Origin of the sequence: Micromonospora sp. AMSO31t (assembly GCF_008868175.1) — a bacterium.
Classification (GTDB): domain Bacteria; phylum Actinomycetota; class Actinomycetes; order Mycobacteriales; family Micromonosporaceae; genus Micromonospora.
The window spans coordinates 1-115,343 of sequence record NZ_WBKT01000002.1 but is presented as its reverse complement, the minus strand read 5'-3'; the positions used below and the strand labels follow the sequence as shown (position 1 = coordinate 115,343).

The 115,343-nt window shown below is 70.3% G+C and carries 88 protein-coding genes and 9 pseudogenes; 61 read left to right on the top strand and 36 right to left on the bottom strand.

The features are described 5' to 3' along the window. Nucleotides 1-365 precede the first annotated feature (365 nt). The 5 genes and pseudogenes from F8274_RS01025 to F8274_RS01010 all read left to right on the top strand — a co-directional run bounded on the left by F8274_RS01025 (nt 366) and on the right by F8274_RS01010 (nt 5,165). Nucleotides 366-1,094, top strand: a complete 729-nt coding sequence (locus F8274_RS01025; protein WP_151460347.1) for a YoaK family protein — start codon at nt 366-368, stop codon at nt 1,092-1,094. A 59-nt stretch (nt 1,095-1,153) separates the two neighbouring features. Next, complete coding sequence (locus tag F8274_RS01020; protein ID WP_225853519.1) at nt 1,154-2,266, top strand: alcohol dehydrogenase catalytic domain-containing protein; 1,113 nt, start codon at nt 1,154-1,156, stop codon at nt 2,264-2,266. 195 nt (nt 2,267-2,461) lie between these two features. After that, a complete protein-coding gene (locus F8274_RS01015; RefSeq protein WP_151460345.1) occupies nt 2,462-3,565 on the top strand; it encodes a hypothetical protein in 1,104 nt (367 codons plus the stop codon). A gap of 102 nt (nt 3,566-3,667) precedes the next feature. Continuing rightward, a pseudogene (locus F8274_RS32500) lies at nt 3,668-3,850 on the top strand (hypothetical protein); the annotation flags it as partial. 343 nt (nt 3,851-4,193) lie between these two features. Then, on the top strand, nt 4,194-5,165 hold the full coding sequence (locus tag F8274_RS01010) for an aldo/keto reductase (RefSeq protein ID WP_151460362.1): 972 nt from the start codon (nt 4,194-4,196) through the stop codon (nt 5,163-5,165). Between the two features lie 344 nt (nt 5,166-5,509). Here the strand turns inward: F8274_RS01010 and F8274_RS01000 are convergent, their stop codons facing one another. Continuing rightward, nucleotides 5,510-6,397 carry a LysR family transcriptional regulator gene (locus F8274_RS01000; RefSeq protein WP_151460343.1) on the bottom strand — a complete coding sequence of 296 codons (888 nt, stop codon included), beginning with the start codon at nt 6,395-6,397 and terminating at the stop codon, nt 5,510-5,512. 15 nt (nt 6,398-6,412) lie between these two features. On the opposite strand from F8274_RS01000, the gene F8274_RS00995 reads away from it, so the two are divergent. The 4 genes from F8274_RS00995 (at nt 6,413) to F8274_RS31610 (ending at nt 11,130) form a co-directional block, all read left to right on the top strand. Then, nucleotides 6,413-7,372, top strand: a complete 960-nt coding sequence (locus F8274_RS00995; RefSeq protein WP_225853517.1) for an aldo/keto reductase — start codon at nt 6,413-6,415, stop codon at nt 7,370-7,372. 78 nt (nt 7,373-7,450) lie between these two features. Next, entirely contained in the window at nt 7,451-8,482 is a 1,032-nt protein-coding gene (mgrA, locus tag F8274_RS00990; protein ID WP_225853516.1) for an L-glyceraldehyde 3-phosphate reductase, read from the top strand. 788 nt (nt 8,483-9,270) lie between these two features. After that, nucleotides 9,271-10,476, top strand: coding sequence for an MFS transporter (locus F8274_RS31615; RefSeq protein WP_225853515.1), 1,206 nt, complete (start codon nt 9,271-9,273; stop codon nt 10,474-10,476). Nucleotides 10,477-10,485: 9 nt separating this feature from the next. Beyond that, nucleotides 10,486-11,130, top strand: coding sequence for an MFS transporter (locus F8274_RS31610; protein WP_225853514.1), 645 nt, complete (start codon nt 10,486-10,488; stop codon nt 11,128-11,130). A gap of 538 nt (nt 11,131-11,668) precedes the next feature. On the opposite strand, the gene F8274_RS00975 is transcribed toward F8274_RS31610, so the two are convergent. After that, nucleotides 11,669-13,459, bottom strand: a complete 1,791-nt coding sequence (locus F8274_RS00975) for a glycoside hydrolase family 15 protein (protein WP_151460359.1) — start codon at nt 13,457-13,459, stop codon at nt 11,669-11,671. A 1,117-nt stretch (nt 13,460-14,576) separates the two neighbouring features. Here F8274_RS00975 and F8274_RS00960 point away from each other — a divergent pair. The 3 genes and pseudogenes from F8274_RS00960 to F8274_RS00950 all read left to right on the top strand — a co-directional run. Beyond that, nucleotides 14,577-14,708 (top strand): annotated as a pseudogene (locus tag F8274_RS00960) (helix-turn-helix domain-containing protein); the annotation flags it as partial. A 110-nt stretch (nt 14,709-14,818) separates the two neighbouring features. Continuing rightward, nucleotides 14,819-15,325 carry a hypothetical protein gene (locus F8274_RS00955; protein WP_151460341.1) on the top strand — a complete coding sequence of 169 codons (507 nt, stop codon included), beginning with the start codon at nt 14,819-14,821 and terminating at the stop codon, nt 15,323-15,325. 537 nt (nt 15,326-15,862) lie between these two features. Further along, nucleotides 15,863-17,266, top strand: coding sequence for a hypothetical protein (locus F8274_RS00950; protein WP_151460340.1), 1,404 nt, complete (start codon nt 15,863-15,865; stop codon nt 17,264-17,266). 355 nt (nt 17,267-17,621) lie between these two features. Here F8274_RS00950 and F8274_RS31605 read toward each other — a convergent pair whose 3' ends face one another. Both F8274_RS31605 and F8274_RS31065 read right to left on the bottom strand, forming a co-directional pair. Next, nucleotides 17,622-18,299, bottom strand: a complete 678-nt coding sequence (locus F8274_RS31605; RefSeq protein ID WP_151460339.1) for a phosphatase PAP2 family protein — start codon at nt 18,297-18,299, stop codon at nt 17,622-17,624. Beyond that, nucleotides 18,287-18,418 (bottom strand): ABC transporter permease, encoded by a 132-nt coding sequence (locus tag F8274_RS31065; protein ID WP_255474538.1) that lies wholly within the window; start codon nt 18,416-18,418, stop codon nt 18,287-18,289. Before F8274_RS31065 ends, F8274_RS31605 begins: the two co-directional genes overlap by 13 nt. A 16-nt stretch (nt 18,419-18,434) precedes the next feature. On the opposite strand from F8274_RS31065, the gene F8274_RS00940 reads away from it, so the two are divergent. Next, a complete protein-coding gene (locus F8274_RS00940; RefSeq protein ID WP_151460338.1) occupies nt 18,435-18,968 on the top strand; it encodes an EfeM/EfeO family lipoprotein in 534 nt (177 codons plus the stop codon). Here F8274_RS00940 and F8274_RS00935 read toward each other — a convergent pair. Continuing rightward, complete coding sequence (locus tag F8274_RS00935; RefSeq protein WP_151460337.1) at nt 18,934-19,635, bottom strand: phosphatase PAP2 family protein; 702 nt, start codon at nt 19,633-19,635, stop codon at nt 18,934-18,936. The genes F8274_RS00940 and F8274_RS00935 overlap by 35 nt on opposite strands. Before the next feature lie 92 nt (nt 19,636-19,727). Between F8274_RS00935 and F8274_RS00930 the strand changes: the two genes are divergently transcribed. Both F8274_RS00930 and F8274_RS00925 read left to right on the top strand, forming a co-directional pair. Continuing rightward, on the top strand, nt 19,728-20,114 hold the full coding sequence (locus tag F8274_RS00930; RefSeq protein ID WP_225853513.1) for a BlaI/MecI/CopY family transcriptional regulator: 387 nt from the start codon (nt 19,728-19,730) through the stop codon (nt 20,112-20,114). Beyond that, complete coding sequence (locus tag F8274_RS00925) at nt 20,111-21,001, top strand: M48 family metalloprotease (protein ID WP_151460336.1); 891 nt, start codon at nt 20,111-20,113, stop codon at nt 20,999-21,001. The genes F8274_RS00930 and F8274_RS00925 overlap by 4 nt, the downstream gene beginning before the upstream one ends. Before the next feature lie 118 nt (nt 21,002-21,119). On the opposite strand, the gene F8274_RS00920 is transcribed toward F8274_RS00925, so the two are convergent. Both F8274_RS00920 and F8274_RS00915 read right to left on the bottom strand, forming a co-directional pair. Then, the gene (locus tag F8274_RS00920; protein WP_151460335.1) at nt 21,120-21,779 is read right to left on the bottom strand and encodes a DedA family protein; all 660 of its coding nucleotides are present in this window, start codon (nt 21,777-21,779) and stop codon (nt 21,120-21,122) included. Nucleotides 21,780-21,815: 36 nt separating this feature from the next. Next, the gene (locus F8274_RS00915; protein ID WP_151460334.1) at nt 21,816-23,219 is read right to left on the bottom strand and encodes a cell wall metabolism sensor histidine kinase WalK; all 1,404 of its coding nucleotides are present in this window, start codon (nt 23,217-23,219) and stop codon (nt 21,816-21,818) included. Between the two features lie 103 nt (nt 23,220-23,322). Between F8274_RS00915 and F8274_RS00910 the strand changes: the two genes are divergently transcribed. From F8274_RS00910 to F8274_RS00870, 7 genes and pseudogenes are all read left to right on the top strand, one after another. Continuing rightward, complete coding sequence (locus tag F8274_RS00910; RefSeq protein WP_151460333.1) at nt 23,323-24,012, top strand: response regulator transcription factor; 690 nt, start codon at nt 23,323-23,325, stop codon at nt 24,010-24,012. A gap of 288 nt (nt 24,013-24,300) precedes the next feature. Then, complete coding sequence (locus F8274_RS00905; RefSeq protein WP_225853512.1) at nt 24,301-25,065, top strand: hypothetical protein; 765 nt, start codon at nt 24,301-24,303, stop codon at nt 25,063-25,065. A 275-nt stretch (nt 25,066-25,340) separates the two neighbouring features. Beyond that, nucleotides 25,341-26,177: a glycosyltransferase gene (locus F8274_RS00900; RefSeq protein ID WP_370518184.1), complete on the top strand. Its 837-nt coding sequence runs from the start codon at nt 25,341-25,343 to the stop codon at nt 26,175-26,177. Beyond that, nucleotides 26,174-26,938: a polysaccharide deacetylase family protein gene (locus tag F8274_RS00895; RefSeq protein WP_151460331.1), complete on the top strand. Its 765-nt coding sequence runs from the start codon at nt 26,174-26,176 to the stop codon at nt 26,936-26,938. Before F8274_RS00900 ends, F8274_RS00895 begins: the two co-directional genes overlap by 4 nt. 975 nt (nt 26,939-27,913) lie before the next feature. After that, nucleotides 27,914-29,641 carry an NAD-dependent malic enzyme gene (locus tag F8274_RS00890; RefSeq protein ID WP_151460330.1) on the top strand — a complete coding sequence of 576 codons (1,728 nt, stop codon included), beginning with the start codon at nt 27,914-27,916 and terminating at the stop codon, nt 29,639-29,641. A gap of 283 nt (nt 29,642-29,924) precedes the next feature. Continuing rightward, nucleotides 29,925-30,581: pseudogene (locus F8274_RS31600) on the top strand (penicillin acylase family protein). Beyond that, a pseudogene (locus tag F8274_RS00870) lies at nt 30,550-31,005 on the top strand (replication-relaxation family protein); the annotation flags it as partial. The pseudogenes F8274_RS31600 and F8274_RS00870, both read left to right, overlap by 32 nt. A gap of 471 nt (nt 31,006-31,476) precedes the next feature. Here F8274_RS00870 and F8274_RS00865 read toward each other — a convergent pair. Further along, nucleotides 31,477-34,011, bottom strand: a complete 2,535-nt coding sequence (locus tag F8274_RS00865; protein ID WP_192579648.1) for a tetratricopeptide repeat protein — start codon at nt 34,009-34,011, stop codon at nt 31,477-31,479. 358 nt (nt 34,012-34,369) lie between these two features. Here F8274_RS00865 and F8274_RS31060 point away from each other — a divergent pair, with 358 nt between their 5' ends. Then, nucleotides 34,370-34,516 carry a hypothetical protein gene (locus tag F8274_RS31060; RefSeq protein ID WP_192579647.1) on the top strand — a complete coding sequence of 49 codons (147 nt, stop codon included), beginning with the start codon at nt 34,370-34,372 and terminating at the stop codon, nt 34,514-34,516. A 273-nt stretch (nt 34,517-34,789) separates the two neighbouring features. On the opposite strand, the gene F8274_RS00860 is transcribed toward F8274_RS31060, so the two are convergent. Together F8274_RS00860 and F8274_RS00855 are read right to left on the bottom strand one after the other, a co-directional pair. After that, a complete protein-coding gene (locus tag F8274_RS00860; RefSeq protein ID WP_151460326.1) occupies nt 34,790-35,518 on the bottom strand; it encodes an alpha/beta hydrolase in 729 nt (242 codons plus the stop codon). Nucleotides 35,519-35,858: 340 nt separating this feature from the next. Next, nucleotides 35,859-36,992 carry an IS630 family transposase gene (locus F8274_RS00855; RefSeq protein ID WP_192579646.1) on the bottom strand — a complete coding sequence of 378 codons (1,134 nt, stop codon included), beginning with the start codon at nt 36,990-36,992 and terminating at the stop codon, nt 35,859-35,861. A gap of 2,456 nt (nt 36,993-39,448) precedes the next feature. Between F8274_RS00855 and F8274_RS00850 the strand changes: the two are divergent. Together F8274_RS00850 and F8274_RS00845 are read left to right on the top strand one after the other, a co-directional pair. After that, nucleotides 39,449-39,790: pseudogene (locus F8274_RS00850) on the top strand (helix-turn-helix domain-containing protein); the annotation flags it as partial. Nucleotides 39,791-39,864: 74 nt separating this feature from the next. Then, a protein-coding gene (locus F8274_RS00845) for an IS3 family transposase (RefSeq protein WP_370518183.1) occupies nt 39,865-41,063 on the top strand; the annotation gives its coding sequence in 2 pieces (ribosomal slippage) (nt 39,865-40,153 and nt 40,153-41,063; 1,200 coding nt in all). 684 nt (nt 41,064-41,747) lie between these two features. Here F8274_RS00845 and F8274_RS00840 read toward each other — a convergent pair. The 4 genes from F8274_RS00840 to F8274_RS00825 all read right to left on the bottom strand — a co-directional run bounded on the left by F8274_RS00840 (nt 41,748) and on the right by F8274_RS00825 (nt 45,938). Beyond that, nucleotides 41,748-42,452, bottom strand: coding sequence for a MarR family transcriptional regulator (locus tag F8274_RS00840; RefSeq protein WP_225853510.1), 705 nt, complete (start codon nt 42,450-42,452; stop codon nt 41,748-41,750). Nucleotides 42,453-42,908: 456 nt separating this feature from the next. Continuing rightward, entirely contained in the window at nt 42,909-44,672 is a 1,764-nt protein-coding gene (locus tag F8274_RS00835) for an FtsX-like permease family protein (protein WP_151460324.1), read from the bottom strand. 1 nt (nt 44,673) lies between these two features. Further along, nucleotides 44,674-45,402, bottom strand: a complete 729-nt coding sequence (locus tag F8274_RS00830; RefSeq protein WP_151460323.1) for an ABC transporter ATP-binding protein — start codon at nt 45,400-45,402, stop codon at nt 44,674-44,676. Beyond that, entirely contained in the window at nt 45,399-45,938 is a 540-nt protein-coding gene (locus F8274_RS00825) for a PadR family transcriptional regulator (protein WP_151460322.1), read from the bottom strand. The genes F8274_RS00830 and F8274_RS00825 overlap by 4 nt, the downstream gene beginning before the upstream one ends. A 104-nt stretch (nt 45,939-46,042) precedes the next feature. On the opposite strand from F8274_RS00825, the gene F8274_RS00820 reads away from it, so the two are divergent. Further along, nucleotides 46,043-46,918, top strand: a complete 876-nt coding sequence (locus F8274_RS00820) for a transposase (protein ID WP_225853509.1) — start codon at nt 46,043-46,045, stop codon at nt 46,916-46,918. 130 nt (nt 46,919-47,048) lie between these two features. Here F8274_RS00820 and F8274_RS31055 read toward each other — a convergent pair whose 3' ends face one another. Next, on the bottom strand, nt 47,049-47,456 hold the full coding sequence (locus F8274_RS31055) for a DoxX family protein (RefSeq protein ID WP_192579645.1): 408 nt from the start codon (nt 47,454-47,456) through the stop codon (nt 47,049-47,051). A 127-nt stretch (nt 47,457-47,583) separates the two neighbouring features. Between F8274_RS31055 and F8274_RS00810 the strand changes: the two genes are divergently transcribed. The 10 genes and pseudogenes from F8274_RS00810 to F8274_RS00770 all read left to right on the top strand — a co-directional run bounded on the left by F8274_RS00810 (nt 47,584) and on the right by F8274_RS00770 (nt 57,039). Beyond that, complete coding sequence (locus F8274_RS00810) at nt 47,584-48,195, top strand: TetR/AcrR family transcriptional regulator (protein ID WP_151460320.1); 612 nt, start codon at nt 47,584-47,586, stop codon at nt 48,193-48,195. A gap of 66 nt (nt 48,196-48,261) precedes the next feature. Next, nucleotides 48,262-49,114, top strand: a pseudogene (locus F8274_RS00805) (IS5 family transposase). Nucleotides 49,115-49,190: 76 nt separating this feature from the next. Continuing rightward, a complete protein-coding gene (locus F8274_RS00800; protein WP_225853508.1) occupies nt 49,191-49,478 on the top strand; it encodes a transposase in 288 nt (95 codons plus the stop codon). Between the two features lie 159 nt (nt 49,479-49,637). Continuing rightward, a complete protein-coding gene (locus F8274_RS00795) occupies nt 49,638-49,823 on the top strand; it encodes a hypothetical protein (protein WP_151460318.1) in 186 nt (61 codons plus the stop codon). Nucleotides 49,824-50,319: 496 nt separating this feature from the next. Beyond that, nucleotides 50,320-52,086, top strand: coding sequence for a thiamine pyrophosphate-dependent enzyme (locus tag F8274_RS00790; RefSeq protein WP_151460317.1), 1,767 nt, complete (start codon nt 50,320-50,322; stop codon nt 52,084-52,086). Beyond that, on the top strand, nt 52,083-55,160 hold the full coding sequence (locus F8274_RS00785; protein ID WP_151460316.1) for an FAD-binding and (Fe-S)-binding domain-containing protein: 3,078 nt from the start codon (nt 52,083-52,085) through the stop codon (nt 55,158-55,160). The genes F8274_RS00790 and F8274_RS00785 overlap by 4 nt, the downstream gene beginning before the upstream one ends. Continuing rightward, nucleotides 55,157-56,245: an enolase C-terminal domain-like protein gene (locus F8274_RS00780; protein WP_151460315.1), complete on the top strand. Its 1,089-nt coding sequence runs from the start codon at nt 55,157-55,159 to the stop codon at nt 56,243-56,245. The genes F8274_RS00785 and F8274_RS00780 overlap by 4 nt, the downstream gene beginning before the upstream one ends. Nucleotide 56,246: 1 nt before the next feature. Further along, nucleotides 56,247-56,615 (top strand): hypothetical protein, encoded by a 369-nt coding sequence (locus F8274_RS00775; protein WP_151460314.1) that lies wholly within the window; start codon nt 56,247-56,249, stop codon nt 56,613-56,615. A gap of 10 nt (nt 56,616-56,625) precedes the next feature. Beyond that, a complete protein-coding gene (locus F8274_RS31050) occupies nt 56,626-56,775 on the top strand; it encodes a hypothetical protein (protein ID WP_192579643.1) in 150 nt (49 codons plus the stop codon). A gap of 60 nt (nt 56,776-56,835) precedes the next feature. Further along, nucleotides 56,836-57,039 carry a PCC domain-containing protein gene (locus F8274_RS00770; protein ID WP_151460313.1) on the top strand — a complete coding sequence of 68 codons (204 nt, stop codon included), beginning with the start codon at nt 56,836-56,838 and terminating at the stop codon, nt 57,037-57,039. Between the two features lie 11 nt (nt 57,040-57,050). Here the strand turns inward: F8274_RS00770 and F8274_RS00765 are convergent, their stop codons facing one another. Continuing rightward, nucleotides 57,051-58,820 (bottom strand): glycoside hydrolase family 15 protein, encoded by a 1,770-nt coding sequence (locus F8274_RS00765; RefSeq protein WP_151460312.1) that lies wholly within the window; start codon nt 58,818-58,820, stop codon nt 57,051-57,053. A 238-nt stretch (nt 58,821-59,058) separates the two neighbouring features. Here F8274_RS00765 and F8274_RS00760 point away from each other — a divergent pair, with 238 nt between their 5' ends. From F8274_RS00760 to F8274_RS00735, 5 genes are all read left to right on the top strand, one after another. After that, nucleotides 59,059-60,069: an SDR family oxidoreductase gene (locus F8274_RS00760; protein ID WP_151460311.1), complete on the top strand. Its 1,011-nt coding sequence runs from the start codon at nt 59,059-59,061 to the stop codon at nt 60,067-60,069. Nucleotides 60,070-60,078: 9 nt separating this feature from the next. Then, nucleotides 60,079-60,549: a transposase gene (locus F8274_RS00755; RefSeq protein ID WP_151460310.1), complete on the top strand. Its 471-nt coding sequence runs from the start codon at nt 60,079-60,081 to the stop codon at nt 60,547-60,549. A 48-nt stretch (nt 60,550-60,597) separates the two neighbouring features. After that, nucleotides 60,598-60,843 (top strand): transposase, encoded by a 246-nt coding sequence (locus F8274_RS32495; RefSeq protein WP_370518182.1) that lies wholly within the window; start codon nt 60,598-60,600, stop codon nt 60,841-60,843. Nucleotides 60,844-61,388: 545 nt separating this feature from the next. After that, nucleotides 61,389-61,682, top strand: coding sequence for an MFS transporter (locus tag F8274_RS00745; protein ID WP_151460309.1), 294 nt, complete (start codon nt 61,389-61,391; stop codon nt 61,680-61,682). A gap of 64 nt (nt 61,683-61,746) precedes the next feature. Continuing rightward, the gene (locus tag F8274_RS00735) at nt 61,747-63,417 is read left to right on the top strand and encodes a hypothetical protein (protein WP_192579641.1); all 1,671 of its coding nucleotides are present in this window, start codon (nt 61,747-61,749) and stop codon (nt 63,415-63,417) included. Between the two features lie 306 nt (nt 63,418-63,723). On the opposite strand, the gene F8274_RS00730 is transcribed toward F8274_RS00735, so the two are convergent. Continuing rightward, nucleotides 63,724-64,440, bottom strand: coding sequence for a YoaK family protein (locus tag F8274_RS00730; protein ID WP_192579640.1), 717 nt, complete (start codon nt 64,438-64,440; stop codon nt 63,724-63,726). Nucleotides 64,441-64,510: 70 nt separating this feature from the next. Here F8274_RS00730 and F8274_RS00725 point away from each other — a divergent pair, with 70 nt between their 5' ends. Further along, nucleotides 64,511-65,191: a GntR family transcriptional regulator gene (locus tag F8274_RS00725; RefSeq protein ID WP_192579639.1), complete on the top strand. Its 681-nt coding sequence runs from the start codon at nt 64,511-64,513 to the stop codon at nt 65,189-65,191. 4 nt (nt 65,192-65,195) lie between these two features. On the opposite strand, the gene F8274_RS00720 is transcribed toward F8274_RS00725, so the two are convergent. Genes F8274_RS00720 through F8274_RS00695 form a run of 6 tightly spaced genes read right to left on the bottom strand, consistent with a single transcriptional unit; the run spans nt 65,196 to nt 72,450 of the window. Further along, complete coding sequence (locus F8274_RS00720) at nt 65,196-66,983, bottom strand: gamma-glutamyltransferase family protein (protein WP_151460305.1); 1,788 nt, start codon at nt 66,981-66,983, stop codon at nt 65,196-65,198. Beyond that, on the bottom strand, nt 66,980-67,984 hold the full coding sequence (locus F8274_RS00715) for an ABC transporter ATP-binding protein (RefSeq protein ID WP_151460304.1): 1,005 nt from the start codon (nt 67,982-67,984) through the stop codon (nt 66,980-66,982). Before F8274_RS00715 ends, F8274_RS00720 begins: the two co-directional genes overlap by 4 nt. Continuing rightward, complete coding sequence (locus tag F8274_RS00710) at nt 67,981-69,033, bottom strand: ABC transporter ATP-binding protein (RefSeq protein WP_151460303.1); 1,053 nt, start codon at nt 69,031-69,033, stop codon at nt 67,981-67,983. The genes F8274_RS00715 and F8274_RS00710 overlap by 4 nt, the downstream gene beginning before the upstream one ends. Continuing rightward, the gene (locus F8274_RS00705; RefSeq protein WP_151460302.1) at nt 69,030-69,917 is read right to left on the bottom strand and encodes an ABC transporter permease; all 888 of its coding nucleotides are present in this window, start codon (nt 69,915-69,917) and stop codon (nt 69,030-69,032) included. Before F8274_RS00705 ends, F8274_RS00710 begins: the two co-directional genes overlap by 4 nt. Further along, entirely contained in the window at nt 69,914-70,870 is a 957-nt protein-coding gene (locus F8274_RS00700) for an ABC transporter permease (protein WP_151460301.1), read from the bottom strand. Before F8274_RS00700 ends, F8274_RS00705 begins: the two co-directional genes overlap by 4 nt. Before the next feature lie 8 nt (nt 70,871-70,878). Further along, complete coding sequence (locus F8274_RS00695; protein ID WP_225853507.1) at nt 70,879-72,450, bottom strand: ABC transporter substrate-binding protein; 1,572 nt, start codon at nt 72,448-72,450, stop codon at nt 70,879-70,881. A 692-nt stretch (nt 72,451-73,142) separates the two neighbouring features. On the opposite strand from F8274_RS00695, the gene F8274_RS00690 reads away from it, so the two are divergent. The 4 genes and pseudogenes from F8274_RS00690 (at nt 73,143) to F8274_RS32240 (ending at nt 78,107) form a co-directional block, all read left to right on the top strand. Beyond that, nucleotides 73,143-75,437, top strand: coding sequence for a M14 family metallopeptidase (locus tag F8274_RS00690; RefSeq protein ID WP_151460299.1), 2,295 nt, complete (start codon nt 73,143-73,145; stop codon nt 75,435-75,437). 312 nt (nt 75,438-75,749) lie between these two features. Continuing rightward, complete coding sequence (locus tag F8274_RS31040; RefSeq protein ID WP_192579638.1) at nt 75,750-76,382, top strand: hypothetical protein; 633 nt, start codon at nt 75,750-75,752, stop codon at nt 76,380-76,382. Nucleotides 76,383-77,020: 638 nt separating this feature from the next. Beyond that, nucleotides 77,021-77,353: pseudogene (locus F8274_RS32490) on the top strand (low temperature requirement protein A); the annotation flags it as partial. Between the two features lie 64 nt (nt 77,354-77,417). Then, complete coding sequence (locus F8274_RS32240) at nt 77,418-78,107, top strand: low temperature requirement protein A (protein ID WP_151460297.1); 690 nt, start codon at nt 77,418-77,420, stop codon at nt 78,105-78,107. Between the two features lie 3 nt (nt 78,108-78,110). Here the strand turns inward: F8274_RS32240 and F8274_RS00670 are convergent. Then, nucleotides 78,111-79,296, bottom strand: a pseudogene (locus tag F8274_RS00670) (low temperature requirement protein A). Between the two features lie 312 nt (nt 79,297-79,608). Between F8274_RS00670 and F8274_RS00665 the strand changes: the two are divergent. Next, nucleotides 79,609-80,223, top strand: coding sequence for a dihydrofolate reductase family protein (locus F8274_RS00665; RefSeq protein WP_151460295.1), 615 nt, complete (start codon nt 79,609-79,611; stop codon nt 80,221-80,223). Between the two features lie 348 nt (nt 80,224-80,571). Next, nucleotides 80,572-81,417, top strand: coding sequence for an alpha/beta fold hydrolase (locus F8274_RS00660; protein WP_151460294.1), 846 nt, complete (start codon nt 80,572-80,574; stop codon nt 81,415-81,417). Between the two features lie 198 nt (nt 81,418-81,615). On the opposite strand, the gene F8274_RS31035 is transcribed toward F8274_RS00660, so the two are convergent. The 6 genes from F8274_RS31035 to F8274_RS00635 form a co-directional block, all read right to left on the bottom strand. Then, nucleotides 81,616-82,548, bottom strand: coding sequence for a SpoIID/LytB domain-containing protein (locus F8274_RS31035; protein ID WP_192579635.1), 933 nt, complete (start codon nt 82,546-82,548; stop codon nt 81,616-81,618). A gap of 6 nt (nt 82,549-82,554) precedes the next feature. Beyond that, a complete protein-coding gene (locus F8274_RS00650; RefSeq protein ID WP_151460293.1) occupies nt 82,555-83,334 on the bottom strand; it encodes a peptidase inhibitor family I36 protein in 780 nt (259 codons plus the stop codon). 52 nt (nt 83,335-83,386) lie between these two features. Next, on the bottom strand, nt 83,387-84,115 hold the full coding sequence (locus F8274_RS00645; RefSeq protein ID WP_225853506.1) for a peptidoglycan-binding protein: 729 nt from the start codon (nt 84,113-84,115) through the stop codon (nt 83,387-83,389). Nucleotides 84,116-84,514: 399 nt separating this feature from the next. After that, nucleotides 84,515-85,513: an NBR1-Ig-like domain-containing protein gene (locus F8274_RS00640; RefSeq protein ID WP_192579633.1), complete on the bottom strand. Its 999-nt coding sequence runs from the start codon at nt 85,511-85,513 to the stop codon at nt 84,515-84,517. A gap of 308 nt (nt 85,514-85,821) precedes the next feature. Next, on the bottom strand, nt 85,822-85,986 hold the full coding sequence (locus F8274_RS31030; protein WP_192579632.1) for a hypothetical protein: 165 nt from the start codon (nt 85,984-85,986) through the stop codon (nt 85,822-85,824). Between the two features lie 124 nt (nt 85,987-86,110). Next, nucleotides 86,111-86,716 carry a YdeI family protein gene (locus F8274_RS00635; protein WP_151460291.1) on the bottom strand — a complete coding sequence of 202 codons (606 nt, stop codon included), beginning with the start codon at nt 86,714-86,716 and terminating at the stop codon, nt 86,111-86,113. 100 nt (nt 86,717-86,816) lie between these two features. Between F8274_RS00635 and sigJ the strand changes: the two genes are divergently transcribed. The 6 genes and pseudogenes from sigJ (at nt 86,817) to F8274_RS00610 (ending at nt 93,660) form a co-directional block, all read left to right on the top strand. Continuing rightward, nucleotides 86,817-87,758, top strand: a complete 942-nt coding sequence (gene sigJ / locus F8274_RS00630) for an RNA polymerase sigma factor SigJ (protein WP_151460290.1) — start codon at nt 86,817-86,819, stop codon at nt 87,756-87,758. A gap of 86 nt (nt 87,759-87,844) precedes the next feature. Beyond that, nucleotides 87,845-88,147: pseudogene (locus tag F8274_RS32420) on the top strand (NAD-dependent epimerase/dehydratase family protein); the annotation flags it as partial. A 142-nt stretch (nt 88,148-88,289) separates the two neighbouring features. Next, nucleotides 88,290-88,778 carry an NAD(P)-dependent oxidoreductase gene (locus tag F8274_RS32230; protein WP_255474534.1) on the top strand — a complete coding sequence of 163 codons (489 nt, stop codon included), beginning with the start codon at nt 88,290-88,292 and terminating at the stop codon, nt 88,776-88,778. Between the two features lie 307 nt (nt 88,779-89,085). Continuing rightward, entirely contained in the window at nt 89,086-90,909 is a 1,824-nt protein-coding gene (locus tag F8274_RS00620) for an ABC transporter ATP-binding protein (RefSeq protein WP_225853505.1), read from the top strand. Nucleotides 90,910-90,950: 41 nt separating this feature from the next. Beyond that, nucleotides 90,951-92,636 carry an ABC transporter ATP-binding protein gene (locus F8274_RS00615; RefSeq protein WP_192579631.1) on the top strand — a complete coding sequence of 562 codons (1,686 nt, stop codon included), beginning with the start codon at nt 90,951-90,953 and terminating at the stop codon, nt 92,634-92,636. A gap of 115 nt (nt 92,637-92,751) precedes the next feature. Next, nucleotides 92,752-93,660 (top strand): DUF2336 domain-containing protein, encoded by a 909-nt coding sequence (locus tag F8274_RS00610; protein WP_151460287.1) that lies wholly within the window; start codon nt 92,752-92,754, stop codon nt 93,658-93,660. A gap of 607 nt (nt 93,661-94,267) precedes the next feature. Here the strand turns inward: F8274_RS00610 and F8274_RS00605 are convergent. Then, nucleotides 94,268-95,662: an MFS transporter gene (locus F8274_RS00605; protein ID WP_225853504.1), complete on the bottom strand. Its 1,395-nt coding sequence runs from the start codon at nt 95,660-95,662 to the stop codon at nt 94,268-94,270. 89 nt (nt 95,663-95,751) lie between these two features. Here F8274_RS00605 and F8274_RS00600 point away from each other — a divergent pair, with 89 nt between their 5' ends. The 4 genes from F8274_RS00600 to F8274_RS00580 all read left to right on the top strand — a co-directional run bounded on the left by F8274_RS00600 (nt 95,752) and on the right by F8274_RS00580 (nt 100,492). Beyond that, complete coding sequence (locus tag F8274_RS00600; protein WP_151460286.1) at nt 95,752-95,988, top strand: hypothetical protein; 237 nt, start codon at nt 95,752-95,754, stop codon at nt 95,986-95,988. 45 nt (nt 95,989-96,033) lie between these two features. Further along, nucleotides 96,034-97,869, top strand: a complete 1,836-nt coding sequence (locus F8274_RS00595) for a long-chain fatty acid--CoA ligase (RefSeq protein ID WP_151460285.1) — start codon at nt 96,034-96,036, stop codon at nt 97,867-97,869. Nucleotides 97,870-97,972: 103 nt separating this feature from the next. Beyond that, nucleotides 97,973-98,470 (top strand): GNAT family N-acetyltransferase, encoded by a 498-nt coding sequence (locus F8274_RS00590; RefSeq protein ID WP_151460284.1) that lies wholly within the window; start codon nt 97,973-97,975, stop codon nt 98,468-98,470. 1,008 nt (nt 98,471-99,478) lie between these two features. Further along, nucleotides 99,479-100,492 carry a LysR family transcriptional regulator gene (locus F8274_RS00580; protein WP_151460283.1) on the top strand — a complete coding sequence of 338 codons (1,014 nt, stop codon included), beginning with the start codon at nt 99,479-99,481 and terminating at the stop codon, nt 100,490-100,492. On the opposite strand, the gene F8274_RS00575 is transcribed toward F8274_RS00580, so the two are convergent. From F8274_RS00575 to F8274_RS00555, 5 genes are read right to left on the bottom strand one after another with little or no spacing between them, the layout of a single operon-like run. Next, nucleotides 100,375-101,157 carry a serine hydrolase gene (locus F8274_RS00575; RefSeq protein WP_151460282.1) on the bottom strand — a complete coding sequence of 261 codons (783 nt, stop codon included), beginning with the start codon at nt 101,155-101,157 and terminating at the stop codon, nt 100,375-100,377. The two genes, F8274_RS00580 and F8274_RS00575, sit on opposite strands and share 118 nt — an antisense overlap. Continuing rightward, the gene (locus tag F8274_RS00570) at nt 101,154-102,776 is read right to left on the bottom strand and encodes an amidohydrolase family protein (protein WP_151460281.1); all 1,623 of its coding nucleotides are present in this window, start codon (nt 102,774-102,776) and stop codon (nt 101,154-101,156) included. Before F8274_RS00570 ends, F8274_RS00575 begins: the two co-directional genes overlap by 4 nt. Continuing rightward, nucleotides 102,776-103,540, bottom strand: a complete 765-nt coding sequence (locus tag F8274_RS00565) for an amino acid ABC transporter ATP-binding protein (protein ID WP_305070063.1) — start codon at nt 103,538-103,540, stop codon at nt 102,776-102,778. Before F8274_RS00565 ends, F8274_RS00570 begins: the two co-directional genes overlap by 1 nt. Beyond that, nucleotides 103,537-104,487, bottom strand: a complete 951-nt coding sequence (locus F8274_RS00560) for an amino acid ABC transporter permease (protein ID WP_225853503.1) — start codon at nt 104,485-104,487, stop codon at nt 103,537-103,539. The genes F8274_RS00565 and F8274_RS00560 overlap by 4 nt, the downstream gene beginning before the upstream one ends. After that, the gene (locus F8274_RS00555; RefSeq protein WP_225853502.1) at nt 104,484-105,371 is read right to left on the bottom strand and encodes an ABC transporter substrate-binding protein; all 888 of its coding nucleotides are present in this window, start codon (nt 105,369-105,371) and stop codon (nt 104,484-104,486) included. Before F8274_RS00555 ends, F8274_RS00560 begins: the two co-directional genes overlap by 4 nt. Before the next feature lie 220 nt (nt 105,372-105,591). On the opposite strand from F8274_RS00555, the gene F8274_RS00550 reads away from it, so the two are divergent. The 3 genes from F8274_RS00550 to F8274_RS00545 all read left to right on the top strand — a co-directional run bounded on the left by F8274_RS00550 (nt 105,592) and on the right by F8274_RS00545 (nt 114,982). Then, nucleotides 105,592-108,546 (top strand): AAA family ATPase, encoded by a 2,955-nt coding sequence (locus F8274_RS00550; RefSeq protein ID WP_151460279.1) that lies wholly within the window; start codon nt 105,592-105,594, stop codon nt 108,544-108,546. An 80-nt stretch (nt 108,547-108,626) separates the two neighbouring features. Continuing rightward, complete coding sequence (locus F8274_RS31025; protein ID WP_192579630.1) at nt 108,627-108,779, top strand: hypothetical protein; 153 nt, start codon at nt 108,627-108,629, stop codon at nt 108,777-108,779. Between the two features lie 14 nt (nt 108,780-108,793). Then, nucleotides 108,794-114,982, top strand: coding sequence for a carboxypeptidase regulatory-like domain-containing protein (locus F8274_RS00545; protein WP_151460278.1), 6,189 nt, complete (start codon nt 108,794-108,796; stop codon nt 114,980-114,982). Nucleotides 114,983-115,343: the final 361 nt, after the last annotated feature.

Sequence of the window (115,343 nt, the reverse complement as noted above, 5' to 3'; positions counted from 1 at the left end):
TGGAGACACGGAAGTGGCGGTAATCGACAGCGATCCGAGGTCGCCCGGCCCACGTATCCCCCATTCCGGTCAATCACCCGCCCCCGTCGGGACTCTCTCCCCACCAGGGACGTGACCTGGCGCTGTGTGAGGTGGACGTCGACCGGCTTCCCGGGGCCGACAAGCTGGCCGCCGAGCGGTACCCGGGTGTGGAGCGCGGGCTCCTCGACGGCACGCGCCCCTGCTGGGTTGCCCGGACTTCAGTGACTACCTCGTCAACCAGCACCCCTCCCAGAGACGTTCGGCAGGCGGCATGATCCGCGCGAGCGCGGGAAGTGTCGTTGCCGTCCGTCAGCCATGACGAGGCGAGGAGGGCGGTCGTACGAGTGACATCCGGGGTCGGGCACGCAGCCGGGGAAGCCGTCCTGTCCAGGCCACTGGTGGTCCGGCTGCTGGTGGCGCTTGCCGCCGCGTCGGGCTGCCTCGACGTGTTCTGCCTGACCCGGCTCGGCGGATACTTCGCCAGCGTGATCACCGGCAACCTGGTGCAGTTCGGCCACGCGATCGCTACGGCGCAGGCAAAGGTGTTGGCGGGCGGGGCGATCGCGGTCGGCGGCTACGCGCTGGGCGTGGCTGTCGGCACGCTCGCGCTGCGTCGCGTCGTGGCAGGCTGGCACCGGCGTACGGGAGTCGTCGCAGCGGCTGAGGCGGTGCTGCTGGCCGGTGTCGCGGTGGGCTGGTTCAGTGCCGGAGGGCGCCCCGGGTACGCCGACGGGCTGGCACTGCTCGGCTGCGCCTCGATGGCAAGCGGGATGCAGAGCATCGTCACCATCGGCTTCGGGGTTCGGGGCGCCTCGACGACATACCTGACCGGCTCGCTGACCGACGTGGTCCGGGGCGTCGTGCTCGACCCGCACCGCCTGGCCGGTGGCGGCGGTGGGGTTGCCCGGCTGCTGGCGCTGCTGGGCGGCGCCGTGCTCGGCGCGTTGACGCTGCGCGTCGCGCCGCTGTGGGCGCCGGCCCTGGCGGCGGCATTGGTTGCCGGTGTCGTAGTCGTCGCCGCCGGTTTGGCGCGTCGGACGGCCCGGATCACCGACCGGAGGGGGAACGAGTGAGAGCCGTCGTCTACGAGGATGTCCGGACCGTCGGGTTGCGCGAGGTCCCTGACGCGAGGGTGGAAGCGGAAACCGACGCGCTGGTGCGGATCACCTCCAGCGCCCTGTGCGGCACGGACCTGCACATGTATGACGGCCGGACCGGAGCCAGCCCCGGCCTGGTGCTCGGCCACGAACCGCTGGGCGTGGTGGAGCGGGTGGGTAGCGCCGTGCAGACCGTCCGCCCGGGCACGCGGGTGGTGATCCCTACACACCTGTTCTGCGGCACCTGCGCGATGTGCGCCCGAGGACTGTCCGCGGCCTGTCTACGGGCTCGAGCGGAGGGGCCGGGCGCCGCTTACGGCTACGCCGGGATGGGGCCCTACCCCGGCGCCCAAGCCGACCTGCTTCGCGTGCCCTGGGCCGACGCGAACTGCCTACCGGTGCCCGGAGAGCCCGGCGACGCGCACGAGGACGACTTCGTGCTGCTCGCCGACGCGTTCGTCACCGGCTGGCACGCCGCCGCCACCCTCGCCGAGGTCGAACCCGGCGACACCGTGGCCGTCTTCGGCGCCGGCACCATCGGCCTGCTCGCCGCGTACTCGGCGCTGCTGCGGGGTGCCCGCGTCGTCTACTGCGTGGACTACGTCGACGCCCGGCTGGACAAGGCCGGCGAACTCGGCGCGGTCCCAATCGACTTCCGTCGCGGCGACCCGGTCGAGCAGATCCGCGAGAGCCGGGCGAGGGCCGGCCTGCCCCTTGGCGAAGAGAAGCTGGGGGGCGTCGACAAGGTCATCGACGCGGTCGGATTCCAGGCCCGCGACCGGGAGCAACCGGGCCAGGAGCAGCCGAACCAGGTGCTCGCCGACGCGGCCCGGCTGGTCAACCCGACCGGCTCGATCGGCGTTGCCGGCGTGTACCCCGACAAGGACCTGCACCCACGCCCGGGCGCCACCACCCATGAAGACCTGACCGCGCCATGGGGAACCCTGTTCAGCAAAGGGGTGGCGGTCCGGTTCGGCCGCACCCACGACCGCCGCTACACCCGGCTGCTACGAGACCTGGTCGTCTCGGGCCGGGCCAGGCCCGGCGTCATCGTCACCCACCACGGCACCCTCTCCGACGCGCCCGACCTGTACCGACGCTTCGACCGCCGCGAGGACGGGGTGATCAAGGCGGTCCTTCACCCGTGACGACGCCGTTTCCAGACGGTCGACTTCGGCGAAGTGTGCCAGTACAGGATGTGGTGGGCGTCGCCGACGTCGTGGTGCAGGCAGGCGACGCGAACACGACATCGTGACGACCGCTCTCCCAAGAACTGTCATGCCGCTGCGCTGGACGTGTGCATTTTGCGCGGGCGCGGGTAATCGCGGGCGACAGTCGACGGGATGGCGGTGTCGGTGGGCACGACCGAGTTGCGGGTACCAGGCGTCGGCGGCTCGAGTGCGGAGCGGATTCTCTATCAGCCGACCGTGACCAGGGTCGCCGGCGACAAGGACGCCGGCTTCTTCCGCCCGAAGGTTGATTGGCGTGCTTCCCCAGAGCCGGGTGGGGTGATTCTCGAAACCTACCACTGGGCCAACCTGACCGGCGGCAAGGCCAGCCGGAGCCTCTCGTTCGTGCTTCTGCTGCCATTCATGCTGAGCAACGTCGCGATCTGGATGCTACCGCCAGCGCCGGCCGGGTCGGGGGGCCTCGCCCGAGCCGTATGCCGGCTGCTGGCCGCCAGCCTGACCGCGATGTACGTGCTGGCGGTGGTCGGGGTGGCGATCGACCTCGTCGCCTGGCAGTGCGCCGGCTACTCCCATTGCGCCGCGGACCGCGCACCGATGTCGTGGCTGATCGGAAGGCAGCCGGGCCAGCGACTCGCGGCTTCGGCCCTGGTGCCGATCGCCGCCGTCGCCATCGTTTGGTGGCTGGGAGGTCGGGCGTGGCGACAGCCCAATGCCAAGGCCTCGCCGGCGGGCCTCGGCGCTCTCCGCCTCGAATCCCCCGATTTCTGGGATAACCGCGCTCTCCTGCTCCGACTCAGGGCACTACACGCGGCGATCGCCCTGGGCACCGTTGACATCGTTCTGCTCGGTGCGGTCGCTCCGCGCGACGATCGAGCCGTAGGCTACGGTCTGCTGGCTCTTGTCATCGTCGTGATCGCCGCGGCCATGGCATTACTCTGCCGCCCGGCGTGGCCTACGAACCCTGCGGACAGGCGCGTCAGTTCGTCGGTCCGTGCGGTATGGGTCCTCATGCTGGCGGTCACCGCCCTAACGCTGGGATACACCGCCCTGCCCAGATCCGGATGGTCTGCGGGAAACGATCTGCCCGGCTACGAAGCCCTGGTGGCGTGGCTCTACGTCAGTCAGGCCGTGCTGCTGGTGGTGCTGGGCCTCAGCGTCGTGTCGCAGCGGCGACGACTTGAAAGCCCGGCGATTCTCGGCGGCCTCGGCGCCCCGATCGTCGTATCGTTCGCCATCGGATTCGGGGTCACCTCATGAGCCAGATGCCTCGTGGAGCCAGTTAAGCCGGCACATGGGCAGGGTTGGGGCCCCGACGAGCTACGTCAGCGCGCGGTGCGCTTGTAGCGTGAGTCGGACCCGAAGCCCGTGATCCGGCGTCTGGCCGAGCAGCTCGGCATGCATCATGAGGCGTTGCCGAACTGGTTTCGGCAGGCTAAGGCTGACGCGGGTGAGCGTCACCGATCGGCCGCCAGCGAGATGGTCGAGGAGATCGGCGGCTGCGTACGGAAGTCGCTGGGTGGCGGCGGGCGAACGAGATCTTGAAGGCGGCGAGCGCGTATTTCGCGGCGGAGCTCGACCCGACCCGGCGGCGATCATGACGTTCATTTATGAACACCGTGACCAGTTTTCGGTCGCGATCCTGCTAGGGTCATTTCCTAGTCAAAAGCGTCATACAACCCACCGAACTGCGCAAACTGACCAGTCACCGATGTTCGCGCCCACCGGCCAGCATCGTTTGCGCCAAACGGGGCCGGCACACCCCGCCGGGCGGAGAGACTGGCAGTGGTGCACCCGGGGTGCGACACAACCTGGCTACCTCGACCGGATCTTCCTGATGTCGCTGGCGGGTCCCCACCCTCGGAACCGACCAGCAAAGGGTTATCTCATGAAGCACATCCTGCTCGGCCAGCTCGACGTATCCCGCATCGGTCTCGGCTGCATGAGCATGTCCGCCTTCTACACCGGTGCGAACAGCGACGACGCCGAGTCGACCCGGGCGATCCACCGCGCCCTCGACCTGGGGGTGACGTTCCTCGACACGGCCGAGATGTACGGGCCGTACCGCAACGAGGAACTCGTCGGCCAGGCGATCAAGGGACGGCGCGACCAGGTCGTACTAGCGACGAAGTTCGGAACGCTGTCGCACCGCGAGGGTGGCGTGCGTGAACTCGACAGCAGCCCGGAGAACATCCGGCTCGCGCTCGACGGTTCACTGCGGCGCCTCGGTACCGACCATGTCGACCTGTACTACCAGCACCGGGTCGATCCGGGCACGCCGATTGAGGAGACCACCGGCACCCTCGCCACCCTGGTACGCGAGGGCAAGATCCGCCACATCGGGCTCTCCGAGGCCGGCCCAGAGACGATCCGCCGGGCGCATGCGGTGCATCCGGTCACCGCACTGCAGTCGGAGTACTCGCTGTGGACCCGGGACGTGGAGGCCGAGATCCTGCCCGTGCTGCGGGAACTAGGCATCGGGTTCGTGCCGTACTCGCCGCTCGGGCGCGGCTTCCTGACCGGCGCGATCCGCTCGACGGATCAGCTCGCCGACGACGACTTCCGCAAGAGCAATCCCCGGTTCGCCGGCGGCAACCTGGAGCGGAACCTGCGAATCGTCGAGGAGGTCGACTCCGTCGCCCGGGAGGTCGGCGCCACGCCGGCCCAGGTCGCGATCGCGTGGGTGCTGAGCAAGGGCGAGGACATCGCGCCGATTCCGGGCACGAAGCGGGTCGCGCGAGTGGAGGAGAACGCTGCCGCCGACGACGTAGTGCTCTCCGCCGACCAGATCAGCCGGCTGGACGCGATCGCACCGCCGGTCGGCGACCGCTATCCGGACATGTCGGCGATCGGCGGCTGAACAGCGACGCCGCACCGGCGTTGCCGCGCGAGCCGGCGCCGTGGCCACCCGCTTCGACAGGCTCGCCGTGCGCTACGAAGCCACCGAGCACATCGCGGCGATCAACGAATGGCTGTGGCCTACTTCGACACAGGCCCAAGCCGGCACGAACGCAACACGGCCCCGGCCGTCGTCGTCCGGTGTCGTCTCGGGGACCGCTGCGGCTCAGCCGCGCGTGACGCTGGCTGCCTCGTCCGCTCCGCGCGTGGTCGCCTGCCCGAGCGTTCTCCTTCATCGGCCCCGCGGTCGCCGCGGCGCTCGGCCCCCGTGATCGGCGACGTGCGAACGCGTTCGATCGGGCGCGGTCAACGGTGGTGGGGCAGAGCCATTCTGAGAAGTTCCTTGGTGGCCGGGCCGGGCGGCGTGGCAGCCGCCACGGCTACCGAAACCTGCCAGCTCGGACCGTTCTCCACCGCGAACGCGGCCACGTGCAGCCCTTTGGCGTGGGGCTTGCGGGTCACCGGGGCCGGCACCAGCGCGACACCCAACCCCTGGTGGACGAAGTCGAGCAGGGTGTGCACGTCATTGACCTCGACCGAGATCTGGCGCTCGGCCTCCGCGCGGGCGAACATCTGGTCATTCACGCGCCGAGCGCCCCAATCGGTGCTGAAGTCGACGAAGTCCTCGTCGAGGAGCGCCTCCAGGTCGACGTTGTCCCGCTGGGCGAGCCGGTGCCCGGGGTGGCAGAGCAGGACCATCTTCTCGGCGGCCAGCGGCAGCAGGCGTACGCCGTCTGGCGGTGGGCCGGGCAGCGCGACGAAGCCGACGTTGAGCCGGCCCTGCCGGATCTGCTCAGTGATCTGGCCAGAGCCGGCGTAGCGCAGCCGGATCTCCACGCCGGGATGGGCCCGTCGAAACGACGCCAGCAAGGGCGGCAGATCGATGACGCCCAGACACTGCTCGGAGCCGACGGTGAGGCTGCCCCGCAGGAGCCCGCGTACGGCGGCCACCGCGTCGCGGGCCGCCATTGCGCTGGCCAGCGTCCGATGCGCCTCCACCAGTAGCGCCCGCCCCGCGTCGGTCAGCTCCACCCGCCGGGTGCTGCGCACGAACAGTTCGGCGTCCAGGTCCCGCTCCAGGGAGCGGATGGCGGCGGACAATCCGGACTGCGCCATCCGCATCCGTTCCGCCGCGCGGGTGAAATGGCGTTCCTCCGCGACCGCGACGAAGTACTCCAGGTGCCGTAACTCCATGATTCAGCAGTCTACGTGCTGATTTCGAGCTGTTTCTTCTGTTGGACGAGCGGCCCGCTCGGTACCAGGGTGGAGGCCGGGTCCCGTGCGTGCGGGATCCGTGACGAGGAGGTCTGTGCCATGCAAAGCCGCCGCATCGGTGACGTTCCTGTGAGCGCGATCGGTCTCGGTGGCATGCCGATGTCGATCGAGGGTCGTCCGGACGAGGAGCGCTCGATCCGTACCATCCACGCCGCCCTGGATGCCGGCATCACCTTGATCGACACCGCCGACGCCTACCACCTGCACGCTGACGAGGTCGGCCACAACGAGTCGCTGATCGCCCGCGCGCTGGCCACCTACGGCGGCGACACATCGAATGTGCTGGTCGCCACCAAGGGTGGGCACCTGCGCCCCGGCGACGGCACATGGACCATCAACGGCTCGCGGGACTACCTCAAGCGGGCCTGTGAGGCGTCTCTCAAGCGCCTCGGCATTGAGGCCATCGGCCTCTACCAGCACCACCGCCCGGATCCGAAGGTCCCGTACGCCGAGTCCCTCGGCGCCGTCCGCGACCTGCTGGACGCCGGCAAGATCCGCATGGCCGGGATCTCCAACGCCAACCCGGAGCAGATCCGCCAGGCCCAGGAGATTCTCGGCGGCCGACTCGTCTCGGTGCAGAACCAGTTCTCGCCGGCCTTCCGGTCCTCCGAGCCCGAGCTGGAGCTCTGCGACCAGCTCGGCATCGCCTTCCTGCCCTGGTCGCCCCTGGGTGGTATCGGCCGCGCCGACCAGCTGGGCGGCCACGCCGCCGCCTTCACCATGATCGCCGAACGGCACGGCGTGAGCCCGCAGCGCGTCTGCCTCGCCTGGCACCTTGCCAAGTCCCCGAGGGTCATTCCAATCCCCGGCGCCAGCCGCCCGGAGACCATCCTCGACTCCGCACAGGCGCCCGAGCTGAACCTCACCACGGAGGACCTGGCCAGCCTCGACTGACAGTCCCGGCCCACCGCGCATGTTCGCGATGGCGACGGGTATCGCCGCCGTCACATTACGCTCACACGAAGGAGTGCCGTGAGTACCAGCTACATCGCCGAGCCAGACCGGTACGGCACCATGGAATACCGTCGGTGTGGCCGCAGCGGCCTGAAGCTGCCCGCCGTGTCGCTCGGTCTGTGGCACAACTTCGGCGGCAACCGGCCTCTCGATACCCAGCGCGCCATCCTCCGCCGCGGCTTCGACCTCGGCATAACCCACTTCGACCTCGCCAACAACTACGGCCCGCCGTACGGCTCGGCCGAAGAGAACTTCGGCCGCATCCTGGCCACCGACTTCCGGCCGTACCGCGACGAGCTGGTCATCTCCACCAAGGCCGGCTACGACATGTGGCCCGGGCCGTACGGCGAGTGGGGCTCGCGCAAGTACCTGACCGCCTCGCTGGACCAGTCGCTCAGGCGGATGCGCCTGGACTACGTCGACATTTACTACTCCCACCGGCTCGATCCCGACACCCCCCTGGAAGAGACCATGGGTGCGTTGGACGCGGCGGTGCGAGCCGGCAAGGCCCTGTACGTCGGCATCTCCTCCTACTCCCCGGCAAGGACCGCCGAGGCCGCGGCAATCCTCCGCGACCTCGGTACGCCGCTGCTGATCCACCAGCCGTCGTACTCGATGTTGAACCGGTGGATCGAGAACGGCCTACTGGACGTGCTGGAGCGCGAAGGCATCGGGTGCATCGGCTTCTCCCCGCTGGCACAGGGGATGCTGACCGACCGCTACCTGAACGGCGTGCCCGAGAACTCGCGGGCCAGCACGCAGAGTTCCCTGTCCCCAGAGTGGCTGACGGAGGAGAACCTCGCCAAGGTGCGGGCGCTGAACGCCATCGCGGCGCGGCGCGGGCAGAGCCTCGCGCAAATGGCGATCGCCTGGACCCTGCACGACCCGCGGATGACCTCGACGGTGCTCGGCGCCAGCAGCGTGGCACAGCTGGAGGCGAACGTGGCGGCACTGGAGAACACCGCGTTCACCGACGACGAGCTGGCCGAGATCGACAAGTACGCGACGGAGTCCGGCATCGATCTGTGGGCCCGGTCGAGCACAGCCTGATCCCTCGCCCTCAGCTGTCTCGAGACCGGACGCACAGCGGCCCGCGGACCTACCACCAGCCGCCTTCGACGCCCTCTACGATCCCAGCCAACCCCGGCTGACCAGCCGGAAACCCAACCCTCGCTGGGTGGAGCGGGGCACTCCGCCGCCGACCGCGCCCCCGCTGGCTTCAACCCAGACGGCATCAAGGCCCGTGACGCCCATGGCCTCGCCCGCGGCGGGGTCCAGCTGTCGCAGGCACTTTCCGCGAAAGCGGGCAGGGGAAGCGTAGAGGGCGCGGGTGCGGGTAGCCCGCGCGTTGGAGGTGGGGACGATGGTCGCGGCGGCAACTCGACGCGCTCCGGAATGCGGCTCCGGAGGATCGACGCTTTTCGCAACGGGGCATGCCCCAACCTCGCCCGTTTCTCGATTCGGCCGTTGCTCGATGCGGGCGGCCGACATCGCCCGTGGTGACGCCGACGGTCGTGCGGGTGGACGGCGCGCAGCGCCTGGATCTCGCCGATCCGGGCGGACGCGGCGGTGGACCGCATCCTCGCGGTGGCGGTGGCGATGGACACGGGCAGGATCAGATCGTCGGCGTCGCCCGCGATGACGGCCAGGTCGGTGAGCCCGGTCACGGCGGAATCGGGGAGAACGCTCACGTCCAGGCCGTTGCGGACCCAGTCCGAGCGTGCTGACGACATGGCATCGCCAACGTATGCGTGCTGCCGAGGCGCTGCGGAGGAGGAACGATGGCAGCAGGGCGTAGGCGCCCACAAGCGGACGAGGCCATTCCGATGGTGCCAGGCGTGGGCCCGGTAGAAAGCGGCCGGATCAGCCACGGCGGCGGATTCTGGCTGGTGACTTACGCGTTCGCGGTGACCATGGCGTTCTCGGGCGCGCCCGCCCCGCTGTACGTGCTCTACCAGCAGCGCGACGGGTTCGGTGCGTTCACGGTGACCCTGATCTTCGCCGCTTACGCGATCGGCGTGGTGGCGAGCCTGTTCCTCGCCGGTCACATATCCGACTGGGTCGGCCGCCGCCGCATCCTGCTCCCAGCGATCCTGATCAACATGCTGGCCGGTGCCATCTTCCTCATTCCCGGCGTCCCGGCACTGCTGGTAGCGCGGTTCGTCTCCGGGATCAGCATCGGCATGCTGACCGCCACGGCCACCGCGCACCTGACCGAGCTGCACCTGACCGCCCGACCCGGCGAGTCCCGCGTCCGTGCCGACCTGGTCGCCACCGCCGCGAACCTCGGCGGCATCGGGATGGGACCACTGATCGCCGGAATCCTGGCCGAGTACGCCCCGCACCCGCTGTCCCTGCCGTACCTGGTCTTCGAGGCGCTCCTCCTGCTAGGCGCGGTGGCGGTCGCCCTGGTCCCGGAGACCGTCGAGCGCCGCTCCATCCGATCTGCGTACCGGCCGCAACGGGTCACGGTGCCGATCGAGGCCCGGCCACGCTACTTCTCCGCCGGCGCGGTCGGGTTAACCGCGTTCGCCGTCTTCGGACTGTTCACCTCGCTGGCCCCGGGCTTCCTGGCCGGCACCCTGCACCAGCGTTCGCACGCGCTGGCCGGTCTGGTGGCGTTCCTCGTGTTCGCCTCCGGCGCGATCGCCCAGATCCTGATCGTCCGGATCCCGCTCGCCCGTCAGCTACGCCTGGGCTTAGGCGCCCTCGCGGCCGGGCTCGCCCTGCTGACCCTCGGAGTGTGGACGGCGAGCATGACGTTGTTCCTCGCCGGCGGGATACTCGCCGGCGCCGGCGCCGGAGCGGCGTTCAAGGGCGCCATCACCACCGTCCTCGGGCTGGCTCCCTCCAAATCTCGCGGTGAGGCCCTCGCCGGCCTGTTCCTGGCCGCCTACATCGGACTGGCCGTGCCGGTGCTCGGCCTAGGCCTGGCCACCCAGTTCCTGCCGACCAGAATCGCGCTGTTGGGCTTCACCGCCGCCCTGCTCGCCGTGCTGATCGTGGGCAGCCGGCGACTGCTGCGCCCCGCCGACAACCGGTAGGCTCTGGCCGTGCTGCTGTGCCGCACCGTCCAGAACACCAATGTCAATCTCGACATCCCGGGCACACTCCTGGTCTCCGCCGGCCTGTTCTGCCTCGTCTACGGTTTCGCCAACGCCGAATCCCACGATTGGGCCTCAATCGCCACCTGGGGTCTGCTTGCCGTCGGCGGCGTGTTGCTGGCCGCCTTCACCTGGTGGCAGACCAGGACCGCACACCCGCTGCTGCCGCTGCGCGTAGTGACCCACCGCAACCGCGCCGCGTCCTTCATCGCCGTACTCATCAGCGGCGCCGGCATGTTCGGCGTCTTCCTCTTCCTGACCTACTACCTGCAGCAGAGCCTGGGCTACACACCTGTCAAGACCGGCCTGGCGTTCATGCCGATGGTCGCCGCACTGATGGTCACCTCGATCGTGGCGACCAACTTCCTGATCCCGCGGGTCGGCCCGAAACCCGTCGTCCCGCTGGGCATGGGCATCGCCGCCGCCGCCCTGGTCTGGATGACCACGCTGGACCTCACCAGCACCTACGCCTCCCACATCCTGCCGCAGCTGGTCGTTCTCGGCGCTGGAATGGGCCTGATCATGTCGGCGGCGATGAGCCTCGCACCGACGGTGTCGCCGCCGAGGACGCCGGCGTCGCCTCGGCCACGGTGAACACGATGCAGCAGATCGGCGGGTCCATCGGCACCGCGCTGCTCACCACCTTCGCCTCAAGCGCCGCCAGCGACTACGTCGCCGGCGAGAACCCCGCCGACCCGGCCACCCTCGCCAACCCGCGCTGGAAAGCTACTCCGCGGCGTACTGGTGGTCCGCCGCGTTCTTCGGCGCCGGCCTGCTCATCAGCGTCCTGCTCTACCGCGCGGCGCACCGGAACCCGACCCGGACGCCGCCCCTACCATCCACAGTAACCGTCCCGGCCCGGACCGTGCTGCGAAGCACGGCCCAGGCCGCGCCGGAACCGCTCCGCCCGGCCCAACATCCGCCCTGGCGGCGGCCCCTGTGGAGTGACTGACCACCAGTGGTGCTGTCAGGGCTGTTTCCGTGGCCAACCAGGGTCCCCAGTGGACCTACGGAGGTTAAAGATCAAGTTAGGCGCCGAACGGACGCTCCGATGGACGGCGGCACGAATGGATTGATTCGCCTCGAACGCCCGCCGTTGGTCGTATCGAGTCCCCGCCGAACCGCAAGCTGGTCAAAATTCGACGGTCGGGTTGGTGAGCCGGCTGGCTGCGATGATCAGGCCTATGTGCGACAGCGCTTGGGGGATGTTCCCCCGGTGTTGACCTGTCACCGGGTCCACCTGCTCGGAAAAGATGCCCAGGTCGTTGGCTTTGGTGCAAATGTTCTCGAAGAGGTTTGCCGCCTGTTGGGTGTCACCAGCGAGAACCAGGCAGCCGACCAGCCAGAACGAACACCACACGAAGCCGGCAGGGTCGCTCGCCGAGCGCCGAACAAGGCCGTCGGTGGTGCAGAGTTCCCGCTCGATGGCCCCGATCGTCGCCCGCATCCGCCCATCGGTGGCAGGCAGGAAGTTCACCAGTGGCATCAACAGCACCGAGGCGTCCAAGTCGTCCGACCCGAAGGCGCCCGTGAAGGCGCCAACCCGCTCGTTCCAGCCCTGCTCCAGCACTGTCCGGTGGATCTCGTCACGGGCAGCGGCCCACCGCCGAGGGTCTGCCCCCTCCCCGAGCCGCGGCGCAAGCCGCACCGCCCGGTCCAGCGCCACCCAGCACCCTACCTTCGACGACGTGTAGTGCCGCTCCTCGTCGCGTCCCTCCCACATGCCGGAGTCGGGCAGGTGCCAGATGTCCACCGTCTGATGAGCGAGGTCCACCAGCATCCGCCGCAGCTCCTCGTCGAACGGCCCCAACCGGTCGCGGAGTCGGTGGGCGGCCTCGAGTAGCTCGCCGGGCACATCGAGTTGTCGCTGCTTCCAGGCTTCGTTCCCGGCGCGTACCGGCCGGCTTCCGGCGTAACCACCTAGATGATCGAGGACGTGCTCGGACAGGTTCCGTTCGCCCTCGACGCCGTACATGATCGGCCCGGGCTCCATTCCGAGTCGGCCAGCCGAGCGGGCAGCCCAGCCGAAGAGGCGGGACGCCTCATCGGAGCAGGTGGCCGCCCAGAGCGCCTCCAGGGTGAAAGAGAAGTCGCGCAGCCAGCCGAACCGGTAGTCGTAGTTGCGGTCGGCGTCGAGCTCCTCGGGCAGTGAGGTGGTCGCGGCGGCCACAATCGCCCCACTGGGCTGATAGATCAGTCCCTGCAGGATCACAGAACTGCGGCGGACGAGGTCGGGATAGCGGCCGTCGTAGCGGTGGCCGTCCTGCAAAACCTGCCACGCTTCGATGGTTTCGGCGATCGCCGCGACCGGATCCAACTCGGCTGCCGGCGGGCCACCGAACGACGCGGCGTACGCCAGGTCGAACCCCACTACCTGGCCGGCAGAGATATCAAAGTCGGCGTGGGCGCGACCGCGTTCGCAGGTCAGCGGTACGCCAGCCCGCAAGGTCAGGGTGACCGGTCCGGCTGCTGCAACCACCCGGTCCGGCTGGCTGTGCAGGTACGGCGTGAGCAGACCGTATTCGGGGCGGGGCGCGAAGTCGGTCGACATACGCACCCGCCCGCTCAGCCCTTCGACTTGGCGCAACAGGACCGCCGGTGACGCGATGCCCAGGTCGTGGCCGCGGGCACCCGGCTCGGCGGCGAGCGCCTCGGTGACCGCGACACTGCCGCCATCGGTCTGGTGCACGGTACGCAGCACCAGACTGTCGCCGACGTACGCGCGGTCAATGTGCCAGCCGTTCCGTTCACCCGCAGGGCGCAGGACCCAATGACCGGCGTCGGCGTCGAGCATCCGGCCGAAGACAGACGGGCTGTCAAACCGCGTCGGGCACCACCAGTCCACCGAGCCGTCCCGGCTGACCAGCGCCGCGGACCGGCGGTCGGACAGGAAGCCGTAGTCGGCGATGGAAGGCTGGTCCACGCCACCCTGCCTACCCACATCCTCGCCGCTCAGGCCGTTTGCCCGTGGCCGATCGGCCCAGTCCCAGCCGCCACACGTTTGCCTGTCGATGACATCGCCGGATGCTTCACCAGGACATCTGGCCAGGCGCTGATCGACGCGGAGGTTCATCGCCGTGACCGGTGTCAACCCCGTGCGACGCGTCGAGAGCCGAGTAACGCAGCGCCCAACAGCCACCGCCCACGGATCCTGCCCACCACCGCCGAAGGCGTGCGCCCGCGCTCCCGAAGCTGCGCGCCGGGCCGATCTTCCCGCAGCCCAGAACGGCGCCGCCGAGTGGATCAGGCGGTGGTCGCGGCGGCCGACCCACGATGCCAGCACCGCATCAGCGATTGCCAGCGACTCAAGCCCCGCGTCGCGTGGCTGGAAACTCACGCTAAGCCTCACATCCAAGGCCGCCGCCAACCGCTCCAACACCGACAGCGTAGGACGGTGCCGCCCGCCTCGAACCGCGCGACCGCCGACTGCGTAATCCCCGACTCCTTAGCAAGTTACGCCTGGCTCCAACCCCGGCATTCACGACGCTCGCGAACCGCACGACCGAGCTCGAACGCCAACCACGCCGCGTCGTACGCCTCCGTCCCCCAAGGCTCGGCCATGCCGCCGAATGCTGCGCGCCGGACTTGTCCTGTTCGGACTCGACTCGCTGGCAGCCGGGCTCACCCGTACCAGCGGGCAACTGATCGCGGCCCGGGGCGGTATGGGCGCTACTCGCCGCCGGCGACGTGACCGCAGGTGAGTCCGCGCTGCACGGCGCGATCGGCGGCGCCGAGCGGCACCGGTTGCCCCACTAGATCCAGCGAGCCACGCGGTAGCCGAAGGACGGTGCCCGGCTGTGGTCGAGGCCGCATCAGCCGCGCTGGGCCGATCCACGGTGCCGACAGCTGACCGCCCGACACAGGGTTGACAACCAGTCACTGGCCTTGCCAACCGCGCTGGCCGATCGTGGTGATCAGCCCCGATGGACACACCACCAGGGCGACGGCTGGCCTTGCTGCTGTACTCGCCGTGTCGGCTCCGCCTGAAACTGACCGCGTGGTTCCGGCTGAATCCGGACCACCTCCTGAAGCATCGGGAGGTGCTGAGCGTGGAGGACTGGGCGGAGATCCGCCGACTGCGGCGGTCGGAGGGCATGGCGATCCAGGCGATCGCACGGCGGTTGAAGATCTCTCGCAACACCGTGAAGAGGGCCCTGGCTAGTGACGAGCCTTCCCCGGTTCCATTGGCGGTCAATCGGTTACACCGGCTGCGCAACCTGGCGATCGACGCCGGCCGAACCTGTCCGGGGTCCGCGGGCTCACCGGGCTAGAAGCGCTGTACGTGGCGTGGTGGCGCGGAGCCGATCTGTCGTTCCTCGGTGACAAGCCCAATCTGCGCCGGCTGCGGCTCGACGGCCGCCCGGCTCGGCTTCAGCTCGACGGCATCGAGGCCTGCACGGCGCTGACGAGCCTGGAGGTGCTCGACTACCGATTCCCAACCCTGGCCCCACTACGCAAGCTGACCCGCATGAAAGCCATGCTCGTCAGCGGCCCTCGCAGGCTGCCCGCCGACAACGACCTCGACCTGCGCGACCTTTCCGCCATGCAGGACCTGCGCAGCCTGCGGCTGATCGCCGCCGGCATGATCCGTTCCCTGCACCCGATCACCGCGCTGCCGAAGCTGCGCGACCTTCGGCTTAACGAGGTGACCATCGGCGACGGCGACCTCAGCCCTCTCTTCCGGCTGCCATCCTGGGCCGAGGTCGTTCCACCAATCCGACTCCTCGACGACCCCGCGCGCTACTCCCACACCATCGCGGAGCTACGCCCTCTCACCCAGCGACGCTGATCGCCGAGTCGAGGCCTTGTTCGCAGCCGTTCAATCGACGAAGCAGCGTGAACGCCGACCCGCACCGCGCTGATCTCACGTCCCCTTCGCCGGGCGCGTGCACGGATCTGCCGCCGACCGCGTGCCGCGGACGGCCTTGAGCGGCCAAGTCTTCGAACCCGCACATGCCCGGGCCCGGTAGACCAGTGTGCTCCTGAACGCGATGACTACGGCAGGCCCGATAACAGCGGCAGTAGCTCATCACCCTGATCATCGGCCCTTGGCGATCGACTTGTGATGGACCGGTGACGGTGACCGGCAGGGTGATCGCCGAATTGCAGGTTGATCAAGGTCTGACCGATGGTCGAATTCGCGAAGAAGACCCAGGATTCGGGGACAAGACCCCAAAGGTTCCTTTTCCTACCAAGGTGAGGACTGCTCACACAACCTCCACGCTCCTCGCTGGGCGCGGCCCGGCGTGACTCGTCAAGCGAGGTGTCGGTGCGCTCCTCATTCGTGCCATCCCGATCCGGCGCGCGACCCCTCGTCGCGGTTTGCGTGATCTTCGCCGCCGCGTCGCTGGTCGCGGTGCCGGCCAGTCTCGACCTCGGCTGGGACGAGGTCGTCTATGTGAGCCAGCACGGCAGCCATGCGCCGCCGGCGTTCATGAGCGCACCGCGTGCCCGGGGCGTGACCCTGCTGGTGTGGCCGGTGGCGTCCTGGCTCGATTCCACTGTCGTACTTCGGCTGTTCCTCACCGTCACGGCGACGGCGTCACTCGGGCTGGCGTTCTGGGTGTGGTCGCGGGTGTCCCGGCGGCCCGGCACCGCCGCGGTCGCCGCCGGGCTGTACGCGAGCCTCTGGACCGCCCTGTTCTACGCGAACTCCGCAATGCCGAACCACTACACCGCGATGGCGGCGGTGGCAGCGGTCGGGTGTTTCCTCCTGGCGGTGGCCGAGCCAGCCCGCCCTGGGGCGTACCTCGGGCTCGTCGCCGCCCTCGCCGTGGCCGCCCTGATGCGTCCGGCCGACGCCTTCTGGCTCGGGCTCCCGCTGCTCGCCGCCACCGTCGCGGTGCCCGCGTTCCGGCGGTGGCGGCTGACCGCGGCAGTGATCGCAGGCCTCGTGCTGGGCGGCGCACCGTGGGCGGTCGAGGCCGAGCTGCGCTACGGCGGGCTCTTGGAGCGCATCCGTCAGGCCGGTCACGTGCAGGGCGGCACGAGGCTACAGTTCTCCCTCGGGCAGGTGATCAGCACCCTGGACGGGCCGATCCTGTGCCGCCCGTGCGACAGCCCCGTGCGGTGGCCGGCGGTGCTGTGGTGGCTGGCGCTGGCGTTGCTGGTGCCACTGGCTGTCCGGGCGGCCCACAGGGCGGGCATGGCACGGACGGCATGGCTGCCACTCGTGGTCGCCGCCGCCATGGCCTTCCCCTACCTGTTCCTGATCGGATACTCCGCACCCCGGTTCCTGCTGCCGACGTACGCCGTCGCTCTGGTTTGCGCCGTACCGGGGCTCGCCGCATTGTTCTCCACGGCCGTCGGTCATTGGCGGCGGGTCGTCGCGGCCGTGGTTGCGCTAAGCTTCGCCGGCCATCTCGCCATCCAGGCCGGCATCCTGCACCACGTCGTGGCGGAGCAGGTCCGCGGCCGCGGCGACTGGGCACGCCTCGTTCAGACCCTGCGGTCGCACGGGGTGCGCCCGCCGTGCATGATTTCGGGCCACGAGGCCATCCCGATCGCCTACTACGCGGGGTGTCGGGCGCTGGAAGACCGGGGATACAACCGCAACGCGAGCACCGCGCAGCTGCGGCAGGTCGCGACGACCGGACGCTTCGCCCTGCTGGTCAAGGACTCCACGCCGCCCGACTGGGCCAAGGACTGGCACCGGATTCCGGTGCGGAACCTCACCACCTCGGGCTGGGAGGTGTACCTGCCGCAGCGCTCAGCGGCAGCACCCAGGTAACGGCTGCGCGGCGGGTGCGGGCCGCGGGTGGCTGCCGCGCCCGGCGCCGCGCTCGTTCGGCATACACGGGACGCCGGCACCCGGCGGATGCGCGACGGCGAGGTGAACCCGGCTTACCACCACCAGGGAGACCCAGCGTCACGGTGGCCGGCCGCCGCCGGGTGTCCCGGGGTTCGTCCGATGGACCCGAGCAACCGGCCGCAGCCGTTCAAACGCCACCTCGGGCGCCGGTGCACTCGCTCCCCCCGCCACCTGCCGCCGACCGGGCGCCGGCCGCCGGGCACGATCATTCACATCGGCTACCTTGAGTGCATCCAGCACCTCCAACAAGGCCCCCGCGCGTCCGCGTGTTGGTTTACCTGGCGGCGCTCGGGGACCGGGTCCGGCCCCGTTGCCGGTGGCTGCCGACTGTTACTGCCATGACGGCGAGGCCGGCGATGGCTGCCGCGGCGAGGATGTCGCCGGGATAGTGCACGCCGACCCACACTCTCGCGGCGCCGACGGTCAGCGCCGCTGTTCCGAGGATGACGCCCCACCGGTGGTTCAGGAAGGCGTAGACGCCGAAGGCCAGCGTGAACGCCGCGGTGGCGTGATCGCTGGGCAGTGACACTCCCGGGTCATGGGGGATCAGTTGGTGGACGTGATGGCTCTGGAACGGCCGAAGTTGGCTGTTCAGGTGCGCCAGGGCGGTAGCCGCGGCGAAGGCGAGGACCAGGGCGACGCCGAGTTCGAGCACCGGGCGTGTTCGGCGGCGGTGCAGCGACACCGCAACCGGGACCGCGGAGGCCGCGAATATCAGGTACACCAGCCAGGTCGCGGCGAACTCCATCACGTCGTCGATGCCGTCGATCCGCCCGGCCGAGGCGTTGATCAGCTCGAACAATCGATAGTTCACGCGTTCATTCTGCCGAGCTGGTAATAAGAAGACGCTGAGAAGGGGTGACCCGTGCAGGGTCGGGCGGCGTAGCAGCCCGTTGGACACCAGCTCGACGGTCACGGTGACTGCGATCGCCTCGACGGTCAGCAGCGCCACCAGGACCAGAAGTTAGGTTGCTCCGGCCTGAAGGGTGAGCCGCCGCCCAGCAGCACGCCGACGGACGCCCCGGGAAGCGCGACCAGGCTCACCGCACGGGTCTGATCCAGAGCGGGCACCAGCGCCTGCCCAGCGCTGGACTGGCAGATTTCGAGCGCGCGTCACGGGCAGGAAGCCGGAAAGTGGAGCGGCTTCCACCGCCTCAAGAAGGACCTGTGGGACGGCCCGCCCGACCCGGCGGTGGCCGACCACCTGCTCGCCGACGTGACCACGGTGCACCGCCAGCTCGCCACCCAGACCCTTACGGCGTTGGATCTGGCGAACGGCGCGAAAACCCTGCTGGACGAGGTGGCGTCGAAAAAGATTACCGGCGAGGAGTACCGCTTCTCGCACACCGACCCGTCGGACCGCGCGGCCACCGTCGACGGCTGCACGGCCATCATTCCAGGCGCTGCGCCCACCATCGACCCGCGCGATCCCGCGCTGGGCGCGCTCATCGGCAAGCGCGCGGCCGCGGTCGACGCCCTCGTCGCGCATCACCGTGACGCCGCTGGCCGGTACATGGACTACCAGCGGTTGACCCCGGCGCAGGTGCGTGAGCTCTCCAATGCGATCAACGGCATGGCCGAGCCGGTCAGCCGGCTTGCCGCCGCGATCGGCCGGCGGTGACCTCCGGCCCGTCACGGCCGAGCGCGACGCGCAGCACCGTCGCCGTACCGAGAACTGTGACCAGCGCGAACAGCCAGGCGCCGACAATATCGCTGGGCCAGTGCACCACGAGCGCGACCCGGCTGACCCCGACACTGAGCGCCCACCCGCCGGCGGCGACTGCCAGCAGGATCCGGCTCCGCCGTAGCCGCAGTAGCGGCCAGCACACGACGACCAGGATCAATGCGGCAGCGGCGGACGCCGTGGTGTGCCCGGACGGAAACGAGTAGCTCGAGGCCGGCGCGAGCCGGTCGACGGGACGAGGCCGGGCGACGATGGCGAGCACGACCAGCCGCAGGCAGACCGTGGCGGTCATCGCCAACGCGGTGAAGACGGCCTGCCGCCACCGGCCGGACACCAGCAGGACCACGCAGCCTAGGGCGGTCAGCGGGCCCAGCACGGCGGTACTGCCGGTTACCGTGACAGCTGCCATGCTGGCCCGCCAGAGCGGATGGGCCACCGCCGCGGCGTACGCCGCCCTGCTGACCCAGGCGTCGAGGCGCGGGACCGGCCCTGCCGGACTGGCCACCAGCAGAGCGAGCAGCAGGAACGCCGCCGCCGGACGGCCGAGGAGCAGAACAGCGGCGCGGGTCCCAGCGGGATAGTGGCGCCATGAGCGCTCAGTCACGACGCCGAGACTAGCTCCTACAGATTGTAGGTTCCTGGCGCCGTCCTGGGGATTGCCTGGGAGGTGTCGGGCTATCCTGGCGGCGGAGGTCGGTGACGGTGACGACGAAGGGCGGGCGGCGGCCGCCGGGCACTCTTGAGGCCGAGGTCATGGGGGTGCTGTGGGCTCATGCCGAGCCGATGACGGCGGCCGAGGTTCAAACCGCGATCGGCGGTGATCTCGCGTACAACACCGTGCAAACGATCATGATCCGGCTGCGCGACAAGGGCCTCGTCGCGCGCCGCCGAGCGGGCCGGGGACACCTGTACTGGCCGGTCGAGGACGGGGCCACGGCAGCCGCCTCGCAGATGCGCGCGGCGCTGGCCGGGCGGCCCGACCGCCAGGCCGTACTTCAGCAGTTCGCGGCCTCCCTGGACGAGTCCGACGCCGTGGCCCTGCGTGACCTTCTGGACGTCGCCCGGCGTGGGCGGCGTTCATGACGGTCACGGTGTACCTGCCCCTCCTGTTGGCTCTGGTGCTGGCCTGGTCGGCTCCTCGGATTGCCGAACGCGGTGGGCCCGGTCCCGCCGCTCGCGGGCTGACCGCGATCGCGGTCGCCGCGGCCGCCTCGTCCACCTGGTCGCTGACGATGCTGGCGCTGACCATGTTGGACGACCTGCCGCCGTTGGCCGCCCTGGACGAGCACCCGACCCTGGAGCTGCCCGAGCCCGTACCGGGGCCGGTCGCGCTCGTCGCGGGACTCGCGCTGCTCCTCGGCGGCATACGGCTGCTGATCGACGTGCGCCGTCGGCTGGGCACCCACCGGCAGTTACGGACGGCCGGCGCGGCGGAGCACGGCCTGGTCGTAGCCGACTGGTCTGCGCCGTTTGCCGTCGCCGTGCCCGGCCGGCGCGGCCGCGAAGGTCACGTGCTCGTCACCACCGGCATGTTGCGGCTGCTCGACGCCGGCGAGCGCCGGGTGGTCTTCGCCCATGAGCACGCCCACCTGGCGCACCGTCACCACCGCCTCGTGGCCGCCACGGCGGCCGCGGCCGCCCTGAACCCGCTGCTCGTGCCGATTCGCGGGACCGTGGCGTATCTGGTCGAGCGGTGGGCCGATGAGGACGCCGCCGCGGCCGTGGGCGACCGCGACCTGACCGCTCGGGCGGTGGCCCGGGCCGCTCTGGCCACGGTCGGGTCCGGTTCGGCCGCCGCGCTCGGGATCAACGGCGGCACGGCGGTGCACCGGGTGCGGGCACTCACCGAGCCCGCTCCCACACCGCGTCGACGGCGTCTGGTTGTCCCGGCCCTGCTCGGCGCGGGCTTTCTCACGACAGTCACCGTGGCGACCTTCGAGTTCGTGGCCCTCGCATGCGCCTGGCTCTGATCTGAGTGGGTCGCAGTCACCGCGGTCAGACGTCGGCGTTTCCACCCACCTACGGCGGCACCAGTCGGACGCCAGGACATCTCAGTCTCGTGCAGGGCTGCTCGCGCCCAGGTGCGCGTCAGCCTCGCTCAACCGGGACGCGACGACTGCGGCGGCGTGCGCGCAGCAACTCGATGCCGATCGGGACCACTGAGACGACCACGATGCCGATCAGGATGAACTCGATGTTGTTCTTGACGAACGTCACCTGGCCCAGGAAGTAGCCGAGGATGGTGACCCCGCAGCCCCACAGGGTGCCTCCGAGGACGTTGTAGACCAGGAATGTGCGGTAGTGCATCTGGCTGGCGCCGGCCACGATCGGTGTGAGCGTCCGCACGATCGGCACGAAACGGGCCAGCACGATCGAGCGGGCGCCGTACCTCCGGAAGAAGTCCTGGGCCCTGGTCAGGTTCTCCTGCTTGAACAGTCGGGAGTCGGGTCGCCGGAACAGCGCGGGGCCGAGGCGTCGGCCGAAGAGGTAGCCGAACTGGTCGCCCGCGACCGCCGCGATCGACACCAGCAGGCACATCAGCCACAGCGGCTGGTGCAGATAGGTGCCGTCGGCCACGAGCAGCCCGGCGGTGAACAGCAGCGAGTCCCCGGGCAGGAAGAAGCCGATCAGCAGGCCGGACTCGGCGAAGACGATGGCCAGGATGCCGATCAGTCCGAAGGTGGAGATGAGCCACCCCGGGTCCAGGAACGACGGGCCCAGCGCAAGGGTGTTCGGTGCGGAGAGCATCTGCACGACCTTCTCCTCGACGGCACGCCGTTAAACCTACACGCCGTAGGTGTTAGGGGTGGGAAGCGGCAGCCGGACCCGCAGCGCGGCGCCGTCGGCCAGCGGGTCCACGGTCAAGCTGCCGCCGTGCGCGACGACGATGTCACGGGCGATCGGCAGCCCCAACCCTGCACCGCCACCCTGCCGGGACCGGCTGTCGTCGAGCCGCACGAACCGGTCGAAGACGCGTTGCCGGTCAGCGGCGGCGATGGCGGGCCCATCGTTGCCGACGACCATCTCGGCGTGGATGTCGCTGGCGGCGAGGCTGACGACGACGGCGCGGCCGGCGTGCCGCACGGCGTTGTCGACCAGGTTGCGTAGCGCCCGGTGCAACTGGTCGGGGTCCCCCACCACTCGCACCGGCTCGACGCCGCCCTCGATGTGCAGGCTGGGATGCTCGGCGGCGACCCGTTCCCGCTCGGCGTAGACCAGATCGTCGAGGTCCACCTCGTCGCGGCGCAGCCGCACGGCCTGGTCGTCGGCACGGGCGAGCAGTAGCAGATCGTCGACGAGCCGCGCCATCCGGGCGCTTTCGGCGTGAATGCGGCGCACCGAACGAGCCGGAGTCTCGGCCAGCCCCGCCGCGTCGAGCAGGTCGACGTTGGCGTGGATCGTCGCCAACGGGCTGCGCAACTCGTGGCTGGCGTCAGCGACGAACCGGCGCTGCGCCGCCGAGGCGGCCTCGATCCGATCCAGCATCGTGTTCATGGTCGCCGCGAGCGCCGCGATCTCGTCGTCTGCCACCGGCACGGGCAGCCGGGCGTGCAGGTTGCGCGCGGTGATCGTGGCCGCCTGCCGCCGCATCGCCTCGACCGGGTGCAGGGTACGGCCGACGAAAAGGAACGTCGCGACGCCCACCACGACCGCGAGCAAGGGCAGTCCGACCAACAGCGCCGCAATGATCGCCTCGGTACCGTCGTCGACCGCGTCCAGGGACCCCGCCACCAGCACGATCCGCGGACCCGCCGGGGTGCTCACCCCGGTCGCCGCGATCCGAAACGGCGAGTCCTGCTCGATCTCGAGCCGTCGAGTCTCCCACTCACGCTGTCCCACCGCCGGCCGCAATGCGGACATCGGCGACACGGTGGACACCGAGTTCGACGCCGCGACGATCTCACTGGCCGGATTCAGCACCTGCACGACGGACCGTTGCGGCGCGGACGGTCGCAGCGCCTCCGTGAGCGCTGAGGAGTCACCCCCGGCCAGCGCTGCCGTCACCTGCGTGGCCCGGTCGTTCACGGACGTGGTCACGTTGTCGAGCAGGATGCCGCGGGCGGTGACCAGCAACACGCCGCCCGCGAGCACAGACGCGACGGCAACGACGAGGCCGGCCGCGAGCGCGGAGCGCAGCCGGACACCCAGCCTCAGCCTCAGCCGTCGCAAGAGATCGGGTGCTCGCATGGCCGCCACACTAACCGTGACCGCCTGAGTACCCGCTGAAGGCGCCGCTCAGAACTCTTTCAGCAGAATCAGGCAATCTAGACCGGGAACTGGGAGGTTGCGGATGCGGGTGCTCGTCGTCGAGGACGAGGTGAGGCTGGCGGAGACGATCCGCGACGGACTCGCCCCGCAGGGGTTCACCGTCGACCTCGCGCACGACGGGGCCGAGGGCCTGTGGACCGCCACCGAGACGCCGCACGGCGCGTACGACGCCATCGTGCTGGACATCATGCTGCCCCGCCTCAGCGGCTACGAGGTGTGCCGGCGGCTGCGCCGAGACGGCATCTGGACACCGGTACTGATGCTGACCGCCAAGGACGGCGAGTACGACCAGGCCGACGGCCTTGACCTCGGCGCGGACGACTACCTGATCAAGCCGTTCTCATTCGTCGTCCTGACCGCCCGCCTACGCGCCCTGATCCGCCGCGGCGCTCCCGAACGCCCCGCCGTGTTGACCGCGGGCGACCTGAGCCTCGACCCGGCCGAACGCCGCGTCGCCCGCGGTGACACTCCGATCGCGCTGACCCCCCGCGAGTTCGCGCTGCTGGAGTTCATGCTGCGCCACCGCGGCCACGTCGTCACCAAGACCGCGATCATCGAAAACGTCTGGGACGCCCACTTCAACGGCGACCCGAACATCGTCGAGGTGTACATCGGCTACCTGCGCAAGAAGATCGATCACCCGTTCGGCCGGGCGGCGATCGAGACCGTCCGGGGGATGGGCTACCGCCTGGCCGCCGACGGCGGCCGGTAAATCAACACCTGCCCGATCCACTGAGCCGTGGAAGGCAGCCCGATCCAACAGCGGATCCGTCGGACCTGGCAGGTCGGCGACCGCTTGGCCGCGTGACGCACGCGGCGGTCGGCGCTTTGGTCGAGGGCGCGTGGATCGGCGCGAGCAGTCGATCCGCATCCTGAGATCCGCTGCACTACCTCCCGAGCGGTCTTCAGCGATCTCTTAGGACGGCGCTGTCAGCCTTCCGCCATGACCGACACCGCGCGTCCTGACGTTGACCGTGCCTTGCGGCGCTTCCTGAGCAAAGTGCCGGAGGTCACCGTCTTCTTCTGGATCATCAAGATCCTGGCGACCACCGTCGGCGAAACCTTCGGCGACTTCCTGAACGTCACTCTCGGGCTCGGCCTGACGCTGACCACCGTGGTGATGAGCGTCCTGCTCGCGATCGTCCTCGTCCTGCAGTCCCGCACCGCCCGCTACGTGCCCACGCTGTACTGGCTCGTCGTGGTGCTGATCAGCATCGTGGGCACACTCATCACCGACAACCTCGTCGACAACGTCGGCGTGCCACTCGAGGTCACCACCGTCGTCTTCGCCGTGCTGCTGGCCGCCACCTTCGCCGTCTGGTACGCGACCGAGAAGACCCTCTCGATCCACACGATCGACACCCCGCGCCGGGAGGCCTTCTACTGGCTCGCCATTCTGTTCACCTTCGCGCTGGGCACCGCCGCGGGAGACCTCGCCGCGGAGGCGCTGGGGCTCGGGTACGCCGTCGCCGCGGCCATCTTCACCGCCCTGATCGCCGCCGTCTGGGTCGCGCACCGGTTCATCGGGCTCGGCGCCGTCGTCGCGTTCTGGACCGCCTACGTTCTGACCCGGCCACTGGGTGCGTCGCTGGGCGACCTGCTCGCCCGACCCGGCGACGAGGGCGGCCTCGGCCTTGGCACCGTCGTCACCAGCCTCGTCTTCCTCCTCACGATCGTGGCCGCCGTCACGTACCTCAGCGCCTCCAAGCGCGACCAGCCAGCACTGGACGCGCAGGCGGAGTGGGTTCGGACCCGGTCGTGGTGACCCGGCCGGTCGTCGTCATCTCGGCCAGCATCGGCGCCGGACACGACGGCGCAGCACGCGAGCTCTCCCGCCGGCTGACCAGGCTGGGGTTCCCGGTGATACGGCACGACTTTCTCGACCTGCTCCCGCCCGGCCTCGGCAGCGCGCTGCGCAATACGTACGCCCGGCAACTGCGCACCGCGCCGGCGACGTGGGGGTGGTTGTTGCGTGCCGTGGGAGGTCCCCGGATGTCGGCCGCGGCCGCCGCGCTCTCGGCCGGTGCGGCCGCCACGCGGATGCTGGCCGCGATCGATCCGGCCGCGGCCGCGGTCGTCTCGACCTATCCGCTGGCCACTCAGGTCCTCGGGCAACTGCGCCGCAGCGGCCGAATCACCGCACCCGCGGCGGCGGTGATGACCGACCCATCCGTGCATCCTCTGTGCGTGGCGCAGGGCATCGACCTTCACCTGGCACCGGGGACCCCGACGGCCACCCAGGTACGCCGGTTCGGGTTCCCAGCGGTGGCGGTCTCCGCGATCGTCGATCCGGCGTTCCGGCCCGCCCGCGGCAGTGCCGAGCAGGCCGCGGCCCGCCGCCTGCTCGGGCTGCCGGCCGACGAGCGGCTCGCGGCGGTCGTCGCCGGCTCCTGGGGCGTGGGTGATGTCGAGTCGACCGTGCGGGACATCGCCGCCGGCGGCATCGCCGTCCCGGTAGTGGTGTGCGGACGCAACGACGTCCTGCGCCGCCGGCTCGGCGTATCGGGCGAGGCGATCGCGCTGGGCTGGGTCGACACCATGCCGGAGCTGCTGCGCGCCGCTGACATGGTCGTCCACAACGCCGGTGGGCTGTCAAGCGTGGAGGCGATGGCCAGCGGCGTACCGCTGATCAGCTACCGCTGCCTGCCCGGGCACGGCGCCGCCAACGCCGCCGTGCTCGCGGCGGCGAACCTGTCGCCCTGGCCGCGCACCCCGCGCGAACTCTCCGCGCAGCTGCGCCTGGCCCTGGACGGCAGCGCGATCATCCGGCAGCGGGCGGCGCTGACCGCCGCGACGGTGAGCGTCGATGCGGCCGAGGTGATCGCCGGACTCGCCCGGGTGGTCGGGCCGGCCGCCGCCGGGAGCAGGACGCCATGAGCGTTCCCGGCGCGACCGCCCAGGTGCTCGCAGCGGCCGCCACAGGACTGGCAGTTGCCCACGGCACGCCTGCCCTGGCCGCCATCGGACCGCTGCGTCGGCGCCTCCTGCCCGCCACCGCGGGCATCGGCCACCCCGCACACGTAGCCCTCACCTTCGACGACGGCCCGCATCCGGAGGCAACCCCGGAACTTCTGCGGCTGCTCGACAGTGCCGGGATACGGGCGACGTTCTTCCTGGTCGGCGAGATGGCCCAACAGCATCCGTCGATCGCCCGGGCCATCGCCGCAGCCGGACACGAGATCGGTGTGCACGGGTACGAGCACCGTCTCCTGCTTACGCGCCGCCCCGCCGAAACCCGCGCCGACCTGACCCGCGCCACGTCGGTCATCTCTGAACTGACCGGAGCGACACCGCGTTGGTGGCGCCCGCCCTACGGCGTCGCCAGCACCGCCGGGCTCTTAGCAGCCCGGCGTCTCGGCCTCACCCCCGTGCTGTGGAGCTGCTGGGGCCGCGACTGGACGTCGCGAGCAACTCCCGACTCGATCTTCCGCGCGGTGCGGCGTGGGCTCACGGGCGGCGCCACGATCCTGCTACACGACAGCGACCACTATGCCGCCCAGCGGTCCTGGAAGGCAACGCTCGGGGCGCTACCCAAGATCCTGACCACCTGCCGAGCACGCGGCCTCAACGTCGGCCCGCTCGGCGAGCACGAGATCATCCACACAGCTCTTCAGCTTCCCTTCCATCCTCCGAGATGAGGCTGAGCGGCAACGGTCAGAACAGGAAGCATCGCGATGCGAATATCCTCGGTGCACAACCGGCCACGGCCGACCCGCCGTGTCCGCCTCAGCGGAGACCAACGCGCCCGCGAACGTCCTCGCAATCGCCTGCAACCCCCCGGCCACGGGCCCTCGCGAACGCCTGATCGAGCAAGAAGGCCTCGACCGCCTCCAGAGAATGCTCAACCGGCTGGCTCGCACCTCTCTCGCCTGGCCGCCTGTGATCCGTTCTGCCAACGTCTCCAGCGTGGCCCGGTGATCGGTTCAGCCTGCTGCCAGGTCAAGCATCCAGCCACCATAAACCCGCTCCTTCGCGAGTCAACGACCGCAACGGCCCGCCGTGAGGGGCACGAGGACGAGGACGGCAACGCCAAGTGCGCTCGGCCATGCCGCCGAATGCTGCGCGCCGGGCTCGTCCTGTTCGGACTCGACTCGTTTCCGAGGGGCAGGGTCGATGTGATCGCGGCCGAACATCGCGCCCCCCACTCACGGGTGGATCTGGGAAGTCTCCGCCCTCGTAGTGCTGGCGATCGCGACGCTCGAAGCGTTTCGGAAAGTCCTCTAGTGGCGGCATCACGCGCTAATCCTGTCGACTCGGAAGGCTTCCGCTCTTGTGCGCTGGTAGCTGGCCGTGGGCGCCTCGTCGTTTGCGGTAGTTGTGGCCAGTTACGCCAGCACTCGCAGCTTCTCGGCGCTGTCGCTGCCTATGTCGGGGTACAACGGGCGGACTGCCCCTGGGCCAGGAGAAGCGCGGCGGCATTGACAAGGTGATCGGCGGTCAAAGTCTATGCCCGCAACCGCGCAGACCCCGGCCAGGAATACCGCACCCTGCCGCCGCCCGGCAAGAGGCGTAGGCCGGCGGCGACCTGGCTCTCTGTGTGAAGTTTAGCCGACTTAGTGCAGGGCAATCGGCGCCCGCTGCTGGTTCTGCGCTGATCCAGGGGGGCTATTTACATGTCGGCCACGATAGGGACGGCGGGCGTGGGGCGGAGTTTTCAGGAGTCTGGTGACGGCTACCGCACGACCGCGCGCGGTCGGGAGGTGCTGGAGACGCCGTTGCTGAACAAGGGGACGGCCTTCACGCCCGAGGAGCGGCAGGCGTTGGGGCTTGAGGGACTGCTGCCGTCGGCGTTCCTGAGCCTGGACGAGCAAGCCGAGCGTGCGTACGCGCAGCTGCACGCGCAGTCGAACGACCTGCTCAAGAACGTCTACCTGGAGGCCTTGCACGACCGCAACGAGGTGCTGTACTACCGGCTGCTCGCCGATCATCTGAGGGAGCTGTTGCCGATCGTTTATGACCCCGTCGTGGGGCAGGCGATCAAGCAGTACAGCCACCAGTATCGTCGGCCGCGCGGGGTGTACCTGTCGATCGACGCGCCTGAGCGGATCGAGGACGCGTTCGGCAACCTCGGGCTCGGCCCGGACGACGTGGACCTGATCGCGGCCTCCGATGCCGAGGAGATCCTGGGCATCGGCGATTGGGGGGCCGGCGGGATTGACATCGCCGTAGGCAAGTTGGCGGTCTACACCGCGGCGGCCGGCATCGACCCAGCCCGGGTGATCCCAGTGTCCCTGGACGTTGGCACCGACAATGAGGATCTGCTCAACGACCCGCTCTACCTGGGCAATCGGCACAGCCGTGTACGTGGAAAGCGCTACGACGAGTTCATCGAGGCGTACGTCACCGCGGCGACCAAGCTGTTCCCCAAGGCGATGCTGCACTGGGAGGACTTCGGTCCCAGCAACGCCCGGCGGATCCTGGAGCGCTACCGCGACCGTGTCTGCACGCTGAACGACGACATGCAGGGAACCGGTGCGATCGTCCTGGCATCGGCGCTGAGCGCGATACGAGTGTCGGGCACGCCGATGCGCGAGCAGCGGGTGGTGATCTTCGGAGCCGGCACTGCCGGGGTGGGGATCGCCGACCAACTTCGTGACGCGATGGTCCGCGATGGTGCCGACCGAGACGCCTCGACGAGGCGATTCTGGTGCGTGGACAAGCAAGGGCTGCTCATCGATGACATGCGGGATCTGCGGGACTTCCAGGTCGGCTACGCCCGGCCGGCCGCGGAGGTCGCCGGCTGGAAGCGGGGGGCGGCGGGTATCGGCCTGGCCGACGTGGTCGCTCAGGTCAAGCCGACGATGCTGATCGGCACCTCGACCGTGCATGGCGCCTTCACCGAGCAGGTGGTCAGGGAGATGGCCGCGCACGTGCAGCGGCCGATCATCTTCCCGCTGTCCAATCCGACCGAGCGGATCGAGGCCATGCCCGACCAGATCATCCCGTGGACCGACGGCCGGGGCTTGATCGCGACCGGGATTCCGCTTCCTCCCGTCACCTACAACCGCGTCACCTACGCCATCGGCCAGGCCAACAACGCCTTGGTGTACCCGGGCTTGGGCTTGGGTGCCATCGTGGCCCGGGCGCGGCGGATCAGCGACGGGATGTTGGAGGCCGCCGCTGACGCGATCGCCGGCATGGTCGATGTGGCCACGCCTGGCGCCTCGCTGCTTCCCCAGGTGGAGAACCTCCGCACAACCTCGGCCACCGTCGCCGTCGCCGTCGCCAAGCGAGCTGCCCAAGAGGGTTTGGCGCAGGTCACGCTGACCGACCCTGTCCAGCAGGTACAGGATGCCATGTGGCAGCCCACCTACCGGCAGGTCACGGCGGCGTCGCGATGAGCGCGCCACAGCAGCAGGACGCCCCGACGATCCGGGACCTGCCGATCGGCATCGACGCGACCGGCACGCGCACAGGGACCGACTCCCCGGCGATGTGGACGTACCCGCCGGCCATTACTGGGGGGCGCAGACTCAGCGGTCGCTCATCCACTTGGCGACGACCGTATGCCGAAGCCCGTGTACCACGCCTATGGCTACGTCAAGAAGGCTGGGGCGATGGTGAACTGTCGTGCCGGGCGTCTGCCCACCTGGAAGGCTGACCTGATCTGCCGACTTCGGGCAGGTGACGCTCTACCACGCTGATCGGGTGGCAGACGGCATAGACATCTTCACTCGCAGCAGCCTGCCACCGGTGAACGCGATGTTCGCGGACGCCAGCGGCACCATCGGCTGGACGGTGGGGGGACCGTTCCCGCGCCGCAGCGGTGGACCGCATGGGTTCCGCACCGACGGTCGGTGATCGACGCCGCAGGACTGGATCCCACCGGCCGAGCTGCCCGGGTGATCCACTCCGCCGACGGCCCCGGTCAACTGCAACAACACCAACGCAGCGATCCGGACGGCGGGGCAAAGCTGGAACCTGTTCCCCGGCACCCGAGCCCGACGGGTGGCCGACCTGCTCGCCACGACCTCCACCCCGGCTCCGGAAACCGCCGCGCGGTGGCAGCACGACGTCAACGCCTCGTTCTACACCTATCACCGCGACCTCATCCGCCGGTATGTGCCCGCTGGCGTGGCCGTGCTCGCGCCGGCGCTCGCCGAGATCGAGTCGTGGCGAGGCACCGCTGCGGTGTACGAGCGTGGTCTGGCCCTCCTGGTGGCCTTCCACGAGTGCCTACGGGACGCGGTGTTCGCCGCCGCCACCCACACACGGCGTGGCACTACGACGAAAGCTCCGGCTACGGCTACCCGATGTGCGGCTGGCGAGGTGGTGGTCTGAGCAGCACGCGACCGCCGCCTACGCCATCGCCGGCATCCGCCCCGACGCCCACGGGGTGTGGTGTGTCGGCGACCGGCAGGTCGGGTTCTTCCTGGAGCACGACAACGGCACTGAGTCCCTGGCCGTCGTCCTGCGCAAGCTGCGCGGCTACGAGCGCCTCGCCCAGTTCGGGCCCCGCTACCCGGTGCTGCTGCGGGTGCCCAGCCGCCGCCGGGAGGCCAACCTCCAACGCGCGCTCGCCGGGGTGCCCACCGTCATGCCCATCGCCACCGGCCTGCACGACGAACACCCCGCCGGACCCGCCTGGGCTCTCGCCTCCGACGCCGGGCCGCGCCGCTGGCTGCATGAACTGCCCTCAGACCACGGCCCTCAACACACCGCCACCAACCCGCACCGATACACCGGAGACGCCGACATCAACTGAGGATTGGCGCGCATAAAGCCCACCGACCCCGCTAGGTCGAACTCGCCGGTGGAGGTCAGGCTGATCGGTCGACCAATAGGTCTGTTTGTGACCTCGGGCCTCCATCCTGGCGGCCTCGGGGATCATCGTCGTCTCTGGGCTTCACGTGGATACCACTGCCGATCGCGACCGTTACCGCCCGCTCGTGGGTCGCTCCTTGCCGACGGTCGCCATGAACAGCTACCTGCCCGACGTCGAGGCGGCGTTGGTCTCGTGCAACGACCGCCCCGCTGGACGGCTCGCGGTGTCCCATCTGGTCTGACTCGGGCATCAACGCATCGGCATGGCCAGCGGATCGGAACGCTTCCGGCCAACGGAGGGCAAGCTCGACGGATACGTGGAAGCCATCCACGGCGGCGGGCTGAATGCGATGGTTCAAGTCGCGCCGTGGTTCACCGCTGAGGCGGGTCAGGCCTGGTACTCTGGCCGGCCCTACTCAAGTCCCCCCGAGAGCCGTTTGCGGGCCAGCTTCAGGTTTCCGCGAGCGATTTCGAGCGACCGATCGTGTCGTGGATCGCTCGTTGACAGGTCCTCCAGAATTCTGACCGCCTCTTCAATGAAGGCCAGGCTGTCCCGGTCCCGTTCCACAGAGGCCATGACGCCCGATCCCGTGATAAGCGCTTGGGCGAGCTCCGCCGACCCTTCATGCGGTTCGACCGTGCGGAACTTCCGTCCCATATCGATGGCCTCAAGCGCGAACTCGATAGCCTCAGTCGGCCGGTCAGTGACCATCAGCATGGTGCCGAGGTTGCGCAAGGTCAGGGCGAGCATGCGCTCGTACGTGGCGGGCATGGCGGCGGCGAGCGGCCGGAGCAACGGCACCGCGGCGAAGAGAGCTCTCGCCGCCTCGCCCGGCTGGTTACTGAGGAAATGTAGCTCCGCTGTGAGAAGAAGTGCGCGCGCCCGGCGGTCCCGGTAACGGCCCGGATAGGCGCCATCCAGTCGGGTAAAGGTCTGCAAGGCATTGTTGACACTCTCGCCGGCGACCTTGAGGTTGCCGAGGGCTTGGTGGCTGGCGGCAATGGTCATAAGGCATTGCGCGTAGTCCTCCTCGATCTGCGGGTCGGTCGAGGCGAGATCGCGCAGGATGTCCTCGGCTTCCTCGGCATGCCGGAGGCCGTTGTCTAGCTGTCCCCGCCGGCGAAGGATGATGGCGGTATTGGTGAGCGCCCGGGCGAGCGCGCGCCGAGTGTGCGGATCCCGTTCGGCAACCTGTCGCGCGAGTGCCAGGGCCTCTCGGGCGAGGGTCTCCGCCTCGTCCAGGCGGTCTATCTGTGTTACGACGCCCGCCAGATTAAGAAGATGCCCAGCAAGGGCCTCGTCGCCGTGGTGGTTGGGGAGTATCCGGGCTAGCTCCCGGGCCTCGTCGACGGCTTCGGTGAGCTCGACCAGTGCCCGCCTCAGGTTGCCGGCGATCGCGTGCCGCACGCCTGACTGCCCCCGTCGGATGGCCGTGACGCCGAAAATGGTCGGACCGCCCAAGTAGTAGTCGGTGAGCCGCTCGGTGACGATCGCGCGGGCCGGATGGAACTCCGGCAGACCGCGCTGCGCGAGGTTCTCGCGGACGGCTTCGAGGGCCGGTGGCTCCAGACCGGGCAGCGACAGGAGACCGGCTAACGCAGGGCCGCCGGCGAGGGCCGCTAGCTCCGGTCTGAGCCGCAGCAACGGGTTAAGCACCTCCGTGGCCAGGTGCGGCCAGCGCCGCGCGGCCTCCGCGAGCGTAGCGATCAGGCGGGGCGTCCACGGGGGCGCGGCGTTCGACGCACCGACGAGGCGCATCGGCGCGTCGGTGGCCCACGGATCGGCCTCGAACGCGGCGACTTGGTGTCCGAGCGTCATGAGCGCGACGAAGTCCTCGCCAAGCAGGTCGGGGTAGAGGGGCTCCAGTGCCAGCCGCTGTTCGGCCGGCGGGTAACAGACACGGTGATCCCGCAGCATCCGGTCTGCCGCCGACGGGTCCTCAAGCGCCGCGGTGACGGCTTTCCGCGCGTCGTCGTGGTCGAGAGGTCCGGTCGTGGTCGCGACGTAAACCAACCGAGCCATGGTGCCAGCGGCGACCGTCACCGCGCCGTCCACGCCCGGGGCGGCGTGGCCCTTGGCGTGCAACCTGTGCCAGTGCAGGCGTTCGCGGTCAAGGAGGTAGCGGGATAACGCTGATTGATCCGCGGGGGGCAGCTGGCCAGTCGTGGCGGCGTGCACCGCGACGAGCGCGGCCATGTGGAGGGTCAGTGCCCTGCTGAAGTAGCCGTCGCCGAGATATGGCGGTGTCGCGACCGACGTGGCCATGTCGGGCGGCAGCTCCAGCCGTTCCGCGAAAGCGTCACGGGCCGCGACGAAGGTCTCCCGGCGTAGCTCAGGTGTCAGGGCTATCGGCGGGAGCGGGGTGGGGTCGGCGACGACGCCAAGACTGGTTAGCTCCGCCCGCAAGATCTGCCACCACGTGCCCGAGTAACGCGACAACAGCAGCACGCGTAGCCGTTTCGATCTGTCATGCAGGGCGGTCATGAGGTCGACGAGGTCCTGCATCGGCCAGCGCTCGGCGTAGTCAATCACGACCATATCCTGGCCGCCCGCGTGGCGACGGCCGGGCGTTCCCGGCCGGTATGGGGCCGCCGCCGTCGTGGTCCAGCCCGCCTTTCGCGATAGCGCCGCGAACCGGTCTGCAAGCCGGGTCTTCCCGTGGCCGCCGGGCGCATGCACGAGTCGTGCTGCCTCGGACGGCCCGCCGTCCCGCCAACTGGTCAGAGAGTCGAGCTCGGCTCCGCGGGCCAGGAACGGGACGACCCGGTAGCGCGCCGATAGCAGATAGCTCAGCGCGGCCTGCGGCGGGATTGGCGGTGCTGCGCCGTCAATCGGTGTCAGGCGCCAGGGCCCTGCTACGCCGAGACTAAGCGGTGGCAGCGAGCCCGATGCTCCGACATCGTCGCGGTCGAACTCGGCGGAATAGCGCTCCTGCCACTCCGTCAAGGAGGCGAGCCGCGTCAGTTCATCCTTCGGTCCAACCCTGCCGATTGCCCAACACACGCGGACGAACGCCTCGACGGTCTTCCATCGGGGCGTTCCGGTCCCGGTAAGGAGGTTCGCTGCGGACTGCCGACTTAGCCCGAGACCAGCCCGATCGGCTGCGGTCTCCAAATCCCGGTACGAAGGCCTCCCAACCCCCACGTGCAGCCGCCGAAGATCGTCTCTGAGCACCGGGGTGACCTCCCACCGGATCGGCGGCTGAAGCCTGTCAAATATCGTGTCCCCGTCCAGATTGGTCAATGCTGGACTACATCGCATCGACCGTTGGTCCTCATCGGCATTTCGTTCGGAGGAGGAAACGATGGTCACCCCTGGTTGGCACAACATTTGGGCCTGGCTGCCCTACGTCACAATCAGCTTGAAGTTCGCGGCGGCCCTCATCGGCTTCGGCGTCGCGGTGGTGATCGCCTTCCGGCGCCTGCCGCGCCGGCGCGCCCCGCGTCGCTGACGACCGCCGGTGGATCGGCCAGACGGCCCAGGCCGATCCACCGGCGCACACGAGGACGGCGCCGTCATGACGCTCACTTCCCTGCTCAGCACCGGACGCCTCCATGACGCCCTGCTAGACCTGATAGTGCCGCATCAGGCAATGTTCGCCCTGTAGTTCGTGACGCGCCCGGTCGGGTTGCTGGCCGCCGCCATCGAGGAGAGGGCCTGTCCTCGATGGCGGCATCGTGACCCGGCAGCTCCTATCGTCTGCTGCCGGCCCGACGGGCTGGCCTCACTTCAGGTGCCGGGCGAGGAATCGGCCCGCTTCGTCGCCTGCGGACTGCGGGACGCCGGTGTGCCCGCCCATGTTGGCGTGCAGTGTCTTCTCCTTGGAGCCGAAGGCGTCGAACAGGTCCAGGGCCGCCTGCCGGTCGTTCCCTTCGTCGTCCCACTGCAGCAGGACGTGCAGCGGAATGGTGACCCGGCGGGCCTCCTCGAACATGGCGCGGGGCACGAAACTCCCGGCGAACAGGACGGCGGCCGCGATGCGCGGCTCGACCGCTGCCAGCCGGGTCCCGATGGAGATCACTCCCCCCGAGTACCCGACCGGGCCGCCGATCTCGGGCAGCGAAAGGAGGGCGTCCAGGGCGGCCTGCCATTCCGGGACCGCCTTGTCGACCAGGGGGAGGATGAGGGCGTCGATGATCTCGTCGCTGACCGGCTCGCGGGCCTCCATCGCCCGGCGCAGGTCGGCGAGGGCCTGCTCGGCGGCGGGCCAACGGGGCCGGTCGCCGCTTCCGGGGAGCTCGATGGTGGCCGTGGCGAAGCCGTCCGCCGCGGAGTGTCGGGCTCGGGCCACCAGGCGGGGGTACGTCTTGCGCAGCCCGAGAGGAGGGGGGCTGAGTAGGATCAGCGGGGCCGGTGCGGAGGCGGGCGTCCATAGGATGCCGGGGATCTCGCCGAGGGTGAATCCGCGCTCGAGGACGCCGTCGTCGAGGCGTTGTTCGGAAGTGAATTGCATGGTCGTGCCTTTCGGGAGTGCTCATGAAACGGCGCTCCCGGACGACCTATCGCTATCGCCCGACCGTGACCCCAGAGGGGAGCACCCATGTCGATACTGCGTTCATGGGTACCACCTCCTTGTTCTCTCGCACGGCCTCCGGAAAGGTAGCAGTGGTCGCCGTGGTCCGCCAATGGGTTTTGCGGCCTGTCCGGTCATGTGTCGGCAGGTCTCGAAGGCATCAAGCAGGCGCCGAGCTTCTTCCTGTTCAGCCATGGACCGATCACGCCGTCGTCTGTCTAACTTCACGACGGCCAGTATCGGGGCGGATGCACGTCGCCCGTCGAGCGGCGGTGGCCGGTTATGCGGCGTTCGCCCTGGCAACGACGGCGCGAAGGTGTTCGTCGGCGGCGTGGCGGTTTCGCCAGATGATGTAGCGGCGGATCATGCTGGCCTGCGCCTTGTGGGTAGCGTGGTCGGTGCCGTCGAGGGTGAAGTAGCGCAGGGCCGTGAACTGGGCCTCGATGCGGTTGAGCCGGGAGCTGTTCGTCGGGGTATAGGCGATCTCGACGTTGTTCGACGCGGCCCCGTCGGCCACGCGGCGGCACTTCCTCGTGGTCAAGTGAGGGGAGAAGTTGTCACAGACGATCGCGATCCGGACCGTCGGCGGGTAGAGGGTGCGCAGGTATCGGCAGAACTCCAGGAACTGGGTGCGCCTCTTGACCGGCTTGATGTGGCCGTAGAGTTTGTCCTTGCCCAGGTCATAGGCAGCAAATAGATGGCGCACTCCGCCGTAGCGGTTGTAGGTCGCCCGCCGCCTGCGGCGCGGCTGCCGGTCGGGATCCTTGTGCTTACCACCGCGCTCGGCCCACTGCCGGCCGGGGTGGGGCATCAAGTTGAGGGGTCCGAACTCGTCCATACAGAAGATGACTTCGGGCTCGTCCTCCTCGGGTATGACCTCGCCGTCGGCGATCGCGTAGAGGTGTTCGACGCGGGCCTTCTTGGCCGCGTAGTCCGGGTCGCGGGAGGTCTTCCAGGTCTTCAGGCGTTGAAAGGAGACGCCTTCCTCGCGGAGCAGGATGCGCAGGCCCTCGTGGCTGATGTCGTCGACCACCCCCTCGGCAACCAGGAAGTCCGCCAGCTTGGTCAGACTCCAAGTCGAAAACGGCAGGTCATGCTCGGTCGGCTTGGACTTCGCGATCTTCTTGATCTCGCGGCGCTCGGGCAGCGTGAACGTCTTCGGGCGGCCGCCGGCGTACTTCGGGTAGAGGGAGGCGAAGCCGTCGGCGTTGAAGTCGTGGATCTCGTCCCGGACCCGGTCTGCGCTGGTGAAGGTGACCTCGGCGATTCTCACTACCGGCATGCACTGGGCGGACAGCAGTACCGTCCGCGCCCGCCGCCAGGTCACCACTGAGCCACTGCCCCTGCGGATGATCCGCAGAAGCTTGGCGCCCTCGTCCTCGTCGATCTCGCGTACACGTACTCGTTCAGCCACCCGCACACCGATGGCGGCCGCACGGCAGACCGTGCGGGACCCCGGGCGGCGCTTCACATCACAACAGGGCAAACGTTGCCTGCTACGGCACTAGCTCTTGGGCGAGGCGCCAGGTGATGTCTCCGCACAGGTATCGAGGAGCGGCTGCCAAGTGTTGTTCAAGTCCGCCGCGGTCAAGGCGCGCCCATCGGCCGCCGCGTCAAGGGCATCGGCCGCCCGGCTCAGAGCTGTCTTGAGCGCCGGGTTACTCGCGTGTGCGACTGGACGAAGGTCGCGAGCCCATGCCTGGAAGTAGGCAGCCTTCGCCGCGCTTGCTGCACCCGGCTTACCGTTGCCGTTGTAGTCCGCTTCCACCGCCTGTACGTAGGCGAGCCGCTCTGGAGAATCGCCGTCCGAGTACCGGCCGAAGACCGAGCGGAAGTTGCTACAGACCTGCCCGGTGTTGTCAACCGGGTCCGCAGTGCCCACCACGTGCCGCAGCCGGCTGCGAACAGCCCGAGGACCATCACGGCAGGCGTCACAAGCCAGCGGCGCATCGCACCCACCCTCTCGAAGATCGGACACAGGCTAGCGACGTCGGTCAGCCCGGCGACGAGCAGGGCCGATACGTCGAGGAGTTGAAGCGGAACTTAGACCGGCTCGCCGATGACCTGCACCGACATGCCAGCGGCCCAGTCAGGCGGCGTTGGTACCTCACAGTACTGCCGGCTGCTTGCCAACGTTTGACGGTGTCTTGTGCCCCATCTGTGCCCCGAGAGGATCTGCCGCACCCAGTCGTCCCCGAGGCGGCGTCGACGCACACGGTTTAGGAATGGTCTAGTGGTTCCTACGCAGACCCTCCTGCAACCAGTGCATACGACCGGACGTTTGCCAGCGATGCACTTGGTCATTCCGTGCATGTTCCGAACCTCATCGGCCGCCGTTCGTTGGCTTGCCTGTGCAGTTCGGGTGCTGGGTGGCGATGTCGGCGGTCTTGCGGTCTACGCCGTCGGGGTTGCGAAACTCCGAGCCTCGCTCTTAACCGAGTGAGCGGTGGAGAGTCGAGCGGCTCGCCATTGCCACGAACGAGGGTGCAGGCCAGAAGGGCCTCGTCTCACCTCCAAGCCGGGCTCCGGTGCGTCCTGGTGACGATGGCCCCCCGTCGAAGGTGGTGAACTACCGTTGGTCTCGTTCCTTCCAATGTGGACGTGACCTAGTTAGAGTGCTAGGGTCTTATCTCATGATCAGAATCACGGTAGGGAAATTGGCCTTTTCTCTGGCTGCGGCGGTTGCGGCCGTCACCCTTACTCCTGTGGCGGCTTCCGCCGCGCCGACGAACTGCATCCTCAGCACTAGCGATTATCCGTACTCCACCTATCCCGGTGCTACGACTCGCTGCGACGGTGGCACCGGTACTTACCGGGTCTGGGTCCGCTGCTGGAACGATTCCAACCGTTCTTACACGTACTATGGCCCCTGGGTGTCGATCGGAAACTACTCCACAAAGGCTTGCAACGCGTCGTACCCCTATCGGGATGGATACGGGCGTCAAACGCAGTAAAGTGATCTGAACAAGGGTCCGGTAGGTATCGGTATTCGCGGTGGGTGAGGTGGAGCGCGGCTCGGACGATGTCGCCGAGATGTCGGGGGCGGGCGGTGGTATGTCGTGTAGTGCGCCAGCGGCCGACCAGGATCACGAAGCGCGTTCTCCAAAGCATCGCATAGATCGAAGACGGCGTTGTAGGTGCGGTTGTCGACGGCGAGGCGGCGGCCGTCGGCAGGTTGCTTGTACGGGGTGTCGGTGCCCTGGGCCACCGCCTTCTTAACCGTAGTCGGCCAGGGTGGACAGGTCCGGCTGTGAGGCGGCCCAGTAGAGGGTCCCGGGGACATCCAGCAGCCGATGTGGCGTCAAGTCATCCTTGGCGCCGAGACGAACGCAGCGACGCGTGCGACGAGGTTGGGGTGGGGATGCGGCGCGAGCATCACGGGCAGGCCCCCGCCTGCCGGCAACGCCGGCCCGAGGGGCCGCAGAGGCTCCGGGGTCAAGGGCGGCCCCGAGGGCCGTCGCGTAGCGACGCGAAGCGCCCTTGAGGTCGGAGGTGCGGCCCCGCATCCTTCGCGCCGCATCCCCACCACGGCCGGCGGTGAGTCGCCCTACGGCGCGGCGGTGCGACCGCTGCCGCGCCTCGGCCGACTGCTGGCCGCGAACCTCACCACTCTCGGCGCTACTGTCTGCGGCGGCCCCAGGGCTTTCCGCTCTCCGCGCCAGCCCGCCGGGTGTGTTGCGCGGCCGGCGTGGAGCGACAGCGGAGCGACGGACGCGCGCCCAGGCGGCGGGGCGCGCGGCCCGTTCAGGGCCGCCTTGAAGACGTACAGAAACTTTTAACCACATCGCCGGCAGCCGGTGTCCGACTCCGGTTGATGCGTTACACGGTGGCTTCACTTGATGGGTGACACTCCGCCGAGTGCTGGTGGAGATGAGCGTGACTGAGCAGCGTTACCGCGCAGTGCTGGAAGCCGAGGCTGGCCTGTCCGTGACCGAGGTCGCCGGACGGTTCGGCGTCTCACGCCAGGCGGTGCACCGCTGGTTGGGCTGGTATCACGATCACGGCCTGGAGGGCCTGGCCGATCGATCGCACCGACCGCATGCGCATCCCGCCCAGACTCCTGGCGAGGTAGAGGCGTTGATTTGCGAACTGCGCCGCAACCATCCCCGCTGGGGCCAACGGCGGTTGCACTACGAACTGGGCCGCCGCGGTTGCCCCGGACCGGTTCCATCGCTGAGCACTATCTACCGGGTGTTGGTCCGACACGGCCTCGGGAGTTGCCCCCTGGTCCTGGACACTTGAGCCTTGGATCGTGATGGTCCGGGGAGATCAGGAGTCCCTGACAGATGGCGAACAAGCACTACCCTGCCGAGTTCAAGGCCGATGCGGTGGCGTTGTATCGGTCTCGGCCGGGGGCGACGATCGCGCAGATCGCTGACGATCTCGGGGTCAATCGGGAGACGTTGCGTAGTTGGGTCCGCGCTGATGATCAACGTCGGGGTGCAGCGGCCGGGCCGGCGGCGTCGCCGGCGGCCGGGTCGGTGGAGGACGAGAACGCCGCGTTGCGGCGGCGGGTCCGGGAGCTGGAGGAGGAGCGGGACATTCTGCGGAAGGCGGCCCGGTATTTCGCCGGGGAGACGCGCTGGTGAACCGCTTCCAGTTCGTCGCCGACCATCAGCAGCGCTTCGGCGTGAAGCGGTTGTGCAAGGTCATCGGGGTGTCCCGGTCGAGCTTCTACTACTGGCGATCGGCCGCCGAAGCGCGGGCCGCCCGGGAGGCCGCGGATGCGGCTCTCGTGGGCCGGATCCGGGCGGTGCACGCCGCTCATGACGGCACCTACGGGGCACCGCGGATCACCGCCGAACTCCGCGATGCCGGTCTGGCGATCAACCGTAAGCGGGTCGCGCGGGTGATGCGCCGCTTCGGCGTGCAAGGGCTGCGGCTGCGCCGACGATCGCGTACGACGGTGCCGGATCCGGCCGCGGCGAAGGCCCCGGATCTGATCGGCCGGGATTTCACCGCCCCGGAGCCGAATCAGCGCTACGTCGGCGACATCACCTACCTGCCGGTCGGGGACCGCGGGTTCCTCTACCTGGCCACCGTCCTCGACCTGCACTCCCGGCGCCTGGCGGGCTGGGCGATCGCCGATCACATGCGCACCGACCTGGTCATCGACGCCCTCCACGCCGCGAAGCGCACCCGGGGCAGCCTCGACGGGGCGATCATGCACACGGATCACGGAGCCCAGTACACGTCTCGGGCCTTCGCCGCCGCCTGCACCGCGGCAGGGGTCCGGCAGTCGATGAGCGCGGTCGGTAGCTCCGCCGACAACGCGGCCGCGGAGTCGTTCAACGCCACCTTCAAACGCGAAACCCTGCAAGGCCGCCGCGCCTTCACCGACGAACGCGAAGCCCGGCTGACCGCGTTCCGCTGGCTGCACCGCTACAACACCGTCCGACGCCACTCCCGGCTCGGACAGCAGCCACCGATCACCTACGAGAAGAGCCCCCGGCCAGCACCGACTACGCTGGCCCCGGCCGCATAACCCCCGTGTCCAGGATCAGGGGTCAAGCCCCCTCATCGACCCTGCGGCGGGATCAGCATCGGCGGCCGTCAGATCAGCGTCGGCATGCCTTTGGCTGGCCAACGAGTCCGGGTCCGCCTCGACGGAATCCTCCTGCACGTCATCGAGGAGGCAGGGCAGCTGCGCCGCACCCTGCGTTGCCCACTCCCGCCCACCGCCTGCGCCCGCATCCGCGACGCCCGCCCAGCATCCGCAGTCCCACCGCCAGCGGCAATCCCGGAAGTGGAACGAGTCGTATCCATCAACGGCAGCATCCCCCCGGACGACTGCCGCCTTCTTCCTGGGGATGGCGTGCTGCCCGCGACGAAAACCGTCGAACTCCCGGTGCTCGGCGGCGACGGCACATTCTCGGGTGGCTTCGTCTCCAGCGTGGCCAAGGCAACAGAGGCAATCGCAGCCTTCATCGACGGTGCTCCAGCCAAACGACTCGGAGCGTGGGTTCGGCTTTAAGCCTGCGGAGTGGGCAGGCACACCCAGGGTCGGGCACCCGTGACTTCTTATACGAGGCGATTGGTCACACGATCAGTCTCACGCGACGCGTCTGGGCGTGCCCATCTGCCGCAGTGCGCTCGCTGCCGGACAGGGCACGCGAATGACTACGCGCCGCAACCGTCTGATCTCGTGGCCGTCGCCTGACGCGCCCGCTCAGTCGTCGATTTCCTGTGCCGCGGCGGCGATCGGCTCGAGCCCTGCGATCAGCTCGTCGAGCTCGTCGGCGGTGAGTACGTCGTACGCCGGCGCGGCCAGCTCGTCGGTGAGGGCCTCGATCCGCTCCTTGGTCTGGCGGCCGGCGTCGGTGAACCCGCCGGCGGCGTCCACGAGGCCGCGGCGGCGCAACCCGTCGACGACACCGGCGAGTTGTGCCTTGGGCAGGTGGTGTGTCCGGCCGAACTCCTCCGCCCGCATTCCGAGGGAGAGAGCGAGCAGGACATGTGCCTCGGTGCCGCCGATGCCGTGGGTGAGGAGGGCGGCGTTGTGGCCGTCCCCGCGGTGCTCTCGCAGCAGCGTCGCCGCGTGCCAGAGCCTGGCCACCGGCTCCGCGGGCACGTCGAGCGCCCGGAGTCCTGCGTACAGCGCGCGGCCCTCGGTCGGCGCGCTGACCGCTGCTCGGGTGGCGAGGTCGGCAACCCGCACCAGATCGGGGGAGTCGGCGAGCTGCCCGATCCTCTGCCGCAGCGCTGCGGTGCTGCCCCGCTCGCGCACCGCGATCGCCTCCTGCGGGGTGATCTTCCCCCAGACCCACGGGAGGTGGCGCGCCACCTCGCCGTCGGCGAAGTTGTAGAAGACCGCGTGCACCACCTCGGCCGGCGCCAGGCCCAGCGGCGCGGCCCGGCCCGCGAAGTTATCCATCCCAGTAGTTGCGCATACGGGCGAGGAACGCCTCGTTCGGCACCTCGGAGAAGGTGACGGTGGCGATCGGCTCGACGAGCTCGAACATGCGATGGATCTTGGCCAGTGGGTGCCGCATCGGTCGACATCTCCTTTGGTCGTGACCGCGCCCTCTGGGCGGCCTCTCACACCAGCTACGAACAACGCCGCCCGGATACGACAACTCCGGCCGACATCATCCCAGCCAAGATCAGACTCACTCTCATGCGCATACCGTCCGCTATACCCGCCCGTGGCGTTACGGCATCGGCCTGCCTGACCGTTGATCGCTGTGCGGAGCTCATGGATGACACAGAGGGGAGCCAGATCAGTGCGAATTGTGTCGGTGTGGCTGATGCGTTGGATGCGATGGCGGTCTTGCTCCGCGGTTCGGTTCTGTTGTAGGGCCGCGAGCGGCACTACAACCGTTGACGGCTGTCAGGTCGGTGCGGACTGGAGTGTGTCCACGACCGGGCGCCGTGTGGCAACCATTGCGGGAATGGCGGTGAGCGCGGCGATGGCGAGCAGGACTCCGAGTGCGGTGCCGAGCAGCCAGGAATTGGGTGGGTACTGGAACTCGCCGGTACTGACGAACGTGAGGAGCCCGATGCCGGCCGGGATCCCCGCGACGACGCCGGGTATGGCGGGAAGCAGTTGCGCTACCGCTAGGCCCACGCCGGCCTGCCCGGGCGTGGCGCCGAGCGTCCGCGCGACGGCCAGCGGCTGCCGGGCGTCGAGGACTGCGGTCCAGGTGCTCACGATGGCATTGATGAGCGCGAGGATGCACAGCACGACGATTACGACGAGCAGGGCCTGGTCCATTCGCTCGCTGCGGGGGTTGGCGAGCTTCGTGTAGCCGAGGTCGAAGTGCTCCACACGGGTGTTGACCATGAGCATGGCGACGAGTGCGGTCGTGGTGATCAGGGTGTTCACTGTGACCAGCCGGGCACGGCGCGGCCGTCGGGCGTTGATACGCACCCCGATCAGCAGGGCGGTGGGCAGCTGCCGCGACAGCCAGATAGGCCACCGTCGGCGCCGCGGTGGCGTTGCAGCGTCGGCCAGCGCGTGGACGGTGCTGGTGGCGGCGGCGCGCACCACCGGTACCAGAGTCGCCGCCACAGCGATCGTGAGGGCGAGAGCCGTGACGGCGACCACCGTGCGCAGCGCGGGTGGCTGGGCGTTGACGGAGCCGATGAGTCCGGCGCTGGGGCGGATCAGCACGGGTGCGACGAACCAGCCCGCGGCGAGGCCCGTGGCGGCAGCGGCAAGCCCGATCACGAGGTACTCGGCGAGGTGGACGGCGGCGATCATGGCCGGTCCGGCGCCGACGGCCTTGAGCAGCCCCACCCGGCGACGCTGGCCGATGATCCGGCCCGCGACGATGCCGGCGACGCCGGCCAGCGCAAGGCCGCTGAGCAGCCAGCTGCCGACGAACAGCGTCATCTGCGCGTCGCCGTACAGCCGACCGTTGAGGTGGTCGATCGCTTGCCAGATGGTGAGTTGGTCGCCGACGGCATACGTGGTGCTGGTCGCCGGATCGGCGAGTTTGAGGTTGAGGGTGTACGACAGCGGCTGGCCGCCCGCGAGCGTGGCCATGTCGCTGCGGTCCACCCAGACGAGGCCGCCGCGTTCGACCAGGACGCTCCCCGGGTAGTGCCACCCGGCGTACGGATAGGTCGCTCTCGCGGCGGTGACGGCGGTCCCGACCACGCGAAATGGATGGCCGTCGACGCTGATCGTGTCGGCGACGCGGATGCCGAGGGCGTCGGCGAAGGCACGCTCGACGACCACGCCGCCGGGGCGTACCCAGGTGCCCTCGGTTACGGCGGGCCGGTTGATGGATACGGGTGCGGTGTCCCGGCCCTCGACGACGGCGTGCGCGGATGTGCCGTCGGCCGTCATCGTCAGGTAGGCGATCGGGAAGGGGCCGCTGTGATCGGTGACGCCGGCTCCGGTGGTCAGCGATGCGAGCTCGTCCAACGCGGCTTGACCGGTGGCCCGGGGCGTCACGATCACGTCCGGGCCGGCCGTGGCGCTCCGGGTCTGCTGGTACGGCCGGTCGGCTACTTCGTTGAGGGTGAGGCCGAGGGTCAGCGTGGCGGTGGCGGCGGTGATGGCGACCAGGAGCAGGATGGTTTCGGTTCGGCGGCGGCGCAAGTCGCGCATCAGTAGCCGGCAGACGAGCAGGATGCGGCCGGACATGTCAGCGCCGCCCGTCGTAGACGGTGCCGGTAGCGGTGCTGGCGAATCGGTTGTCGTCGGCAAACGCCCCGTCGCGCATGGAGATCACCCGGTCGGCGACCGCGGCGATGCGGGCGTCGTGGGTGACCACCACGAGGGTCTGTCCCGCGGCGTGCAACTCCTCGAACAGCCGCAGTACCTCCAGGGTGGCGGCGCTGTCCAGGTTGCCGGTTGGTTCGTCGGCCAGCACGACGAGCGGCTCGTTGCTCAACGCGCGGGCGATGGCGACCCGCTGGCGTTGCCCACCGGACAACGCCGAGGGCAGGTGCGCGGCGCGGTCGGCAAGCCCGACCCGGTCCAGCAGGTACATCGCCCGCTTGCGGGCCCGCCCCGGTGACTGGCCGGCCAGCAGCGCGGCCAGCTCGACGTTCTCCACTGCGGTGAGCTCGTCCATAAGGTGGAATGACTGGAAGACGAACCCGACGTCGTCGCGCCGCAGCCGGGCCAGGGCCCGTTCGGTCATCGTGTCGATGCGGTGCTCGGCCAGCCACACCTGCCCGTCGGTCGGGCGTTGCAGCCCGCCGAGCAGGTGCAGCAGGGTGGACTTGCCGCAGCCGCTCGGCCCCATGATCGCCAACGTCTGTCCGGTGGGCACGTCCAGGTCGACCTCGTCGACCGCGCGCACCAGCGTGTTGTTCGAGCCGTACCGTTTGGTCAGCCTACGGGCCCGCAGCGCCATCGATCCGGTCATGTCTCCGCCTTTCGCCCAGTCCGATCACGCTCGGCCCACATGCGCTCGCATGCCTCCAGCCACTCCAGGTCGGCCCGCAGCCGCAGCACCACACCCTCCAGCAGCAACGCGGCAACCGGATCCACCGACCGGTCCAGCGCCGCGCGCTGGGTGTCGCGCAGCCGGCGCAGCACCTCGCGCCGCTGCGCGTCGACTAGCGCCACGGGATCCGCCAGTCTTCCGGCCGCGGCGGCCACCAGCTTCAGATGAAACTCCGTAAGGTCCGGCTTCGGCCAGCTCACCTCGGTCAGCCAGCCCGCGACCCGCTGCTGTCCGGCCGGGGTCAGCGCGTAGACCCGGCGGTCAGGCCGGTCCGGCAGGCCCTCGGCGCGCTCCGAGGTCACCAGTCCGGCCTTGCCCAGCCGGGCCAGCGCCACGTAGATCTGCCCCGCGTTCATCGCGTCGCCGATCGGGCCGAGCGCGTCACGCATCCGGCCGCGCAACTCGTACCCGTGCGCCGGCTCCTTCGCCAGCATGGCCAGCACCACGTCCTGCACCCAGGCACACCCCTTCTTTCCAGACCGCTAATAGATAGCCGGTAGCTATAGCGCTGTCAATCCGGCGACGGGGTTACGGACGCAGCCGCTACCAACCTGAGTGGGTGTTCTGCGCGCAGTGCCAGATGCTCTGGCCCGCCGACGCCCACTCCATCGCGCTGGTCGGCACCCGCATGGCCGGACTGCGTCCCGTCGTCAACGACGAACAACTCGCCCTGTTGCGGATCCTGGTCGACCGCCGCCGCTCCCTCGGCGAGGACCACACCCGAATGGTGTCCCAACTGCACCAACTGCTCCTGGAACTCATCCCGGGTGGAGCGAAGAAGAGTCTGTCCGCCGCCCAGGCCAAGACACTGCTGGCCACGGTCCGGCCCCGTGACATGGTCGGCAAGACCCGGCGCCGGGTCGCCGCGGAGCTGATCGGTGACCTCGAACGCGTCTACCGACGTTCCAAGGAAGCCGACAAGGAACTCAAGGAGCTCGTGGCGTCCACCGGGACCACGCTGATCGACCTGCACGGCATCGGACCCTCCGGCGCCGCCCGGCTGTTGGTCGAAGTCGGTGACATCACCTGGTTCCCGAACCGGGCCCACTTCGCCTCCTGGAACGGCACCGCCCCCATCGACGCGTCCTCGGGCGAGCAGATACGCCACCGGCTCTCCCGAGCCGGAAACCGGCAGATCAACCGGGTGCTGCACATCATGGCCACCGTCCAGCTCCGCAACCCCACCGAAGGCCGCGCCTACTTCGACCGCAAGAAAGCCGCCGGCAAGACATCGATGGAAGCGATGCGCGCCCTGAAACGACGCCTGTCCGACGACGATGCCACAGCCACCGCGGCAGCGGGCCCGGGAGGACAACGGGGAACGGCAACTGGCTCCAGCGCGACCGACTCGCATCCCCCAGCCGGCTCTTCGGAGAAGTCACTTCCCGGACCCGCCGAGACCCAGGATAGAACTCTCCTCCCGGCGGTGTCTTGACACAGAGGGGAGCCAGATCCGCGCACTCGGCGACCGACACGGGGACTGTCCGGTCCCCAGCCCCGGCCGCGTACGGGGCTCAGTCGCCGCCGGCGGGGACGAGGAGCCGGTGCAGGGTGGTGAGTTCTCCTCAGAGTCGGCGTGTGGTGGGACGCCACGCCCAGGAGAGCATGGCCAGTCCTGCGAACATTGTCGGAGCGATGAGGTTGCCCAGGGCCTGGTGCATGGCGAGGTGGGAAGCGGCAGCACCAACCATGTTGATCATTACGCCGGCGTAGGCCCACTCCTTGAGCCGACGCAGCCGGGGCGCCAGCAGCACCACGGCCGCGATGAGCTTCGCGGTGCCCATGATGGTGGCCAGGTAGCCGGGGTAGCCCAGGCCGATCATCGCGGGATAGAAGGGCGGGGCCCGGAACAGGTCCATCGTGCCGCCGACTGCGCACTCGCCCACCACGACTGCGGTGACCAGCCAGTAGGCACCGGTGCGGTAGCGGGGTCGCGCGGCAGGTGACGGGGCGTTCGGCCCGGCAGTCGCCATTCCGACCCCGGTGCCTCCGCCGGCCGGCCCGGACGCAGCGGCTGTCGCACGTACCATCGGGTTCTCCGATCGATACGGATCCGTTCTCTTGTAGTGAGTACGGTACCGTTTCGATCGAGGTGAGGCAATGGCCAACGGTCCTCGATCCGACGGCGATCCCCGGGAGCCGATCTCCCGCGGCGCGGGCGCCCGGCAACGGGTGCTCCAGGCCGCCCTGCAGGTGCTCGACGAGCACGGCCTGGCTGGTTTCACCATGGAGGCCGTCGCCCGGCGCGCCAGCGCGAGCAAGGCCACCGTCTACCGCCACTGGCCCACCGCCGGCGCGCTCCTGGTCGACGCCATGGACGCCACCTTCCAGCCCTTCCCCGTGCCGGACACCGGCCGCGTGGAGACCGACGTCGCCCAGCTCCTCACCGCCTTCGTCACCCTGCTCGACCGCACCCCGTTCCCGCGCCTGCTCGCCGCCTTCATCGACGCCGCCGAACGCGACCCCACCCTCGCGACCCTCCACGCCGACCTGACCCGGCGCCGCCGCGAACCGCTGCTCGTCGCGTTGACCCGCGCCCGCGAACGCGGCCAACTGCCCCACCATCTCGACCCGGAGCTCTCCATCGACCTGCTCACGAGCCCGTTCTTCTACCGGCGCTTCGTCGCCCACCAGCCCATCCCCCCACGGCTGATCGACGACGTCATCGCCCACGTGCTCGGCACCGGCGGCCGACTTCCCGACACGCCGTGACATTGCGTAACGCGCGGATCGCGGCTACTTAGGACTCCTAACAGAATGATCTAGGATTTGTCCTTCATGGACGATCGACTAGAGTGCTCGGCCGTGAGGAGGGGTGAGCAGCCGCCGTGGGTCGTCTCGGACGAGTTGTGGGCGGAGATCGAGCCGCTGTTGCCGCCCCGTCCACCGCGCAGGCACCGGTTCCCGGGCCGTAAGCCCCTCGATGACCGCAAGGTGTTGTGCGGGATCTTGTTCGTGCTCTACACCGGGATCCCGTGGGAGTACCTGCCCCAGGAACTCGGCTTCGGGTCGGGGATGACCTGTTGGCGCCGGTTGCGGGACTGGAACGACGCCGGCGTGTGGCAGCGACTGCACGAAGTCCTGCTCGGCAAACTACGGGCCGCGGACCAGCTGGACATGTCCCGGGCGGTGATCGACGGCTCCCACGTCCGGGCGCTCAAGGGCGGCCCAAAACCGGTCCGAGCCCGGTCGACCGCCGCCGCCCGGGCTCGAAACACCACGTCATCACCGACGCGGGCGGCATCCCCCTCGCCGTCAGCCTGACCGGCGGCAACCGCCACGACGTCACCCAACTGATGCCCCTGGTCGACAAGATCCCACCATCAGAGGCATCCGCGGTCGACCCCGACAACGACCGAAGCGGCTCTACGCCGACCGCGGCTACGACTACGACTGCTACCGCCGGGACCTGCGAGCCAAGGGCATCACCCCGGTCATCGCCCGCCGCGGCACCGGCCACGGCTCCGGCCTCGGCACCCGACGGTGGGTCATCGAGCAGACCATCGCCCTGCTGCACTGGTTCCGTCGCCTACGCATCCGCTGGGAGATCCGCGACGACATCCACGAAGCCTTCCTCACCCTCGCCTGCGCCATCATCTGCTGGCGCCGACTCCACCGCTCAAAGAGTTAGGAGCTCTTATTGGCGTGGCTGGGCGGTATCAGCTAGCCGGTCGTGGTCCGGAATCACGCTTCGCCCGCAGCAACCCGTGTGCCCGATTTCGCTTGCAAGTGTTGGCGAAGCCTGCCTCGGCAACGCCGTGGCCCAGGGTTGTGTGATCCGGCGCCTGGCCGAGCAGCTCGGCGTTCATCATGAGGCGCTCACGAGCTGGGTCCGTCAGGCCGAGGCCGACGCGGGTGAGCGCACCGATCGGACAACCAGCGAGATGGCCGAGGAGAACCGCCGGCTGCGCAGGGAAGTCGCCGAGTTGCGGCGGGCGAACGAGATCCCGAAGGCCGCGAGCGCGTATTTCGCGGCGGAGCTGTGCGCCATGTAGCGCTGATTGATCGAGGAGGGGTGAGAGACCGCTCCCGCCGGGTCGTCGCAGCGGCCTGGTGAAGCCTGAGGGCAGCGGGATGGGCTCTTTACCGGCTCGACCGGGTGAGAAGTTACGTCGCCGGCCCGCCGGGTACCGGCGGCCACAAGGATGATGGGGATGATGAACCTCGGCAAGCTCGGTGACGTGTTGGTCGGCACTGCGGGCGATGTGGCCGGCAGCGTGGTGGACCCGAGAGCTGGTCTCGGGAGGCTTCGCTCGGCCGTCGGCCCTCGTGCTGCCGTCACGCTCGCAGCCGGCCTCCTCCTCGGTTACCTGATGGCCCAGTCCTGGCGCCGCTCCTGAGGTCAGGAGCCCAGCAACCGGCGTGGGTTGGCGCTGGCGCTACCGCGACGAGCCGGCCGGTGTGGCGATTTTGAGCAATCGGGTCGGCCGCCTGCTGCGCGGGCTCGCGCATGTCGTCCTGGAGTTGGTTACCGACCTGGCTCACCTGCTCGTGCTGACCGAGCAGGAGGCGGACTGGCGGGCTCGCCTACCCCGCCGCCGACCACGTGACGAGTGCCCGGCCCGCCGCCGCCCCACTACCTGGTCGGGTTCGCGCGCGCCGCGAGGCACCTCGCGGTCCTGTAGGGCCGGGGGCGCTGTCGGTGCTGCCCGGGACGAGCAGCGCCGGTGACTACGGCGGGCCGAAACCGGCCGCCCCGGCTGGTTTGCGCCCGGGATTGCCGGGTAGCCCGGCCTGTCCGCCCTGGCCTGGCCTGTCCGGTACAGCGGTGAACGCCATCGCCGTGCGGCGGGAGTGGGGTGAGGTCGGACGAACCCCGGAAACGAGGAGGACGACGTGCAGGAGATCGTGGGCGAGAGCCTGGCCCGACGGCTGGTGGAGTGGGGAGTCGACACCGTGTTCGGCCTGCCCGGCGACGGCATCAACGGCCTGATGGAGGGATTCCGCCGGCAGCGGGAGAAGCTGCGGTTCGTGCTGGTGCACCACGAGGAGGCGGCGGCCTTCATGGCCACCGGCTACGCCAAGGCCACCGGCCGTCTCGGGGTGTGCGCGGCCACCTCCGGGCCGGGGGCGATCCACCTGCTCAACGGGCTTTACGACGCCAAGCTCGACCATGTGCCGGTGCTGGCGATCACCGGCATGCAGGAGACCTCGGTGCTGGGCGCGCACTACCAGCAGGAGGTCCACACCACCCAGCTCTACCAGGACCTGGCGGCGTACAACCTGATGGTCACCAACCCGCAGCAGATGCCGGCCGTGGTGGACCTGGCGATCCGCAACGCGCTGAGCAAGCGGACCGTGTCGCACCTGACGTTCCCCAACGACGTGCAGGTGGCGCCCGCCACCGAGGACCCGTACCGGCATGTCAGCCCCGGCAAGCCCCCGATGAGCGCGGCCCTGATGTCGTACCCGCAACTGCCGCCGAACCCGCGGGAACTGGCCAAGGCGGCCGAGGTGCTCAAGGCCGGCCGGAAGGTGGCCATGCTGGTCGGCGTCGGCGCCCGCGAGGCCCGCGAGGAGGTGCTCACGGTGGCCGAGGCCCTGGCCAGCCCGATCGTCAAGACGCTGCCGGGCAAGCTGGTGGTGCCCGACGACCATCCGCTGACCACCGGCGGGTTGGGCCTGCTCGGAACCGCGCCCAGCGAGGAGCTGATGGAGGAGTGCGACACGCTGCTGATGGTGGGCACCTCCTTCCCGTACGGGAAGTATCTGCCCGGCCCGGGGCAGGCGAAGGTGGTGCAGATCGACGTCGACCCCAGCCTCATCGGCATGCGGTTGCCGGTCGAAGCCCCGGTCTGCGCGGACGCCCGCCTGGCGCTGCGCGACCTGCTTCCCATGCTCCAACACGCCCCGGACCGCTCGTTCCTGGAGAAGTACCAGCGCAAGATGACCGCCTGGCGCTCGGACATGACGAGCCTCGTGAACCCCGAGCGGTCGCCAATCGCGCCGCAGTACCTGATGGGCTGCATCGACGAGGCCGCCGCCGACGACGCCATCCTCACCTGTGACTCCGGGACCATCGCCACCTGGTCGGCGCGGCACTGGACGATCCGCGGCGACCGCGAGTTCTACCTGTCGGGAAACCTGGCCACCATGGCGCCCGGCCTGCCGTACGCCATCGCCATGCAGCACGCCTACCCCGGCCGCCAGGTGATCGCGTTCGTCGGCGACGGTGGCTTCGCCATGCTGATGGCCGAGTTCCTCACCGCGGTCCGGCACGAGCTGCCGATCAAAGTCGTGATCAACAACAACAACTCCTACGGGCAGATCCTGTGGGAGCAGATCATCCTCGGCTACCCCGAGTACGCGGTGCGGCACCGCCAGCCGGAGGCGGACTTCTCCGCCTGGGCGCGCGGCTGCGGTGCGTTCGGAGTCAAGGTGACCGACGCCAAGGCCGTGCCCGGCGCCGTCCGGGAGGCCCTCGCGCACCCCGGCCCGGCACTGATCGACTGCGACGTCAACCCGAACGAGCCGCCGATGCCCGGCAAGGTCAAGTACGATCAGGCGAAGCACTTCACCGAGGCGTTCCTGCGCGGCCAGCCGCACAAGGTCGCCACCCTCGCCACGGTCGCCCGCGACAAGATCAACGAGCTGCGGTCATGACCGAGGTGCTGCCCGACCCGGTCTTGCGCCCACCCGAGCCGGCCCGCGACGTCGACCTGTCCGCCCTCACCGCGGACCTGCGCGCGGAGGTCGACGGTGAGGTCCGGTTCGATGCCGGCTCCCGCGCCGCGTACTCCACCGACGCCTCCAACTACCGGCAGGTGCCGCTCGGCGTCGTGGTGCCCCGCACCGTGGAGGCGGCGATGACCGCCGTGGCCGTCTGCCGTCGCCACGGCGCGCCGCTGACCTCGCGCGGCGGCGGGACCAGCCTGGCCGGCGAGTGCACCAACACCGCCGTGATCCTCGACTGGTCCAAGTACTGCCACCGATTGCTGGATGTCGACGCCGACAACCGGACCTGCCTGGTGGAACCCGGCATCGTGCTCGACGAACTCAATGCGCGGCTCAAGCCGACCGGACTGGAGTACGGCCCTCGCCCGGCCACCCACAACCACTGCACGCTGGGCGGGATGCTCGGCAACAACTCCTGCGGCGCCACCGCCCAGCGCACCGGCAAGACGGTCGACAACATCGTCGAACTGGAGGTGCTGCTCTACGACGGCACCCGCATGTGGGTGGGGGAGACCACCGACGAACAGTACGCCCGCATCCAGCGCGACGGCGGCCGCAAGGCGGTGATCTACCGGCAGTTGCGGGCCCTGCGCGACGAGTACCTGGCCGACATCCGCACCCGCTATCCGCACATCCCGCGCCGGGTCTCCGGCTACAACCTGGACAGCCTGCTGCCAGAGAAGACCTTCCACGTCGCGCAGGCCCTGGTCGGGTCCGAGGGCACCCTGGTCACCATCCTGCGTGCCCGGCTGAAGCTGGTGCCGATCATCAAGGCCGACGCCATGGTGTTTCTCAGCTACCCGGACATCGCCGCCGCCGCCGACGACGTGCCCCGGGTGCTGGAGCACCAGCCGATCGCGTTGGAGGGCATCGACGACAAGTTGGTCAGTTTCGAGCGGCGCAAGAGCCTGCACCCGCACGCCCTGCATGAACTGCCCAGGGGTGGCGCCTGGCTGATGGTTCAGCTCGGCGGGGACACGCCGGAGCAGGTCCGTGCGGCGGCCGACCGGCTGATCGCCGCGGTTCGCCGTGACGGCGGACCGACGGTGCACGAGTTCGCCGACCCCGCGGACGAGAAGCGGATGTGGGCGGTCCGCGACTCCGCCCTGGGTGCCACCGCACACGTACCGGACTCGGAGAACACCTGGCCCGGTTGGGAGGACTCCGCGGTCGCCCCGGACCGGCTCGGCGCCTACCTGCGCGATCTGCAGCGGCTCTACCGCGAGTACGGCTACGAGCAGGCCTCTCTGTACGGGCATTTTGGGCAGGGCTGCGTGCACACCCGCATCCCGTTCCGGCTGCGCACCGCCGACGGCGTCCGCGACTTCCGCTCCTTCATCCAACGCGCCGCCGACCTGGTCGTCTCCTACGGCGGCTCGTTCTCCGGCGAGCACGGTGACGGGCAGGCCCGCGGCGAGCTGCTGCCGAAGATGTACGGCGACCGGCTGATCCGGGCCTTCGGCCAGTTCAAGGCGATTTTCGACCCGGACGACCGGATGAACCCGGGCAAGGTGGTGCCGCCCTACCCCCTCGACAGCCGGCTGCGGCTGGGCGTCGACTACGACCACGGCGGCGTCGAAACCGTCTTCGCCTACCCGGACGACGGCGGCAGCTTCGGCGACGCGGTGCTGCGCTGCGTGGGCGTCGGCAAGTGCCGCCGCCACCAGGGGGGCGTGATGTGCCCCTCCTACATGGTCACACGGGAGGAAGAACACTCGACCCGAGGCCGCTCCCGGCTGCTGTTCGAGATGCTCGACGGCACCGCGCGCGGCGGCACGATCGGCGACGGCTGGCGCTCCGAGGCGGTGCGCGACGCGCTCGACCTGTGCCTGGCCTGCAAGGGCTGCAAGGCCGACTGCCCCGTGAACGTGGACATGGCCACCTACAAGGCCGAGTTCCTGTCCCACCACTACGCCGGCCGGCTGCGTCCCCGCGCGCACTACTCAATGGGCTGGCTGCCCGTGGCCGCCACCGTGGCCGCGCGCCTGCCGCGCACGGTGAACGCGCTGGTCCACGCACCCGGGCTCAACCGCTTGGCCAAAGCCGTGGGCGGAATCGACCAGCGCCGGGACATCCCCGTCTTCGCGCGGGAATCGTTCCAGCACTGGTTTGCCCGACGCACCTCGACCGGCAACGGGTCACGGGGTGACGTCGTGCTTTGGCCGGACACCTTCACCAACCACTTCCACCCCGGGGTGGCGCGGGCGGCGGTCGAGGTGCTGGAGGCGGCGGGTTGGCGGGTGTGCGTGCCGGACCAGCCGCTGTGCTGCGGACTGACCTGGATCTCCACCGGACAGCTCGGCGTCGCCAAGCGGGTGCTGCGCCGCACCGTGGACGTGCTGCGTCCGTACCTGCGGGCCGGCACCCCGGTGGTCGGCCTGGAACCGAGCTGCACGGCGGTGTTCCGCAGCGACGCGCACGAGCTGTTCCCGGCCGACGACGACGTCACCCGACTGCGGGAACAGACCGTCACTCTGGCCGAACTGCTGCACGACCACAGCCCCGGCTGGCAGCCACCCCGTATCCCGGCGCACGCCCTGATCCAGACCCACTGCCACCAACACGCGATCCTCGGCACCGCCGCCGATCAGGCCGTTCTGGCCGAGGCCGGAGTGGACGCGGAGTTCCTCGACTCGGGCTGCTGTGGGCTGGCCGGGAACTTTGGTTTCGAGCAGGGACACTACGAGGTGTCCGAGGCCTGTGCCGAGCGGGTGCTGCTGCCCGCCGTCCGGGACGCCGCCGAGACGGATGTGATCCTCGCCGACGGGTTCAGCTGCCGCACCCAGGTAGAGCAGAGCGCCTCCGGCGGGCGGTCCGCGATCCACCTGGCCGAGCTGCTGCGCGCCGGCCTGCACCACGACACCGTGCCCGACCGGCCGGAGGAAAGCTGGGGCGACCGTCCGCGCCGGCCGTCGGTGATCTCGCGATGGGCGGCGGCCGGGCTGGTCGGGGCGACCGCGCTCGCCCCGCTGGCCGCGCTGCTCCGCCGGAGGATCCGATGACCGGAATCCGGCTCGCCGCCGAGGCGTACCGAGTTCCCACCGACGCTCCGGAGGGCGACGGCACCCTGGCCTGGACGAGCACCACCCTGGTGCTGGTCCGGGCCCACGCCGACGGGCACACCGGGATCGGTTGGACGTACGGGCCGCAGGCCGTCTGCCCGGTCGTCACGGACCTGCTCGCGCCGGTCGTCGCCGACCTGGACCCAGATGACGTGCCGGCGGCCTGGACAAGCATGCAGCGGCGGCTGCGCAACGCCGGCCGGCCCGGGGTCGCCGGGCTCGCCCTGTCCGCCGCCGACTGCGCCCTGTGGGACCTCAAGGCCCGCCGGCACGACCTGCCACTCGCCCGCCTGCTCGGCGCCGCCCGCCGGCAGGTGCCCGTCTACGGCAGCGGCGGTTTCACCACCTACGACGACGAGCGGCAGCACCGGCAGCTCGCCGGCTGGGTGCACGAGCAGGGCATTCCGCGGGTGAAGATCAAGGTCGGGGAGTCGTGCGGCACGGAAGTGGCGCGGGACCTGGCCCGGATGGCGGCGGCACGGCGGACCATCGGCGACGACGCCGAGCTGTACGTCGACGCCAACGGCGCCTACCAGCGCAAGCAGGCGATCCGGGTCGCGCATGCCGCGGCGGACCTGGACGTGCGCTGGTACGAGGAACCGGTCAGCTCAGACGACCTGCCCGGCCTCGGCCTGGTCCGCGACCATGTCACGCCCGACGTGGCGGCGGGCGAGTACGGCTACGACCTGGTCTACTTCCACCGGATGGCGCCGTACGTGGACTGCCTGCAGATCGACGTCACCCGCTGCGGTGGGATCAGCGAGTTCCTGCGGGCGGCCGCGGTCGCCGACGCCGCAGGGCTGGAGGTGTCCGGGCACTGCGCGCCGCACCAGCACCTGCCCGTCGCCGCCGCCATCCCCAACCTGCGGCACCTCGAGTGGTTCCACGACCACGTCCGCATCGAGTCGATGCTCTTCGACGGCACGATGCCGGCCACCGGCGGTGCCGCCCGCGTGCCGCTGGACCGCCCCGGCAACGGCGTGGAGTTCCGGCCCGATCGCGCGCAGCAGTACCGGGTGGCCTGAGATGCATCTCCGGGTCGACGAGCGACCACTGTGGGGTGTGCCGGTTGCGGCGCGGCTGACCTGGGGTGCTGTTCTGCTGCTGGCGCCCGGCCGGATGCTCCGACCGGTGGGCCCGACCACCACCGGCGCGGTCGTGACATTGCGGGTGCTCGGGGCCCGGCACGTCGTCCAGGCCGTCATGACCGTCCGGCGGCCCACGCCGGGCGTGTTCGCCGTCGGCACGGTGGCCGACGGCCTCCATTCGATCACGGCGGTCGCCCTCGCCGCCGCCGACCGTCGGCAGCGGCATGCCGCGATGACCGACGCCGCGGTCGCCGCCGCCTGGGCGGTGCTAGGTGCCGTCGTCGTTCGACGCCGAGGAGAACCATAAGAGCGGGAACGTGCACCGACCGACCGACCGTGTCCTGGTCGTCGTCTGCGACAAGGGCGAGGAGTCGGTCACCGCCGTCGGCGCTGCGCTGCGCCGGCACAACCTGCGCGCCGGCCGGGTGACCGCCGTAAGCGGCTTCCAGGAGGCTGACCTCGGCTAGTTGGACCGGAAGCGGCGCGATTACCGGCGCATCCCCGTACGGCGGTGCTGTCCCTGATGGGTGACGTGGCCGCCGCGGCGCGAGCCGGTGCCGCACGTGCACGCGGTGCTCGGGCGCACCGACGGCAGCACAATGGGCGGACACCTGCTGTCCGCCCGGTTGTGGCCGACGCTCAAGGTGATCGTCACGGAAGTCGCGCCAGGGCTGCCCAAGCGGGTCGATCCGGAGAGCGGGCTGACCCTCATGGCCGGCCCTGGCCGATAGCCGGCCCCCGATCAGTGGCAGGGATCAACCTGGCCGAGCGTCACGGCGGTCTCCAACATCAGCGCGTGCACGAACCCTTGCGGCAGGTTGCCGCGCAGTTGGCGCTGACGGACGTCGTACTCCTCGGTGTAGAGCCCCGGTGGGCCGCATGCGGCTCGGTTGCGTTCGAACCACCGGTTGGCCCCGACCGTGTCACCGGCCTGCCAGGCCGCCAGGGCTGCGGCGAATCCGCAGAGCAGGAACGCCCCCTCGGCGTCGCCGAGCGGCCGCCGGTCAGGCCGGAACCGGTACAGGTAGCCGTCCTCGGCCAGGTCCATGAGGACCGCCCGATGGGTGCGGTCAGTGCGCGGATCCTCCGGGGGAAGAGCGCCGCGGATGCCGGGCAGCAGCAGAGCAGCGTCGACCCGTTCGTCGTCGTAGGCGCGCCGCCAGTGCCCGTCCCGTGCGAGACCGTGCGCGGCGGCGTCGGCGAGGATCCGGTCGGCCAGCGCCGACCAGCTGGCCGCCAGCCTCGGCGCGGCGCTCCGGGCCGCGGCCCGTAAACCGGCCACGCAGGTCAGTTTCGAGTGGGTCCACTGCCGGGGCGGCAGCTCCCAGATGCCCGAGTCCGGCTGTGACCAGCGCCGGCCGATCGCGGCGGCCGTCAGCTCCATGGCGCGGTGCGCGTCGCTGTCCAACCTGTCGTGCCGTTGCGCGGCGGCCAGCAGCATCAGCACCTCGCCGTAGGCGTCGAGCTGGAACTGGTCGCGCACCCAGTTGCCGGTGCGCCCGTCCGCGCCCGGGTATCCGGGTAGCCAAGCCAGCTTCTGCTCGTGCGGCACCGGATCGCCGCCGACGGTGTACGCCGGGGCGAGGCGGTCCCCGTCGGCCAGCACCCGGTCGGTGAGGAACGCGACGGCATCGTCGAGCAGGTCGTACTCGCCGGCCAGCGCGGCGGCCTGGCCGGCGAAGGACTGGTCGCGGATCCACGCGTACCGGTAGTCGTAGTCGCGCCCGGCCATCGCCCGCTCGGGCAGGGCGGTGGTGGCGGCGGCCACCATTCCGCCACCAGGCCGGGTCATGCCCCGCAGCACCGCATAGGCGAGGGCGGCGTCGCGCCGTGCTGGTCCGGCCAGCGACGGGACGGTCGACGCCCATTGCTGCTCGGTTGTCCGCCACAGCTCCCCGGGCGGGGAGCACGGCTGTTCGAGGGGAGCAGCCGAGAGTTCCAGCACCAGATCATGGTGGCCGCCCGCCAGGATGGTCACCTCGCCGGCGAGGAACGCCTGCTGATCGCGACGCAGATCGGCGCCGCCGTGCAGCCGCAGGTACAGCCCCGCGGTGCGGGCCCACCAGCACTCGGCGTCGCGGTGGGCATCTCGTACCGGTGCCCGGCCATAGTCGGCCCGCGGGTCCACTACGATGCGCACCCGGGCCGGGCGGTCCAGGGCGCGGACCTGGCGCAGCAGCACCAGCCTGTCCGCCTCACCCGGGTAGGCGAGGGCCTCGCGGGACTCGATGATGCCGTCCTCGGTCACCCACCTACTGCGCCAGATCAACGAGCCCGGCTCGTAGTGGCCGCCCCACACGAAGCGGGCCGACGCCGGGGCCACCAGGAAGCGGCCCGTCCCGCCGAGCAGGGTGCTGAACACCGCCGGATCGGACCAGCCCGGTGCGCAAAGCCACGCGACATCTCCGCGGGGCCCGACCAGCGCGCCTCGATGCCCGTCGGCGAGCAGCGCGTAGTCGCGCAGCACGGCCGGTGTCGTGCCGGTACGCGAACCGCCGTCTTCACCCGACATCCGTGTCATCGCGGATGGTGGTATGGCTGTGAGCGGTACTCCGCGATGCCTTCGGCCCAGAGGTACCGCTCCGGCACTGCTGCCACCCCCGACCTCCTATGCGTCGCCGATGTCCCACCGGGGGTACCCGGCCAGAACCCGCTGACACGCCGGTGGCGGTGATCGGGCCCTGCCGGGTGACTGCGGAAGCCAACGCCGGGTAGAGCGGCATGAGAAGACACCAGGTCAGGGAGGGAACATGGGCCGGCGACACGACGTGCAGGTGGCGGTGGTGACCGGAGCGAGTGCGGGAGTCGGGCGGGCGACGGTGCGGCTGCTCGCCCAGCGGGGGATCGCTGTCGCGCTGCTCGCTCGGGGAAAGGTCGGATTGGACGCCGCCGCCGACGAGGTGCGCGCCGCCGGTGGACGACCGCTGCCGATCGAGGTCGACATGGCCGACTACGAGCACGTGGTCGCCGCCGGGCGGCGCATCGAGGAAGAACTAGGCCCCATCGACCTGTGGATCAACGACGCGTTCACTTCCGTCTTCGCCCCGTTCCAGGAGACCCGGCCGGAGGAGTTCCGGCGAGCCATGGAGGTCACCTACCTGGGGTACGTGCACGGCACCCGGGTGGCCCTGTCCTCCATGACCAAGCGGAACCGGGGCACGATTGTCCAGGTGGGCTCGGCGCTGGCGTATCGGGGCATCCCGTTGCAGGCGGCGTACTGCGGGGCGAAGCACGCGATCGTCGGGTTCACCGAGTCGCTGCGCTGCGAGCTGATGCATGAGCGCAGCAAGGTCCAGGTGACGATGGTGCATCTGCCGGCCGTCAACACTCCGCAGTTTGACTGGTTGCTGTCGCGGCTGCCGCGCCACGCAGAACCGGTCCCGCCGATCTACGAGCCGGAAGTCGCCGCGAGGGCGATCGTCGCCGCGGCCGACCGGCCCCACCGCCGGGAGTACTGGGTCGGCATGCCCACGGTGCTGACCATTCTGGCCAATCGCATCGCGCCGGGGCTGCTCGACCGGTACCTGGCCCGGACTGGATACCAGTCGCAGCAGACCGGACGGCCCGCGGACCACGACCGGCCGAACAACCTGTGGCATCCGCTGGACGGGCCGGGCGGGCACGACTACGGCGCCCGCGGTGACTTCTCCCGACGGTCGCACAGTCGCAGCCCTCAGGCGTGGCTGTCCCGCCACCGCCTGGTCACCGCTGCCGGGCTGGCCGGTACGACGGTCGGCGTGCTCGCCTGGCGTCACCGCTGATCGCGCAGAATCGTCGGCCGCGCCTACTACCGGTGTCCGGTCGACCATCGGCTCCAGCCACTCGCCGCGGTCCGCGCCGAGGTCAACCGCGACGGCTACCGGCAGCTGCGGCGCTTCGCCGGCCGCTGGCCACACGCGAGCTGGGCGGTGCAAGGCGCGGCCGGCCTCGGCGCTCCCCTGACCGCACGGCTCGCCACGGACGCCGTCGACGTCGTCAACGTGCCGGCGAAGCTGGCCCGGCGGGTCCGGATGCTGTCGACGGGGCACGGTCGCAAGACCGATGAGGCGGACGCTCTGTCGGTCGGCATCGCCGCGCACACCGCGACCCGACTCAACGCCGCGGTCATCGACGAAGCTATCGCCGCGCTACATGCCCTCACCGAACACCGCGACGACCTGGTCCGCACCCGCACTCAAACGGTCAACCGCCTGCACGCGCTGCTCGCGCAGCTCATTCCCGCCGGCCTGCCTCGCCGGTAGACCGCCGACACTGCGGCCGCAGCACTGCGCAGCATCCGCCCACGGGCCGTGTTGGCGCGCACCCCTGCGTCAGCTGGCCCGTGGAGCTGCTCGTCGAGGTCCGTCGCCTCGACCGGGGCATCCCCGAGGCGACCGCAAACACTGTCCGCTGCGGTGGCGGCTTCGAGCACCACCCTGACCGATCTGCACGGCATCGGCGACGTCCTCGCCGCGAAAATCTTGGCCCGGTCCGGTGCCGTCAGCCGGTTCCGGTCCGCCTCCGCATTCGCCTCGTTTGTGATGTCGCGCCCATAGAAGTGTCTTTCGGTGACGCCCTCGGCATCGCGCTGTTCGTCGTCGGAACCCTCGACTCCGTCGTCGATGTCGCCCAGAACGCACGCGGCCTGCGGGTCCAACGTCTATACCGACGGTCCATCGTCAACTCCATGCACGGCGCGCGGAGCATCGGTGCTGTCCTGGGCGGCCTGATGGGCTCGACCGCCGCCGGCCCGCGCCTCTCCCCCTCGCGATCGACCTAAGCATCTCCGCGGCGCTGTTCAGCACCGTCGCCGTCGTCGCCTACCGGCTTCTGCTCCCCGGCCCCGAAGGCGCCGAACGACCGCCGAAGCGCAGGACCTCACCGCTGTTCAGGACGATTTCGCCGCCCCGCCGACCCACCACAGAAGTTGGCCCTCCTTCACCACTTCCACTGTGCGGCTGCTTGCCGCACTCGGCGTGCTCGCCGCCTGCGGCGCACTCGTCGAGGACGCCGCCGAGCCCTGGGGGCCATTTGCCTCAACGGCGACCTCCACAGCAACGCCGCCACCGCCGGCCTGGCCGTCGTCGCACTCCAGACCGCCATGACCCTCGGCCGCCTCACCGACGAAGGCGCCATCGACCGCTTCGCCGACGTCGTACGCGCCGAAGGAGCACTCACGGCCGTCGGCATGGGCGCCGCCCTCGCCGTGCCCACCGTGGCCAGCACGCTGGCCGGCTTCGCCCTCGCCGGCCTCGGCGTCGCCACCCTCGTTCCCGCGGCCACGCAGACTGCCGACGAACTCCCCGGGCTTCCGCACGGCAACGGCCTCACCGTCGTCAGCTGGCTGCTCCGCGCCGGATTCCTGCTGTCCCCAGCACCGGTACCCGGCCGGTGAACCCGAGCCGACCCCACGCCGACGCATCGAGATCGTCGACCCAGTCGGCGATCTGGGCCGCTACATGCGCGACCGGTACCGGCGGTACGTGCTCGCGCTGCGCGAGTCCGCCGAACGGCACGGGGTGACCGGGGTGCCGTTCCTGATCAACGTGCACGGCACCGGGGGCGGGCGGGGCCGGACCTTCCCGATCGGCATCAGCCAGCTCTTCGAGGCGTACCGGGGTCAGCCGCAGCTCACCTCCGGCTCGGACTACTACCTCGGCGATCTCACCGTCACGAACGTCACCGACCTGTACGTCAGCAACGCCTTCCTCGCCGCCGTGCACGACGCCCACCAACCGCCGATGTCGCTGGAGTTCGAGGCCGGCAACGGCGACTACGGCCAGGACCTGTCCACGCTCTACCCGCCGGAGGCGATCGAGCTGAAGACCCGGCTCTGCGTGGCGCAGGGCAACCGGCTGCTCAACCTCTACCTCTTCGCCGGCGGATACAACCCGCCGCTGGCCGAGCCGGTGGGCGACGGCAACGACCGGATCGCGTTCACCGGTGAGCGGCACGGGTTCGCCGCGCCCGTCGACCCGGAGGGGCGACTCAACCCGACCTACGCCGCGGCCCGACGTGCCCTGCACGCCGTACGTGGGGTCGCCGACCTGCTCGCCGATTCCGACGAGGAGGACGACGGCCTGGCGCTCGGTTTCGTGCCCGACCACTACCTGACCGAATACCACCACCCCGCCTCGGCGTCGCGGGCGGCGCAGGTCGCCGACCTGGAACGATTCCGCGGCATGGGTCCGCGCGACGTGCTCGCCCGGGCGCTGCTGCTCGCCGGCTACTCGTTCCCGGCCGTCGACCTGCAGTCGCCGCTGCCGGCGGACACGCCGCCGGTGATCGCGCTGGCCAGCGCCGCCACGCTCGGGCCGAAGGTGCAGCAGCGGCTGGTCGAGCACCTGCGCGGCGGCGGTCGGCTACTGCTGCACGGCGTGCTGCCGGAGCGGGACCACGATGGCACCCGGTGCACGCTGCTCGCCGACGCGCTCGGGCTGACCGTCACCGGCCGCGTCGACGACGGGCCGCAGTCCTTCCCGTCGGTGGTCGGGCAGCGCTGGGCGGCAGGCCGGGCCGAGGTCCGGGTCGGCTACGCGCAGCGGTTGGCCGGCGCCACCGCCGAGCCCGTGCTCGTCGAGGTCGGCTCCGGCGAGCCGTGCGCGGTGGAGGTCGCCGTCGGCGCCGGACGAGCGCTGGTGATCGCCGCCGACGTACCCTGCGACCTGGACTTCTGGCGCGCGGCGGTGGCGCGGCTCGGAGTACGCCAACGGCTCGCCGCGGACGCCGACGGGCCCGGTCTCGTGCTCACCTCCACCGTGGACCCGGTTGGGCAGCGGCTGCTGCACCTGGTCAACGTGGCACCGTCCGCGGTGACCCTCGCGCTCGCCTGGCAGGGCGTCCCGGTGCTGGCCGGCCGGCGGCTGCGGGTGCCCGCCCGCACCGGCCTGATCCTGCCGTACGGGATCCGGGTCGGCGACGCCACGCTGGTGGAGACGACCTGTGAACTGGTATCCCGCGACGGGAACACGGTGCTGCTGCGCCCCACCCAGGGCGACGACGAGGTGGTGCTGGCCACCGACCGGCCGATCACCGCGAGCCGCGGCAGCGTGCACGGCACGCAGGGGCGGGTGACCGTGCGGCTTTCCGGCGGGCCCGACGACGACCCGGTGCGGATCACCGTGGCCTGAGGGTGGGCCGCGGAGCGCAGCCAGTGCCGGGGCAGTCCGGGTGGCTTCGCGGTGACCGTCCTGGCAGCGTCCGGACGCCTCGTGGTTGAGCTCACCGGGTCGTCCGCCATCGTCACCGGCTCGCGCGCTCAAGGTTCGGGACGACGTGGCGGTGAAAATCGAGGTCGACCTGGAAGCTGACCTCCACGCCCAGCCAGTCCCCGGGGCCGCGGCGTACCCGCGCGCGACGCGGGCACGCCCGCTCCTGCCTCGACTGTGCGTACTGCGAACCGGGGGCGCTGCCCGCCACCGGCGGAACCGCGGAAGCTATTCCGCCATGCGCGCCGACGCGGCGATGACGAGCACGAGTGGCGCGATCAACAGCACCGGCGACCATGCGGGCACGTGCCTGGCCATCAGCGCACCGACCACGGCACCGGTGATCAGGGCCAGCAGGACGTGGGCCTTGGGCCGCAGGCTGTGCCATGGGCTTCGGGCAGCGACCCCCGCGATCAGGCTCGTGAGCGTGCCGGTCAGGTACGTGGAGGAGAGGCCCGGTACGCCGAAGCGCTGAATGGCACTGCTCTGGACGCCCAGCGCCGCTGCCGACAGCATCAGGAGCCCAAGGTCGACCTGCTCCGAACGACTGGGCAGGTTGACCACCCAGACGACGAGAAAGACGACGAACACCAGGAGTTCCAGGACGAGCGTGTGGGTGACCCGGCGGGGCCAGACCGGGTCGTCCGGCTGCGCCGAGCCAGCGAGGCGGGCGCCGGCGAGGACGCCGGTGATGAAACTGAGAATGGCGCAGCCGGAGGTCAGGGCAAGGTCGGCAGCGCCGCTGCCCGCCGAGAGCCCGAGCAGGACCATGTTGCCCGTCATGACGCTCGAGAAGGCTCCGCCGAGGGCCAGGAAGCCGATGGCGTCCGCGCTACCGGTCAGGAAGGTGAGCACGACAACGAGGGCCTGCCGCCGCCGCGCGAGGTCCCGGTTCCCCGTCACCGCAGCGCGCAAGCGCATGACGGATGGCACTGTTTTCAGCACGGTCGGCTATCCTTCCCAAATTGTTCTTCGTATACGCTTTGCCTGGACGATTCATGGAGAGGCGGTCAGGTTGGCTGATGACCTGCGAGGCAAGCTCGGCGCTCAACACCTGCCGCTACGCGACCAGGTCCTCGCCGCACTGCGGACCGCCATCATCGACGGCGACTACCTTCCCGGCGAGCGGCTGACCGAGGATCGGCTGGCCGAGGACTTCGCCGTCTCCCGCAACCCGGTCCGGGAGGCGCTGCGCGTCGCGGAGGCGGAGGGTTTCGTCGTGATCCTGCCCCGCCGCGGCGCGGTGGTCGCCTCCCCGAGCAGTGCGACCATCGCGGACATGTTCGCCGTCCGCCAACGCCTGGAGTCACTGGCCGCCCGGCTGGCGGCCGAGCGGGCGACGGCGGCGGACGTGGCCGCCCTGCGGGGCCTGCTGGAGCAGGGCCGCGAGGCGACGCAGCAGCAGGACCTCGCCCGGGTCGCCGAGCTGAACAGCGCCCTGCACCTGCGGATCCTCGAGATCAGCGGCAACCCGTGGCTGTTGTCGATCGCCAAAGCGCTCTACCTCCATGTGCAGTGGGTCTTCCGGCTGGGCGCCGCGGAACGGGCACCACACTCGTGGGCCGAGCACATCCAACTGGTCGACGCCATCGAGTCGGGTGACGGTGACCGGGCCGAGCGGGCCGCACTGGCCCATCTCGATGCCGCTTCCGCTGCCGCGTACGAAAACGCCGAGGCCGGATACGGGGCCCGCTGAGGCGTCAGCGGCCGCAGGCGTAGCCCTGCATGCCACGCGGGTTCGCTCCGGCCGCCAGCACGCCGGTGTCCGGATCGCGGGTCACCGCACAGAGGCGACCCAGGCTCCACGCGCCGGACAGCCGCACCTCGTGCCCCTGCGCGCGCAACGCCGCCAGGACATCCTCGTCCAGCCGGTCCTCCACCACGAGAACACCGGGCTCGTTGTCGCGCGGGTAGAACGAGCCCGGCAGGCTGATGGTGTGCCACATCGGCGCGTCGATGGCTTCCTGCAGGGACCGACCTCCGACGAGATGGCGCAGCAGGAACAGCAGCTGCCACTGGTCCTGTTGGTCGCCACCAGGAGTGCCGAACGCCAGGACGGGTTTCCCGTCGCGGTGCACCATCGTCGGGCTCAGCGTGGTGCGCGGCCGGCGTCCCGGCGCCAGCGACGAGGCGAGACCTTCCTCCAGCCAGAACATCTGCAGCCGGCTGCCGAGGGGGAAGCCGAGGTCCGGAATGGTGGGAGAGCTCTGCAGCCAGCCGCCGCTCGGCGTGGCGGAGATCATGTTGCCCCAGCGGTCGACCACGTCGACGTGGCAGGTGTCGCCCCGGGTCACCCCGTCCGACTGCACCGTCGGCTCGCCCGTCGTGGGGTCCGCGAGGTCGACCCGGCGCCCGGCACCGCGTCGCACGTGAGCCGGGAGGCGTGGCTCGGCGCCTTCGGGGCGGCCCGGTCGCAGCTCCGCTGACGCGCGGTCAAAGATGAGGCCGGCCCGCTCCCGCGCGTACTCGCGGGAGAGCAGCGCCTTTGCGGGCACGGGACCGTCGCCGTACCAGGCCTCACGGTCGGCGAAGCCGAGTTTGAGGGCCTCGGCCTGGGCGTGGATGCCGGCCGCGGTCGACGGGTCGTACGCCCCGAGGTCGTCGAGCGCGTCGAGGACCGCCAGGGTCTGCAACAGCACCGGCCCCTGGCCCCAGAAACCGGTCTTCGCCACCGTGTAGCCGCGCCAGTCGAGGGTGGTCGGTTCCTCCCAGGTGGCCCGGTAGGCGGCCATGTCCGCGCCGGTGACGAGACCGGCGTGCGCGCGTCCGCTGGAGTCCTGGAAGGGTTCCCGGCTGAACCGGTCGACCGCCTCGGCAACGAAGCCTTGACCCCAGGCGCGACGTGCGGCCTCGATCTGCGCCTCCCGGTCCGAGCCCGCTGCCCGGCCGGCGTCGACCAGTCGTTGCAGGGTCTGCGCGTACGCCCGGTTGGTGAACAGCGCGCCCGCCGCCGGTGGCCTGCCGTCGCGGAGCCAGAGCTGGGCGGAGGTGGGCCAGTGCTCCTCGAACAGCGACCGCACGGCGGCCACGGTGTCGCCGACCCGGCCGATCAGCGGGTGACCCGCGCCGGCGTAGCCGACCGCCGGCTCCAGCACCTCCTCGAGGGAGAGCGTGCCGTGGTCGCGCAGCAGCAGGAGCCAGGCGTCCACGGCGCCGGGGACCGCCGCGGCGAGCGGGCCGGACCCGGGGATGAGGTCCATCCCGAGGGAGCGGAAGTGCGCGATGGTGGCGCCGGCCGGCGCCGGTCCCTGCCCGCAGAGCACCCTCGGGGTCGGGTCGTGCGCGGTGGCGACGATTGCCGGCACCTCACCGCCGGGCCCGTTCAGGTGTGGTTCGACGACGTGCAGCACGAATCCGGCGGTGACCGCGGCGTCGAAGGCGTTCCCACCGCGCTCGAGGATCCCCATGGCGGACTGGCTCGCGAGCCAGTGCGTCGAGGACACCATCCCGAAGGTTCCCTGCAGGGTCGGCCTGGTGGTGAACGTCATGACAACACCTCACTCGAGTCGGCGGCGGCCCGGACGTCGGGCCGGGTGCCGTCGGGCTGGACCAGGTGGCAGGCGGCCAAGCCGCCGCCGAACGCCACCTGTGCGGGTACCTCCGCGGCGCACCGGTCGAACGCGAGCGGGCACCGGGTGCGAAAGCGGCAGCCGGAGGGCGGATCCAGCGCGGACGGCAGGTCGTCGCCGAGCAGCACCGGTTGACGCTGCCGTTGACGGACCGGGTCGGCCACCGGCGCGGCCGCCAGCAGCGCCTGGGTGTAGGGGTGGGCCGGGCGCGTGAAGATCCGCTCACGCGGGCCCTGCTCCACGAGTTGACCGAGGTACATGACGGCGATGTCGTCGGCCAGGTACTCGACCGCGGACAGGTCGTGGGTGATGAAGAGGCAGGCGAACCCGATGTCGCGTTGCAGGTCGGCGAGGAGGTTGAGCACCGACGCCTGCACCGACACGTCGAGGGCGCTCGTGGGTTCGTCGGCGATGAGCAGCTTGGGCTCGGAGATCAGCGCCCGGGCGATGCTGACCCGCTGACGTTGACCCCCGGAGAGCTCGTGCGGATACCGGCGCGCGACTTCCGCCCGCAGGCCCACCCTGCCGAGTTCCTCGGCGACGCGGGCCTCCCGATCGCGTCGGGTGATCCGCTTACCGGACAGCCGCAACGGCTCGGCCACGATCTCGCCGACCAGCATGCGCGGGTCCAGCGAGCCGGCGGGGTCCTGGAAGACGATCGACACGTCATTGCGGTGCTGGCGTAGCTGTCGCCGGGTCAGCTGGGTGACATCGGTCCCGGCGATCCGGACCACGCCCGCGGTGGGCTTCTCGAGCCGCACCACGCACCGGCCCACCGTCGACTTTCCCGAGCCGCTCTCCCCTACCAGCGCCGTGACCCGGCCCTTGGGAATCGTGAGGGTGATCCCGTCCACGGCCCGTACCGGCCCGAAGTGCATCACCAGGTCCTCGAGTTCGAGGGCGTTCGGTTGCGGCGTCATGCGGTTGTCTCCTGGGGCTGCGTCCGCGGCGCCGGGCAGGGATGCCAACAGGCCGCGAGGTGGTCCGTCACCGCGGTTCCGACCGCTTCCAGAGGCGGCGCGGCCTCCCGGCACCGCGCGTCGGCGGCGGGGCAGCGATCCGCGAAGGTGCAGGCGTCGGGCTGGATGGACAGGACGGGCACGAGACCGGGAATCTCCTGCAGCCGCTCGGTACCGGCGTGCTTGCCCGGCGTCGGCGAGGCCGCCAGGAGCCCGGCCGTGTACCGGTGGTACGGATGCGCGAACAGGTCGGTGACCGGTGCCTGCTCCACCACCCGTCCGGCGTACATGACGACGACGCGGTCGGCGATGTCGGCGATCACGCCGAGGTCGTGTGTGATGACGAGGATGGTGGTGCCGAGCCGGTCCCGCAGGTCCCGGAGCACCTGCAGGATGCCGGCCTGGACCGTGACGTCCAGGGCAGTGGTGGGTTCGTCGGCCACCAGCACCTTCGGGCCGCAGGCCACCGCCATCGCGATCATCACGCGCTGGCGCATGCCGCCGGAGAGCTGGTGCGGGTAGTTGTCGACGCGCTTCGCGGCGGACGGGATTCCGACGAGGGAGAGCAGCTCGACGGCGCGGGCCCGGGCGGCCCGCTTGGACATCCGCTCGTGTACCTGCAGGACCTCCCCGATCTGCCGCCCCACGGTGAGCACCGGGTTCAGCGAGGTCATCGGCTCCTGGAAGATGTAGGCGATCTCCTTGCCGCGCACGCGGCGCAGCACCGACTCCCGCGCGCCGACCAGCTCGGTGCCCTCCAGCCGGACGGAGCCGGAGACCCGGGCGCTGTCGGGCAGCAGGCCCGCGATGCTCATCGCCGTGACGCTCTTGCCGCAGCCCGACTCGCCCACCATCCCGACGATCTCTCCGGACGCGAGATCCAGGTTCACCCGGTCCACCGCCGAGACGGTCCCGCCCTCGGTGGTGAACGAGACCGAGAGATCGCGTACGTCCAGGACGGGCGTCCCGACCGCGGCGGAGGATGCGGCCGCCCGTTCGACAGTGGTCATCGCCGGTCTCCCTTCGGATCGAGGGCGTCCCGAAGGGCGTCGCCGAAGACGTTGAACGCCAGCGCCAGGCCCATGATGACGACGCCGGGCAGGACGGCTGCCCAGGGTGCGCGGGCGGCGAACTGCTGGGCGGAGGCCAGCATGGTGCCCAGGCTGGGGGCCGGGGGCTGGATGCCCAGGCCCAGGAACGACAGCACCGCCTCGCCCAGGATCGCGGCCGGGATCGCGACGGTGGCCTGCACCAGGATCACCGACGTCGCGTTCGGCAGGACGTGCTTGGCGAGCACCCACAGGTCACTCGCGCCGTCCACCACAGCGGCGGCGACGAAGTCCAGCGCCTTGAGCCGCAGAGTGTCCGAGCGCACCACCCGGATCACGCCCGGGATCTGCGCGATCCCAATGGCCACGGCCGCGTTGGTGAGGCTGGCGCCCCGGATGGCCGCCAGCCCCACCGCCATGATCAGGAACGGGAAAGCGAGCAGCAGGTCGGTGAAGCGCGAGATCACCGCGTCCCAGGACCGGAAATAGCCCGCGGCCAGTCCGAGCGGCACCCCGATGATCAAGGAGGTGGCCACCGCCAGGAGCGCCACCAGCAGGGAGGCCCGCGCCCCCAGCATGATGCGGGACAGGACGTCCCGGCCCAGGTCGTCGGTCCCCAAGAGGTGACCGGGGGTGCCCGGCGGCGAGAACGTGTGGGCAAAATCGGTCTGCTGGACGTCGTGAGGAGCGATCCAGGGCGAGAGCAGGGCGACGACGGCCGCGAGCGCGAGCACGACGAAGCTCACCACGGCGAGCGGGTTGCGGCGCAGTCGCCGGAGGACCCGGGTGCGCCGGCTGATGCCGGCGGGGCCGGCCTCCGCCATCGGTACGCTGAGGACGGTCATGCCGGCTCCCCCGTCACCCGGATACGTGGATCGATGACCGAGTAGAGCAGGTCCACCAGGAAATTGATCACGATGTACGCCGTCGCGGTGAGCAGGACCACGGCCTGGATCACCGGATAGTCCCGCTGGAACACCGCGTCGATGGTCATCTTGCCGAAGCCGGGCAGCCCGAAGATCTGCTCGGTGACGACCGCTCCGGAGATCAGGCCGCCGAGCTGCAGGCCCACGATGGTCACCACCACGATGAGGCTGTTCCGGAGGGCATGCCGGGTGATGACGGCCCGTGGCCGGAGACCCTTAGCCTTCGCTGTACGGACGTGGTCCGAGGAGAGCGCCTCCAGCATCGCCGAACGCGTCTGCCGCATGATGATGGCGGCGAGGCCGGTGCCGAGAATGACGGCCGGCAGGACGATGTGGTGCAGGTTGCCCGCCGGGTCCTGCAGCAGGGGCACGAATCCGGAGGCCGGGAAGAGCCCCGCCGCCACGGAGAGGTAGAGGATCGCCAGCAGGCCGAGCCAGAAGTGCGGCACCGACAGTCCCACCAGGGCCAGTCCGTTGGCCAGCCACTCGGCGGGACGCCCGCGGCGGACAGCCGCGAGCACGCCGGCCCCGACACCCAGCGCGGCGGCGAGGAGGATCGCCAGGAGGGACAGCTCGACCGTGACGGGCAGGGCGGTCGTGAGCATCGACGAGACCGGTATCCCGGTTCGGATCGACACCCCGAAGTCGCCCTGCGCGACGCGCCCCACGTACTGGGCGAACTGGATGGGCAGCGGCTGGTCGAGCCCGTAGTGGTGCCGGATGGCCTCCAGTGCCTCCGGGGACCGGTCCTCGCCCGCGAGGGCGAGGGCCGGGTCCCCGGGCAGTGCCCGCACCCCGAGGAACACCACGACCGTCGACAACAGCAGCGTCAACGCTGAGTGCCAGGCGCGTGTGAGTAGATACCGAGCCACGGCGCGACCTACTTGGTGAATCCGGCGAAGGCTGCGCGGATCACGCCGTCGGGGAAGACCTGCAGGCCCTGGATCTTGTTGGAGACGGCGGTCAGGTTCCGCTGCCGGTAGAGGTAGATGAGCGCGTCGTCCTGCTGGAGGATCGTCACCGCCTGCCCGTACAGCTTCTTGCGCTCTTCGAGGTCGTTCGACTGCCGAGCCTGGGTCAGCGCGGCGTCGAGCTCCGGGTTGCTGTAGCCGGAGACGTTCTGGCTGCCGCCGGTGCCGACGAAGTTGGTGATGTTGGCATCCGGGTCGATCCGCCCGCTCCAGCCCAGCTGCAGCAGCTCGAAGTTGCCGCGGTCCTGCTCGTCGAGGAGAGAGGAGTACTCCACCGGGTTGACCTTGAGGTCGAATCCGCCGTCCTTGACCATGGCCTGCAGCGCCTGCGCGAGGCGCAGCGAGTCGGGCGTGTTCGAGATGAGCATCGCCACCGGGTAGGGCGTCTGCACGCCGGCCTCGGACAGCAACTGCTTGGCCTTGGCGGGATCGTGCTGGGGGCACGCCTGCGCTTCCTCGGACGAGAACGGGCTCGCGGGCGAGATCGGCGAGCAGGCCGGGGCGTTGAGTCCGTTGAAGACGGCCTGGACCAGTGCCTTCCGGTCGAGGGCGTACTCGAAGGCCTGCCGGACCTTGGCGTTCTGCGCGATCGGGCGGTTGATCGGCTTCGGCGTGGTGCCGACGCCGTCGACATTGCCGATGTTGAAGGTGAGCCCCTGGTACCCGAGCGACTGGGACTGCAGGACGCTGAGCGAGGAGTCCCCGCGCAGCGCGCCGTAGTCCTGTGTGGAAATGCTGTCGGCGACCTGAGCGTCGCCGGAACGCAGGTTGGCGGCCCGAATGCTCGCGTCGCTGAGGATGTGCCACGAGATGGCGTCGAGGTTGACCTTGGTGGCGTCGTAGAAGTTCGGGTCTCGCACCACGTCGATGGAGTTCTGCGGCACCCGCTTGGCGAACTTGAAGGGCCCGACGCAGACCGGCGCGCTGGCGAAGTTGTCGCCCAGGCTCTGCAGCGCCTTCGGGCTCATGATCATGCCGGCCCGGTCCGCCAACGCCCCGACCAGGGGTGCGAACGGCTGCTTCAGGTGGATCACGACGCTGTTGGCATCGGGCGTGTCGACGGTGTCGATCGGACCGAGCTCGCTCTTTCGCGCGGACCGGGCGTTGGTCAGGTGCCGTTGCAGGGTGGCCTTGACCGCGGCGGAATCGAACGGCGTTCCGTCCGCGAAGCGCGCGCCCTGGCGCAGCGGGATGGTGACCGTCTTACCGTCACCACTGAAGGTCGGTAGTGCGTTGGCCAGCTGCGGCACGACCTGCGCCTGCTCGTTCACGTCGTAGAGCTTCTGGCAGATCGCCTGGAAGACGTAGCGCGAGTAGAGGCTGCGCGACAACGTCGGGTCCAGCGCGTCGGGCTCCGCGGAGAGGGCGATGACCAGCTTGCCGCCCTTCTTCATCGCGGCCGGGTCCGCCGGCGTACCGAAGTTGTCCTGTCCTGCCGCCTGGTTGTCGCCGGAACTGGCGCCGCCCTCGTCCTTGGACACCGGCGAGCACGCTACGACGGTGCAGGCGACGGCGACCGCCGCCACAGCTGCCCGGAATGGATGAAGCCTTCGCAGGCTCGGTTCACTGAGGTTCGTCATTGGGGAGCTCCTCGAGTGGGCGATTCGGGGAGCGTATGTTGTATACGAACTGCTCCGCAAGACCTCCGGTCTGCGGCAGAACGAGCAGCCAGCCGGCCGACCAGCCGGGCCAGGCGCTGGGGCGGCGGGCAGGTTCGCCGCGACCCGGTCGACCTGACCACCGATCACCCCGCAACGCCTCAAGTAATGCTCAAATCCAGTTCCGCCGATCCTTCGATGCGACGGACCTGCATACGCTCAACGCGCCCGGCTCTCACATGGTCCTCCCCGACCCGTCATGGTGGCGACCGCCGTCGTACACGGGTTGACCTGCGCGAGCTCGGCGTGACCGTCGCGGATGGATCGGGCTACCCGCAGCAGGCCGGTTCACCGCGTCAACCGCACGTCGCAAGCAGAAGGAGGGGAGAATGGGACCCGTACAGCGACGCATCGCGCTTCTCGCGCTACCCGCCCTGGTGGGAAGCGTCCTCATGGCGACCGGGCCCGCGGGTGCGGACCCCGCCGGGTCGGCAGCCACGGCAGGCTCGGAACGATCCCGACTCGAGGTTCCGGAGGCCGCACGCCTCGTACGCATCAAGCTGACCGGCGCCGACATGCTGGACAAGGTGGTCGCCGCCGGCTTCGACCTGGAGCATGGTCTCCGGCGCGTGCCGACCGGCAATGAAGGCGAGGCGGTGGCGACCACCGAGCAGGTCGCCGAACTCGAGGCGCTGGGCGTCGAGATCCTCGGCGACGGCGAGGGCTTCGCCTGGACCGAGGAGGCCGACGGCGGCCTCCAGGCCCTCCGCACGAAGGCCGTCCAGCCGCTCACCGACGAGGAGACGGTACGGATCGCCCGTGCCGACTGGTTCACCACGAAGGGCCAGGGCTTCCTGTACGTCGAGGCGCGGACCACCGAAGGGGCGCAGACGAGCCCGATCGTCGGGATGCAGCTCGAGAACGACTCGGGCGCGGGCACCACGTTCGGCTCCGCGCGGACCATGAGCCGGTTCGTCGATTCCGGGCAGTACATGTTCCACCGGAACCTGTTCAAGCTCGACGCCCGCCCGAGCCAGATCCGGGTCACGAGCTCGACGGGGGGCGTCGCGACCGGCAACGTCTCCAACTGGCTCGAGGACGGCGCGCCGCCGCTGACGGCGAACCCCGCCTACAAGTGGGACTTCGTCGACGGCTACCGGCACCCGCAGCAGCTCTTCAGCCGCGCCGAGGAGATCGCCCGCCAGTACCCGGACATCGCCGAGATCGTCTACCTGCCGAACAAGACGAACGGCTATCAGCGAAAGGCGCAGGCCACGATCGGCGGCACCGGGCAGAGCGCGGTCGTCGTCAGCTCCGCCGCCTGGGGCCACGAGGGCGGCAACGACATCACCGTCGAGTTCGTGGACCGGCCGGGGGCGAACCTCCCGCTCGCCGTCGAGGTTGCGGGCAAGGCCATCCGCGTCCTCCTCGCGAAGGACGCCTCCGGCGGGCCGGCGAGCACGGCCGCACAGGTGGCGGCGGCCCTGGAGAGCCAGTCCCAGGGCCTCGTCGACCGGGCGCACCCGTACCGGACCAACGCGGGCACCGGCATCGTCGCGGCGACCGCAGGCCCGGTCGCGCTGACCGACTTCCTCGACCAGAAGCGCGTCGGCGCCCCGGAGGGCGAGGTGCCGCGCGGCCCGGCCACGATCCCCGTCCTGCGGATCGGCAAGCACCGCGACGGCAGGAACCCGGGGGTGCTCATCCAGGCGCAGGACCACGCCCGCGAATGGGTGCCCGCGACGACCAGCCTGGAGTCGGCCGAGCGCCTGGTGCACAACTACAGGTCCGACCGGGAGACCAAGAAGATCGTCGACAACACGGACATCTTCTTCATCCTGTCCAACAACCCGGACGGGGCGAACTACAGCTTCTACAACTTCGCCTCGCAGCGCCGGAACATGACGAACCACTGCCCGGACGACAACGCGGATCCGGCCCGGCGCAACTCCTGGGGCGTCGACCTGAACCGGAACTACCGGGTCGGGTCGGCTCAGGACGGCTACTCGGGCGGGTCGTTCAGCTGCGTCAGCGACACCTACCAAGGCCCGGAGAAGCTGTCCGAGCCGGAGTCGAAGAACATCATCTGGCTGGTCGAGAAGTACCGGAACATCAAGTTCATGATGTCCGTGCACTCCAACGGCGGCCAGCTGTTCTGGCAGCCGGGCGCCTACATCGCGGACGGGCGGATCACCACGCCGCGTCCGCCGCTGGGTGACGAGGCGTTCTACTGGCAGTCGGCCGCCCGGATCCTGTCGCAGGTCAAGGCGCACCGGCAGACCGTCGTCACGCCGGAGAACGTCGGCGGCTCCTCGGACGTCCTCTACTCCTCCGCGGGCAACGTGCGCGAGGATCTCTACTACACCTACGGGATCTACGCCTTCGGCTGGGAGGTCGGCGGCTCGGTCTACAACCCGGCCACCGGCAACTGGCAGGGCGGTTCGTTCCAGCCGGCGTGGGTGGGCAACCCGGACCTCGTCAGCGGCCACTCCGAGACGATGGAGTACGCCAACGGCATCATGGAGATGTTCCGGATCGCGGCGGACTGGGGCAAGGACCACCAGAAGCCGACGTCCCAGCTCGTTCCCGGCGGCGGGAAGTACCCCGGGCCCGTCGACGTGCGCTTCGAGACGAGCGAGCCGGCCACCATCTACTACACGACGGACGGCAGCCGGCCCACGCTCGATTCGCCGCGCTACGCGGCGACCGAGTTCCGTGAGCCGGGTCAGGTGTTCCACGTGACCGAGACGACCATGTTCCACTGGTTCTCGGTCGACAGCGCCGGCAATATCGAGCAGAACTACGACCCGTCGAAGAACGACAGGCGCAACAACTACCGCACGGCGACGATCACGATCGCCCAGCAGTAGTCGGGCCCCACGGCGCCATCTCGTGATCATTGCCTCGTCAGTGAGGGCCCGCCCCTCGCTGACGAGGCAATGGCGGGTCGACAGTTGGCGGTGGCCCGGATGGCACGCGCTCGGACATGGCTGAACCATGTCCCCGTATCGAACCTGCGAGGCGAGCTGATCTCGGCTGGATCAGGACACGCACGGCTGTCTGACGCGAGCCAAGGACGCGGACCCCTTCGGTGTGAACTCTCGGCGAGCGGGTCGGATCGGGCTTGATGCGAGGTCAGAGGGCCTGCTGGCGCGCTTCTCGGCTCGGTTCGGCTGGCACGGTTGCTGTACTTCGCTGCTGTACTCGGGGCATCACACGAGGCGCTGAATGCGGACCTTCGGGCGCTCGTTCTTGAGGTGGCCTTGCTTGTGCTGGCGTACATGCGCGTCCCAGACCTCCTGGTCGTAGTCGGGGTCCGGCGGGACCCACCTGTGGGAGCTGTCGCTGTAGTGGAACTTCTCGTCGCCGGGTCGCAGGATGCTCATCGGGTCCAGCCAGGAAGGTCTGGCAGACTCCGCGATATGCGAACTTGGGCCATCGCGGTTTCGGCCGTCGCCGCCACGCTTGTGGCGCTACCAGTGACAACGGCGCTCGCCATGGGGTATTACCCCCGCCCGGACTGCTTTGATCGTGCCGCCTTCGACAAGGCGGTGACGAAGCTACCGCCGCCGCCGGCCCTAGACGCGTTCGATTCGGTCGATGCACCTGACAAGATCGGCTCGTGTGACATTGGGTCGTCATACGGGGTGAAGGGCGGCTACATCTTCTACGCTGTCGACAGCCCTGGCCTCGACGATTCTGGATGGGGTTACTTCCCAAGCCGGCCGGACGGTGACCTTGGAAACGGTGAGTGGGAGGGGCCACAGTTCGAACAGATCGAGGGCCCCTGGTACCACTGGACGGCAAGCTGGTAGACGGCATTGCCGAGTCACAAGCCGCGATTCCGGCCCCGTGGTGAACCGTGCTTGAAGTCGCACCGGCTGCAGCCCCCGCCTCACCTCTGTGGCTGCAGCGCCGGGACGACTCAGACGTTGAAGCGGAACTTCGACGGCCTATCCGGTGGCCTGCGGCGACCTGGCAGGCACGCTGGTCAAGCTAGTTCCGGGGTTCGCGTCGTTGATGGCTGCTTGCCGACGTTTCACGCTGTCTTGTGCCCCGTGTGTGCCCCATACGGGGAGCAGCGGGGCAAGCTTGGTCAACCTCGCCCGGCACTGCCCAACGAATGCGCCAAAGGTACGGAGATGTCCGCCGAGATGCACTGCCTTGGCTCCTCGTCGACGACCTGGCGGCGTTACTCGGCGGGCTGCGCACCGTCCGGTGTCACCGGCCGGGCCGATGACCGGCGTATGGCTCCGTCCTGCTCCTCGGTTTCCGCTCTCCGGCAACCTCCGCTTTTGTAGGTTGGCGGAAGAAGCGTGCCTCCGCCCCCGCGGGGCGTGCCGAAGGAGGCAGACGCGTGAGGCCCGACCCGCTCCCCCGGATCCTTCGTCGGCGCGGCGAGCCTGACTATCCGACGTTCCTGGAGCTCTTCTTCGACCTGGTCTACATCTTCATGCTCTCCAGGCTCTCGGCGGGGCTGGCCGGGGACCTCACCGTCCGGGGCGCCGCCCAGACCGCCGTCCTGTTGATGGCCGCCTGGTGGGTCTGGGTACTGACCGCGTGGCTCACCGATCTGTTCAACCCGCGGCTGCCGGTCATCCAGGCCACCGTCCTGGCGGTCATGTTCGGCACCCTGTTGATGGCGATCGCGGTGCCGTACGCCTTCGACGACTACGGCTGGCTGCTCGTCGCGGCGTACTTCGGCATCCATCTCGTCCGGGACGCCGTCCTCATCCCCGGTACCCGGGTGAACCGCCCGATCCAGGCCCGGAGCATCCGGGTGTTCTTCTGGTTCGGCGTCACGGCACTGCCGTGGGTGGCCGGGGCGTTCGTGCACGGAAACGGCCCGGCTGCTGCTCTGGTCGGTCGCGGTGGCAGTCGACCTCGGGTCGGCCCGGTTGGGCTGGCCGACGCCGAAACTTGGTCGCACCGAACTGGCCAGTCAGATCTTCACCGGCACGCACCTGTCCGAGCGGCATCGGGAAATTTTCATCATCTCCCTCGGCGAGCTGATCCTGAGCGGCGGCATCGGGTTGGCCGGCAGCGGCTTCCAGGCCGGTCGGGTGGCCACGAGTTTCGTCGGGTTCGCCGGCGCTGTCGTGCTCTTCCAGCTCTACTTCCTCCGGGTACGGCAGCTGCTGGCACCGCCGGCCGTCATGGTGGTGGAGCGGGTCCGGCCCGGCACCCCCACCTCCTACAGCCACCTGGTGATGGTGGCCGGGGTGCTGGTGGTGTCGACCAGCGTCTCGCTGGTCATCGACCAGCCGTCCGGTGCGGCACCGGCCGCCTGGGTCGCCGCCAGCCTGGGCGGGCCGGCGCTGTTCCTGCTCGGGAGTTGCCTGTTCGACGCCGTGGTCACCGGACGGATCCTCTGGTCCCGGGCGTTGGGGATCGTGGTGCTGTGCGTCATCGGCCCCGTGATGGTGCTGCTTCCGCCGCTGGCCATCCTGGTCGTGGCGAATCTGGTGCTGGTGCTCATCCTGGCCTGGGAGACGCTGCCCGCACACGCGCGGCCGGTCCGGGTCACCGTGCCGACCTGACGGTCACCCGAGCGCCGGTGGCATCGGCGCGCGGGCGTGCCGGTGGGTGCTGACCAGGTTCGCCGCCGCGACCAGGGCCAGGACGCTCATGGCGAGCAGCGCGACCACGACCGGCGGCAGCAGGCCCGCGGCCGGCGCCGCGCCGGCCAGGAGGACCAGCCCGGCCAGCCGGGACCGGGATATCCGACCGAACACCGTGTAGTCCAGCACTCCGCGACCGACCAGGAACAGCACCGGCCCGCCGAGGATGACCGCAGCCCACGAGGGCGGCGTCTCCCCGAAGGGACGCATCACGACGAGGTGACTCGTGACCGATGCCGCCGATGCCCGCCACCATGATCAGGTGAGTGACCGCGGCGGACTGCGTGAGCAGTGACGGGTTCGCCGATCGCGCGATGGCCTCGGTCAGCAGCTCGCCGGCCCGGTAGATGTAGATCCGCCAGGCCAGCACCACGATCGCGAACACCACCAGCAGCGCCCACGCCCGGTCCGCGGTGTAGTCGCTCAAGCTGAAGGTCGTCCCGATGACGAAGATGGACGCGCCGAGCGCGATGATGACGAACTGCCGGTACCGTTCGGCCACCCGCTCGCCGACCAGCCGCCACTCCTGCGGCTGCGACCGCCCGTGCTTGGGCAGCGGCCAGCCGAGCGAGGCGGCGACGTACTCCATGGCGACGGTCGCGGCCCAGAGCAGGAGGCGGGTGGGGCCGGTGGCCAGCGCGCCGCCGATCCAGCCGACGGCGGCGATCGTGTACCAGAACAAGATCCGGCCGCTGCGGACCGGCTCGTTCGCGCTCGGCCGGAGCAGGAGGTAGTAGATGCTCGAACCGAGGTGGATCGCCAAGTAGCTGAGCGCGAAGAGCAGGCCGCGCCCGTCGTAGGCGGCGGGTGCCGCGGCCGCCAGCAGCAGGCTGCCGGCCGCCACCCCGATGAACTGCACCTGGACCGCGGGCCGCATCAGGTCCAGGGTGTCGGCAGCCCACGTGGTCACCGCCCAGACCAGGGTGAACGCGAGCAGCAGGACCAGCGTCTCGCCGACGCCGGTCCAGCTCACGTCGGCGGCGAGCGTCCTGACCAGGGAGATCAGCGCAAAGACGTACGCCAGATCGAAGAAGAGTTCCAGGAACGCCGGGCGGCCGGGGTCCCGTGGCGTCGGAGTCGCCGCGTTGGCGTCGCCTTCGGTCACCATCGACGTCCTCCGGACCCCCCGCACCGTCCTCGCCTCATGACAGGCTACGGGCACCTGCCCGGCACGGGCTCGCCATCGCGTCATACCCGCTCACGGCGATCTTTCGGTCGTGACCGCCCGGTGAGCGATGGCTGCCGCCCTCGGCGCCGCGCGGCGCGGTCGGGATAACCCGAACACGATTCCGGTTCCGCTGCGTGCGCGGCGTCGTCCGCGCCCCGCGGTCGGTCGGCGGGTTGGTCACTGGCCGGCCGATGATTCTGAGATGCTGCGGCGGTCTACCTGTCGACACCACTGACTGGAAGGGACCGCCCGATGGCAAAGGTCATCTCCACACTGTTCATCTCGGCCGACGGTGTGGCCGAGATCGACCCGGACTGGCACTTCCCGTACTTCGACGAGAACATGGGCCGCGCCGTCGGCGAGGACTACGACAGCGCCGACGTGCTGCTCATCGGCCGCGAGACCTACGACAGCTTCGCCGGGGCGTGGCCCGAGCGCGAGGCCGCGGGTGGCGACGACGCCGTCTTCGCCAAGCAACTCGGGGACATGCGCAAGGTGGTCGTCTCGCGCCAGCCGCTGGAGTTCTCCTGGCGCAACTCCGAGCTGATCAAGGGCGATCTGCTCGACGCGGTCGCCGCGCTCAAGGCCGATGCCGGCAGCAAAGGCATCCTCGTCCCCGGGTCGATCTCCGTGGTCCAGCAACTGCTCTCCGCCGGCCTGGTCGACGAACTGCGCCTGCTCGTGCATCCGGTGGCGGCGCGCAAGGGCCGCAAGCTGTTCGACGACGGCGACATGCCGTACCACTTCAGGGTGACGGCGACGGAGGCCTTCCCGACGGGAGTGATCCGCGTGATCTACGCGCCCAGGGCGGCCCCGGGCAAGGTCGGCTACGCCGACGTCACGGACCAGGTGCCCGCAGGGAGTTAGTTGTATCCGGCCATGACGTTGGTGAGAGGCGGCTGGTCGGCAGAAGTCCGGCGAGTGCGGTGTGACGTCGTGGCCCGTTGCACTGCTCGAGGCTGGGCAACGGCGGCTGCGCGGTCATCGTTCCCTTGCGGACGGGGCCCGATGAGTTTCCGCCCCGCCAGCGGTCCATCTCTGAGCGCCAACCCCAGTCTCGTCGTACGACGCGACGCAGACGACCGATGGGGACGCGTAGCTTGTGCCGCCGTCCCCGCGCCACCGGTCCACGACGCCGCCCTGGAGGTCCCTGATGTATCCGACGGTCCACTCGTTCCCCACGTTCGGCGGCGGCATCGCGACGGCGGAGGCGTGATGACGACGGTCGAGGCGGACGGCGTCACGCTCGGGGTCGAGCACTTCGGTGACACGGCGGCGCCGCTCGTTCTGCTCGCGGGCGGCACAACCATGCTCTCCTGGCCCGACGCGCTCTGCGAGGCGCTCGCGCGCGGCGGGCGCCACGTTGTGCGGTACGACCTGCGCGATTCCGGGGCGTCGACCACCGTCGACCCGGACGCGCCGGCGTACACGCTGCGCGATCTCGCGGCCGACGCCGCGGCGCTCGCCCACGAACTCGACGATCGGCCGGCGCACCTGGCGGGCATCGGCGTCGGCGGGATGGTCGCCCAGGTCGCCGTGCTCGACCACCCGGACGCGTTCTCGGCGCTCACCCTCGTCGGCACGCGGCCGGTCGCTCCGGGCCCGGTCGACGACGACCTGCCGGACCATGACGTCGAGACGATGAAGCGGTTGTTCTCGCGATCGATGCCGGACTGGTCCGACCGGGCCGCGGTGGCCGAGTTCGCCGCCGAAGGCGCGGAGATCCTCGGTGACGACCCGGCCGCCGCGCGCGTGACCGCCGAGCGCAGATGGGACCGCACGCCGGGCACGGAGCCCACGGTGCAGATGGCCAACCACCTGGGCATGGTGTTCGCCAAGCTCGACTGCACGCCGCGCTGGCGCGAGCGCCTGTCCGAGCTCGCGATCCCGACGCTGGTGGTGCACGGTCGGCGCGACCCGTTCTTCCCTGTCGGCAACGGCGAGGCGCTCGCGCGCGAGATCCCTGGTGCGCGGCTGCTCGTGCTCGAACGGGCCGCGACGGCGATCCCCGATGCGGCCGCCGGTGAGGTCGCGGCGGCGATGCTCGCGCTCCAGGCGTAGCCGGCCAGCACGTTGGTTGGTGACAGGCAGCTGGTCGACGAACGTCCTCCGGCAGGCCCACTCAGTGGCCAGGGTGCCGCGTACGCCGAGACGGTAGCCGCGTCGCCGCGCGGCGACGGGTGGGGCCGAGACGTGCCGCAGCCACGAGCGTGCCGTCCGCCGCGGATCTGCGGCGGACGGCACGGTTCGCGCGGGAGGTCAGGAGATGACCACGTCGCTGTAGTAGTAGCGCAAGATCGCCTGGTAGCTCTTGCCCGAGTTCGCGAGATCACGCGAGCCGTACTGCGACAGCCAGTCCCCGGTCACCCAGCCACCGCACGCGGTCGTGGTCGCGCAGTAGTGCGCCTGCAGGATGTTGCCGCTGCGGGTCATCCGGGTGGACCAGGTGCGGTCCACCGCGGCGGACGTCGACGCCTGCGTCGACGACGGCCGGTAGACCTGGTCGCCGGTGTCGTCACGGACGTCGTAGCACTGACCGCCGGGGGTCTTGCGGGTCGAGTGCAGCGCCCAGTACCAGCCGTAGCTCTTGACGGCTACGGCGCCGGACTCCAGCGAGGCGCTCGGCCAGCTCGGGACCCACTCGTTCGGGAGGACGTTCTTGACGTACGTCTTGAAGTCGACCCGGTCGACCCGCCCGAGACTGACCCGGTAGACCAGGATGGTGCTCGGCAGCTTGCTGTTGGTGCCGTCCGTGCTGCAGCCCGTCGGCCCGCTCAGCAGTTCGTGCGAGGCGTTGTTGTTCTTCAGCGTGGCGTTGAGGTTGCCCTTCGCCCCGGCGGCGAAGTCCTGGCTCGCACCGGCGAAGTTGCTGTTGAAGTAGACCCGCACGGTCTTGCCGGTGCGGTTCCACACCGACGCGGCGTTGTTCTTCACGCACACGCCCTGGCCGGCGCCCGCGCCCTTGAAGTCGTAGCAGGTCGGCTGGGTCGTGCCGTAGTCGTCCAGGGAGTCGGTGAAGTCGGAGACCGAGCCGGCCTGGTTGCTGTTGTAGTAGTAGCAGAACTCGCCGCTGTCGCAGCCCCCGTCGCGGGCGGCGGCGGACGCCGCGCCCGGCGCCACCGTAACGCCGACGAGCGCCACCATCAGGACGGCCAGAGTGGCCGAAAACTTCTTCAGGAAGGTCATCCGCATGCCGGGTCACCAGCCGCTGGGGACGTAGGCCCAGCCCAGGTAGTCGGACCGGTCCCGGAACGTGTTGGTCTGGTAGACGGTCGGCCCGGTGCTGATGGCGCTGTTGCCGCCGATGGAGAGCATGACGTGCCCGGCCGACGTGGTGGACGTGAAGAACACCGCCGTTCCGGCGGGCGGCACCGAGCCGGTGTGAATGCGCCCGTTGTCCTTCTGCCACTGGTAGTGCGTGCGGGCCGTGGCGAACCGCCCGCTGGTGCCGAACGCCCGCTCGACGAACAGCTCGCACTGGTTGTTCCAGTCGGTGTGCCCGAGGCGTGCCTTCGCGAACGCGACGGCCTCGGCGGCGCGCGGGTCGGCCGGGTAGGTGCCGCTGGTGCCGCCGATGTTGTGCGAGGCGTTGTTGTTCTTCAACGTCGCGTTGAGGTTGGCCTTCGCCCCGGCCGCGAACGACTGGCTCGCACCGGCGAAGTTGCTGTTGAAGTAGACCACCACGGTCTTGCTGGTGCGGTTCCACACCGACGCGGCGTTGTTCTTCACGCACAGGCCCTGGCCTGCGCCCGCGCCCTTGAACTCGTAGCAGGACGGCTGCGTCGTGCCGTAGTCCTCAATCGACCCGGTGAAGTCCGAGATGGAGCCGGCGTAGTTGCTGTTGTAGAAGTAGCAGAATTCGCCGCTGTCGCAGACTCCGTCGCGGGACGCCGCCTGCGCCGGCGAGGCGACGGTCAGGATGGAGGTGGTCACGGCGAGCGCTGCGCCGACGACGGCGAGGTTCTTGCGGATGTTCATGGTGTCCTCTCGTGGACAGTGAGCGATGGTGGTGGATCGGGTCGGCTGCGGGTCACTGCCCGCGCTGGTACTGCTCCCAGGTCATGATCGGAACCTGGGGACCGTCGTCCGGGCCACGGTTGGCCAGGCCGTTCATGCCGAGGTAGTAGTCGCCGACCTGGTGCTGCGCCTGGCTGGACAGGTCGGTGTCGTTGATCGCCGCGGCGTGGATGTGCCACGGCCAGTCACCCTGACTGGGGTCACGGACCCAGGCGGCGAAGCCGACCCGGCGCAGAGCCCGGGCGACGGCGGTGCGCTTGGCCGCGGTCATGCCGGTGACCGCGATGTCCACGACACCCCCGCCGTCGTGCGTACCGGCCGAGGTCGGGTCGCCCCCGGGGTTGTACGAGCCCTGCTCGAGCACCAGGGTGTAGCCGAGCAGACGCTGGGCCTCGGCCAGCATCGCCTGGGTGCGGGCGTTGACGACGTACCCGTCACGCTGGACCTTCGCGCCCGGGCCGATCGTCTTGCTGACGGTGTACCGGTTGAGCCCGAGCTTCGTCAGTGACGTCGTGCCGGGCAGCCCGTTCGCGGCCAGGCCGGTGTAGCCGAGCGAGCGCTGGTAGGCCGCGTACGCCGAGACGGTCTGGGTGCCGAAGTAGCCGTCGACCCACTGCGCGTTCAGCAGGTTCGAAGCCTGGAGCGCCTGCTCCACGGCGAGCACCGAACTCTTCGCGCCCGGGGTCAGTGTGTTGTCGGCACGGCGGGGGTCGATCTGGGCGGCCAGGACGGTGGCCTCCATGTCCACGACAGGCCGCGCGGCCGTGGCGACGGTCCGCTGCGCTGTGGCGCCGGATGTCGCGGCCCACGCATGGGCCGGGACGCCGACGGCCACGCAGAGCGCGGCGAGCCCGACGGGTAACCAGGGACGGCGCAAGTTCGGTCCTCCTCGTAGCTGGTGAGTCTCGTTCGGAACGGACCTCACCCTGCGAGAAGAGACGTGCTGTTCGGTACCCCCGCTGCCCTGTCAGATCCGTCAGGCCGTCACCGACCTCGATGGATGCGGTGTTGTCAGGTTGGGCGGCACCCGCGGCTGACATCGAGCGGTCGCACGCTGACACCGATCGGGGCGACCCCGGATCCGGCAGACCGACCGGGGCGGCGGCGCTGCGGGCTTGACCGCGGCCGCCGCCAGGCGCGCTCAGGCGATGACGGTGACCATGAAGTACACCGGCCGGCGGCTGGGGAAGTACTCCTGCCCGTGCTCGTCGACCATCTTCCAGCTGACCCAGCACTTCCCGGGGCGGATCGGCGCGGTGACCAGAACACTGATCATCACCTGCTCGCCAGGCGGCGTGTCGCCGATCGCCACCCGGTCCGGTGTCTGGCAGTCGTCATCGTCAACGGTGGGGTTCGTCCGCGCGAGGAAGCGGTTGTGCCAGTCGACCGATCCCACGTTCTTGAGCGCCCACACCTTTTCGAATCGGGCGTTCACCTTCACCCGCGTACCGTCGGGGATGGTGACGTCGGCGACGAACTTGCTCGAGTCCCCGGGAATCAACGCGTCCGAGAACGCCGACGGCGACGGGGACCGCGACGCGGCTGCGGCGCCCGAGCCGCCCGGGGACGACCGGCCGCGGACGGCGAAGCCCAGGGCGGCGACCAACGCCACCACCACCACGGTCGCCGCGGCGGCGAGCCACGGCAAGGGGTGCCGTCGCGCACCCGTGACCTCGTCCTGCACCGCCGGCAGGTGCTCCGCGACCCGCAGCGCGCGTGGGCCCGCCGGCACGAGGTCGGCGGACGTGGTGACTCCGGACACGACGGGCCCACCGGCCGCCGCAGCGGTCGCGGCGCGGGACGTCTCGGCGGCCACGACGCGGGTCGTCACAGCGTCGGACATGCCGGCCCCGGTCTGGGCATCGGTGGTGACCGGTGTCTGGGCGTCGTCTGGACCGGCGTGGGCTGTTCTTGGGTGCTGGGCATCCTCCCAGCGGCACCGCCACTGGGCCTCGTCGGCCTCGCAGGCCCGGACGAACTCGCGCGTGGTCTCCCAGGAGGGAAACCTGGTCCCAGCGGCAGCCTCGTGCAGCGTGGTGTGCGAGATCCGGCCCGACCGCCCGGCCATCTTTCGGAACGACGGGTTGCCCACGTCGGTCCGCAGTGTCCGCAGCTGTTCGGCGAATGTCTCGGCGGCCACGCGGTCCGGACCTAACTCACCCGCAGCACGCTGGTTCTCCATGCATCCCCCATGTCAGACGCCGGCGTCAGACGTTGTCAGAGCGTGTAAGAGGCTACCTAACGGCGTCGTCGGTCATCAATGTCGTGGATGACGACACCGGGCGCGAAGGTCCCGGTGCGCTGAAGGACGTCATCGATGAAGAGCCTTTCCCGACGTGGGTCCGCTTCCTCGCCGCCGCCGGGCTGGCGGTGCCCGCCGTGCTGGCGCTTGCCGCGGGGCCAGCGAGCGAACTCGGCGCGGTGTGGCTGCTCACGGCCCACCCCGCTTCATCGCCTCGGCCAGGAATGCGGCCGCGACCGGAAGGAGGAGCCCACCGAGGATGCAAAACCCGGCCGCAGCCCGGTCTGCCCCTGCAGCCCGATCACGATGAGAGCGGTGGCCAGCACGGCGGCGACCACACCGCAGACGATGAGCGCCCGGACGTTGTTCATCGGTCCGTCCCGATCGGAACGCCCGGTGCAAGCCGGGCGGCGTAGTCGCGACTCACGGTGCGATGGTACGCAGAAAGCTGAGTCCCGCTGGTGGCCCCGCCGTGCCATTCATGACGTTGCTCGATCACGGTGAGTTCGGAGGCTTGGCCTTCTGCGGGTAGATCGTCTCGTGACGGGCCAGCATGGCAACGAACTCGCCGATCTTCCGCTCGCGGGTCTGCGCCCGTTTGACGGCATTGACGCGGTAGATGAGAGCGAAGCGGTTGGTCTTGGTGAGCACGTCGAACATGGCCTGGGCGGCGGGGTCGGCGGCGATGGCGGCGAGCAGGTCGGCCGGCACCTCGGCTTCCGACGGCGGGGCGTAGGCGGCCGCCCAGCGCCCGTCCACCTTCGCGGCCTCTACCGCGGCGCGACCTGGGGGCAGCATTCGCCCCTGCGCCTCCAGCCGGGCCACGTGCGCGACATTGCGCTGCGACCAGGAACTGCGGGGCCTGCGCGGGGTGAACCGGATCCAGGAGGTTTCCTCATCCCGTTTACGGGCCTGCCCGTCGATCCAGCCGAAACACAGGGCCTCGTCGACGGCCTGCTGCCAGGTCAGCGTCGTGACTGTGCCGCCCTTTTTGGTCAGGGCGAGCCAGACACCGGGCGACGTGGCGTGGTTGGCCGACAACCACACCCGCAGCGCGTCGGCGTCCGCGACGATCAACTCGTCCAGTTCGGCGCTCCCCATGACGGCAGGCTATCGCTGCGCTCTTGCCGCAGCCTCCCCCGGTAAGCCATACGAGTGGGCCGTGATCGGCTGGAGGCGTGGCGGGAAATATGATCAGGTCATGCCGTTGACGGTGGATGACGTCGACCGATTCGAGCTGTCGAGGCCCCGCCTGGAGGCCATCGCCTACCGTCTCCTCGGCTCCGCGGACGAGGCGGAGGACCTCGTGCAGGAGACATTCCTGCGCTGGCAGGCCGCCGACGTCGACCGCGTCGAGGTCCCCGAGGCCTGGCTGACGAAGGTACTCACCAACCTGTGCCTCAATCAGCTCACGTCCGCGCGGGCACGCCGCGAGACCTACGTGGGTCGATGGCTCCCCGAGCCGCTGCTGGCGGGGGACCCGATGCTCGGCCCGGCCGACACCGCTGAGCGGCGCGAATCGGTCTCGTACGCGGTCCTCACCCTCATGGAGCGCCTGTCCCCCAACGAGCGGGCCGTGTACGTGCTGCGAGAGGCCTTCGACTACCCGCACCGGGAGATCGCCGAGATCCTCGACATCACCGAGGCCGCCAGCCAGCAGATCTTTCACCGCGCCAAGAAGCATGTGGCGTACGGCAAAGCCCGCACCGACATCGACCGGGCCGCCGCCCAGCGGATCGCCGCGGAGTTCCTCGCGGCCGCCACCAGTGGCCGGACCGATGAGCTCGTACGCCTGCTCACCAAGGACGCCATCTCCATCGGCGACGGCGGAGGGAAGGTTCCGGCACGCACCAGGGCGTTCGAGGGAGCCGTCGCGGTCGCGAAGTTCCTGCGGGGCCTGTTCAAGCCCGCCGAGGCCAAGCGCGCCGTCGTCGGCGGCTCGCCCGAGATCTACCCCTGGACCGCCAATGGCGAACCCGCCGTTGTGGCGGTCGTGGAAGGCCGGGTCGTCGCCATCATGTGCCTGGAGGTCACGGCCGAGGGCATCACTGCCTGCCGTACCCAGGCAAACCCCGACAAGCTCGAACGCGCGACCCGGCAATGGGCGGCGGTCAGCCATGGGGAGCCCCTGCTCATGATGTGACCCGCATCACCCCGTGACCCTGTCAGGGATCGGCGGGCCATCCGGTTCAAGTGACGAATCCGAACCGGAGAGCAAGGGAGCCGACGATGAGGGTGCTGGTGGCAGGAGCGACCGGAGCGATGGGCAAGGAACTGGTGCCGCGTCTGGTCGATTCCGGACACGAGGTGTTCGCCATGATCCGCAGCGAATCCAACAAGGCCAGGGCGGCACAGCTGGGCGCGGTACCGGTCATCGCCGATGCGCTGGATCGCGCCCAGGTCGAGGCGGCCGTGCGCCAGGCGGCCCCGGAGGTGATCGTCAACCAGCTGACCGCCATCGGGCACGTCGACACCCGCCACTTCGACCGCAGCTTCGCCGCCACCAACCGGCTGCGGATCGAGGGGACCGACAACCTCCTCGCGGCCGCACGCGCCGCCGGAGCACGACGGTTCGTCGCCCAGAGCAACGGCGTTCACCTACACGCGGACCGGCGGGCCGGTCAAGAACGAACAAGACCCCCTGGATCGCGCACCGGTCAGCCAGATGGCCCCGATGATCGCCGCGATCGAACACTTGGAGAAGGCCGTGCTGAGCGCCGCCTGGACCGAAGGGATCGTGCTGCGCTACGGCGCGTTCTACGGACCCGGAACCTCCATGGGGCCAGGCTCCGAGCAGCTCGAGATGATCCGCAAACGCAGGTTCCCGGTCGTCGGCGACGGCGGCGGGGTGTGGTCGTTCGTCCACATCGCCGACGCCGCCGAGGCGACGGTCGCAGCGGTGGAGAACGGCGGCCGCGGTGTCTACAACATCGTCGATGACGACCCCGCCCCGGTCGCCGAATGGCTACCGGAACTGGCAGCGATGCTGGGCGCCAAGAAGCCGATGCGCGTACCGCGGTTCGTCGGACGGCTGGCCGCCGGACAGGCCGGCGTCGTGCTCATGACCGAACTGCGCGGCGCATCCAACGCCAAGGCCAAGCGCGAACTGGGCTGGCACCCGACGCACCGGACCTGGCGCCAGGGCTTCCAGGTCGTGCCGTGACGTGCTGAGCGTCGTCCTTCCCGCCTCGGTTGGGAGCACTTGCTGCTGTTTAACACGTAGATGGCGTCCTGGGTGACCGCCAAGCACCGGAACTTGTTGCATCGCCAACACCTTGATCGACGGTGGCTTGGAGCGCCTGCGGTTCCTGGCCAACCGCCGCCTCAGCAGCAGTGCGGCCGGCGCGGGATGATGCACGACCGAACCCGGGGATATTGGGTGGGTACGTCACCAGCCCGCTCGGTAGTTTTGGCGGGTGCCCCCACAGATTCCGCATCCCGAGCCCGGTGTGCCGGACACGAGGGGGCCGATGCGGTACGTCTGGTGGCTGGTTCGCTGTCAACCCTGGCGGGTGCTGCGTGGCACCGTGGTCGGCACGGCGTGGATGATCGGGCTGTCGGTCCGGCCGTACCTCGTCTCACGCGCCGTCGACGACGGACTGCGCGCGCACGACACCCGAGCCCTGCTGCTGTGGGTCGCGGCAATCGTCGTCGCCGGGGCGGGGCTGTCGTACCTGGGCATCATGCGGCACCGCACGATGACCTTCGTCCGGGAGGACGCTTCAGCCCGCTCCGCGGCGGCCCTGCTGCGCCAGTTGTCTCGGATCGGCGCGGTGCTGCCGCGCCGGCTCGCCGCGGGGGAGGTCGCCACGGTCGGCGGCTCCGACATCGGCTATACGTCGCAGGTGCTCACCATGACCGGCCCGGGCGTTGGCGCCGTCATCGCGTACGCGGTCATCGCCGTCGTGCTGTGGTCGGTCTCTCCGTTGCTGGCGCTGTGTGTGCTGCTGGGCGTGCCGGCGATCGCGCTGATCATCGGACCGATGCTGCGCCGCCTCGAACGGGCGGAGTCCGTCTACCGACAGCAGCAGGGCGTCCTCACCACCCGGGCCGGCGACATCGTGGCCGGGCTGCGGGTGCTGGCCGGGGTCGGCGGCCGCGGCCTGTTCGCCCGCCGGTACGCTGCCCGCTCCCAGGACCTGCTCGCCGAGGGTTATCGGGTCGGTGCCGTCTACAGCTGGATCGACGCGTTGACGGTCGCCATACCGAGGCTGTTCCTCGCGGCCGTGGTGTGGCTCGCGGCCCGCATGGCGGTCGCTGGCGACATCACGGTCGGGCAAATGGTCGCCGTCTACGGGTACGTGGCGACGCTCATCGTGCCGGTCTGGTTCCTGCTTGAGGGAAGCTACGGGGTGATCCGGGGCCGCGTCGCCGCCCGCCGCATCATCGCCCTGCTCAACCTGACCCCGGACCACGTCGGCGGCCCGACCCCGCAGGACGTGGGCGGGCCGGGAAACGTACCCGGTGCCCGCCGGCCGCTAGCCGGGTCCGCGCCGCTACGGCCCGCAGACCTGTACGACCCCGCTTGCGGACTGACCGTGCGCGACGGTCGGTTGGTCGGCGTCGCCGCCGACGACCCGGCGGAGGCCATCGCCCTGGCCGACCGGCTCGGACGCTACGTCGTCAGCGACGTGACCTGGGGCGGCGTGCCGCTGACCGGGATCGCACTCGACCAGGTACGCGCCCGGATCCTGGTCGCCGACCACGACTCCTATCTCTTCGCCGGGACCCTGCGGGACATCCTGCGTGGCCGGGAGTCGAGCGCCGACGGCCGGGCAGGGAACGGCGACGGCCGCACCCGAGCAGGGAACGGCGACACCCTCGCCCAGAAGGGAAACGCTGATCACCGGATCACGGCGGCCCTGCGTACCGCGTCGGCAGAGGACATCGCCGACGCGTTGCCGGACGGGCTCGGCACCCCGATCGACACCCGGGCCCGCACCCTCTCCGGCGGCCAGCGCCAACGGGTGCGGCTGGCCCGGGCGCTGCTCGCCGAACCTGAGGTGCTGATCCTCATCGACCCGACGTCGGCGGTGGACGCGCACACGGAGGCGCGGATCGCCGAGCGGCTGCGCGTCGCGCGGGCCGGGCGGACCACCATCGTGCTCGCTACGTCACCGTTGCTGCTCGGGCACGCCGACACGGTCGCGCATCTGAGCGAGGGGCGGATCGTCGCCACCGGCACCCACGCCGAACTGCTCGATCAGGACCGGGGCTACCGGCAATTGGTGGCCCGGGGCAGCGACGCCCTCGACTTCGGAGACTTCACCGGGCCCGAGGGCGCGTTGCGGTGAGCCGGCTGCCAGTAGCGGACCGTGCCGCCGTCCGACGGGAGATGCTGGACCTCGTCGGCCGGGACCGGCGCGCGGTCCTGGTCGTGCTGGTGTTGCACGGTGCCGCCGCGATCGCCGGACTCGCGGCGCCGTGGCTGCTCGGCACAATCGTCGACCAGGTTGCCGCCGGCGCGCGGGTCGCCACTGTGGACCGCTTGGCGATGGCGATCGGCGGATGCGTTCTGGTGCAGGCGCTGCTCTCCCGGTACGCCCAGTACGCCGGTCACCGGTTCGGGGAGCGGGCGGTTGCCCGGCTGCGCGAGGAGTTCATCCGCAAGACGCTCGGCCTGCCCGTCTCCGTCGTGGAGCGGGCCGGCTCCGGGGACCTCGCCACCCGCAGCTCCGTCGACGTGTCAACCGTCGGGACGACCGTCCGCGACGTCGTGCCCACCATCGTCATCGCATCGGCGCAGCTGACGCTGCTGTTCGGGGCGATCTTCCTGCTGCACCCGATGCTCGGCCTGGTGGCGCTCGCCGGGCTGCCGCCGATCTGGGCGGCGAGCCGCTGGTACCTGCGGCGGGCCAGCTCCGCCTACCTCGCCGAGGGCGCCGCCACGGCGGAGCTGACCGAGACGCTGACCACCACCGCCGAGGGCGCGCGCACGGTGGAGGCGCTGCGCCTCACCGACGACCGGATCGTCCATGGCACCGAGCGCATCGCCCGGGTGTGGGCTACCCGACGGGCGACGCTCGCGCTGCGGACCGTGTTCTACACGGTGGTGGAGGCCAGCTATCCGTTGCCGATCGCCGCGGTGCTGCTGGTCGGCGGATTCTTCCTGTCCAGGGGGATGGTCTCGCTCGGTGAAGTGGTCGCCGCCGCGCTCTATCTCCAGCAGGCGATCGAGCCGTTGGACCGAATCCTGCAGTGGACCGAACAGGCGCAGCGCGGCTTCGCGTCATTCGCCCGCGTGCTCGGCGTCGGCCAGGTGCCACCGGAGCCGCCCGGCAAGGCCTCCGCGCCACCAGGGGAACGGCTCGTCGTGCGCGGCGCCCGATTCTCGTACACCGACGGCCACGACGTCCTGCACGGCATCGACCTGGAGGTACGGCCCGGCGAGCGGCTGGCCGTCGTCGGCCCGTCGGGCGCCGGGAAGTCCACCCTGGCCCGGCTGCTGGCCGGGATCGACGCCCCGCGACACGGCGTGGTCAGCATCGGCGGCTGCCCGATCACCGACCTGGATCCCGCCGAGCGCCGGCGCCGGATCGCCCTGGTCACCCAGGAACACCACGTCTTCATCGGCTCTGTGCGCGACAACCTCGCCTTCGCCGCGCCGGACGCGTCCGACGAACAGATGCGAGCCGCGCTGGTCGCCGTCGGCGCCGACTGGTACGCCGAGCTGCCCGACGGCCTCGACACGGAACTCGGCGACGGGGCCAGGCAACTCGGGGCGGCCGATGCGCAGCAGCTCGCGCTGGCCCGGCTGGTGCTCGCCGACCCGCACACGCTGATCCTCGACGAGGCGACAGCCGCGCTCGATCCGACCACCGCCCGGCGTACCGAGCGCGCGCTGGCGGCCGTGCTCACCGGCCGGACCGTCATCGCGATCGCGCACCGGCTCAACACCGCGCACGACGCCGACCGGGTCGCCGTGATGGAAGACGGCCGGATCACCGAACTCGGCAGCCACGACGAGCTCGTCCGCGCCGACGGGGCCTACGCCTCCCTCTGGCGCTCCTGGCACAGCTGAGAGGTCCGTGCAGCTGACGTACCGAAGGGCGCCGCCGCGAGGTGACGCTTCGACCATCGTCAACGCGCTGGTCAGGCTCGCACTGCCCCAGTCAGTCCGTGACATGATTGCGCCCATGGGGAAGCAGCAGGACGTCGGCGGGCCTGATCGCCACAGCGGGTCAGATACCACCGCCCACCATCCGATGGGTGGGAGCGTCGACGCGCGGCTCGCCGTCGCGCAGGACCCCACAACGCCACAGATGACCCTCATCGACTTGGCGTCCGACCCGTCGGCTGTGGTCCGTAAGGCGGTCGCGGCTCGGACCGACGCACCCGCGCAGGCACTGCGACCGCTGACCCGGGACCATGATCGTCAGGTCCGGGAGGCCGTGGCAAGAAACCCTTCGACCTCCATCGCCAATCTCTTGCGTCTCGTCAAGGACGCCGACCGGTGGGTCCGCTGGGCGGTCGCCGGCAACCCGGCTTGCGACGAGTCGGTTCGCCGGGTGATGTCAGAGGCACCCGACAAGGAGCTTCGTGGCCTCCTCGCGGAGATGCGGGAGTTGGAGCCCGATCTGGCCGCCAGGCTGATCGACGACGTCTCACCCGAGGTACGGGAACGACTCGCCACCCACACCCACGACCCCGACGTGATCACCGCTCTGATGGCCGATCGCACCGCACGCGTACGCAAGGGGGTCGCCCGCAACCCGCGGACCACCGCCGAGCAGCGCACCGCGCTTGCCCAGGACTCCGTGGTCGACGTCCGTGCCGCGCTGGTCCGCGCGGTTCAGCTGAACGAGGCGGATCTGGAACGCCTGGTTGACGACCGTTCGGTGCAGGTCCGACTGGCGATGGCACAATCCGAGGTTGTCCCGCCGCACATCCGGCGGGCCCTCGAGCGCGATCCCGACGATACGGTGGCCGGCGCGGCGCGGGGTTTCCGCCCGGCGTCTGGCAATTCCCCGGTGATACGGGCTCCACGCGTCGGTCACCGGCCCTCCGGGACCGATCCGGGTCGACCGGGCGGCGCCGCACGCTAAGGCCGCGGCATCTCTGCCATCTGGTTGACGATGCTGACCTCGGCGTCGTGCTGGTCTAGCGAGCAGCGACGGGTGCCGCCGCCGGCTTCCGGTCGGCGTTGCCCTCGGCCCCGAACGGGGTGCGCAGTCGGGTCATCGCAGCCGCACTCACGTCGACGGCAGGTGTGTGATCGAAGGGCGCTTCTGCTCCCGGTGCTGCACGGAACGGACTTGAATCTTGCACGGCTAGATCGGTCAACAGCTGCTCCAAAGTGTTGCGCGCCAGCGCGCGACTCACCCGCTCGCATCTGCAAGCCGGGTGCGGTGGATGAGCGGGGTGGATCCGGCCGCTCGCCGGGGCGGCGTCGGATCCGTTTCGCTCCGCCCTCCAAACCCTAACCCAGAACGACCACCCCGTACGGCTTGGGCCGGGGTGCGGGTGGAATGGTGAAGAACTCCGCCGGTTCCGACCGCGGCCTGCATCTGGCGTCGACCACCACGCGCCACGATCGATCGGTCAGCGCGGGGCAGGGCGGCCGTTCCCACGTTGGTCCAAGATCCGCGGAACCACGGGCGCCGTTCCACTCGCCGCCGGGCGCACCGCGGCTTGCGATCGCCGGCTCGTTCGTCATCCACGACTCCCCCGCGGTGAAGGGCGAACGGGCCGGGTGGCCGGGCGATCGGTAGCGACGAACAGGGCGAGGGCGACGGCCTGAATTCCGGCCACGGTGATGATCATGGCGGTGATCGAGTAGTCGTAGAGGGCACCGATGAGCACCCCACCGACCAGGGTCGCCGCGCCCAACCCGGCGGCGAAGATTCCGTAGGCGGTGCCCCGCCTGCCAGTGGGGACGATGTCGGCGATGGCCGCACGCATGGCGGATTCCTGGATGCCGAGCACGGCGCCCCAGGCCAGGACCCCGGCGACCGCGGTCGCCGGGGTGGTGGTGAAGGCAGCCAGCGGGATCAGAGCGGTCAGCACGGGGACGGCGGCCAGTACCCGGAGGCCGGCCCGGTCATACAGCCACCCGGAGGCTAGCGCGGCGATCGCGTCGACGCCCATCGCGGCGGCGTACACGACCGGAACCACCGCCACCGGTACGACCTGCCGGGTGGCGAGGTGGAAGCTGAGCACACCGAAGGTGGCGTAGCCGGCCGTGGTCAGCACCGTGAAGGCCAGATAGGTCCAGAACACGCGGGGCAGCCGGACGCCCGGCGGGGCGGGCGACGCACCGGGTTGAGGGCCCGGTTCGAAGCGGCGCGGATCGGGCACGCCAGCGCGCAGCCACAGCAGCAGGAGCAGCGCCGCCACAGCCGGTACGGCCAAGGCGAGGAACGCGGGCCGGTAGTGGTAGGCGGTGGCGGCCAGAACGGCGGCGACCAGCAAGGGCCCCGCAACCGCCCCGGCCTGGTCGAGCGCCTCGTGCACGGCAAAGCCCTTGCCACGGCCGACCGCCGAGGCGGCGTGGGAGATCATGACATCGCGCGCCGGGCCCCGGATCGCTTTACCGGCACGTTCCGCGACAAACAGCACCGAAGCCAGCCACAACGCGCTGGTCAGCCCGAGAGCGGGCACAGCGACCATGGTCAGGACGTAGCCGACCAGGACCAGCGGCCAGTAGGCCCGGGTCCGGTCGGCGAGGGGTCCGGTGCCCAGCCGTCCGGCCAGGGCGAACGCCTCCCCGACGCCGGTGACCAGGCCGACGAGGGTCGCGGATGCCCCGAGGGTGGCCAGGTAGGGTCCGATGACTGACCGGGCGCCCTCGTACACCACGTCCGACAACAGACTGACAACACCGAACGCGGTCACGAACCGCCACGGCGTCCACCTGATTGTCGGCGCCGCGATCTTCACCTGTGCAGTCTGGCCCACCGGGATGCGGGTCGGGTGTGGATCAGCCCAGGCGCCCGGCTGCCCGCCGCCGTCCTGTCGTGCCAGAAGACCCGCTCTCGACATCAGCCGTTTCCACTCACTCGAGGCCTGGATGGCCGCCCGGCGCGGTTTCCCGCCGGCACCGGCCACGAACGAGCGCCCCAGGGCGGAGCGGAGCGTTTGGCCAAGTACGCCTCGGGCAATCGCGCGGCGGAGCACCGGCAACGGGGGATCAGGTAATGAAGATCCACGACCCGGCCGGTCAGGCGATGCAGAAGGACTACGACGTCACCGACATCGAGCGCTTGATGGGCAAACGGGACCGGAAGAACGTCGACGACGTGATCGAGTGGGAACGGCGGTTCACCGGCGAGGTTCAGCACATGATCGAAGACTTCTACCGGGCGCGGGACAAAGCGAGGGACTTCCCGCATGAGCCCGACCAGCTCTACAAGAAGCTGAAGAGCAGCCGATAGGGCGTGCAGGGACGCATCGGTCTACAGCCAGGGGGCGTACGGGGCATGCGGGGCAGCGTCGTGGTGAAGCCGGAGGTGACCGGCCGTGAGTCGGTGGGGCTGGCCGACGTGGTGTGGGAGAACGCGCGGCAGAAACCGGACAAGGTGCAGTTTCTGCGCCCGGACCCGGACGCCCGGTCGTGGCCCGCGCAGCAGGCCGGTGTCGGCGACGCGGGTGCGGTGACCTGCCGGCAGTTCCGCGACGACGTGCTGGCGTTGGCGCGAGGACTCATCGCCGCAGGGGTCGCGCCCGGGGACCGGGTGGCGTTGATGAGCCGCACCCGCTACGAGTGGACCCTGGTCGACTATGCGGTGTGGACGGTCGGCGCGGTGACCGTTCCGGTGTACGACACCTCGAGTGCCGATCAGCTGGCCTGGATCCTGGCCGACTCCGGCGCGGTGGCGTGCGTGGTGGAGACACCCCAGCACGCCGCGATGCTGACCGGCGTACGGGAGAGGCTGCCGGGGCTGGGGCAGGTGTGGCAGATCGACGCCGGTGACCTGATCCAGGCGGCGGCTCGGGGCCGGTCCGTCGACGACGAGCAGGTGGCGGCCCGCCGCGTTGCGGTGTCGGGCGGGGACGTGGCGACTATCGTGTACACCAGCGGGACGACGGGCCGGCCGAAGGGCTGCGTGCTGACGCACCGCAACATCGGCCTCGACGTCGGCAACGCGGTCGCGGTGCTGCCGGAGTTGTTCCATGAGCGGGCGTCGACGGTGCTCTTCCTGCCGTTGGCGCACGCGTTCGCCCGGATGATCCAGGTGGGGATGGTGCAGACCCGGGCGACGATGGTGCACAGCGCCAGCATGAGCGGCGTGATGGATCAGCTACGCCGTTACCGGCCCACGTTCGTCCTCGCGGTGCCGCGAGTGTTCGAGAGGATGTACAACCGGGCGCGACAGAAGGCCATCGAGAGCCACCAGGGTCGCCTCTTCGCCGTCGCGGACCGGGTGGCCGTGCGGTACAGCCGGGCCCTGGACCGCCCGTCCGGTCCTGGCCCGGCGCTCCGGCTGGCGCGGCGGGTCTTCGACCTGCTGGTCTATCGGAAGCTGCGGGCGGCGCTCGGCGGACGGTGCCGCGTCGCGATCGTCGGCGGCGCCCCCCTCGGTGAGCGGCTCGGGCACTTCTTCCGCGGCGCCGGCCTGACGCCGCTGGAGGGGTACGGGTTGACCGAGACCTCCCCCGCGCTGGCGGCGAACCGGCCGTCGGCGATGCGGATCGGCACGGTCGGCCGGCCGCTACCGGGCGTGGAGTTGGCGATCGCCGACGACGGGGAGGTCCTCGTCCGCGGCGACGTCGTCTTCCACGGGTACTGGAACAATCCGTCCGCCACCCGCGCGGCGTTCACGGCCGACGGCTGGTTCCGCACCGGCGACCTCGGCAGTCTCGACGACGACGGCTATCTGCGGATCACGGGACGCACCAAGGAGATCCTCGTGACCGCGGCCGGCAAGCACATCGTGCCCGCGCAGATGGAGGATCGGGTACGCGCGGACCCGCTGGTCAGCAACTGCATGCTGGTCGGCGACGCGAAGCCGTACGCCGCGGCTCTGGTCACCCTCGACCCGCAGGCATGGCTGCGGTGGCGGACCGCGCACGGTCACCCGCGCGCATCGGTGGCGGAACTGCGCGACGACCCCGCCCTGCGCGGGGAGATTCAGGCGGCGATCGACCGGGCGAACAGCTCTGTCTCCCAGGCGGAGGCCATCAAGACCTTCCGCATCCTGCCCGACGACTTCACCGAGGCCAGCGGTGAACTGACCCCCACGTTGAAGATCAAGCGCGAGGTGGTGCAGCGGCACCGTGCCGCCGAGATCGAAGCCCTCTACGCCGGCCACTAGGTGTCCTGGCCGGAGAGGTCGGGATGTCTGTGGCCGGCAGGGCCGCCGCCGGCGCCGCGCCTGCTGGGTCATCCCGCACCCACCGGTTGTAGCCTCGGCCCCTATGAGCTGGCTGCCTGACGACTTCGTCCACCCCGTCCACGTGCCCGTGCCCGGCACCGCGCTTCACCTGCGGCCGATCCGGGAGGCGGACACCGCGCTCGACTACCCCGCCGTGATGGGCTCCCGAGAGCGCCTGTGGGAGATCTTCGGCCCGGCCTGGGCCTGGCCCCAGGCGACGATGACCTACGAAGAGGACCGCATCGACCTGCTGCGGCACGAGAAGGAGATAGCCGCGCACCAGTCGTTCAACTACGCGCTGCTGGACGAGGAGGAGACGGCGATCCTCGGCTGCGTCTACATCGACCCGCCCGAGCGCTCCCGCTCCGACGGCGAGGTGTCCTGGTGGGTGGTGGACGACCTTGTCGGCAGCGAGGCCGAGCGCGCGCTCGACGCGCTGGTGCCGCGGTGGATCGCCGCCGACTGGCCCTTCCGGCGCCCCCGTTACCTGGGCCGCGACATCACCTGGCAGGACTGGCTGGCGCTGCCGCGCGCCTCGTGACCCGTCCCAAGCGGCGCCCGGATCGTGTATTTAAAGATCGCTCGCGGTGGTCATCGACGCACCGCTGCTGAGGTTCACGGATGTCCGCCCGCCGCCGTCGAAATCGGCACGGGAAGCTGCTCTTCGCACAGGTCACACCACAGTTGTACGCGTCGTTGAGTGGATGTAGTAGCCGTCGTGCGAGCGCGTGGGCGCTGCCGCTCTCGGAGGCCGGGCCCGCGTGCGACCGCGGACGGCTTCGAGTCGGACCTGCTCGCAGTCCATGAGGACCTGGCCGGGCGCCGGCACGCCGATCCGCTCGGTGCCCTCGCCACCGCAATCGGCCCGACGGGCGTCGTCGACCATGAATTAGAGGCATTCCGACGACATCGCGACCGTGATCCGTACGCGACACCTGCAGACACCGATCGCTCGCGTTCTCTGCTACCTAGATGCGGGCCAGTTCTCCGCCCTTCAGGCCGACGACACCGACTGGAAGTCGGCAATCCGGCAGCGCATCCTTCTCGGCCCGACGTGCCCTACTGCGCCACCCCTGGGCGTCGCGCGTCATCGAATCCCCACTCTCGGCAGCCGGGGTGTGGGGAGGAACTGTTCCCCGGCTCACCGCTGCCGGATGACCTGGGGATGCAGCTAGCCATGTTTCGCGATGGCTCCCAGGCATCCCCACATCGCGGAGACAACGATGTCCGCCGCTCACGACGGGGTCGGTCGTCGGCCGAGGCTGCGACGACCAGTTCGAGCTCGCCCTCGACCTCCTGCTGGACGGATCTGACAACCTCTACCGGCAGGGATGGACGTCCCACGGCGCCCAGTCCTGACCCCCGGGCGACAGGCACTCGGAATTGCACGGCTGAAGCTCAGCCGGCCCCCTGGCCTGGGCCTGTGGCGACGGCGGGGCGCAGGGCCGTCGTGGTCGGCGCGAGGCAGAAACTGCCGGCATGCGAGAGTGTGGGCCGGTGGAGGTCGGCAGCTGGCCGCACCGCCTCAGAGTAGGGAGGCAACCCGCCGATGTTCACCACCGCACGCCTGCAGGTCATCCTGGAGATCGCCCGCCACGGCACCATCGTCGCCGCCGCGGAGCGCCTTCAGCTGAGCCCGTCCGCGGTCTCCCACCAGCTCGCCGCATTGGAGCAGGAGGCCGGGGTGGCGCTGGTGGACCGGGGGCCGCGCAGCCTGCGGCTCACGGTCGCGGGCCAGCGCCTGGCGGACTACGCGCAGCAGATCGTCGATCTGATGTCGTCGGCCCGCGACGAGCTGGCCGCACACGGCGAGGGCCGCCAGGGACTGCTGCGGATCGGGTTCTTCGCCACGGCGGGCACCGAACTGCTGCCGCGCGCGCTGTCGAGCTTCACCCGGGACCATCCGCAGGTCGAGCTGGCGCTGATCCTCGGGCAGCCGCACGAACTGCTCCCCCGCCTGCACCAGGGTGAGCTGGACCTGGTGGTGGTCTTCGACCATCCGCTCAGCCCGGCGCAGGAATCGCCGTACGCGAAGGTCGAGCCCCTGATGCGGGACCCCCAGCTGGTGGTGCTTCCTCCGGATCATCCGCTCGCCCGCCGGCGGCGGCTCCGGCTCGCCGACCTCGCTGCCGAGCCGTGGATCACCACCCTCGGCGTGCAGGGCGAGGTGTCGGTGCTGGAGCTGGCGGCGCGCGCGGAGGGCTTCGCGCCGCGGATCCGCTGCCGCAGTGACCATTACGAGGTCGTGCTGGGCCTGGTTCGGGCCGGTGTGGGGGTGGCGCTGGTGCCGTCGCTCGGCCTGCGCAACCCCGGCGCGGTGGCGGTGCGGCCGCTCGCCCACGCCAAGCTGTACCGGGAGATCGGCGTGGCGCTGCGTCCCGGCAACCCCAACCCGGTGGTCGGCAGGTTCTTCGAGCGGCTGCGCGACGCCGCGTCGACGCTGAGTCAGGAGTTGTCGGACCGGTGGGCTCCGGCGAGCCGGCCGACCGCCGCACCCCAGCGGCGCAGCTCGGCCACGGCGGCCCGCTCCTCCCCCGGCGCGAACGCGGCGATCACGGCATAGACCACGGTGTGCCGGCCGGACACGATCCCGGTGTCGGCGCGTACCCCGGTGTCGGTGCCGGTCTTGTTCGCCACCCGGACGCCGTCGCCCGACCACGGGTCGTGGCCGATCGAGTCGGCGACCATCGTGCGGTCGGTGTTCCCGGCGAGCCAGCCGCGCAGCAGCCCGCACGCCTGCGGGCTCTGCCAGGTCCCCTGCGCCACCGCGGCGAGGAAGGCGCAGAGTTCTCCAGCGGTGCCCGTGGCGAAGGTCTCCGGTACGCCGGGGCCGCGCTCGGCGCGGATCCGGTCGTGCACGGTGGTGTCCCGCAGCCCGGCGTCGCGGGCCAGGTCCCGCACGGCGTCCAGGGTCACCAGCCGCAGCAGGGCGTTGGTGGCGGCGTTGTCGCTGACCGTGGCGACGGCCGTGGCCAGGTCGGCGACCGTCCACCGCCGGGGCGACAGCTGGCCGAGCAGGCCGGTGCCGCCGACCTCCCGGTCGGCGTCGAGCAGCTCGACCGGCTGGCCCGCGGCGAGCGTCCCGTCGGCGAGCCGCCGGGCGACCTCGCCGAGGAGCAGCACCTTGCCGACGCTGGCCAGCGGCAGGACCAGGTCCGGGTCGGCCGACAGGGTGCGGCCGTCGTCCAGCCGCCGCACCATCGCCCCGATCCGCACCGCCGGGCTCATCGCGGCCCCGGCACGGCGCGCTGCCGATCCGGTACGGCCAGCACCCGACCGGGCCGCGCGTCGGTGACCGCACCGTCGCCCACGACGATCCGGCCGCCGACCACCACGCACCGCACCCCCTGTGGCGGCGCCAGCGGATCGTCGTACGTGGCGCCGTCGGCGACCCGCCGCGGGTCGAGAACCACCAGGTCGGCGGCGTACCCGTCGGCGAGCAGCCCGCGGTCTCGCAGGCCGAAGCGGTGGGCGGGCATCGCCGTCATCTTGTGCACCGCCTCCACCAGCTCCAGCAGTCCCACCTCGCGAACATAGTGGCCGAGCACCCGGGCGAAGCTGCCTGCCCACCGCGGGTGGGGACGACCCCCCTTGGGTACGCCGTCCGAGCACAGCATGGTCAGCGGGCTGGCCAGCACCCGGCGTACGTCGTCCTCGTGCATGGAGTGGCTGAGGATGGTGACGTCGCCGTGCTCGGCGGCGAGCAGGTCGCAGGCGTAGTCGACGGGGTCGACGCCGCGGGCGGCGGCCAGGTCGACGATGGTGTGCCCCTGGGCGTCGGGATTGTTCGGGGCGGACGCGACGCGGATCAGGTCCCAGCCGCCGTTGCCGACGGTGTTCTCCCAGCCCGGTACGCCGGCGACCAGGTCGTGGCGGATCCGGTCGCGGAGCGCCGGTTCGGCGGCGGCGCTGAGCATCGCCGGTACCCCGTCGGCGATCAGCCACGGCGGCAACATCGCGTGCAGGGCCGTGCTGCCCGCGGTGTACGGGTAGACGTCGCAGGTGACGTCCAGCCCGTCGGCGCGCGCCCGTTCCAGTCGGGCGAGGGTGCGGACGGTGGCTCCCCAGGCGCGCCGGCCCGCGGTCTTGTGGTGGGAGACCTGCAGCGCCGACCCGGCCGCGGTGGCGATCTCGACGGCCTCGTCGAGTGCGGCTTCGACCTGGGACATCTCGTCACGCAGGTGCGTCACGTACGGCTTGCCGTGTGCGGCCGCGACCCGGGCCAGGGCGATGACCTCGTCGGTGCCGGCGTTGACGCCCGGGGAGTAGATCAGGCCGGTCGACAGGCCGGCCGCGCCCGCGGCCAGCGCCTCGTCGAGCAGGTGGCACATCGCCTGGATCTCCGTGGGGGTGGCCCGCCGCTGGGCGAAGCCGACCACGGCGGCGCGCAGCGTGCCGTGGCCCACGAGGGCGGCGAGGTGGTTGCGCCGGGCCACGCCCTGGGCGTCGGCGAACTCGGCGAACGACCCGTACGCCGACGCGGGTGGCCCGAACGTCGCGGCGAGCAGTTCCCGTACCGGTTCGGCGCGTTGGGGTGGGACCGGGAAGGGGCTGATGCCGCAGTTGCCGCAGACCTCCGTGGTGACGCCCTGGAGCAGCGGCGCGCGGCGCAGCACCTCCCTCTGCTCGTCGTCCCCGGCGAGCAGGTCGGAGTGGGTGTGCACGTCGACGAAGCCCGGCGTGACGACCAGCCCGGTCGCGTCGATGACCTGGGCGGCCGGGGTGCGGCTGCCCGGTGGCAGCAGCAGGAGCCGCCCGTCGCGCACGCCGACGTCGGCGGGGCGGGACGGCGAGCCGCTGCCGTCGATCACGTCCCCGCCGGTGACCAGCAGGTCCAGCCGGGCCATCAGAGCACCTTGGACAGGAAGGCGCGGGTGCGGTCGTGCCGCGGCGCGGCGAGCACCTCCCGGGGTGAACCCTCCTCGACGATGAGGCCCTCGTCCATGAAGACGAGGTGGTCCCCGACCTCCCGGGCGAAGCCCATCTCGTGGGTCACCACGATCATGGTCATCCCGCTCGCCGCGAGGTCCTTCATCACCTCCAGCACCTCGCCGACCAGTTCCGGGTCGAGCGCCGAGGTCGGCTCGTCGAACAGGATGAGCTTCGGCGACATGGCCAGCGAGCGGGCGATGGCCACCCGCTGCTGCTGGCCGCCGGAGAGCTGGGCCGGGTAGTGGTGGGCGCGGTCGGCCAGTCCGACCCGGTCGAGCAGGTCGGCGGCGCGCCGCCGCGCGTCGGCGGTCGGGACGCCCTTCACGGCGACCAGGCCCTCCATCACGTTCTCCAGGGCGGTGCGGTGCGGGAACAGGTGGAAGCGCTGGAAGACCATGCCGATCGACTCGCGCTGGCGGCGCAGCCGCGCGTCCGGCAGGGGCCGCAGCCGGCCGCCGCGCTCTTCGTATCCGATCAGCTCACCGTCGACGTAGACGCGGCCGGCCTGCGGCTCCTCGAGGTGGTTGAGGCAGCGCAGCAGGGTGGACTTGCCGGAGCCGGACGGGCCGACCACGCAGACCACCCGGCCGCGTTCGATGGTCAGGTCGATGCCGCGCAGCACCTCCAGCCGGCCGAAGCTCTTGCGCAGGGACCGGCACTGCACCATGGGCGGGGTCATCGCGCGCTCCCGGTGAAGCGCAGGTTGCGAGCGATCCGCCCGCGCAGGGCGCCTGGCACGGTGGCGCCGAAGCCGCGGCTGAACCGGCGCTCCAGGTAGTACTGGCCGATGCTGGCGACGGTGGTGAGGACCAGGTACCACACGGATGCGACGATCAGCAGGGCGATCACCTCGAAGTTGGTCAGGTAGAGCCGCTGGGCGACGGTGAGCAGGTCGGCGCCGGCGATCACCGAGACGAGCGAGGTGGTCTTGAGCATGGAGATGAACTGGTTGCCGGTCGGCGGGACGATGATCCGCATCGCCTGGGGCAGCACGACCCGCCTCATGATCTTCAGGCGGGACATGCCGAGGGCCGCCGCGGCCTCCTGCTGACCGGGGTCGACCGCGCGCAGGCCGGCCCGGACGATCTCGCTCATGTAGGCGCCCTCGTTGATGCTGAGCCCGAGCAACGCCGCGACGAATCCGGTGACCAGTGTGTTCGTCTCCCAGGTCACCAGCTTCGGGCCGCCGAACGGCACACCCAGCCCGACCTCGGGGAAGATCAGCGCGATGTTGAACCAGAAGATCAGCTGCACCAGCAGCGGCGTGCCGCGGAAGAACCAGACGTAGGCCATGGCGCCGGCGCGCAGGACGCGGCTGTCGGAGACCTGCATGAGCGCCACGACGACGCCGAGCACCACACCGATCACCATGGACGCGACCGTGAGCTGGACGGTGACCCACAGCCCTTCCAGGATGACCCGGTCGAACTGGTACCTGACGACGATGTCCCAGTGCAGGTTCGGGTTGATCGCGATGGTCCAGCCCAGCCAGGCCAGGATCAGGGCGGTCACCCCGGCGGCCAGCCAGCGCCCCGGGCGCAGCGGGTGGCTGATCCGGTTCGCCTCCGGGCCGGCGGGCCCGGCCGAGGCCGGGCCCGTGGCGGTCGCGCCCACCGGGGTGCTCACTTCTGGTCGTTGACCGTCGCGGCCTGCACACCGCTGCCCTGCACGCCCCACTTCTCCAGGAGCCTCGTGTACTCGCCCGAGTCGATCAGCTCCTGCAGGGCCCGCTGGACGGCGTCACGCAGCTGGCTGTCCTTCTTGTCGATCGCGATGCCCCACGGGCCGGCCTCGTACTGGGCCTCCAGCACCTCGTACTTGCCGCTCTGCGTGGCCAGCATCTTGGCCACCGGGTAGTCGACGATGGTGGCCACCGCGCGCCCGGCGTCGATCTGCAGCAGGCCGGTCGGGGCGTCCTCGCTCTGCGAGATGGTCATCTTCTTGGCGCACGAGGTGTTCTGCTTCTCGCCGATGGCGAGGTTCGAGCTGCCCTTGGCGAGCACCACGGCGCGGCCGCACAGGTCCGCCAGGTCCTTCACCCCGGCCGGGTTGCCCTTGGCCACCATGATGGCGCCGCCGGCCTGGAAGTAGTCGACGAAGTCGACGGCCTTGCGGCGTTCCTCGGTGTCGCTCATCGAGGACATGGCCAGGTCCCACCGGTCGGCCTGCAGACCTGGGATCAGGCCGGGAAAGCTGGCGTTGGTCATCTCCAGCTTCAGGCCGAGCCGCCCGGCGATCGCCGCCGCCAGCTCCGGGTCGACACCGATCAGGTCCTGGGTCCCTTCCTTGTACATCTCCATCGGCGGGTAGCCCTCGGCGGTGGCGACCCGCAGGACGCCCTTCTCCTTGAGGGCGGCCGGGACCAGGTCGGCCGCCTTGGCGTCGGCGGCGACCGAGGCGGAGGCGCCGGGCTGCGGCGTCTGACCGCTGGTCGAGCGGCCACAGCCAGCAACGGCGAGCGAGAGTGCGGCGAGACCGACGACAATGCGTAGCGCACGCTTCCTGACCACCGGAAACCTCCTGCCTGAGACGATGGCGGGGAATCTATCCGGGATCAGGCAGCATGAACAGCCCGAATGCTTTGCGGGGTGAGCATCCAAATAGTCGATGCTCGCCGGTGGAGTGGGAGAGGGCAACCCGGCCGCCTCGGTACTCCGGCAAAGGATCGCCGCAACGGGAGTCGCCGCGGTGCTACTTGCGCCCGAGCAGCAAAAAGCGAGATCATCACGCATGCTCGACCCCTCGCCCGAGGACGAACGGCCTTCACCGACGGTTTCCACGCCGCATTTCGTGGGTCGTGATCGGGAGATGACGGCCCTTCGGGGCGCCCTGGCCCGGCCACCGGCGATCGTGCTGGTGGAGGGCGAGGCGGGGATCGGGAAGAGCCGACTGCTGCGGGAGTGGTTGGCCGCGCCGGACCAGCACACCGCCGTGGTCTCGGTGTGCCCACCGCTTCGCGAGTCGCTGACGTTGGGGCCGATCGTCGACGCGTTCCACGGGATCGACCGCCCGGTGTCCCGATTGCGGCTCACCGAGCTTGCGGGTGCGTTACGACCCCTGTTCCCTGAATGGTCGTCGGACCTGCCGCCCGCATTGCCGCCCTTGGACGATGCGAAGGCGGCCCGGCATCGCCTGTTCCGCGCCCTGGACGAGCTGCTGCGGGCCCTGCGGGTCGACGTTCTCGTGCTCGAGGACGCTCACTGGGCCGACGAGGTGACCTTGGAGTTCCTGCTGTTCGTCACCTCCCGACAGCAGTCGGACGGGCCGAGCCTCGTGATCTCCTATCGACCGGAGGAAGTGGACGCCGGGTCGCTGTTGCTGCGGCTGACGTCCCGGCTGCCCGCTGGCGTGACCCAGCTGAGGATCGCCCTGGCGCCCATGCGACCCGACGACACGGCAGCGCTGGTGTCCTCGATGCTGGACGGCAACCCGATATCGCAGGAGTTCACGACGTTCATGCACGAGCGGACCGGTGGCGTTCCGCTGGCGCTGGAGGAGTCGGTTCGCCTCATGTGCGACCGTGCCGACCTCGTCTTCCGCGACGGGCAGTGGGTCCGGCTGAAGCTGCGCGAGCTACAGGTGCCGCCGACGGTGCGCGACTCCACCCGGGAGCGGGTGGGCAGGCTGTCACCGACGGCGCAGCAGGTGCTGCGAGCCGCGGCGACGTTGGCTGAGCGGTCGTCGGTGGCCACGATCGCGATGACCGCCGCGCTGCCACCGGATGCGTGTCGAGGCGCCGTCGCGGAGGCGGCCAACGCCGGCATCCTCGACGGAAACGACCGCGGCCAGTGGCGGTTCCGGCATGTGCTGGCCGCCACGGCTGTCTACGAAGCGATCCCGTTGACCGACCGCAGACACTTCCACCTGCTGGCCGGCCGCGCCTTGGAGGACATCCATCCGCCGCCTGTCGCACGCCTTGCCCACCACTTCCGTGAGGCGGGCGAGACGCGGTCCTGGGCGCGGTACGCCGAGCAGGTTGCCGAGCTGGCCATGGCCTCGGGTGACCACACCAAGGCCGTCGACGTGCTGGTCGATCTGTTGTCGTGGGCTGTGTTGCCGCCGGCGGATCGGGCACGGGTCGCGCGCATCGCCGGAGTAGCCGCACTGGGCCGTCGTGAACCGGTCGACGAGGTGTACCACCGCGTGATCCGTACCTTGCGCTCGGTGCTGGAGACCCCTGGACTCTCCGCCCGCCAGCAGGCCGAGATCCGCAACCCCCTGGGTCGGCTCCTGATCACCGGGGGTGAGGCGCAGGCCGCACTCGGCGAACTGGAGCAGGCGGTGGCCAACCTCGACCATGACCCGGTCGAGGCGGCTCGGGCGATGACCTATCTGGGATGGGCCTATGCGGGGCCGTGGCCGGCGTCGACCCACCGGCGTTGGCTGGATCGCGCCGCCGAGCTCGCCGCCGCATTCGATTCTCCCGCGGAGCGGCTGAACCTGGCCGGCAACCGCGCCGCGGCGTTGCTCATGCTCGGCGAAGAGGAGGCGTGGGACGTCGTCGCCGACCTGCCCACCGACGGCGCGACCTCGGCGGAGCGTCTCGACGTGGCCCGCATCCACGCGAATGTCGGAACCGGTGCACTGATCTGGGGTCGGTACGCCGACGCGGAGAAGCACCTCGCCGTGGCCATGCGCCTTGCCGAGGCCGAGCAGGCGTCCCGGTTGCAGCACAACGTCCGACTCGAACAGGCCAACCTGGCCTGGCTGACCGGCCGGTGGGAGGGTCTCGCGGAGCGGAGCGCGGCACTCGCCGATGCCGACCGGGACCGGCCGGCGCACTACCTCGGCAGCATTCGCCTCGCGGCCCGGCTGGCAGCCGCGGCCGGACGGCGGCGCGCCGCGGAGGAGCAGTTCCGGCTCGTCCTCGAGGAGTCTGCCCGTCTCGGCGCGGCCGACGACACGATGGAGGCCGCCGCTGCGCTGGCCAGACTGTGGCTGACGGACGGAAACAGCGCCCGGGCGCTGCAGGTCACGAACGAGCCGATGGACACCGTCCGGAGGAAGGGCATCTGGGTCTGGGCGACGGACCTCGTCCCCGCCCGGGTCGAGGCGCACCTCGCCGCGGGCGACGTGAAGGCCGCGACCCGCCTGGGCGACCAGTTCGCCAGAGGACTGCGTGGCCGGACGGCGCCCGCGCCTCGCGCCGCGCTCACCGTATGCCGCGCCCTGCTGCTCGCCGCAGCCGGAGACCACGCCCGCGCGGCGGCGGCATACGGTCGGGCGGCGCGCGCCTGGGGCGCGTTGCCGCGCCCGTACGACGCCATGCTCGCCCGCGGGCGTCAAGCCGAGGCGCTCATCGCGCACGGCCAGACCGAACAGGGCCGAGAGCTGCTGGCCGCGCAGTACGAGCAACTGTTCAGGCTCGGAGCCCGCGGCGATGCGGACCGTGTCGCACAGCGGCTTCGCGAACACGGCGCCGAGGTCCCGCGACTGTGGCGTGGCGGACGACGAGGGTACGGAGACCAGCTGTCACCTCGCGAGCTCGACGTGGTCCAACTGGTTGTCGCCGGCAAGACGAACCGGGAGATCAGCCGGATCCTGGCCAAGTCGCCGGCCACGGTCGATCAACAGCTACGTGCGGCGATGCGCAAGCTGAAGGTGACCTCCCGGACCGCGCTCGCGGTCAAGGCAGTGGAGGCCGGAGTGTTCGCGGAAGAGGACTCCCTCGGCGACGCGTCGTGAAAATTGACGTATCCGCTGGATAGCGAGCGGTCACTCGTCCGCCGAGCATGACTGCATGATCCATAGCCGTAGGCCAATGCATGGCTGAGCGACCCGTCGCGGGTGACGACTCCGCCAGCGAGCACCAGCCACCTCTCGAGCTGTCGCGCGAGCCGCGCGTCAGCGCCTCCGACGTCCGCGACGCCCACGACGCCGACGAGCACGAGAGCCACGACCCCTACCAACCCCTGTAGGCGAAGGACCCCGCATGAGACTCAAAGCCCTCGCGGCTTCGCTGGCCGCAGCGGTCGGCCTGAGCATGATCCAGCCACCACCGGCGTCCGCCGCTGAGCCAGATCCCGGCGCGGCCGCCAACAAGATCGCGTCGAACCTGAAGGATCGCTTCCGCACGCAGCCGGCTTCCGACTTCTGGATCACGTTCGACACCACGGCCGATCTCGCCCCCGCCAAGAAGATCGCGAACTGGACCGCCCGCGGTCAGTTCGTCTACGACGCGCTGAAAGCGGCAGCGAAGAGTTCCGCGGCGTCCGTCGCCGCCGAGCTCGACGCGGCGGGCGTGAAGTACACGTCCTACCCGCTCGTCAACGCCGTGCTCGTCAAGGGCGGCACGCAGAAGCTCGCGCTCGACGTCGCCTCGGTCGGGCAGGTCGCCGAGATCCACGCGGCGCCGCAGGTCGCGCTGGTCGAGCCCGTGGACGAGAAGACGCCGGCTGACCAGGCTGCCCGCCCCGCCGCCCCGAAGGCCGCCGCCGAGGCGGGCACCACCACGTGGGGTCTGGACGCCATCCACGCCCCGCAGGCCTGGGCCATGGGCGCCACCGGTGCGGGCATCACCGTGTCCAACCTCGACTCGGGCGTCCAGTTCGACCACCCCGCCCTGATGCACCAGTACCGCGGCACGAAGCCGGACGGCACCGTCGACCACAACTACAACTGGATGGCCACCCGGGGCACGTGCACGGGCGCGCCGTGCGACGACAACGGACACGGCACGCACACGATGGGCACCATGGTCGGCGACGACGGCACCGAGCACGTCGGCGTCGCCCCGGACGCGCAGTGGATCGCGACTAACGGCTGCTGCGACAGCAGCGGCGTCGAGTCGCTGCTCAAGTCCGGCTGGTGGCTGCTCGCCCCGACCGACGTCAACGGGAACAGCCCGGACCCGTCCAAGCGCCCTCACGTCATCAACAACTCGTGGGGTCAGACCCTCGAACACAACTTCGACGACTTCTTCCAGGCCATCGACGAGGCCTGGAGCGCCGCGGGCATCTTCAGCGTCTGGTCCTCGGGCAACACCACGCCGTACGCGGCCTGTGACACCGTCTCCTCGCCCGGCTCCGCCGAGAGTGCCTACTCCGTCGGCGCCTACTCGTCGGACGGCACGCTCGCGTCGTTCTCCCGCAAGGGCGAGGGTGAAGGCGGCCGGATCAAGCCCGAGATCTCCGCTCCGGGCGCCGCCGTCCGCTCGTCCTACCCGAACAACAGCTACACCGAGATGTCCGGCACGTCGATGGCGGCACCCCACGTCGCCGGGGCCGTCGCGGCGCTGTGGAGCTACGACCCGACCCTCATCGGGCAGGTCGATGAGACCCGCCGCCTGCTCGCCGACTCGGCCGTCGACGTCGACGACACCGAGTGCGGCGGCACCGCCGACGTCAACAACAAGTACGGCGAAGGCCGGCTCGACCTCGTCCGCCTGATCGAGCTCGCGCCCCGGCAGGGCGGCACCCTGACCGGTGTCGTCACCGCCGACGGCGCTCCGGTCCCCGCGGCCGACGTGACGATCAGCGGGCCGTTCAGCCGGTCGATCGGAACCGACAAGGACGGCCGGTTCACGACGAACCTCCCGGTCGGCGACTACCAGCTCAGCACCAGGGTCTTCGGCTACCTGACCGCGACCGCCAACGTCACGATCTCCCTCGGCCAGGACACCTCCGTCAAGCTGCCGCTCACGGCCGCCGCGAAGCACGACATCAGCGGCAGGGTCGTCGACGACAAGAAACGGCCCGTCCCGAACGCCGACGTCTCCGTCAAGGACACGCCGCTGAAGCCGGTACGCACGGATGCCAACGGCGCGTTCACGATCAGCGCCGTCCCCGAGGGCGGGTACACGCTGACCGTCAAGCCCAACGCCTGCTTCTCCCCCACGACGGTCCCGCTGACCGTCGGCGCGCAGAACGAGTCGCGCGAGATCCCGGTCGGGCTCGTCGTCGACAAGGGCGGCTACAGCTGCGCCGTCTCCGACGGCGAGTACCTGCGCGGCACCGACCCGGTCGCGTTCACCGGCGGCGTGTGGGCGACGGTGAAGCTGCCGTTCCCGATCGCGCTCTACAACGGCAGCCACGACACCCTCGGCGTCAGCCTGCGCGGCGTGATCACCCCGGACGAGGGCACCGGACCCGGCAGCGGCGGTGCGGGCGTCTTCCCGTTCTACGTCCAGACCCCCGTCGAGTTCGCCCCCGGCGGGGGCGTCTTCACGGCAGCCACCAAGGTCAACGGCGAGGACGCGTTCGTCGTCGAGTTCCGCAACGCCAAGCTCTGGGCCTACCCGACCCGGTCGGAGTACACGGAGCCGGTCAGCTATTCGGCCACGCTCACCCGCTCCGGCACCGTGATCTTCGGGTACGGCGACGGCATCGGGACCGACGACCCGGTGACCGCCGGCGCCCACGGCATCACCGGCATCCAGGGCTGGGCCGGCGTCGACGGCATCCGGTTCTCCGACAGCGCCCCGGTGCTGCGCGACGGGATGATCGTCACCTACGACATGCCTGACTTCGGGTACCTCGATGCGACAGTCGTCGACCAGAACGACGGGCTGCCGGTGGCCGGGGCCAAGGTCTCCTTCACGAACAAGAGCGGGCTCGTCGAGGCGGTCACGACCAACGGGACGGGCATCGTGCACCGCCAGCTTCCGGTCGGCGACTACACCATGACGGTCGACGCGCCGAACTACACGACCGCGGCGTACCCCTTCTCCCTCGACAAGCTCTACGCGAACGCCAAGATCGACGCGCGCCTGACCACGGGTGTCGCCGGCCTGAAGGCCGACGGCCTCGACGCGCTGCTGGGCACCGACCAGAACGGCGTCGGCTCGCTGACGCTGACCAACACCGGTTCCGCCCCGCTCACGTACGACCTGGGCGAGGCCGCGCGCCACCCCGAGCTTGACGCCACCGGCGCCACCGCGCGCACCGGGACGGGTGCGGCCAGCACGATCGACCTCACCGCGTGGAAGGCCGGTGCGAGCGGCATGAAGCCGTCGAACGTCGACGGCAAGGCGGCGACGGCGAAGGCCGCGGAAGCACAGGCGGCCGGCAAGGTCGGCGTGACCTCCGGCGGTGAGGTCATCACCCGGATCGCCATCCCGGGCACCATCCAGGAGAAGGAGCCCTCCGGCGTCGGGTACGACGGCGACGTCTGGGTCCACGACTACAACAAGCGGACCAACACCGCCTACACGGTGACGGGCAAGCCGACCGGAAAGGTCTTCGACGCGTCGTGGAACCCCGCGTACCGGGCGTTCGACATGGCGCTCGACACCAAGACCGGTGACATGTGCCAGATGGAGGACAGCCCGGCCAGCTACATCCACTGCTTCGACCGGAAGACCGGGAAGGAGACCCGGCAGATCAAGGGTGACTGGTCCACGCTGCAGCTGACCGGCCTCGCCTACAACCCGGCGGAGGACGTGTTCTACGTCGGCGGCCGGGCGAACGGCATGATCGGCACCGTCGCCGGGACGTCGCACGACAACGCGGGGGCGCTGCTGTCCTTCTGCGCCCCGCCGCTGCCCGAGGTGATGGGCCTGGCCTACAACCAGGCGTCCGACACCATCTGGTACACCGACCTCACCTCGAACAGGCCCACCCGCCTGCTGCAGGTCGACCCCGACGACTGCTCGCTGGTGAACGCGTGGTGGTTCCCGGGCCAGAAGGCGGGCCAGGGCGGCGGCCTCGAGACCGACTCGACCGGCGCGCTGTGGGCGGCCGACCAGGTCGCCGATGACGTCGTGCTGGTCGACGTCGAGGACGACCTGCTCACCGACCTGCCGTGGCTGTCGCTCTCCTCGACCGGCGGCACCCTCGCCCCGGGTCAGTCGACGACCGTCAAGGTCTCGATCTCCTCGAAGGACGCCGAGCCCGGAGTCCTCGGCGCGAACATCGTGGTGAGGTCCGACTCCGGACGCCAGTCCAAGACCTACGTCCCGGTGACGCTCACGACCACGAAGTACCAGGTCGGCGTCAACGCCGGCGGCTCGAAGTTCACCGACGGCTCCGGCTACACCTGGTCCGGGGACCAGGCCGCCGGCAAGGGGGCGTGGGGCTACGAGGGGAAGACGAAGGTCGCCTCCACGACGTCCGGGATCGAACGTACGACGGACGACGCCCTGTTCCAGTCGCAGCGCACCACGGCGGACAAGCAGTTGTTCTACCGCTTCCCCGACGCGCCCAAGGGCACCTACGCGATCGATCTCGGGTTCGCCGAGATCGAGAAGGTGGCCAGGGGCAAGCGGGTGTTCGACGTCCTCGTGGACGGAACGCTGACGGACTACGCGTACGACGCGGCCGCGGCCGTGGGGCCGAACGCCGCCGACTGGCGCACCGCCGTTGTTGAGCACGAGGGCGGTCCGCTGACCGTGGAGCTGCGGGGCTCGAAGGGCCTGAAGGCCCCGACCATTGCCGCGCTGCGGGTGACGCTCGACCCGCGCGCAGACACGGCGGAGCCGGAGCCCCAGCCCGAGCAGCCGGAGCCGGGCCCCGTGCCGGTGGCCCCCGCCGGTCGCTCCTACTCGATGAAGGTGACCGACGGGCTGTACCGCCAGGGCGCGCAGGAGTCCGGGTGGCACGGCGATGACGTCTGTGGCGTGCTGTGGTTCGACTCCAGCTTCCTGTTCCCGTTCTACGACACGGCCTGGGACGGCGTGTGCGTGACGACGAACGGCCAGCTGATCTTCGACCAGGCCAGCGCCGTGGGAAACAACACGGAGCTGCCGTCGCCATACGCGTTCGACGCGATCTATCCGCTGTGGGACGACCTGGTCGTCGACGACGAGGCGGGCATCTACTTCGGCACCATCCAGGTGGACGGCCTGGCCGCTGAGGTGATCGAGTGGCGCAACGCCACCTTCTACAGCGACCAGTCGGCTCGCGTGAGCTTCTCGGTCACCCTGATCGCCGACGGCCGGATCCAGATCGGGTACGGCGACGGCGTCGGCGGCGACAACCCCCTCACCCGGGGGTCGTCGGCCACGGTCGGTGTGGAGAGCCTGACGCACAACCCCGCGGGCCAGTACTCCTTCAACCAGCCCATCCTGAAGGCCGGCCTGGGGCTGGAGTACACCCTCCCGGCCGCGGGCACGATCGAGGGCACCGTCACCGACAAGAACGACGGCAAGCCGATCGAGGGCGCGATCGTCACGCTCAAGGGGCCGAACGGTGAGCGGGTCATCACGGCCGACGCGAAGGGCCGGTGGAAGGCTCAGGCGCTGGTCGGCGAGAACACCGTGCAGGTCGAGGCGCCGAACTACGTCACCGCCAGCCACCCGGTGACCATCGCCAAGAAGGATCAGGCCGAGATGGTCGACACGGCGTTGACCACGGGCATCGCCACCGTCACCGGAGGTGACCTCGACTGGCTCCTCGACAAGGGCCAGAAGGCGACGGCCGGCGTGACCGTTACCAACACCGGCTCCGCCCCACTCGAGGTGCGGCTCAGCGAGCAGAAACGCACCAGCGACGGCGGGCACGAGGCCGCCGACCTTCCATGGCTGACCCTCACGGGCGCGGCCGCAACCGGCACGGTCACGCTCGCGGCCGGCGAGTCCACCACGGTCACGGCGACGGCCGACAACGCCGGCGTCGAGCCCGGTGTGCTCGTCGGGGACGTGCTCGTGGCGTCGAACGCCGGCAAGGGCGAGGCCCAGCTCAAGCCGGTCCGCCTGGCGACCTCGGCCTACTGGAAGGGCGTCGACGTGGGCGGATCCGGGTACGCCGGCACCGACGGCTTCGTCTGGTCGCCCGACCAGCAACTCGGCTCGTCGCCGTGGGGCTACGTCGGCGGCAAGGCCCGTACCACCAAGGCCGACATCGCCGGCACCGAGGACGACGCGCTGTTCCGCACCCAGCGGACCGGCGAGACGTTCAGCTACGTGTTCAAGAACGCCCCCGCCGGGACGTACCGGATCGGCCTCGACTTCGCGGAGATCGAGAAGGTCAAGGCCGGCAAGCGTGCCTTCGACGTTCTGGCCGACGGCAAGATCGTGCTCTACGACCACGACGTGCAGGCGAAGGTGGGTGCGCTGACCGCGGACATGAACACGGTCACCGTCGAGCATGCCGGTGGCGATCTGACGATCGAGCTTCGCCGCGAGAAGGGCGAGAGCGACCCGATCCTCAACGCCCTGAAGATCCAGGAGGACCCGCGCCTCTGAGATAGCCGCACCGGTCCGCCAGCAGTGGTCAGAGCCTCCTCGGAAAGGATCGCCGGGGAGGCTCTGACCGCGTTTGAGCTGGTTGATGCCGCACTCGACGGCGTGGTGTTACCGGATGACGTACTGCTGGCTCGGCGAGCCGCGGCAGCGCGATGGCCTCCACCGCATCGGTGCACTCGTCCGACATGTCGGTTTGATGGCTGCTTCGGCCGCCGCGTGCCTGCCTGGTGGTGATCCCGGTCACCTCCGCGGTCGGAGCGTTGGCGGTCGCGCAGGGCGGACGGCAGGGTCATGGGTCGGCGTCGTCTCGCCAGCCATATCCCAGCAGGTCAGGAGCGTTCGTTGCCCGCCCACCGGCGTC

Coding starts and splice junctions, on each gene's coding strand:
- F8274_RS01015 (WP_151460345.1), top strand. CDS start 2,462: ATGGCGGTGTCGGTGGGCACGACCGAGTTGCGGGTACCAGGCGTCGGC.
- F8274_RS01010 (WP_151460362.1), top strand. CDS start 4,194: ATGAAGCACATCCTGCTCGGCCAGCTCGACGTATCCCGCATCGGTCTC.
- F8274_RS01000 (WP_151460343.1), bottom strand. CDS start 6,397: ATGGAGTTACGGCACCTGGAGTACTTCGTCGCGGTCGCGGAGGAACGC.
- F8274_RS00925 (WP_151460336.1), top strand. CDS start 20,111: ATGACGGTCACGGTGTACCTGCCCCTCCTGTTGGCTCTGGTGCTGGCC.
- F8274_RS00920 (WP_151460335.1), bottom strand. CDS start 21,779: ATGCTCTCCGCACCGAACACCCTTGCGCTGGGCCCGTCGTTCCTGGAC.
- F8274_RS00915 (WP_151460334.1), bottom strand. CDS start 23,219: ATGCGAGCACCCGATCTCTTGCGACGGCTGAGGCTGAGGCTGGGTGTC.
- F8274_RS00910 (WP_151460333.1), top strand. CDS start 23,323: ATGCGGGTGCTCGTCGTCGAGGACGAGGTGAGGCTGGCGGAGACGATC.
- F8274_RS00900 (WP_370518184.1), top strand. CDS start 25,341: ATGCTGGCCGCGATCGATCCGGCCGCGGCCGCGGTCGTCTCGACCTAT.
- F8274_RS00895 (WP_151460331.1), top strand. CDS start 26,174: ATGAGCGTTCCCGGCGCGACCGCCCAGGTGCTCGCAGCGGCCGCCACA.
- F8274_RS00890 (WP_151460330.1), top strand. CDS start 27,914: ATGTCGGCCACGATAGGGACGGCGGGCGTGGGGCGGAGTTTTCAGGAG.
- F8274_RS31060 (WP_192579647.1), top strand. CDS start 34,370: ATGGTCACCCCTGGTTGGCACAACATTTGGGCCTGGCTGCCCTACGTC.
- F8274_RS00860 (WP_151460326.1), bottom strand. CDS start 35,518: ATGCAATTCACTTCCGAACAACGCCTCGACGACGGCGTCCTCGAGCGC.
- F8274_RS00840 (WP_225853510.1), bottom strand. CDS start 42,452: ATGGATAACTTCGCGGGCCGGGCCGCGCCGCTGGGCCTGGCGCCGGCC.
- F8274_RS00835 (WP_151460324.1), bottom strand. CDS start 44,672: ATGTCCGGCCGCATCCTGCTCGTCTGCCGGCTACTGATGCGCGACTTG.
- F8274_RS00830 (WP_151460323.1), bottom strand. CDS start 45,402: ATGACCGGATCGATGGCGCTGCGGGCCCGTAGGCTGACCAAACGGTAC.
- F8274_RS31055 (WP_192579645.1), bottom strand. CDS start 47,456: ATGGCGACTGCCGGGCCGAACGCCCCGTCACCTGCCGCGCGACCCCGC.
- F8274_RS00810 (WP_151460320.1), top strand. CDS start 47,584: ATGGCCAACGGTCCTCGATCCGACGGCGATCCCCGGGAGCCGATCTCC.
- F8274_RS00795 (WP_151460318.1), top strand. CDS start 49,638: ATGATGAACCTCGGCAAGCTCGGTGACGTGTTGGTCGGCACTGCGGGC.
- F8274_RS00785 (WP_151460316.1), top strand. CDS start 52,083: ATGACCGAGGTGCTGCCCGACCCGGTCTTGCGCCCACCCGAGCCGGCC.
- F8274_RS00780 (WP_151460315.1), top strand. CDS start 55,157: ATGACCGGAATCCGGCTCGCCGCCGAGGCGTACCGAGTTCCCACCGAC.
- F8274_RS00775 (WP_151460314.1), top strand. CDS start 56,247: ATGCATCTCCGGGTCGACGAGCGACCACTGTGGGGTGTGCCGGTTGCG.
- F8274_RS00765 (WP_151460312.1), bottom strand. CDS start 58,820: ATGTCGGGTGAAGACGGCGGTTCGCGTACCGGCACGACACCGGCCGTG.
- F8274_RS00760 (WP_151460311.1), top strand. CDS start 59,059: ATGGGCCGGCGACACGACGTGCAGGTGGCGGTGGTGACCGGAGCGAGT.
- F8274_RS00745 (WP_151460309.1), top strand. CDS start 61,389: ATGACCCTCGGCCGCCTCACCGACGAAGGCGCCATCGACCGCTTCGCC.
- F8274_RS00735 (WP_192579641.1), top strand. CDS start 61,747: ATGCGCGACCGGTACCGGCGGTACGTGCTCGCGCTGCGCGAGTCCGCC.
- F8274_RS00720 (WP_151460305.1), bottom strand. CDS start 66,983: ATGACGTTCACCACCAGGCCGACCCTGCAGGGAACCTTCGGGATGGTG.
- F8274_RS00715 (WP_151460304.1), bottom strand. CDS start 67,984: ATGACGCCGCAACCGAACGCCCTCGAACTCGAGGACCTGGTGATGCAC.
- F8274_RS00710 (WP_151460303.1), bottom strand. CDS start 69,033: ATGACCACTGTCGAACGGGCGGCCGCATCCTCCGCCGCGGTCGGGACG.
- F8274_RS00705 (WP_151460302.1), bottom strand. CDS start 69,917: ATGACCGTCCTCAGCGTACCGATGGCGGAGGCCGGCCCCGCCGGCATC.
- F8274_RS00690 (WP_151460299.1), top strand. CDS start 73,143: ATGCTGGACAAGGTGGTCGCCGCCGGCTTCGACCTGGAGCATGGTCTC.
- F8274_RS00665 (WP_151460295.1), top strand. CDS start 79,609: ATGGCAAAGGTCATCTCCACACTGTTCATCTCGGCCGACGGTGTGGCC.
- F8274_RS00660 (WP_151460294.1), top strand. CDS start 80,572: ATGACGACGGTCGAGGCGGACGGCGTCACGCTCGGGGTCGAGCACTTC.
- F8274_RS31035 (WP_192579635.1), bottom strand. CDS start 82,548: ATGCGGATGACCTTCCTGAAGAAGTTTTCGGCCACTCTGGCCGTCCTG.
- F8274_RS00650 (WP_151460293.1), bottom strand. CDS start 83,334: ATGAACATCCGCAAGAACCTCGCCGTCGTCGGCGCAGCGCTCGCCGTG.
- F8274_RS00645 (WP_225853506.1), bottom strand. CDS start 84,115: ATGGAGGCCACCGTCCTGGCCGCCCAGATCGACCCCCGCCGTGCCGAC.
- F8274_RS31030 (WP_192579632.1), bottom strand. CDS start 85,986: ATGAACAACGTCCGGGCGCTCATCGTCTGCGGTGTGGTCGCCGCCGTG.
- F8274_RS00635 (WP_151460291.1), bottom strand. CDS start 86,716: ATGGGGAGCGCCGAACTGGACGAGTTGATCGTCGCGGACGCCGACGCG.
- sigJ (WP_151460290.1), top strand. CDS start 86,817: ATGCCGTTGACGGTGGATGACGTCGACCGATTCGAGCTGTCGAGGCCC.
- F8274_RS32230 (WP_255474534.1), top strand. CDS start 88,290: ATGATCGCCGCGATCGAACACTTGGAGAAGGCCGTGCTGAGCGCCGCC.
- F8274_RS00620 (WP_225853505.1), top strand. CDS start 89,086: ATGCGGTACGTCTGGTGGCTGGTTCGCTGTCAACCCTGGCGGGTGCTG.
- F8274_RS00615 (WP_192579631.1), top strand. CDS start 90,951: ATGCTGGACCTCGTCGGCCGGGACCGGCGCGCGGTCCTGGTCGTGCTG.
- F8274_RS00610 (WP_151460287.1), top strand. CDS start 92,752: ATGGGGAAGCAGCAGGACGTCGGCGGGCCTGATCGCCACAGCGGGTCA.
- F8274_RS00600 (WP_151460286.1), top strand. CDS start 95,752: ATGAAGATCCACGACCCGGCCGGTCAGGCGATGCAGAAGGACTACGAC.
- F8274_RS00595 (WP_151460285.1), top strand. CDS start 96,034: ATGCGGGGCAGCGTCGTGGTGAAGCCGGAGGTGACCGGCCGTGAGTCG.
- F8274_RS00590 (WP_151460284.1), top strand. CDS start 97,973: ATGAGCTGGCTGCCTGACGACTTCGTCCACCCCGTCCACGTGCCCGTG.
- F8274_RS00580 (WP_151460283.1), top strand. CDS start 99,479: ATGTTCACCACCGCACGCCTGCAGGTCATCCTGGAGATCGCCCGCCAC.
- F8274_RS00575 (WP_151460282.1), bottom strand. CDS start 101,157: ATGAGCCCGGCGGTGCGGATCGGGGCGATGGTGCGGCGGCTGGACGAC.
- F8274_RS00570 (WP_151460281.1), bottom strand. CDS start 102,776: ATGGCCCGGCTGGACCTGCTGGTCACCGGCGGGGACGTGATCGACGGC.
- F8274_RS00565 (WP_305070063.1), bottom strand. CDS start 103,540: ATGACCCCGCCCATGGTGCAGTGCCGGTCCCTGCGCAAGAGCTTCGGC.
- F8274_RS00550 (WP_151460279.1), top strand. CDS start 105,592: ATGCTCGACCCCTCGCCCGAGGACGAACGGCCTTCACCGACGGTTTCC.
- F8274_RS31025 (WP_192579630.1), top strand. CDS start 108,627: ATGGCTGAGCGACCCGTCGCGGGTGACGACTCCGCCAGCGAGCACCAG.
- F8274_RS00545 (WP_151460278.1), top strand. CDS start 108,794: ATGAGACTCAAAGCCCTCGCGGCTTCGCTGGCCGCAGCGGTCGGCCTG.